The 96,179-nt window shown below is 69.9% G+C and carries 96 protein-coding genes; 55 read left to right on the top strand and 41 right to left on the bottom strand.

What is annotated here, in order from left to right; genetic code table 11:
* Positions 1–363: 363 nt before the first annotated feature.
* A complete protein-coding gene (locus H7I41_RS07335) occupies positions 364–1,626 on the top strand; it encodes a cytochrome P450 (RefSeq protein ID WP_308214591.1) in 1,263 nt (420 codons plus the stop codon).
* Here the strand turns inward: H7I41_RS07335 and H7I41_RS07330 are convergent.
* The gene (locus tag H7I41_RS07330; RefSeq protein ID WP_264011911.1) at positions 1,596–1,946 is read right to left on the bottom strand and encodes a hypothetical protein; all 351 of its coding nucleotides are present in this window, start codon (positions 1,944–1,946) and stop codon (positions 1,596–1,598) included. The two genes, H7I41_RS07335 and H7I41_RS07330, sit on opposite strands and share 31 nt — an antisense overlap.
* A gap of 111 nt (positions 1,947–2,057) precedes the next feature.
* On the opposite strand from H7I41_RS07330, the gene H7I41_RS07325 reads away from it, so the two are divergent.
* The 4 genes from H7I41_RS07325 to H7I41_RS07310 all read left to right on the top strand — a co-directional run bounded on the left by H7I41_RS07325 (position 2,058) and on the right by H7I41_RS07310 (position 4,763).
* Positions 2,058–2,834, top strand: coding sequence for a helix-turn-helix domain-containing protein (locus H7I41_RS07325; RefSeq protein WP_264011910.1), 777 nt, complete (start codon positions 2,058–2,060; stop codon positions 2,832–2,834).
* 72 nt (positions 2,835–2,906) lie between these two features.
* Complete coding sequence (locus H7I41_RS07320) at positions 2,907–3,323, top strand: lipoprotein LpqH (protein ID WP_264011909.1); 417 nt, start codon at positions 2,907–2,909, stop codon at positions 3,321–3,323.
* Between the two features lie 49 nt (positions 3,324–3,372).
* On the top strand, positions 3,373–4,095 hold the full coding sequence (locus tag H7I41_RS07315; RefSeq protein ID WP_264011908.1) for a FadR/GntR family transcriptional regulator: 723 nt from the start codon (positions 3,373–3,375) through the stop codon (positions 4,093–4,095).
* A complete protein-coding gene (locus H7I41_RS07310) occupies positions 4,092–4,763 on the top strand; it encodes a sterol desaturase family protein (protein WP_264011906.1) in 672 nt (223 codons plus the stop codon). The genes H7I41_RS07315 and H7I41_RS07310 overlap by 4 nt, the downstream gene beginning before the upstream one ends.
* Before the next feature lie 9 nt (positions 4,764–4,772).
* Here H7I41_RS07310 and H7I41_RS07305 read toward each other — a convergent pair whose 3' ends face one another.
* Positions 4,773–5,525: a L,D-transpeptidase gene (locus tag H7I41_RS07305; protein WP_276008427.1), complete on the bottom strand. Its 753-nt coding sequence runs from the start codon at positions 5,523–5,525 to the stop codon at positions 4,773–4,775.
* Positions 5,526–5,651: 126 nt separating this feature from the next.
* Positions 5,652–6,236, bottom strand: a complete 585-nt coding sequence (locus tag H7I41_RS07300) for a Pr6Pr family membrane protein (protein ID WP_264011920.1) — start codon at positions 6,234–6,236, stop codon at positions 5,652–5,654.
* A gap of 128 nt (positions 6,237–6,364) precedes the next feature.
* On the opposite strand from H7I41_RS07300, the gene H7I41_RS07295 reads away from it, so the two are divergent.
* Positions 6,365–7,831 (top strand): peptide MFS transporter, encoded by a 1,467-nt coding sequence (locus tag H7I41_RS07295; RefSeq protein WP_264011905.1) that lies wholly within the window; start codon positions 6,365–6,367, stop codon positions 7,829–7,831.
* Between the two features lie 3 nt (positions 7,832–7,834).
* Here the strand turns inward: H7I41_RS07295 and H7I41_RS07290 are convergent, their stop codons facing one another.
* Positions 7,835–8,785 carry a threonine ammonia-lyase gene (locus H7I41_RS07290; RefSeq protein ID WP_264011903.1) on the bottom strand — a complete coding sequence of 317 codons (951 nt, stop codon included), beginning with the start codon at positions 8,783–8,785 and terminating at the stop codon, positions 7,835–7,837.
* A gap of 81 nt (positions 8,786–8,866) precedes the next feature.
* Here H7I41_RS07290 and H7I41_RS07285 point away from each other — a divergent pair, with 81 nt between their 5' ends.
* The 5 genes from H7I41_RS07285 (at position 8,867) to H7I41_RS07265 (ending at position 12,654) form a co-directional block, all read left to right on the top strand.
* Positions 8,867–9,316: an acyl-CoA thioesterase gene (locus H7I41_RS07285; RefSeq protein ID WP_264011901.1), complete on the top strand. Its 450-nt coding sequence runs from the start codon at positions 8,867–8,869 to the stop codon at positions 9,314–9,316.
* A 66-nt stretch (positions 9,317–9,382) separates the two neighbouring features.
* On the top strand, positions 9,383–10,372 hold the full coding sequence (gene speB, locus H7I41_RS07280; RefSeq protein WP_264011919.1) for an agmatinase: 990 nt from the start codon (positions 9,383–9,385) through the stop codon (positions 10,370–10,372).
* 4 nt (positions 10,373–10,376) lie between these two features.
* Complete coding sequence (locus tag H7I41_RS07275; RefSeq protein ID WP_264011899.1) at positions 10,377–10,877, top strand: GNAT family N-acetyltransferase; 501 nt, start codon at positions 10,377–10,379, stop codon at positions 10,875–10,877.
* 56 nt (positions 10,878–10,933) lie between these two features.
* Positions 10,934–12,403 (top strand): MFS transporter, encoded by a 1,470-nt coding sequence (locus tag H7I41_RS07270; RefSeq protein ID WP_264011898.1) that lies wholly within the window; start codon positions 10,934–10,936, stop codon positions 12,401–12,403.
* A gap of 56 nt (positions 12,404–12,459) precedes the next feature.
* A complete protein-coding gene (locus H7I41_RS07265) occupies positions 12,460–12,654 on the top strand; it encodes a hypothetical protein (protein WP_264011897.1) in 195 nt (64 codons plus the stop codon).
* Here the strand turns inward: H7I41_RS07265 and H7I41_RS07260 are convergent.
* Entirely contained in the window at positions 12,651–13,535 is an 885-nt protein-coding gene (locus H7I41_RS07260) for a cyclopropane mycolic acid synthase family methyltransferase (RefSeq protein WP_264011896.1), read from the bottom strand. The genes H7I41_RS07265 and H7I41_RS07260 overlap by 4 nt on opposite strands.
* A gap of 183 nt (positions 13,536–13,718) precedes the next feature.
* Here H7I41_RS07260 and H7I41_RS07255 point away from each other — a divergent pair, with 183 nt between their 5' ends.
* Entirely contained in the window at positions 13,719–13,922 is a 204-nt protein-coding gene (locus H7I41_RS07255; protein ID WP_264011895.1) for an Rv3202a family protein, read from the top strand.
* A 38-nt stretch (positions 13,923–13,960) separates the two neighbouring features.
* Positions 13,961–14,512 (top strand): chorismate mutase, encoded by a 552-nt coding sequence (locus tag H7I41_RS07250; RefSeq protein WP_264011894.1) that lies wholly within the window; start codon positions 13,961–13,963, stop codon positions 14,510–14,512.
* A 25-nt stretch (positions 14,513–14,537) separates the two neighbouring features.
* Here the strand turns inward: H7I41_RS07250 and H7I41_RS07245 are convergent, their stop codons facing one another.
* Positions 14,538–14,825, bottom strand: a complete 288-nt coding sequence (locus H7I41_RS07245; RefSeq protein ID WP_264011893.1) for a putative quinol monooxygenase — start codon at positions 14,823–14,825, stop codon at positions 14,538–14,540.
* Between the two features lie 107 nt (positions 14,826–14,932).
* Here H7I41_RS07245 and H7I41_RS07240 point away from each other — a divergent pair, with 107 nt between their 5' ends.
* Complete coding sequence (locus tag H7I41_RS07240; RefSeq protein ID WP_264011892.1) at positions 14,933–15,769, top strand: SDR family oxidoreductase; 837 nt, start codon at positions 14,933–14,935, stop codon at positions 15,767–15,769.
* A gap of 7 nt (positions 15,770–15,776) precedes the next feature.
* Entirely contained in the window at positions 15,777–16,271 is a 495-nt protein-coding gene (locus H7I41_RS07235) for a DUF6653 family protein (protein ID WP_264011891.1), read from the top strand.
* A 6-nt stretch (positions 16,272–16,277) separates the two neighbouring features.
* On the opposite strand, the gene H7I41_RS07230 is transcribed toward H7I41_RS07235, so the two are convergent.
* A complete protein-coding gene (locus H7I41_RS07230) occupies positions 16,278–17,156 on the bottom strand; it encodes a TIGR03854 family LLM class F420-dependent oxidoreductase (protein WP_264011918.1) in 879 nt (292 codons plus the stop codon).
* An 87-nt stretch (positions 17,157–17,243) separates the two neighbouring features.
* Between H7I41_RS07230 and H7I41_RS07225 the strand changes: the two genes are divergently transcribed.
* From H7I41_RS07225 to H7I41_RS07215, 3 genes are read left to right on the top strand one after another with little or no spacing between them, the layout of a single operon-like run.
* A complete protein-coding gene (locus tag H7I41_RS07225) occupies positions 17,244–17,705 on the top strand; it encodes an SRPBCC family protein (protein WP_264011890.1) in 462 nt (153 codons plus the stop codon).
* 38 nt (positions 17,706–17,743) lie between these two features.
* The gene (locus H7I41_RS07220; protein WP_264011889.1) at positions 17,744–18,187 is read left to right on the top strand and encodes a hypothetical protein; all 444 of its coding nucleotides are present in this window, start codon (positions 17,744–17,746) and stop codon (positions 18,185–18,187) included.
* Between the two features lie 37 nt (positions 18,188–18,224).
* Positions 18,225–19,523 (top strand): cytochrome P450, encoded by a 1,299-nt coding sequence (locus H7I41_RS07215; RefSeq protein ID WP_372503699.1) that lies wholly within the window; start codon positions 18,225–18,227, stop codon positions 19,521–19,523.
* On the opposite strand, the gene H7I41_RS07210 is transcribed toward H7I41_RS07215, so the two are convergent.
* Complete coding sequence (locus H7I41_RS07210; protein ID WP_264011888.1) at positions 19,421–20,818, bottom strand: FAD-dependent oxidoreductase; 1,398 nt, start codon at positions 20,816–20,818, stop codon at positions 19,421–19,423. The two genes, H7I41_RS07215 and H7I41_RS07210, sit on opposite strands and share 103 nt — an antisense overlap.
* Positions 20,819–20,946: 128 nt before the next feature.
* On the opposite strand from H7I41_RS07210, the gene H7I41_RS07205 reads away from it, so the two are divergent.
* Complete coding sequence (locus tag H7I41_RS07205; protein ID WP_264011887.1) at positions 20,947–21,519, top strand: TetR family transcriptional regulator; 573 nt, start codon at positions 20,947–20,949, stop codon at positions 21,517–21,519.
* A 58-nt stretch (positions 21,520–21,577) separates the two neighbouring features.
* On the opposite strand, the gene H7I41_RS07200 is transcribed toward H7I41_RS07205, so the two are convergent.
* The 6 genes from H7I41_RS07200 to H7I41_RS07175 all read right to left on the bottom strand — a co-directional run bounded on the left by H7I41_RS07200 (position 21,578) and on the right by H7I41_RS07175 (position 26,174).
* The gene (locus H7I41_RS07200; RefSeq protein ID WP_264011886.1) at positions 21,578–22,270 is read right to left on the bottom strand and encodes an HAD family hydrolase; all 693 of its coding nucleotides are present in this window, start codon (positions 22,268–22,270) and stop codon (positions 21,578–21,580) included.
* Positions 22,267–22,785, bottom strand: coding sequence for a hypothetical protein (locus H7I41_RS07195; RefSeq protein ID WP_264011885.1), 519 nt, complete (start codon positions 22,783–22,785; stop codon positions 22,267–22,269). Before H7I41_RS07195 ends, H7I41_RS07200 begins: the two co-directional genes overlap by 4 nt.
* Positions 22,786–22,886: 101 nt before the next feature.
* Positions 22,887–23,282, bottom strand: a complete 396-nt coding sequence (locus H7I41_RS07190; protein ID WP_264011884.1) for a cupredoxin domain-containing protein — start codon at positions 23,280–23,282, stop codon at positions 22,887–22,889.
* A 66-nt stretch (positions 23,283–23,348) separates the two neighbouring features.
* Positions 23,349–24,032, bottom strand: a complete 684-nt coding sequence (locus H7I41_RS07185; protein WP_264011883.1) for a YoaK family protein — start codon at positions 24,030–24,032, stop codon at positions 23,349–23,351.
* Between the two features lie 29 nt (positions 24,033–24,061).
* Positions 24,062–25,168: a glycosyltransferase gene (locus H7I41_RS07180; RefSeq protein ID WP_264011882.1), complete on the bottom strand. Its 1,107-nt coding sequence runs from the start codon at positions 25,166–25,168 to the stop codon at positions 24,062–24,064.
* Between the two features lie 94 nt (positions 25,169–25,262).
* On the bottom strand, positions 25,263–26,174 hold the full coding sequence (locus H7I41_RS07175; protein WP_264011881.1) for a dienelactone hydrolase family protein: 912 nt from the start codon (positions 26,172–26,174) through the stop codon (positions 25,263–25,265).
* Between the two features lie 65 nt (positions 26,175–26,239).
* On the opposite strand from H7I41_RS07175, the gene H7I41_RS07170 reads away from it, so the two are divergent.
* From H7I41_RS07170 to H7I41_RS07160, 3 genes are all read left to right on the top strand, one after another.
* The gene (locus H7I41_RS07170) at positions 26,240–27,184 is read left to right on the top strand and encodes an SDR family oxidoreductase (RefSeq protein ID WP_264011880.1); all 945 of its coding nucleotides are present in this window, start codon (positions 26,240–26,242) and stop codon (positions 27,182–27,184) included.
* A 100-nt stretch (positions 27,185–27,284) separates the two neighbouring features.
* Positions 27,285–29,072, top strand: a complete 1,788-nt coding sequence (locus tag H7I41_RS07165; RefSeq protein ID WP_264011879.1) for an N-acyl-D-amino-acid deacylase family protein — start codon at positions 27,285–27,287, stop codon at positions 29,070–29,072.
* Positions 29,062–29,505, top strand: a complete 444-nt coding sequence (locus H7I41_RS07160) for a nuclear transport factor 2 family protein (protein ID WP_264011878.1) — start codon at positions 29,062–29,064, stop codon at positions 29,503–29,505. The genes H7I41_RS07165 and H7I41_RS07160 overlap by 11 nt, the downstream gene beginning before the upstream one ends.
* A 4-nt stretch (positions 29,506–29,509) precedes the next feature.
* Here H7I41_RS07160 and H7I41_RS07155 read toward each other — a convergent pair whose 3' ends face one another.
* The 4 genes from H7I41_RS07155 to bfr form a co-directional block, all read right to left on the bottom strand.
* A complete protein-coding gene (locus H7I41_RS07155; protein ID WP_264011877.1) occupies positions 29,510–30,871 on the bottom strand; it encodes a type I glutamate--ammonia ligase in 1,362 nt (453 codons plus the stop codon).
* Between the two features lie 65 nt (positions 30,872–30,936).
* Positions 30,937–31,419, bottom strand: coding sequence for a carboxymuconolactone decarboxylase family protein (locus tag H7I41_RS07150; RefSeq protein WP_264011876.1), 483 nt, complete (start codon positions 31,417–31,419; stop codon positions 30,937–30,939).
* A 41-nt stretch (positions 31,420–31,460) separates the two neighbouring features.
* Complete coding sequence (locus tag H7I41_RS07145) at positions 31,461–33,533, bottom strand: MDR family MFS transporter (protein ID WP_372503696.1); 2,073 nt, start codon at positions 33,531–33,533, stop codon at positions 31,461–31,463.
* Between the two features lie 144 nt (positions 33,534–33,677).
* Entirely contained in the window at positions 33,678–34,169 is a 492-nt protein-coding gene (gene bfr, locus H7I41_RS07140) for a bacterioferritin (protein ID WP_264011875.1), read from the bottom strand.
* Between the two features lie 241 nt (positions 34,170–34,410).
* On the opposite strand from bfr, the gene H7I41_RS07135 reads away from it, so the two are divergent.
* Together H7I41_RS07135 and H7I41_RS07130 are read left to right on the top strand one after the other, a co-directional pair.
* Positions 34,411–35,049: a fatty-acid--CoA ligase gene (locus H7I41_RS07135; RefSeq protein WP_264011874.1), complete on the top strand. Its 639-nt coding sequence runs from the start codon at positions 34,411–34,413 to the stop codon at positions 35,047–35,049.
* Positions 35,050–35,053: 4 nt separating this feature from the next.
* The gene (locus H7I41_RS07130; RefSeq protein ID WP_264011873.1) at positions 35,054–35,245 is read left to right on the top strand and encodes a (2Fe-2S)-binding protein; all 192 of its coding nucleotides are present in this window, start codon (positions 35,054–35,056) and stop codon (positions 35,243–35,245) included.
* On the opposite strand, the gene H7I41_RS07125 is transcribed toward H7I41_RS07130, so the two are convergent.
* Together H7I41_RS07125 and H7I41_RS07120 are read right to left on the bottom strand one after the other, a co-directional pair.
* Entirely contained in the window at positions 35,246–36,010 is a 765-nt protein-coding gene (locus tag H7I41_RS07125; RefSeq protein ID WP_264011872.1) for an enoyl-CoA hydratase/isomerase family protein, read from the bottom strand. It lies immediately after the preceding gene.
* Positions 36,011–36,049: 39 nt separating this feature from the next.
* Positions 36,050–36,757: a hypothetical protein gene (locus H7I41_RS07120; protein ID WP_264011871.1), complete on the bottom strand. Its 708-nt coding sequence runs from the start codon at positions 36,755–36,757 to the stop codon at positions 36,050–36,052.
* A 79-nt stretch (positions 36,758–36,836) separates the two neighbouring features.
* On the opposite strand from H7I41_RS07120, the gene H7I41_RS07115 reads away from it, so the two are divergent.
* Positions 36,837–38,837: an FUSC family protein gene (locus tag H7I41_RS07115; RefSeq protein ID WP_264011870.1), complete on the top strand. Its 2,001-nt coding sequence runs from the start codon at positions 36,837–36,839 to the stop codon at positions 38,835–38,837.
* A gap of 3 nt (positions 38,838–38,840) precedes the next feature.
* On the opposite strand, the gene H7I41_RS07110 is transcribed toward H7I41_RS07115, so the two are convergent.
* Positions 38,841–39,470 carry a PaaI family thioesterase gene (locus H7I41_RS07110; protein ID WP_264011869.1) on the bottom strand — a complete coding sequence of 210 codons (630 nt, stop codon included), beginning with the start codon at positions 39,468–39,470 and terminating at the stop codon, positions 38,841–38,843.
* Positions 39,471–39,639: 169 nt separating this feature from the next.
* On the opposite strand from H7I41_RS07110, the gene H7I41_RS07105 reads away from it, so the two are divergent.
* Positions 39,640–41,154: an FAD-dependent monooxygenase gene (locus tag H7I41_RS07105; protein WP_264011868.1), complete on the top strand. Its 1,515-nt coding sequence runs from the start codon at positions 39,640–39,642 to the stop codon at positions 41,152–41,154.
* Between the two features lie 7 nt (positions 41,155–41,161).
* Here H7I41_RS07105 and H7I41_RS07100 read toward each other — a convergent pair whose 3' ends face one another.
* Positions 41,162–41,803, bottom strand: a complete 642-nt coding sequence (locus H7I41_RS07100) for a DUF5701 family protein (RefSeq protein ID WP_264011867.1) — start codon at positions 41,801–41,803, stop codon at positions 41,162–41,164.
* Between the two features lie 49 nt (positions 41,804–41,852).
* Here H7I41_RS07100 and H7I41_RS07095 point away from each other — a divergent pair, with 49 nt between their 5' ends.
* Genes H7I41_RS07095 through H7I41_RS07080 form a run of 4 tightly spaced genes read left to right on the top strand, consistent with a single transcriptional unit; the run spans position 41,853 to position 46,278 of the window.
* Positions 41,853–42,521, top strand: a complete 669-nt coding sequence (locus H7I41_RS07095) for a GntR family transcriptional regulator (protein ID WP_264011866.1) — start codon at positions 41,853–41,855, stop codon at positions 42,519–42,521.
* Positions 42,522–42,578: 57 nt separating this feature from the next.
* Positions 42,579–43,985 carry an allophanate hydrolase gene (locus tag H7I41_RS07090; protein ID WP_264011865.1) on the top strand — a complete coding sequence of 469 codons (1,407 nt, stop codon included), beginning with the start codon at positions 42,579–42,581 and terminating at the stop codon, positions 43,983–43,985.
* On the top strand, positions 43,982–44,689 hold the full coding sequence (locus H7I41_RS07085; protein WP_264011864.1) for a cysteine hydrolase family protein: 708 nt from the start codon (positions 43,982–43,984) through the stop codon (positions 44,687–44,689). The genes H7I41_RS07090 and H7I41_RS07085 overlap by 4 nt, the downstream gene beginning before the upstream one ends.
* On the top strand, positions 44,686–46,278 hold the full coding sequence (locus H7I41_RS07080; RefSeq protein WP_264011863.1) for a SulP family inorganic anion transporter: 1,593 nt from the start codon (positions 44,686–44,688) through the stop codon (positions 46,276–46,278). The genes H7I41_RS07085 and H7I41_RS07080 overlap by 4 nt, the downstream gene beginning before the upstream one ends.
* 10 nt (positions 46,279–46,288) lie before the next feature.
* On the opposite strand, the gene H7I41_RS07075 is transcribed toward H7I41_RS07080, so the two are convergent.
* Positions 46,289–46,672: a cupin domain-containing protein gene (locus tag H7I41_RS07075; RefSeq protein WP_264011862.1), complete on the bottom strand. Its 384-nt coding sequence runs from the start codon at positions 46,670–46,672 to the stop codon at positions 46,289–46,291.
* Positions 46,673–46,757: 85 nt separating this feature from the next.
* Between H7I41_RS07075 and H7I41_RS07070 the strand changes: the two genes are divergently transcribed.
* Both H7I41_RS07070 and H7I41_RS07065 read left to right on the top strand, forming a co-directional pair.
* Positions 46,758–47,252: a nucleoside deaminase gene (locus H7I41_RS07070; protein ID WP_264011861.1), complete on the top strand. Its 495-nt coding sequence runs from the start codon at positions 46,758–46,760 to the stop codon at positions 47,250–47,252.
* On the top strand, positions 47,249–48,562 hold the full coding sequence (locus H7I41_RS07065) for an alpha-amylase family glycosyl hydrolase (protein WP_264011860.1): 1,314 nt from the start codon (positions 47,249–47,251) through the stop codon (positions 48,560–48,562). Before H7I41_RS07070 ends, H7I41_RS07065 begins: the two co-directional genes overlap by 4 nt.
* Positions 48,563–48,581: 19 nt before the next feature.
* Here H7I41_RS07065 and H7I41_RS07060 read toward each other — a convergent pair whose 3' ends face one another.
* Complete coding sequence (locus tag H7I41_RS07060) at positions 48,582–49,007, bottom strand: DUF1810 domain-containing protein (protein WP_264011859.1); 426 nt, start codon at positions 49,005–49,007, stop codon at positions 48,582–48,584.
* 95 nt (positions 49,008–49,102) lie between these two features.
* Between H7I41_RS07060 and H7I41_RS07055 the strand changes: the two genes are divergently transcribed.
* From H7I41_RS07055 to H7I41_RS07000, 12 genes are all read left to right on the top strand, one after another.
* Positions 49,103–51,277, top strand: coding sequence for an adenylate/guanylate cyclase domain-containing protein (locus H7I41_RS07055; protein ID WP_372503695.1), 2,175 nt, complete (start codon positions 49,103–49,105; stop codon positions 51,275–51,277).
* Positions 51,274–52,674, top strand: coding sequence for a mechanosensitive ion channel domain-containing protein (locus tag H7I41_RS07050; protein WP_264011858.1), 1,401 nt, complete (start codon positions 51,274–51,276; stop codon positions 52,672–52,674). The genes H7I41_RS07055 and H7I41_RS07050 overlap by 4 nt, the downstream gene beginning before the upstream one ends.
* A gap of 7 nt (positions 52,675–52,681) precedes the next feature.
* Entirely contained in the window at positions 52,682–53,941 is a 1,260-nt protein-coding gene (locus H7I41_RS07045) for an alpha-hydroxy acid oxidase (RefSeq protein WP_264011857.1), read from the top strand.
* 132 nt (positions 53,942–54,073) lie between these two features.
* The gene (locus H7I41_RS07040) at positions 54,074–55,075 is read left to right on the top strand and encodes an esterase family protein (protein ID WP_264011856.1); all 1,002 of its coding nucleotides are present in this window, start codon (positions 54,074–54,076) and stop codon (positions 55,073–55,075) included.
* 211 nt (positions 55,076–55,286) lie between these two features.
* Positions 55,287–57,617: an endopeptidase La gene (lon, locus tag H7I41_RS07035; RefSeq protein ID WP_264011855.1), complete on the top strand. Its 2,331-nt coding sequence runs from the start codon at positions 55,287–55,289 to the stop codon at positions 57,615–57,617.
* Between the two features lie 76 nt (positions 57,618–57,693).
* Positions 57,694–58,734, top strand: coding sequence for an LLM class flavin-dependent oxidoreductase (locus H7I41_RS07030; protein ID WP_264011854.1), 1,041 nt, complete (start codon positions 57,694–57,696; stop codon positions 58,732–58,734).
* 22 nt (positions 58,735–58,756) lie between these two features.
* On the top strand, positions 58,757–59,089 hold the full coding sequence (locus H7I41_RS07025; RefSeq protein ID WP_264011853.1) for a TfoX/Sxy family protein: 333 nt from the start codon (positions 58,757–58,759) through the stop codon (positions 59,087–59,089).
* 39 nt (positions 59,090–59,128) lie between these two features.
* Entirely contained in the window at positions 59,129–59,770 is a 642-nt protein-coding gene (locus H7I41_RS07020) for an HhH-GDP family DNA glycosylase (RefSeq protein ID WP_264011851.1), read from the top strand.
* Complete coding sequence (locus H7I41_RS07015; protein ID WP_264011850.1) at positions 59,767–60,540, top strand: DUF72 domain-containing protein; 774 nt, start codon at positions 59,767–59,769, stop codon at positions 60,538–60,540. Before H7I41_RS07020 ends, H7I41_RS07015 begins: the two co-directional genes overlap by 4 nt.
* A gap of 1 nt (position 60,541) precedes the next feature.
* Complete coding sequence (locus H7I41_RS07010; protein ID WP_264011849.1) at positions 60,542–61,132, top strand: hypothetical protein; 591 nt, start codon at positions 60,542–60,544, stop codon at positions 61,130–61,132.
* A gap of 134 nt (positions 61,133–61,266) precedes the next feature.
* Complete coding sequence (locus tag H7I41_RS07005) at positions 61,267–61,881, top strand: hypothetical protein (protein WP_264011848.1); 615 nt, start codon at positions 61,267–61,269, stop codon at positions 61,879–61,881.
* Positions 61,881–65,033 (top strand): ATP-binding protein, encoded by a 3,153-nt coding sequence (locus tag H7I41_RS07000; RefSeq protein WP_264011847.1) that lies wholly within the window; start codon positions 61,881–61,883, stop codon positions 65,031–65,033. Before H7I41_RS07005 ends, H7I41_RS07000 begins: the two co-directional genes overlap by 1 nt.
* Here H7I41_RS07000 and dctA read toward each other — a convergent pair.
* From dctA to H7I41_RS06980, 4 genes are all read right to left on the bottom strand, one after another.
* Complete coding sequence (dctA, locus tag H7I41_RS06995; protein ID WP_264011846.1) at positions 65,020–66,378, bottom strand: C4-dicarboxylate transporter DctA; 1,359 nt, start codon at positions 66,376–66,378, stop codon at positions 65,020–65,022. The two genes, H7I41_RS07000 and dctA, sit on opposite strands and share 14 nt — an antisense overlap.
* Positions 66,379–66,493: 115 nt before the next feature.
* Positions 66,494–67,543, bottom strand: a complete 1,050-nt coding sequence (locus tag H7I41_RS06990; protein ID WP_264011845.1) for a substrate-binding domain-containing protein — start codon at positions 67,541–67,543, stop codon at positions 66,494–66,496.
* 61 nt (positions 67,544–67,604) lie between these two features.
* Complete coding sequence (locus tag H7I41_RS06985) at positions 67,605–68,642, bottom strand: ABC transporter permease (RefSeq protein ID WP_264011844.1); 1,038 nt, start codon at positions 68,640–68,642, stop codon at positions 67,605–67,607.
* Positions 68,639–70,183, bottom strand: a complete 1,545-nt coding sequence (locus H7I41_RS06980) for a sugar ABC transporter ATP-binding protein (RefSeq protein ID WP_264011843.1) — start codon at positions 70,181–70,183, stop codon at positions 68,639–68,641. Before H7I41_RS06980 ends, H7I41_RS06985 begins: the two co-directional genes overlap by 4 nt.
* Positions 70,184–70,418: 235 nt before the next feature.
* Here H7I41_RS06980 and H7I41_RS06975 point away from each other — a divergent pair, with 235 nt between their 5' ends.
* Together H7I41_RS06975 and H7I41_RS06970 are read left to right on the top strand one after the other, a co-directional pair.
* Positions 70,419–71,336 carry a sugar-binding transcriptional regulator gene (locus tag H7I41_RS06975; RefSeq protein ID WP_264011842.1) on the top strand — a complete coding sequence of 306 codons (918 nt, stop codon included), beginning with the start codon at positions 70,419–70,421 and terminating at the stop codon, positions 71,334–71,336.
* Positions 71,337–71,367: 31 nt separating this feature from the next.
* Entirely contained in the window at positions 71,368–72,132 is a 765-nt protein-coding gene (locus H7I41_RS06970; RefSeq protein ID WP_264011841.1) for a GolD/DthD family dehydrogenase, read from the top strand.
* Between the two features lie 4 nt (positions 72,133–72,136).
* Here H7I41_RS06970 and H7I41_RS06965 read toward each other — a convergent pair whose 3' ends face one another.
* Positions 72,137–73,609, bottom strand: a complete 1,473-nt coding sequence (locus H7I41_RS06965; protein WP_264011840.1) for an acetyl-CoA acetyltransferase — start codon at positions 73,607–73,609, stop codon at positions 72,137–72,139.
* A gap of 36 nt (positions 73,610–73,645) precedes the next feature.
* Positions 73,646–75,970, bottom strand: coding sequence for a CaiB/BaiF CoA-transferase family protein (locus H7I41_RS06960; protein WP_264011839.1), 2,325 nt, complete (start codon positions 75,968–75,970; stop codon positions 73,646–73,648).
* Between the two features lie 110 nt (positions 75,971–76,080).
* Here H7I41_RS06960 and H7I41_RS06955 point away from each other — a divergent pair, with 110 nt between their 5' ends.
* Together H7I41_RS06955 and H7I41_RS06950 are read left to right on the top strand one after the other, a co-directional pair.
* Entirely contained in the window at positions 76,081–78,465 is a 2,385-nt protein-coding gene (locus H7I41_RS06955; RefSeq protein ID WP_264011914.1) for a phosphoketolase family protein, read from the top strand.
* Between the two features lie 33 nt (positions 78,466–78,498).
* Positions 78,499–79,248, top strand: a complete 750-nt coding sequence (locus H7I41_RS06950; RefSeq protein WP_264011838.1) for a CPBP family intramembrane glutamic endopeptidase — start codon at positions 78,499–78,501, stop codon at positions 79,246–79,248.
* A 169-nt stretch (positions 79,249–79,417) separates the two neighbouring features.
* On the opposite strand, the gene H7I41_RS06945 is transcribed toward H7I41_RS06950, so the two are convergent.
* Positions 79,418–80,455: an alanine and proline-rich secreted protein Apa gene (locus H7I41_RS06945; RefSeq protein WP_264011837.1), complete on the bottom strand. Its 1,038-nt coding sequence runs from the start codon at positions 80,453–80,455 to the stop codon at positions 79,418–79,420.
* A 340-nt stretch (positions 80,456–80,795) separates the two neighbouring features.
* Between H7I41_RS06945 and H7I41_RS06940 the strand changes: the two genes are divergently transcribed.
* The 3 genes from H7I41_RS06940 (at position 80,796) to H7I41_RS06930 (ending at position 83,900) form a co-directional block, all read left to right on the top strand.
* The gene (locus H7I41_RS06940; RefSeq protein WP_264011836.1) at positions 80,796–81,467 is read left to right on the top strand and encodes an SDR family oxidoreductase; all 672 of its coding nucleotides are present in this window, start codon (positions 80,796–80,798) and stop codon (positions 81,465–81,467) included.
* Positions 81,468–81,485: 18 nt separating this feature from the next.
* Positions 81,486–82,415: an LLM class F420-dependent oxidoreductase gene (locus H7I41_RS06935; RefSeq protein WP_264011835.1), complete on the top strand. Its 930-nt coding sequence runs from the start codon at positions 81,486–81,488 to the stop codon at positions 82,413–82,415.
* Between the two features lie 99 nt (positions 82,416–82,514).
* Positions 82,515–83,900, top strand: coding sequence for a type II NADH:quinone oxidoreductase Ndh (locus tag H7I41_RS06930; protein WP_264011834.1), 1,386 nt, complete (start codon positions 82,515–82,517; stop codon positions 83,898–83,900).
* Here H7I41_RS06930 and H7I41_RS06925 read toward each other — a convergent pair.
* The 8 genes from H7I41_RS06925 to H7I41_RS06890 form a co-directional block, all read right to left on the bottom strand.
* Positions 83,893–84,525: an urease accessory protein UreD gene (locus H7I41_RS06925; protein ID WP_264011833.1), complete on the bottom strand. Its 633-nt coding sequence runs from the start codon at positions 84,523–84,525 to the stop codon at positions 83,893–83,895. The genes H7I41_RS06930 and H7I41_RS06925 overlap by 8 nt on opposite strands.
* Positions 84,522–85,223, bottom strand: a complete 702-nt coding sequence (gene ureG / locus H7I41_RS06920; RefSeq protein WP_264011832.1) for an urease accessory protein UreG — start codon at positions 85,221–85,223, stop codon at positions 84,522–84,524. The genes H7I41_RS06925 and ureG overlap by 4 nt, the downstream gene beginning before the upstream one ends.
* A gap of 22 nt (positions 85,224–85,245) precedes the next feature.
* Positions 85,246–85,881, bottom strand: coding sequence for an urease accessory protein UreF (locus tag H7I41_RS06915; RefSeq protein ID WP_264011831.1), 636 nt, complete (start codon positions 85,879–85,881; stop codon positions 85,246–85,248).
* A 3-nt stretch (positions 85,882–85,884) separates the two neighbouring features.
* Positions 85,885–87,606, bottom strand: a complete 1,722-nt coding sequence (locus H7I41_RS06910) for an urease subunit alpha (protein WP_264011830.1) — start codon at positions 87,604–87,606, stop codon at positions 85,885–85,887.
* A gap of 28 nt (positions 87,607–87,634) precedes the next feature.
* Positions 87,635–87,949 (bottom strand): urease subunit beta, encoded by a 315-nt coding sequence (locus tag H7I41_RS06905; protein ID WP_264011913.1) that lies wholly within the window; start codon positions 87,947–87,949, stop codon positions 87,635–87,637.
* Between the two features lie 2 nt (positions 87,950–87,951).
* Complete coding sequence (locus tag H7I41_RS06900; RefSeq protein WP_264011829.1) at positions 87,952–88,254, bottom strand: urease subunit gamma; 303 nt, start codon at positions 88,252–88,254, stop codon at positions 87,952–87,954.
* Positions 88,255–88,309: 55 nt separating this feature from the next.
* The gene (locus H7I41_RS06895) at positions 88,310–88,714 is read right to left on the bottom strand and encodes a PaaI family thioesterase (RefSeq protein WP_264011828.1); all 405 of its coding nucleotides are present in this window, start codon (positions 88,712–88,714) and stop codon (positions 88,310–88,312) included.
* A 154-nt stretch (positions 88,715–88,868) separates the two neighbouring features.
* Positions 88,869–89,645 (bottom strand): iron reductase, encoded by a 777-nt coding sequence (locus H7I41_RS06890; protein WP_264011827.1) that lies wholly within the window; start codon positions 89,643–89,645, stop codon positions 88,869–88,871.
* Positions 89,646–89,870: 225 nt separating this feature from the next.
* On the opposite strand from H7I41_RS06890, the gene H7I41_RS06885 reads away from it, so the two are divergent.
* The 4 genes from H7I41_RS06885 to H7I41_RS06870 all read left to right on the top strand — a co-directional run bounded on the left by H7I41_RS06885 (position 89,871) and on the right by H7I41_RS06870 (position 94,296).
* Positions 89,871–90,287, top strand: a complete 417-nt coding sequence (locus tag H7I41_RS06885; RefSeq protein WP_264011826.1) for a BlaI/MecI/CopY family transcriptional regulator — start codon at positions 89,871–89,873, stop codon at positions 90,285–90,287.
* Between the two features lie 14 nt (positions 90,288–90,301).
* On the top strand, positions 90,302–91,249 hold the full coding sequence (locus H7I41_RS06880) for a M56 family metallopeptidase (RefSeq protein WP_264011825.1): 948 nt from the start codon (positions 90,302–90,304) through the stop codon (positions 91,247–91,249).
* A 70-nt stretch (positions 91,250–91,319) separates the two neighbouring features.
* Positions 91,320–92,774, top strand: a complete 1,455-nt coding sequence (gene gnd, locus H7I41_RS06875; protein ID WP_264011824.1) for an NADP-dependent phosphogluconate dehydrogenase — start codon at positions 91,320–91,322, stop codon at positions 92,772–92,774.
* An 85-nt stretch (positions 92,775–92,859) separates the two neighbouring features.
* Positions 92,860–94,296, top strand: a complete 1,437-nt coding sequence (locus tag H7I41_RS06870) for a GuaB1 family IMP dehydrogenase-related protein (protein WP_264011823.1) — start codon at positions 92,860–92,862, stop codon at positions 94,294–94,296.
* On the opposite strand, the gene H7I41_RS06865 is transcribed toward H7I41_RS06870, so the two are convergent.
* Both H7I41_RS06865 and H7I41_RS06860 read right to left on the bottom strand, forming a co-directional pair.
* Positions 94,249–95,322, bottom strand: a complete 1,074-nt coding sequence (locus tag H7I41_RS06865; protein ID WP_264011912.1) for an ABC transporter ATP-binding protein — start codon at positions 95,320–95,322, stop codon at positions 94,249–94,251. The genes H7I41_RS06870 and H7I41_RS06865 overlap by 48 nt on opposite strands.
* Positions 95,323–95,339: 17 nt before the next feature.
* On the bottom strand, positions 95,340–96,179 hold an 840-nt coding region (locus H7I41_RS06860), incomplete at its 5' end, for an ABC transporter permease (RefSeq protein ID WP_308214590.1).

The following is a 96,179-nucleotide window of genomic DNA, read 5'->3' as shown; positions in this document are numbered from 1 at the left end:
GGCTGCCACCGCCTGTGCCTCGACACCCGGCGGCGGTGGCCCGGGCGGCGCCGGCGGACCCGGTTCGGCCGTCGCCGGCGCCGACATCAGGATGGCGAACGCCGCACCGGCCGCGGCGAGCACTGCCCCACGCTCGAAGAGACCCATACCGACCGCCCTTTCCTTGCGTCCCGGTGTTATCCCATTGTCTTCCTTCCCCGTGATTTTGTTACCAAAGTGGCCGATGTTCTCCGACGGACGGCGGGAGCTCCCGTCCGCGGTGCGGTGCCCGCCGGATTCCCGGAACCAGGGGCGACCGCCGCATGCGTGGTGTAGCAATGGATTACCGGCCTGCAGACGATGTCGTTTCCGAGGGAGCCGCCCGTGACCATCAGCGTTCCCGTCCCCGGCCTGCCCCCCGGGTTCGACTTCACCGATCCCGACCTCAACCGCGATCGACTCCCAGAGCAGGAGCTGGCGGCGTTGCGGCGCACCGCGCCGATCTGGTGGAACGCGCAGCCCGACGGGATCGGCGGATTCGACGACGGCGGTTACTGGGTGGTGACCAGACACCGGGATGTCAAGGAGATATCCAAACGCAGCGACGTGTTCTCCAGTCTCGAGAACACGGCGCTGCCCCGGTATCCGGCGGGGTCGACCGGCGAGCAGCGCGAGACCGGCAAATTCGTGCTGTTGAACATGGACGCACCGCACCACACCCATCTGCGCAAGATCATCTCGCGCGGCTTCACCCCGCGCGCCGTCGAACGACTCCGCGAGGACCTCGCCCAGCGGGCTCAGAACATCGCCAAGAACGCCACCGCCCAAGGCACGGGCGACTTCGTCGAGCAGGTGTCCTGCGAGCTCCCGCTGCAGGCCATCGCGGGTCTTCTCGGCGTACCGCTGGACGACCGCAAGAAGCTGTTCGACTGGTCCAACCAGATGGTCAGCGACGACGATCCCGAGTTCGCCCACCACGACAACCGCAACGCCGCGGTCGAACTCATCATGTACGCCATGCAACTGGCCGCCATGCGCGCCGAACAACCCGGCGAGGACATTGTCACCAAGCTCATCGAGGCCGATGTCGACGGGCACAAGCTCACCGATGATGAGTTCGGGTTCTTCGTGGTGCTGCTGGCGGTCGCGGGCAACGAGACCACCCGCAACTCGATCACCCACGGCATGATCGCGTTCACCGAGTTCCCCGAACAGTGGGAGCGCTACAAGAAGGAGCGCCCCGCCACCGCCGTGGACGAGATCGTCCGGTGGGCGACGCCCGTGACGTCGTTCCAGCGCACCGCCCTGGTGGACTACGAGCTGTCCGGCGTCCGGATCCAGAAGGGCCAGCGGGTCGTGATGTCCTACCGGTCGGCGAATTTCGATGAAGAGGTGTTCGGCGACCCCTTCTCCTTCGACATCTTCCGCGACCCCAATCCGCACGTCGGGTTCGGTGGCACGGGCGCGCACTACTGCATCGGCGCCAACCTGGCCAGGATGACCATCGACCTGATGTTCAACGCGATCGCCGACCACCTGCCCGACCTCCGGCCGGTCTCACCGCCGGAACGGCTGCGGTCCGGATGGCTCAACGGCATCAAGCACTGGCAGGTGGACTACACCGGGGGCAACGCCGGCGTCGGCTGACGAGTGGGCGCGGTCGCCGGGTAGTCGATGATCGACCGCCAGTACTCCTCGGGGATCTCGGTGTTCGACCGCAGCACCATCGCCAGGCCGGTGGCCATTGCCATGCCGAGCAGTCCGAGCCACAGCCCCGCGAGGCCGATGACCACCCACAGCGCCGTCGTGACCGCAGGCCACGGCGACACCATTGTGAGTGCGGGCGCGAAGAAGAAGCCGGCGCCGATGTACCACGCGGAACCCGCGCGGTCGGAGGCCAGGACGAAGCGCAGCCACCGCGGGATGGGTCGGCGGGCGCCGGTGGTGTTGGGCGTCAGGTCTGGCATCGGTGCTCCTCGGCTCGACGGGGACACTGTCAACGGTGCCGCGGCGGGGTAAGCGGGGCAATTACCTCCGAGGTAGTCGCGGCCGGCGGGTTCTGCGGCGACACTGTGGTGATGACGAGCGCGCATACCTCGACACCGCCGTTCGGGACGCTGCTGCGGAGCTGGCGGGAACGCCGTCGGCTGAGCCAGCTGGATCTGGCCATTCAGGCCGACGTGTCGGCACGGCACGTCAGCTTCGTCGAGACGGGCCGTTCGGCGCCAAGCCGGGCGATGGTGCTGAGACTGGCCGACGCCCTCGACGTCCCGCGCCGCGAGCAGAACCTGCTGCTGACCGCGGCCGGCCTGGCGCCGGTGTACACCGAGCGCGCGCTCGACGACCCCGACATGTCGGCGGTCCGCGCAGGCATCACCAGGGTGCTTGACGCCTATGACCCCTTCCCGTGCGTGGTGGTCGACCGCGGGTGGAACATCCTCCAGGCCAACGCGGGCGCCGGTGTGCTGCTCGACGGGGTGGCGCCGCACCTGCTCGCCGAACCGAACGCACTGCGGATCGCCCTGCATCCCGACGGGCTGGCGCCCAGGATCCGCAACTTGGCTCAGTGGCGGCATCACCTGGTGTCCCGGCTGCGCCGGGAGGTGGCCGCAGGCGGCTCCGCCGGCCTGGCCGCGCTCCTCACCGAAATCGGGTCCTATGGCGCGGATTCGGCGCGCGCAACCGATCTCGGCGGCGTCGCGGTGCCGTTCGAGCTGACCACGCTGAAGGGCGTGCCGCTGACTTTTCTGAGCCTGGTCACCACCTTTGGCACGGCCCTGGACCTCACCGCCGCCGAACTGAGCATCGAGGCGTTCCTGCCCGCCGACGAGCAGACGGCCGCCGCTTTGCGCTGACCGAGGGGTTTGTACGGCGGCTGTGCCGGGAAAGCGCCCGTGCGAACGGGACGACGTGGATAAGGTGACGACGTGAACAGCCGGATCATCGCAGTTGCTGGAGCAGTACTCGTCGCCGGAGTCGGCGCGTGCTCGACGCCGCCTGCGGCGGTGGGCACACACACCGCGCGGGTGAGCATCAACGGCAAGAACATCAATCCCCCGCCGGCCATCCGGTGTATTCAGCAGGGCTGGAACTGGCTGGTCGAGACGCCCGACAAGGAATCCGGCTTCCGTGCCGCTTTCTCGACCGGTGACAAGATCACCGCGCAGTCGGTGGAGATCCGCGGACTCGACGGTTTCACCGGCGCGTTCTGGGAAGGCACGAACGGCGACGGCAAGGCGACCGTCGACAACGGCCGCGTCAAGATCACGGGCACCGCCCAGGGCGAATTCGAGGGCAACTCGGACGAGGCGACCGCCACGTTCGACATCGAGACGAAGTGCTAACTGGTCTGACCACTTGACCTCTGGCCAATAGTCGTGCCAGGCTGGCAGCATGCCGCTGCAGCCAGTCCACCGCCGATCCGTCCCCGAAGACGTGTTCGACCAGATCATGTCGGGTGTGCTCACCGGCGAGATGGCGCCAGGAGACGCCCTGCCGAGCGAACGGCGGCTCGCCGAGGTACTCGGTGTGTCGCGTCCCGCCATCCGTGAAGCGCTCAAACGCCTCGCCGCGACCGGCCTCGTCGAAGTGCGGCAGGGCGACACCACCACCGTGCGCGACTACCGCAGACACGCCGGCCTGGACCTGCTCCCCCGGCTCCTGCTGCACGGCGGCGATCTCGACGTCGCCGTGGTGCGCAGCATCATCGAGACCCGGCTGCACAACGGGCCGAAGGTGGCCGAACTGGCCGCCCGGCGCCGGCCCGATGACCTTCCGGACCGGCTCGACGAGGCGGTCCGGATGTTGGACGCCGAGCAGGACCCCGTCGACCGGCAGCGCCACGCGCTGAGCTTCTGGGACCTGGTGGTCGACGGCGCGGACTCGATCGTCTTCCGGCTGATGTACAACACGCTGCGCGCCACGTACGAACCGGCACTGCCCGCGCTCGCCACCCTGATGGCCGAGGAAGTCGGGCGTCCCGACGCCTATCGCGCCGTCGCCCACGCCGTCCGCCTGCGCGACCCGGCCGCCGCCGAGGAGGCGGCGCAACGGCTCCTCGAACCGGCTTCCACCGCCCTGCTGACCGCCCTCGACGCCCTGGAGGAGACACGATGAGCAACGCCACCGACCGCCGCCCGCGCAAGGGCTTCACCCTGTCCGACGCCGCGCGGGAGTTCATCCGACATCCCTCGCCTTGGATGATCTCGGCGCTGCTGCTGAGCGCCGCCGTCGCCCGCGTCATGGCCGGCGACTGGCAGGTCACCGACGCGGTCGTGCCGGTGGTGATGGTCGCGCTCTTCCCGTTCCTGGAGTGGGTGATCCACGTCTGCGTGCTGCACTGGCGGCCGAGGCGCGTCGGCCGGCTCGTCGTCGATCCGCTGCTGGCGCGCAAACACCGTGAGCACCACGTCGATCCACGCGACATCCCGGCGATCTTCATCCCCTGGCCTGCGCTGCTGTGGGTGCTGCCGGTCGCCGTCGCCGTGGCCCTACTGGCCTTCCCGCGGCTCGCGATGGGCCTGACGTTCCTGGTCTGCCTGGCGGTGCTGGGCATCTGCTACGAGTGGTGCCACTACCTGATCCACAGCGATTACAAGCCGAGAACGGCCGTCTACCGGGCGATCTGGCGCAACCACCGCCAGCACCACTTCAAGAACGAGCACTACTGGTTCACGGTCACCAGCACGGGCACCGCAGACCGCCTGCTCGGGACCTATCCCGATCCCGCCGGCGTGCAGACCTCACCGACAGCCAGGAACCTGCACGCCGAGCTTCCGTCGTGAGCGAAACCGTCAGGACTGCACGATGATCGGATCACCGACGCGGACCATGTCGAAGTACCACGCCGCGTTGTCCGGGCTGAGGTTGATGCAGCCGTGGCTCACATTGCTGTAGCCCTGCGATCCGACCGACCAGGGCGCGGAGTGCACGTACACCCCGCCCCAGGTCACCCGGACGCCGTACTCACCCTTGATCAGGTAGCCCTCGGGATCGTCGAGTGGGATGCCGATCGTGCGTGAGTCGAAGGTGACGTTGCGCTGCTTCTCCAGTGCCGTGAACGAACCGACGGGCGTTGCGAATCCGTACTTGCCCATCGACGCAGGCATCTCCCGCAGCACCTCGTCGTCCATGCTCACGGTGAACGTGTGCGCGTTGATGTCGGCCACTGCGACCACCTCGGCCGCCGTCTCGAAGCTCGTCGGCGCACCACCGACGGAGAGCGAGATGGTGGAGTGTGCCGGCCAGAAGCCCTCCGGCTCCCAGGACACCACGCTGTTGCTCCGCCAGACGAACTCACCCGCGGGTGTGCCGGGTGAGTCGAATCTGATGGCGCGCTCTGCGGCGCGGCGGTCGGTGACCGGGGCGCTGAAGGACACGACCACCGGATGCGCCACGCCGACGACGGCGCCGGCAGCGGGTTCCACCTTCGCCACCCGCAGCGAGGTGTCGACCGCCGCCGAACCGACGGACACCGATCCCGCCAGGGCGGTGACCGCGATGCCGGCAATCACTGCGAACCGTCGGACCGCTCTGCGCACCGTCATGCCCCCAGTGTAGTTCGTCACGGTCGCACCGGCCGAGAAGCGCTGGCCCGCACGTGGGTACACGCCCACGCCACCGATGTCAGATTCATCCACGTCCTCTTCATCGGACGGCGACGGCGAATCGTTTCACCCGGACCGCAACCGTGGCGGCGCCGACGTGCGTCCGAGCGCCATCACGCCGTACCCGAAAGCCAGGAAAACGGCGGCGAGCAGCGCGATGTTGGCGGCCACGGTGGGCAGCCCCACGCTCTGCGGATCCAGGAAGTAGTAGGGCGCGCGCCTGCCGGCGTGGTTGAGCACCGCGAGGGCGACCACCACGTAGACCGCGGGATAGCCCAGCCACAGCAGCGGCTGCCACCACCGGATGCCGGACCGGCGTGCCAGCAGCCATTCGGCGACGACCAGTACCGGCACCGCCACGTGCAACAGGAAGTTCGCCGGCGTGTAGCCCATGCTGTGGTCGGTCAGCACGAGGTTCCAGACCAGCCCGGCGACCACCACGTACACCACGACGGCGCCGCGCAACCCGGCGCGCGCGTCGGCACGCGGGGACACCAGGGTGCACAGGTAGAACACCGCGGCCAGCAGATTGGCCTGGTAGGTGAACGTGATCAACCGCCACAGCACACCCGAGCGCGACGACAGTTCCACGATGACCACCGCGGCCACCACCGCCGCCACGATGACCACCCGCAGGGCCAGCCGCAGCATCTGCGCGCCCCGTGTTTCGGTGTCCCTCACCCCAGCCAGGTTAGCGGCAGCCCGGCGTGCCCCCTCGGTGCCCGGACAACGGCCTCGATTACCGCGCCCGCCGGCAGAGGCCGTGGCAGGGTGTCGGCATGACAGCGGTGGACGAGGCACAGGAGCGACCCGCCGGACGGACGCTCTTCGGGCATCCCGTCGGACTGGCCAACCTGTTCGGGGTGGAACTGTGGGAGCGGTTCTCCTACTACGGGATGGTCACCATCCTGGGCTACTACCTGTACTACGAGGTGACCAAGGGCGGGCTGGGGCTGCCGCAGGCCACCGCGACAGGCATCGTCGGGGCCTACGGCGGGCTGGTGTATCTGTCCACCGTGCTCGGCGGCTGGGTCGCCGACCGGCTGCTGGGCATGGAGCGCACCGTGTTCTACGGCGGCGTGGTGGTGATGCTGGGGCACATCGCGCTGGCGCTGCTGCCCGGTCTCGCCGGGGTCGGGACCGGTCTGGTCCTGGTCGCACTCGGGTCGGGTGCGCTCAAGGCCAACGCCTCGTCGCTGCTCGGCACGCTGTACGCGAAGGGCGATCCGCGCGCCGACGGCGGGTTCACCCTCTTTTATCTGGGCATCAACCTCGGCGCGTTCATCGGCCCGCTCATCACCGGCCTCCTGCAGAACAGCCTCGGTTTCCACTACGGCTTCGGGGCCGCGGCGATCGGGATGGCCCTCGGGTTGATCCAGTACGTCGTCTTCCGCCGCAACCTGGGCACGCACGGACGTGACGTTCCGAACCCATTGCCACGCAGTAAGATCGGCGTTTTCGTCGGATTGTTCGTCGCGGCGGCGGCCGTAGTCGCGGTCGCCCTCGGCACTGGACTGGTGACACTGGCGAATCTGTCCCAGGTCACCACGGTGGTGATCGTGGCGGCATCCATCCTGTACTTCGTGGTGATGCTGACCAGTAAGAAGGTCGAGCCCATCGAGAAGACCCGGGTCCGGGCCTTCATTCCGCTGTTCATCGCCAATGCGGTGTTCTGGTCGCTGTTCCAGCAGATCTTCACCGTGCTCGCGGTGTACTCCGACGAACGCATGAACTGGTCGATCTTCGGGTGGACCGCACCGTCGAGTTGGATCGGCTCCATCGAACCGGTGTGGATCATCCTGCTCTCACCGGTGTTCGCGGTGATGTGGACCCGGTTGGGTACCCGTGCGCCGACCACCCCGCGCAAGTTCGCCTACGGCGTGATGGGGATGGGCCTGGCGTTCCTGTGTTTCCTGCCGATGGCAGGCACCACGGGCCGGACGGTCCCGGCGCTGTTCGTGGCCGGAGTCCTCGCCGTGTTCGCGGTGTCGGAGTTGCTGCTCTCGCCGATCGGCCTGTCGGTCACCACAAAGCTTGCGCCTGAGGCGTTCAGGGCGCAGATGATGGCGCTGTACTTCTTCTCCGTCGGGCTCGGCACATCGATGTCCGGCGTGCTCGCGGGATACTACGATCCGGCACGCGAATTCGCGTACTTCGGGATCCTGGGCGTCGTGGCGATCGCGGTCGGGGCCGTCGTGTTCGCGGTGTCAGGACCGATCAGCCGGCTGATGGAAGGTGTGCACTAGAGGTCAGTCGGCCAGGATCCGTTGCAGTGCAGACGGTTCGATGTTGCCGCCCGACACGACCACGACCGTCCGGCCTGGCGGTGTCACGCGGCGGCGATACGCGGCCAGACCCACCGCTCCGCTCGGCTCGGCCACCAGGTGCGCCCGGAACGTCAGTTCCCGCACGGCGTCGGTGATCTCGTCCTCGGTGACGGTGAACACGTCGTCGAGCACCTGCTGCAGGTGGGCGAAGGTGAGTTCGGAGGGCTGAGAGCGCAACCCGTCGGCGATCGTGCGGTTGCGTCGCTCGATGGGCCAGTCGACACGGTGGCCGAGTCGCAGCGCCTCGGCCGTGTCGGCGGCCAGTTCCGGTTCCACGCCGAACACCTTGGCGTGCGGGCAGAGTGCCTTGATCGCCGTGCCGATGCCCGACGCCAGTCCGCCGCCGCTGACCGGGACGAGCACGTTGTCGACGTCGGGCAGGTCCTCGGCGATCTCCAGCCCGACGGTGCCCTGGCCGGCGATGATGTCCGGGTGGTCGAACGGCGGCACCAGCACGCCGCCGGTGCGCTCGACCAGTTCGGCGGCGACCGCCTCGCGCCGTCCCGGCCCGCACAGCACCACCTCGGCACCGTGGCCGCGGGTCGCCTCAACCTTCACCGCCGGTGTCTCCTCCGGCATGACGATGTGCGCCGGGCATCCGAATCGGGCCGCGGCGAACGCGACCGCCTGCGCGTGGTTGCCGCTCGAGTAGGCCACCACACCGCGGGCCCGCACGTCGGGGTCGAGGCGGCCGATGGCGTGGAAGGCGCCGCGAACCTTGAACGCCCCTACGGCCTGCAGGCTCTCGGGTTTGAGCCACAGTGGGCGGTCCGGGTCGCCGGCCCAGCCGGCCGGCACCAGCGGGGTACGCAGGACGGCGTCACGGATCCGGTCGGCCGCGGCGCGGATGTCGTCGATGGTGACCAGTTGCACCCGCCCAGTGTGCCCTGTGACCCGGGTCAGGCGCTGCGGCGGGAGGTGAAGCCTGTCGGACCACGCGGTTAGGGTGAGCACGTGTCGACCGATCCTTCGCCACCGGGCTTCTCGTTGCCGATCGTCCCGCGCTACGCGGAGGTGGACCAGCAGGGCGTGGTGTTCAACGGTCACTACCTCACCTGGTTCGACGAAGCCTGTACCGGCTTCCTCGACCACCTCGACGCGACGGACACCGCGTTGTTCGGGACAGGTCACGACCTGCAGGTCGTGCACAGCGAGATCGACTACCTCGCGCCGGTCCGGTGGCGCGACCACGTCCGGGTCGCGGTGCGCTGCGATCGCATCGGGACGACGAGTTTCACGCTCGCTTTCACGGTGTTGCACAGCCGCCCGGGTCTTGCCGAGCAGCCCGCCGTGCAGGGCCGCACGGTCTATGTCGTGGTGGCGAAGGAGGATTGGGCCAAGCGGCCGGTCCCCGACGAACTGCGCGTCGCGCTGACGGGATCGGGCGCAGCCGCGCCGTCGTAGCGGTACCGTCGTCGAATGGGTGATGCCGGTTCGGATGACGGGCCACGGCGCGAGTTGCCGCCGGGGATGGTCGAACAACTCGAACTCGCCTACTCGGGCATGGTGTCCTTCGGTCAGCGGCCGGTGCTCACCGAGACCGGTCAACTCGAGGCGTGGCGACCTGACGTGGCCATCGTCGGGGCGCCCTTCGACATCGGCACCACCAACCGGCCCGGCGCCCGGTTCGGCCCACGCGCCATCCGCGCCACCGCCTACGAACCCGGCACCTACCATCTGGATCTCGGGCTGGAGATCTTCGACTGGCTCGAGGTGGTGGACTTCGGGGACGCTTACTGCCCGCACGGCCAGACCGAGGTGTCGCACAACAACATTCGGGAACGGGTGCACGCCGTCGCGTCGCGCGGGATCGTACCGGTGGTGCTCGGTGGCGACCATTCGATCACCTGGCCGGCGGCCACCGCGGTGGCCGACGTGCACGGCTACGGCAACGTCGGCATCGTGCACTTCGACGCCCACGCCGACACCGCCGACGACATCGAGGGCAACCTCGCGAGTCACGGCACGCCGATGCGCCGCCTGATCGAGTCCGGCGCAGTGCCGGGCACGCACTTCGTCCAGGTGGGCCTGCGCGGCTACTGGCCGCCGCAGGACACCTTCGAGTGGATGCTCGAGCAGGGCATGACGTGGCACACCATGCAGGAGATCTGGGACCGGGGATTCAAGGACGTCATGCGCACGGCGGTCGGCGAGGCACTGGCCAAGGCCGACAAGCTGTACGTGTCGGTCGACATCGACGTCCTGGACCCGGCACACGCGCCCGGCACCGGGACTCCTGAACCGGGCGGCATCACCAGTGCCGACCTGCTGCGGATGGTGCGGCAGCTCTGCCGCGAGCACGATGTGGTGGGTGTCGACGTGGTCGAGGTCGCGCCCGCCTACGACCATGCCGAACTCACCGTCAACGCGGCCCACCGGGTGGTCTTCGAGGCACTCGCCGGAATGGCGGCCCGCCGCCGCGACGCCGCCGGCGCGACGCCGGGCCCGCCGTCGAGGTGAACCGATGGTGACCGTGCGTCCGGCGGTCGAATCCGACCTCGCCGTCGTCGCCGGGATCTACGCCCACCACGTCCGCACCGGCGTCGCGACGTTCGAGCTGGAACCACCCGACAGTGCGGAATGGCGCCGTCGCCTGGAGGCGGGGCGCTCCGCCGGCCTGCCCTTCCTGGTGGCCACGGTGTCCGGTGAGGTCATCGGCTACGCCTACTGCGCTCCGTGGAAACCGCGTCCGGCCTACCGGCACACCGTCGAGGACTCGGTCTATCTCGCGCCGGAGGCGACCGGCCGCGGCGCCGGGGGCCTACTGCTCGACCACCTCCTGGCCGGGTGTGCCGACGCGGGTGTCCGCCAGGTGATCGCCGTCATCGTCGACGCCGATGCGGCGGCTTCGGTTGCACTGCACCGGAAGCGGGGCTTCGTCGAAGCCGGCAGGTTGACGGCGGTGGGCTACAAGCACGGCCGATGGCTCGACACCCTGCTGCTGCAGCGCAGTCTCGGCGGGTGAGACGGCCGAACCCTGGGTACACCCGCTCCGTCTCACCAACGACGGCAGGAGGCAAGATGGGTTCGGGCACGATCACCACCGCGGTACCGGGACGGCTGGATCGCCTGCCCTGGTCCCGATTCCACTGGCGCGTCGTCCTCGGTCTCGGCGGGGTGTGGATCCTCGACGGGCTCGAAGTGACCATGGTCGGCAACGTCGCCTCGCGGCTGACCGAGGAAGGCAGCGGCATCCAACTCAGCGCCGGTGAGATCGGGATCGCCGCTGCGCTCTACATCGCGGGCGCCTGCCTCGGCGCGTTGTTCTTCGGTCAGCTCACCGACCGGTTCGGCCGCAAGAAGCTGTTCATCCTGACTCTCGTGGTCTACCTCGCCGCCACCGTGGCGACGGCGTTCTCGTTCGCGCCGTGGTACTTCTTCATCTGCAGGTTTCTGACCGGCGCCGGAATCGGCGGTGAGTACGCGGCGATCAACTCGGCGATCGACGAGCTGATCCCGGCCCGGGTGCGGGGCCGGGTGGACCTCGTCATCAACGGGTCCTACTGGCTGGGCGCCGCGGGTGGGGCTGTAGGGGCGCTGTTGCTGCTCAACACCGACATCTTCCCTGCCGACATCGGTTGGCGGATCGCGTTCGGGATCGGCGCGGTGTTCGGTCTGGTGGTGCTCGTTGTCAGGCGCCACGTGCCGGAGAGCCCCCGCTGGTTGTTCATCCATGGCCGCGAGGACGAGGCCGAGCGCATTGTCGGCGACATCGAGGCCGAGGTGGAGCGCGAGACCGGCGAGAAACTCGCCGAACCCGAGGGCTCGCTGCGCATCCGGCAGCGCAAGACCATCTCGTTCGCCGAGATTGCACGGGTGGCGTTCACGCGCTACCCCAGGCGCGCTGTTCTCTGCCTTGCCCTCTTCGTCGGTCAGGCGTTCCTCTACAACGCCTTCACGTTCAATCTCGGCACGCTGCTCAACGGGTTCTACGGGGTGGCCTCCGGTTCCGTTCCGGTGTTCTATGCCCTGTGGGCGGTGAGCAACTTCGCCGGACCCGTGCTGCTGGGCCACTTCTTCGACTCGGTCGGGCGAAAGCCGATGATCGCCGTCTCCTATCTCGGATCGGCCGCGGTCGCCGTGCTCCTCGCGGGGCTCTTCGTCATGGAGGTGGGCGGCGTCTGGGTCTTCCTCGCGGTGCTGATGGTGTGCTTTTTCCTGGCCTCCGCGGGTGCGAGTTCGGCCTATCTGACGGTGAGTGAGATCTTCCCCATGGAGACGCGGGCCATGGCGATCGCCTTCTTCTTCGCCGTGGGTACGGCCGTCGGTGGCATCACCGGACCGCTGCTGTTCGGCCAGCTCATCGAGTCATCCGACCGCGGTCTCGCGGCCATCGGCTTCCTCGTGGGCGCTGCGGTGATGGCACTCGGCGGCATCGCCGAACTGGTGCTGGGTGTCAAGGCCGAAGGCCGGCGACTCGAGGACATCGCCGCACCGCTCACCACCGCCGACGACTCGCCCGAGGGGGCGGCGGAGGGCGCCCGCCGATGACCGTCGCATGCCGCGTTTTCGGTCACAACCCGAGCTTTCTCGCCGAAGGACCGGTGATGCGCTGGTCCTGTGCGCGCTGCGGCGGCGATGCCGGCGAGAAGGAGTACCCGACCGCCGCGCACGCGGCGCGGTACGCCGCGGCGTTCAACCGGCGCGACGCCGACGACCTCGGTAGGCGCGCGCCGCTGCTGGGCATGCTGCCGCTGCGGCTGTGGCGCAGGTTGCGCCGGCGCGACGGAACCGGTGACTAGCCCTTGGTCAGCGTGAACTGGCAGACGTCGGTGTAGCCCTCGCGGAACAGGTCGGCGCACCCGGTGAGGTACTTCATGTACCGCTCGTAGACCTCTTCGGACTGGATGGCGATCGCCTCGTCCTTGCGAGACTCGAGTGCGGCCGACCAGATGTCCAGAGTGCGGGCGTAGTGCAGCCGCAGCGGCTGCACCAGCTTGACCTCGAAGCCGGCCTTGCGGGCCCGCTCCTCGACGGCGCTGACCTGCGGCAGGTCCCCACCCGGGAAGATCTCGTCCATGATGAACTTGAAGAACCGCAGCTTGTTCATCGTGATCGGCAACCCGCGCTCGGCGAATTCCTCGTTGCTCGGCTTGACGATGGTGTGCAGCATCATCACACCGTCGGCGGGCAGCGCCTCATAGGCCATCTTGAAGAACTCGTCGTAGCGGTCGCGGCCGAAGTGCTCGAACGCGCCGATGGAGACGATCCGGTCCACCGGCTCGTGGAACTGCTCCCAGCCCTGCAGCAACACGCGCCGGTTCCTGGGAGTGTCGAGGCCGTCGAGCACCTTCTGCACGTGTGCCTGCTGGTTCTTGCTCAGCGTCAGCCCGATGACGTTCACGTCGTAGCGCTCGATGGCGCGCTTGATGGTGGTGCCCCAGCCGCACCCGACGTCGAGCAGCGTCATGCCGGGCTCCAGCCCGAGCTTGCCCAGCGAGAGGTCGATCTTCGCGAGCTGCGCCTCTTCCAGCGTCATGTCGTCGCGCTCGAAGTAGGCGCAGCTGTAGGTCTGGGTCGGGTCGAGGAACAGCCGGTAGAACTCGTCGGACAGGTCGTAATGGTGCTGGACGTCCTCGAAGTGCGGCTTCAGGTCCTGAGTCTCACTCGGTGTTTCTGGCAAGGTCCAACCTCTGAACGTTGTGGTCTTCGTGATGTTGTCCGGCGCTCCACTTGTCTCGAGAGCCGCCCCCGTTGACAGCGCAGTCTACGCACAGCACCCGCGCCGACCTGCATCGGTGAGTCGTCACACTATCGTGGAGTCACGTCAGAGCAGACCGTTCGCAAGGTGAAGGGGGAACTGATCATGACCGATCCCGCATTCGACCGCGACGCCGCCGAAGCCGACGTCGCTGAGCAGCTCATCCCGGTCGAGGTGAGCGAGGACGATCCGGACCTGTCAGCCGCGCGGACCGCGATCTCGCGGGATCACGACGGCAGCGAGGCCGATCTGCTGGATCAGGCCATCGCGGTCCCCCTCACCGACGACGAACCGGACTTCGACCGCTGACCGGCATCCCGGGCGCAGGTCGCGCCGTCCGGTCGGCCGTGTGCGCGGTCACCGCCCTGACGACGGTCTGCGGGCTGTGGCCCGTCGCCGGGGCATCGGCGGATCCCACGTCGCCGCTGACCGCCCTGGTGGACACCGCGGCGCAGCGGCTGGCGGTCGCCGAGCCGGTGGCCGCGAACAAGTGGCACACCGGTGGGCCGATCACCGACCCCGCCCGCGCGCAGCAGGTGCTCGACCAGGTCGCCGCCGACGCCGCCGCCCGGGGCATCGACGCCGAGCGGGTCCGCCGCATCTTCACCGACCAGATCGACGCCACCGAGGCGATCGAATACAGCCGCTTCGCCCAGTGGAAGCTCGATCCGGTCGCGGCGCCCGCGCACAGTCCCGATCTGGCGGCGTCGCGCGCCACGATCGACGGATTCAACCGCACGATGGTCGCCGAACTGGCCACGCACTGGACGCTGCTGCGCTCCCCGGACTGCGCCGCCCGGCTCGGCGAGGCCAGGACAGGAGTCGGCGACGCCCGCGGGCTCGACGCGATGTACCGGCAGGCCCTCGACGCCGCCACCCGGTCCTACTGCGACCGCTGAGCGCGCGGACCGCCTAGAGGGCCGCTCAGCTCAACGAGCGGCTGCCCGCGACGTCGTACTCGGCCACCGACGCGGACAGGATCTCAGCGCCCTGCTCGTCGCTCGGGCCGCTGCCGCGGAACGCCTCGACCGCGCCCTGCGACTCCCAGCGTTCATAGACGTTCACCCGGCCCTCGTCGACCAGGTCCGCCGAGATGACGAAATCCAGGCAGCCAGGCGCGCCGCGCGCCTGGCGGACCACCTCGACGCAACCGGCCAGGTAGGCGTCGCGCTGCGCGGGCTGCACCGCCAGGTGTCCTGCCACGATGACCATGGGTCCTCCTGTGTTGTCGTTGCATGTGCTGACCACGCCGCCGCGGCCGACTCATCGGTGCCAGGATGATCTCCGACAACGAGGTCGACACGGCGAGGAGCGGGCGGATGCCGGCAGCTGAGAAGTCGATATTCATCACCGGCGCCGGCAGCGGTATGGGCCGGGAAGGCGCGAAGCTCTTCCACGGGAGAGGGTGGCGGGTCGCCGCGGTGGACCGCAACGAGGCCGGCCTGGCCTCGCTGCGCGACGACCTGGGCGATGACCGGCTCTGGACCGCCCGAGTGGACGTCACCGACCGGTCATCCCTGGACGCGGCGCTCGCCGAGTTCTGCGGCGGCAACACCGACGGTGGGCTCGACATGATGTGGAACAACGCCGGGATCGGCGAGTCGGGGTGGTTCGAGGACGTGCCCTACGACGCCGCCATGCGGGTGGTCGACGTCAACTTCAAGGCCGTCCTCACCGGTGCCTACGGCGCACTGCCGTATCTGCGGAGACGACCGGGCAGCCTGATGTTCTCGACGTCCTCGTCGTCGGCCACCTACGGCATGCCGCAGATCGCCGTCTACTCGGCGACCAAGCACGCGGTCAAGGGCCTGACCGAAGCCCTCAGCGTCGAGTGGCAGCGCCACGGTGTCCGGGTCGCCGACGTGCTGCCCGGGCTCATCGACACAGCGATCCTCACCGAGACCCCCAACCACTCCGCACACGGCCGGACTTCGACTTCGACGGACATCACGGCTGCGGCGCCGAAGAAGGGCCTGTTCCGGCTCATGCCGGCGTCCAGCGTTGCCGACGCGGCATGGGCGGCCTACCGGCATCCGCGGCGGTTGCACTGGTACGTGCCCGACAGCATCCGCTGGATCGACCGCCTGAAGGGCCTCAGCCCGGAGTGGGTGCGCGGCCGGATCGTCAAGGAACTCCCCACGATCACCGAACGCTGAGTGTCGGGTGACCCTGCAGGCGCGGCTGTCCGCGGTCTTCGGGTTGCGCGGGCCGGACTCGTGGCGCAGACACGCCAACCCGTGGAGCGTCTACACCAGGATCCCGATCACCGTGGCGCTCGCGCTCGCGGTGTGGAGCCGGGTGTGGCTCGGCTGGTGGGCGCTCGTCCCCGTCGCCGCCGTGGTGGTGTGGACGGCGGTCAACCCGCGGGTGTTCCCGGCGCCACGGACGTTGGACAGCTGGGCGTCGCGGGCGGTACTCGGCGAAACATACTGGGGCGAGCGGAAAGTCAGGCCGGTGCCACGCAGGCACCGGACGGCCCCGCTGGTGCTCGGTGCGCTCAGCGCCGCCGGGGTGCCGTTCCTGGTGTGGGGGCTGGTGGTGTACGACCCTTGGCTGACGGCCTTCGGTGTCGCCGTCCAGACCGCCGGAAAGCTGTGGTTCATGGACCGGATGGCGCTGCTGTGCGATGACATGGCGGACACCGACGCCGGCCGATGACGTCGCTCAGTTCTGCCGGGGCAGCAGCTCGGCGGCGAACCGGTCGACGAACGACGTGAGGTCACCGCCGCCCGTGGGCCGGATCACGAACTTGCTCAGCCCGGCCGCCACATAGTCGTCGAGCTGGCGGTGCAGCTGCGGCCAGTCCGCGGCGATGAGCTCGGCGGGATCGACGTCGGGCCTGCGCCTGCGGACCACCGCCGCCACGTCGTCGGGGATCGCGCCGTCGCACACAGCCAGGCTGATGCCGAAGTGGTCGGATTCGACCTCACGGCCGGCCTCGGCAGCGGCCCGCTCGATCTGTTCGCGGGCCCCGCGCGCCTCAGATGCGGTGACGAAGCTGCCCAGCCAGCCGTCGGCGAGCCGGCCGATGCGCCGGAAGGCCGCCGGGGCCGAGCCGCCCAGCCAGATGTCGAGCGACGGGTCCGGTCGGGGCGCCACCGCGAGTGCGCGCACCTCGTAGTGTTCGCCGTGGAAGGCGCCGTCTCCTTCGAGCGCGGCGCGAAGTAGCCGCAGCGCCTCGTCGAACACCTCGGCCCGCTTGCCATCGGGCACGACGAACAGGTCGCGCTCGGCGGGGATGGCCGACGTGAGGCCGAACACCGGCAGCACCCGCTTCGGCGCCACGGCCGCCAGCGACGCCAACTGCTTGGCGACGAGCACCGGGTGGCGGCCGGGAAGGATGGCCACCGACGTGCCGACCTTGAGCCGTTTGGTGCGCCCCAACGCGTAGGCCATCCCGACGAACGGGTCGACGGCCGGGGTGTAGACGAGTTCGGAGAACCACAGGGAGTCGATCCCGACGGCCTCGAGGTGGTCGACGACGCCGGCGAGCCGGTCGGGGCCCGTGTCGGCACCAAGCCCGACGCCGAAGCGGATCTTCACAGCCACCTCGACGATGCTACGGAGACGGCACTGGGTCGTCTGGCACGCTGACCTCAGAACCGATGACGAAGCGACTGGAGGGAAGTCATGCACGCTGCCGTGACCGTGACGATGTCCGCACCTGCCGACCGGATCTGGGAACTGGTGGCCGATGTCCGCAACACCGGCCGGTTCTCCCCCGAGGTGATGGAGGCCGAGTGGCTGGACGGGGCCACCGGCCCGGCCCTGGGGGCGCGCTTCCGCGGGCACGTCAAGCGCAACGAGATCGGCCCGGTGTACTGGACCGTCTGCCGCGTCACCGCGTGTGAACCGGGCCGCGAGTTCGGTTTCGAGGTGCTCATCGGCGACCGGCCGGTCAACAACTGGCACTACCGGTTCGACCCGGTCGACGGCGGCACCGACGTCACCGAGTCGTTCCGGATGACCGAGGGACTGCTGGCGACGGTGTTCGGCATCTTCGGCGGACAGCTCCGCACGCGGCGCAACAAGCGGGACATGCGTAAGACGCTGGACCGGATCAAGGCCGTCGTCGAAGAGCCCGTGGGCTGACGCGATTAGCCGATGTGCTCACGGGTACCTGAGACCCTGTGAGCGAGCAGGACGACACCCCCGCAGACATCGACCGCAGGCCCTCCGGGGTCAGCGACGAAACCATCGACGCGGTCGGGTCGGTTTCGGAGGCGCTGGAATGGGTCGAACGGGCCCGCGGCCATCTCTACGAGTTCCACCAGTTGATGGGGCGCGCGGACCTGCTGCTGGGCGAGGCGTGCGACAAGCTGCGCGACGCCGGCCACGACGAGGTGGCCGACCGGCTGGGCACCGAGATGGTGGGCCGCAACGTGCTCTACGGCAGGTGGACGTTCCAGATCGTCGAGGACTTCGACGACAACTACTGGTCGGTGTTGCGTGAGCACGAGCGCCGGGTCCGCGACGAACTGCAGCAGGGCATGCGGCACGTCTTCGAGGCAAGGATGAAGGAGGACCGGCGCACCCGCGGCAGATCCGGTCACGAGGGCCGCCCGCAGGACTAGGCTCGGTGCGGGACTCCATCATCGAGCGGCGGGCGACGTGAAACTGGGTGAAGCGCAGGTACCGGAACGGGTCAATGGGGCGGCGCCACCGGACATCCCGCTCGCCGACGTCGATCTGGGGTCGTGGGATTTCTGGGCCTACGACGACGACATCCGCGACGGCGCGTTCGCGACGCTGCGTCGCGAAGCACCGATCTCGTTCCATCCCTCCTTCATCCTGCAGAACGCCGACCCGATCGCCGGCCACTGGGCGTTCACCCGCCACGACGACGTGTTCCACGCGAGCCGCCACCCCGAGATCTTCAGTTCTGCCGGCGGCATCACCGTCGGCGACCAGTCGCCGGAACTTGCCGAGTACTTCGGTTCGATGATCGCGATGGACGACCCGCGGCACACCCGGCTGCGCAACATCGTGCGCAGCGCGTTCACCCCGCGGGTGCTCACCCTGATCGAGGACGCGGTGCGCGACCGTGCGCGCCGGCTGGTCGAAGAGATGGTCTCGGCTCATCCCGACGGCGAGGCCGATCTGGTCACCGAGTTCGCCGGTCCCCTCCCGCTGCAGATCATCTGCGACATGATGGGCATCCCGGAGACCGATCACCAGCGGGTCTTCCAGTGGACCAACGTGATTCTCGGGTTCGGTGACCCTGACATCACCAACGACTTCGACGAGTTCGTGCGCGTGGCGATGGACATCGGCGCCTACGCCACCGCACTGGCCGACGACCGGCGCGGCCACCCTGGAGACGACCTGACCACCAGCCTGGTGCAGGCTGAGGTCGACGGCGAGCGGCTGACGTCGAGCGAGATCGCGTCGTTCTTCATCCTGTTGGTCGTCGCGGGCAACGAGACCACCCGCAACGCCATCAGTCACGGCGTCCTGGCGCTGAGCCGGTATCCCGAACAGCGCCGGATCTGGTGGGACGACTACGAATCGGTGGCGCCGACGGCGGTCGAGGAGGTGGTGCGGTGGGCGTCGCCGGTGGCCTACATGCGGCGGACACTCACCCAGGACGTGGAGATGCGCGGTGTGCGCATGGCCGCCGGGGACAAGGTCACGCTCTGGTACGGCTCGGCCAACCGCGACGAGTCGAAGTTCGCCGACCCATTCCTGTTCGACGTGCGCCGCCATCCCAATCCGCACGTCGGCTTCGGCGGTGGCGGCGCCCACTTCTGTCTTGGCGCCAATCTCGCGCGGCGTGAGATCACCGTCGCGTTCGAGGAGCTGCACCGTCAGGTCCCCGACCTCACCGCCATCGCCGAACCGGACCGCTTGCACTCGGCGTTCATCCACGGCATCAAGCGGTTACCGGTGTCCTGGACGCCCACGCGCTGACAGAGTTCGGCGAGTTCGGTGCGCGTCGGCCCGTCCGGCACGTCGGGGCGCCAGCCTGTGGCGAAGATCTCCCTGGCGCGCGGCTCCACCGGCATCAGCGTCGCGGGCAGCGCGCGCATCGACTGATACGGCGCGACCACGTCGCGCAGCCGCCTGTCGGCGTCGGCGGCGGCGACGACCAGATCCGACGGCAGCGGGCTACCCAGATCGACGTCGCCGCTCCTCCAGCGGCGCACCCGGGCGGCGTCGCAGTGCCGGTGGTCCTCGAACCACGGCCTGATGTGCTTCGTGCACCAGTCATCGAAGTCAACTGTGGCGGAATCGAAGTCATCACCGTGCCGGTCGATCACGGCGACCAGGCGCCGAATCTGCAGCATCGCCAGGGCGACGCCGCGCCCGGCCAGCGGCGTGGTGGTGCACACCGCGTCACCCACCGAGACGAGGCCGGGCAGTACCGGACGGCCGGCGTCGTCGAGCTGGCCGCGATAGGCGTTGTACAGCCGACCGCCCGCCAGGGCCGGTGAAATGGGTTGTGCGCGTTCGTCCTCGATCCACTCCGCGAGTCGAGGTATCGCGCGCACCGCGCGTTCGAGCACGGCGTCGTGGCGGAGCAGCCGCAGCCGCCGGTCGCCACCGTCGTGGGTGACGGTCACCGAGAACGTGCGGTCGTCGTGGACGAAGGCGATGGCGAAATGGGTCGGGAAGCTCAGCGACAGCCCGATCGGCGAGTTCGTCGGCCCGGGCGGGGCCCCGTCGCGCAGCCGGTACTGCCGGGTGACGTAGACGGCGCCGCAGTCCTCCCCCTCGGCGGGAGGGCGGATGCCTTCGGTGACGCGACTCGTCCGACCGGACGCGTCGATCACGACGTCGGCGGGCACGGGGCGACCATCCACGACGGCGCCGGCGGCGCGGCCCGCGGGACGCCACACGGTGTCGACATGCCCGGTGCGCATCGTCACCGCCGGCTCGGCGACGGCGTGGCGGCGCAGTGCCCGCTCGAAGGTCGAGCGTCGGCATCGCAGTGCGGCCGGACGGTCGTCGGCGTCCACGGGCACCGAGGCGCCGGCCGCCAGGAGGGTGGTGAGCACGTCCGGTGATTCGGCCGAGAGCGCCTCGACGACCTGGGGCCGGAAGGTGTGTGCGTGGTCGAATTGCATCACTCCGCGGCGGCGCCACGGTCCCGAGGCCGGCGGCCCGGGGTCACGGTCGACGACTGTGACTTCATGGCCCCTCCGGGCCAGCGCCAGGGCGGTGAACAGACCGGTGGGCCCGGCCCCGATCACGAGGGCGTGCATGACGCCTCCTATTGAGGTAGCGTTCGGTGTAATGAATACACAGAGAGTCACCTGAAATGGGTGGTGCTGTCAAGCGTGGCTATCGCTCGGAGGTCCGCGCTGCCCAGGCTCGCGATACCCGCCGCGCCGTGATCGCCGCCGCCGATCGCCTCTTCGTCGAGCGTGGCTACGGGGCCACCACCGTCGACGCCGTCGCCGCGGCGGCCGGGGTCAGCCGCAAGACCGTGTTCACCGCGGTCGGAGGCAAGCTCGACCTGCTCAGGACGGCGATCGAGTGGGCGGTCGCCGGGGACGACCTGCCGGTGGCCGTCGCCGACCGCGCCGGTCTGCGCGACGTGTTGAACCAGGCCGATCCGGTTGCGCTGCTGCGCGGCTGCGCACGGGCGAGCGCACAGATCAACGGCCGGGTGGCCGCCCTGAGCCTGGTGCTCGACGGCGCGGCAGGAGTCGACCAGGAGGCGCGGACACTCGTCGACGAGGGCAACGCACATCGCCTGCAGGAGGCACGGACCATCGTCGGACGGCTACGGACGCTCGGCGCGCTGACGGGACGCCTGGAACCCGACGAAGCGGTCGACGTCGTGTGGCTGGCGATCGACCCCGCCCTGTTCGACCGGCTGGTACGGCTTCGCGGCTGGGCGCCCGACCGGTTCGAGAGTTGGCTGGCCGACAGTCTGGTGGCTGCACTGCTCGATGGGTGACGGTTTGCCGCACCGACGAACGGATCACACCGGACGACGGGATCGCCGCGATACTGCGCTACCCGCTGCCCTGATCCGTCAGGGCAGCGATCGGGCTCCGGCCGATCTGGGCGAGCAGGTCGGCCGGATTCTCGAAAACGGCACTGGCACCAGAGTTCTCGAGTTCCTCCCTGGAAACCCCACCACTGAGCAATCCGATCGCGGTCACCCCTGCACGTTCGCACGCCACGATGTCCCACACCGAGTCGCCGACGAACACCGCACGGTCGGCGTCGACGCCTGCCCGCTCGAGCGCCACCGCCACGATGTCGGGCTTGGGCTTCGCGGTCTCTACGTCCTCCGAGGACGTCACCGCGGACACCACATCCTCGCTGTCGAGGACGTCGCGCAGGATCTCCAGTTCGTCCTCCGGCGCTGACGTCGCCAGCACGACCTGCAGGCCGAGGGCTTCCACCCGGTCGAGCAGGTCGCGGGTGCCGGGCAGCATCCGCAGTAGCCCGGTGGCCTCCTTGTAGTACTTGGAATGCAATTCCTTCGCGCGCTTGCGGGTGTCGTCGTCCTCATCACCGGCCAGGGACTCGAGCAGCGTCGATCCGTCCATGCCGATGCACCGGTGGATCCGCCACGCCTCCACCTCCACCCCGGCTTCGGTGAAGGCCCGAATCCACGCGTGCACGTGCAGGTAGTTGGAATCGATCAGCGTGCCGTCGATGTCGAAGAGCACCGCCGGCGCGTTGTCTCCCGCCGTCACCGGGGACGGTGTTCCGCGGGAGCGCGGCCCTGGTCGGGCTGCGCGAACCGGTCCCCGTTCGTGGGCCCGTCATGGTGCAGGCCAGCGGTCGTCGGATCCGCCTGGTTCCAGGTGTCCGGCTGCTTCTCGCCGGCCGGGGCGTCGGGCTGCATGTCCTCGGCCTTGGGTGTATGCGGGTCGAGCGCGTCGGCGTGTTCGCGGCGGGCGTCGAGCTCCTCGCGTGACGTCGTCACAGCATTCCGGTGCGACGAGGCGACGTCGCGCAGACGGGCGGCTTCCGCGGCCTTGGCCTCGGCTTCGGCGGCGGCCGCACGGGCCTTCGCCTCGGCCTCGTCGGCGACGATGGCGCGCTTCTCCACGCGCTGGCTCTTCTCGGCGACTTCCTCGCGGATCTGTTCGGCCTGCAGGTGCCGGCGCTTGTGACTTTGCTTGCGGGCCAGGACCGCGAGCAGCGCGATGACCGCCACGGCGACCACGACGGCGACGACGATCCAGATGACGGTGTTGGTGGCCACCACGGGCTCCTTCGTTCGGTGCGGGCGTGGTCACCACTTTTGACGATCCCGCTATTTCGCCGGAATGCCCTCCGCGGGGGCTGACTAAACCGGCGCAGACGTCAGGAGACGATCAGCGAGCCCGTCATGTTCGGGTGGTAGGTGCAGTAGAACTCGTAGGTTCCCGGCTCGGTCGGCGCGGTGAAGGTCGCCTTCTGGTTGCCGTCGACGTGCACGTCGAACCGGCCCGCCGTACGGGAGGTCACCGAGTGCTCGGCCCGGTCGGTGTTCGCCACGGAGATCAGCGCACCGGGCGGGACGGTGATCGGTTCGCCGAACTCCATGCTGCTGATGGTGATCGTCGGCGCGGTGCCTGCGCTGGCCTCGCTGGTCGCCGTCGCACTCGCCGTCCCCGGGTCGCGTTCCGCGGTGGAGGTGTCGCTGGGGCTCTCGGACTGCCCGCACGCGGCCGCCAGTGCGATCAAGCACCCGATCAGCAGGATCTTGATGGTCTTCATGGTTCGCCCCTCGCTCGTGGGCGTGATTGTCCTCGTCGTGGACGGAGCCCGGGCGGAATCGGCCGATCAGCGCAGCGCGCGCCTGTCGACGATGAACAGCGCGAGTGTCACCGCCAGGAAGGCAGCAGGCAGCCAGACGGCATGCACACCCCAGGCCCGGCTGCCGACCGCACCGGCGACGGCGCCCGTCGCGAAGGCGGCGATGAGCGCTCCGTAGACGCCGAACGCCCGCCGTGATGCGGCCTGGCGCTCGACGAACCCGTCGTAACCGGCCTCGACGAAGCGATACAGGTTCCCGGTGGTCGCCACCGGCAGGTAGGCCAGATCGCCGATGTTGCGGAACAGGCCGATCTGCACGGCCGCCAGGAAGGAGATCGGCACCGTCACATAGCTGTGCGGCACCGAAGCCGGGACGAAGCCGATGACGGCCAGCGCCGCCGCCTGCACGGCCATGGTCCACCGCAGCGGGTGCGGCACCACGCGTTCCACCCGCCCGGACTTGATGTGGGCGGCGAGCACGATGCCGGCGATGAAGGCCAGCAACGGCCACACGTGGGCCATCGCCGCCGCCCAGTGGTCGTGGGCAACGTCGATGGCGAAGAAGATCACGTTGCCCGTCTGCACGTTCGCGAACACCCCGCCGCGGGACACGTAGGTGTACGCGTCGAGGAACCCGTTGGCCGTGGTCAGGAGCAACGCGAACCACAGCGTCCTGGTGCGCTCGGTGTCTGCTGGTCCCGGTTCGACCATCCGGTCACGTTAGCGTGCGGGGCGGCCCGTCATCGGGCGCCGAGCGCGTCGAGCATCCCCGCCGCGGCCCGCGGCCAGGTGAACTGCTCGGCGCGGCGCCGGGCATTGTTGCGGCGCAACGGTTCCGGTGTGTCGATCACCGAGGAGACCGCCGCGGCGATGGCATCCGGGTCGTTGTCGGCGGTGGCGCCGCTGTCAGAGGTGAGGATCTCGGCGAGTGCGGAGGTGCGCGACACCACGGCGGGGGTGCCGCACGCCAGCGCCTCGAGTGCGGCGAGCCCGAACGTCTCGTGCGGACCGGGAGCCAGAGCGACGTCGGCGGAGGCCAGGATCGTGGCGACGGTGTCGCGGCAGCCGATGTAGCCGGTGAAGGCGACGGGGAGCCGCGCGGCCTGGCGTTCGAGCCGCGCCCGCATCGGTCCCTCCCCCACGACGACCAGCCTGGCGTCCACGCCGGCACTCCGCAGCGATGCGACGGTGTCGATGCTGCGGTGGGCGTGCTTCTCCACCGACAGGCGCCCGCAGTGCACCAGCAGAGTCTGCTGCGGATCCGCCCACTGCCGGCGGACCTGCAGCGATCTCCGGCTCGGGTGGAACTGGTCGAGATCGACGCCGAGCGGGACCGTGACGACGTTGCGGGCGTCGATGCGGTCGAACTCCTTGCGTGCGAACGCCGTCGTGCACACCACCGCGTCGTAGCTCGCCGCCGTCCGGCGGTTGGCGATGTTCGCGACGGCGCGCGCCATCGGGCCGGGCAACAGCTGGCCGACGAGCCGGTCGAGCCGTTCATGGGAGATCATCACGCTGGCGACGTTGTTGCGCCTGCCCCACCCGCCGAGCGAGCGCAGTGTGAGCCGGTCGGACACCTCGATCGCGTCGGGCTCCAGTTCGCGAAGCAGGGTGGTGACAGGGCCGGGGAGCACCGCCCGATAGCCGCCGGTGAACGGGATCAGCCGCGCGGGCAGTGATATCCGGGTGACGCCCGACGGCAGCGTGTGCTGTTCGGGACGGCGTCCGGGCACGACGAGATACACCTCGTGGCCCGCGGCGCTGTACTCCGCGCCGAGCCTGTCGATTGCGGTGCGCAGCCCGCCCGACCGCGGACCGTAGAAGTTCGCCACCTGCACAACCCGCATGGCACCGATGGAAACCGCAGCGCATGTGCGGTCAACAACGGCGGTGCAACCGGTGTCTTAACGACCCGTGAACCTCGGCACCAGGAGCGGAGGCTCAATCCACGTGGCGGGTGAACCAGTGCTGCACCCTGCGCCAGGCGTCCGCTGCGGCCGCGGGGTCGTAGCGGTCACCGGTGTCGTTGAAGAACGCATGGTTGGCATCGGGTTCGGTGACGAGCTCGAACACCAGTCCGGCCTTCTCGAGTGCGGCACGGGCGACAGGTTCCGTCGCATTGACCCGCTGATCCTGCGCTGCGTAAAGACCAAGCACCGCAACGTCTTTGGAGCCGGCGAAATCGGGATTGTCTGGCGTCGGCCCGTAGAACGGCACCGCGGCGGCGAGTCGGGGTTCGCCCGCGGCCAGCAGCCGCCACACCATGCCACCGCCCATGCAGAAGCCGACGGCGGCCAGCTTCTTGCCAGGCACCCGGCGGGCGAGTTCGTCGAGTCCGGACCTGAGGTCGGCGACGGCCTCGGCCGGCGGCAGCTTGCTCAACGCGGCCGTCGCCTCGGCGGGATCGGCGAACTTCCCGGTGCCGCCCTGCCCGGACAGCAGGTCGATCGCCAGCGCGGAGTAGCCGATGCCGGCGAAGCGTCCCGCCACCGAGCGGATGTAGTCGTTGAGACCCTTGTTCTCGTGGATCACCAGCACGGCGCCGCGTGCAGCGGGCGCCTCGGCCCACGCCGCCTGCAACTCGCCGCGCGGCCCCGCCCAGGTCACCGGCGTGGTGGGTACTGCGGTGTCGGCTCCCGGAGGTGGCGCACTGGCGGTCACCGCTCCGCTCGAGGTGACCGGGGCCTCGGCCGTCGGCTCCTTGTTGCCGCTGCACGCGGCGATCAGCGAGGTCGCCGCGGCGGTGCTCAGGCCGAGCAATCCGAGCCTGCGCACGGCTTCACGCCTGGACAGCAGGCCGTCGACGTGGTCGGTGGCGATTTCCTCGGCGATGTAGCGCTGCAGTGGAGTCACCTTGGCGAGTATGCGCCTGCGATGCCGGCGGCGGCGGCGAGACCCGCCGCGCGCATACTCGGCTCATGAGCGCCTGGACGCCCGATCCGGATGCGCTGCGCGGACGCGTCGCCGTGGTCGCCGGTGCGACCCGCGGTGCAGGGCGGGGCATCGCCGCAGCACTGGGCGAGGCCGGCGCCACGGTGATCTGCACCGGTCGCAGCAGCAGGTCGGGATCTGCCGGCCCCGGCGGCATCCGGTCGGACTACGACCGCCCCGAGACCATCGAGCAGACCGCGGAATTGGTCACCCGACTCGGCGGCACCGGTGTCGCCGTCCAGGTCGACCACCTCGACATCGCGCAGGTGCGCACCCTCGCCGACCGCATCGCCGACGACTACGGAACCATCCACATCCTGGTCAACGACATCTGGGGCGCGGAACTGCTCAAGGGCCCGCCGCCGAGCTGGAACCGGCCCGTGTGGGAGCACGACCTCGACGCGGGACTCCGCATCCTGCGCCTCGGTCTCGACACCCATCTCATCACCTCGCACTGCCTGCTACCGCTGCTGGTCCGGGCACCGGGCGGGCTCCTCGTGGAGATCACCGACGGCACAAGCGAACACAACGCCGACCGATACCGTCTCTCGGTCTTCTACGACCTGGTCAAGACGGCGGTCAACCGGCTGGCCTTCTCCCATGGCCACGAGTTGTCCCCCTACGGCGCCACCGCCGTCGCCGTCACGCCCGGCTGGCTGCGGTCGGAGATGATGCTCGACAACTACGGCGTGACCGAGGACGACTGGCGGATGGCGCTGGAACCCGACCGCCCCGCCGGTCGGCCGACCGCACCACCGGGCTTCGCGGACTCCGAGTCGCCTCGCTTCGTCGGGCGCGCGGTGGCCGCCGTCGCCGCAGACGAGGACCGGGCGCGGTGGAATCAGAGCTCCGTCAGTGCGGCCGAACTGGCGCGCGTCTACGGGTTCACCGACCTCGACGGTCGCAGGCCCGACCCGTGGGACAGCGCATAACCGCAGGTCCAGACGGCTGCAGCCAGATCAGTAGACAAATTGCAGAATCTGTTCACTGATTTCGTTGACACTGCGATGCCGGGGGCGGTTCTATGACGAGGTGACCTACGACACGATCATCCGCAACGGCCGCTGGTTCGACGGCACCGGCGCCGCCTCCGCGGTGAGGAACATCGGCATCCGGGACGGCCACGTCGTCGCGATCTCGCCGGACCCGCTCGACGAGGCGGACTGCCCGCAGGTCATCGACGCCACCGACCGCTGGGTGCTGCCGGGCATGCTGGACATCCACACCCACTACGACGTGGAGGTGCTCGACGGCCCGGCGCTGTCGGAGTCACTGCGGCACGGCGTGACCACCGTGATGCTGGGGTCCTGCTCGCTGTCGACCGTCCACGTCGACGGCGAGGCGGCGGGCGACCTGTTCGGCAGGGTGGAGGCGATCCCCCGCGATCACGTGATCGCGGCGGTCAACCGGCACAAGACCTGGTCGTCGTGCGAGGAATACGTATCGGCCCTGGAGTCGCGGCCGCTGGGCCCCAATGTCGCCGCGTTCCTCGGCCACTCCGACATGCGCACCGCGGTGATGGGTCTCGACCGCGCCACCCGCAGCGACGAACGTCCCACCCGGGCCGAGCAGGCCGAGATGGAGCGGATGCTCAAGGCGGCGCTCGACGCCGGGTTCGTCGGAATGTCCTCGATGCAACTGCTCTTCGACAAGATCGACGGTGACACCTGCCGCTCGCGCACCCTGCCGTCCACCTATGCCAAGCCGCGCGAACTGCGCAGGCTCAAGTCGTTGCTGCGCCGAACCGGGCGGATCCTGCAGTCCGGCCCCGACATCCAGAATCCGCTCAACCTGGTGTCGCAGCTGGCCCAGTCGCTGGGCGTCTTCCGCAATCCACTCAAGACCAGCCTGCTGTCCGCCGCCGACGTGAAGTCCAACCCGTATGCCATCGTGGCGCTCGGGCCGATGGCGCGCGCCGTCAACGCCCTCGGCGGCGACTTCCGCTGGCAGCACCTGCCCGTGCCGTTCGAGGTGTACGCCGACGGCATCGACCTGGTGGTCTTCGAGGAGTTCGGATCGGGTGCGGCCGCACTCCATCTGCGCGACGAGGTGGAGCGCAACGAGCTGATGCGCGACGAGTCCTACCGCAGGCAGTTCCGTAAGGACTACGAGAACAAGATGGGCATGAGGGTGTGGCAGCGCGACTTCTTCGACGCCGAGATCGTCGGCTGCCCGGAGGCCCCGCTCGTCGGCAAGTCCTTCGGTGACGTGGGGCTCGAACGGGGTCTGCACCCGGTCGACGCGTTCCTCGACCTGGTCCTCGCCCACGGCACTGCCCTGCGCTGGCGCACCACCATCTCCAACCACCGGCCCGACGTGCTCAAGAAGCTCGCGCGCGATCCCGGCATCCAGATGGGCTTCTCCGACGCCGGCGCACACCTGCGGAACATGGCCTTCTACAACATGGGCCTGCGGTTCCTGCGCCACGTCCGCGCGGCAGAACAGGCCGGGCGGCCCTTCATGACGGTCGAGGTCGCGGTGCACCGGCTGACCGGCGAGCTCGCCGACTGGTACCGGCTCGACGCCGGGCACCTGCGCATCGGTGACCGGGCCGACGTCGTCGTCCTCGACCCGGCGCGGCTGGACGACACCCTCGACGCCTACGCCGAGCATCCGGTCGACCACTACGGCGGCCTGTCGCGCATGGTGAACCGCAACGACGCCACCGTCATCGCCGTCCTGGTGGGCGGCAACACGGTGTTCCGCGACGGAGCACCGACCGACCTCGTCGGCACCCGACGGACGGGTCGCTTCCTGCGCGCCGCCCACCGGGCCCCGGCACCCACTGCAACCGAGAAGGAGTTGTCCAGTGCCCGTTGACGAAACGGTGCTCGGTATGTGGAAGGCGCTGTCGGCGCGCGACTGGGAGCTGCTCAAGACCCACCTGGCCGACGACTGCATCTATGCGGACATGCCGGTCGGCCCGGCACTGGCCGCACGGGGCCCCGACGACATCGTCAAGCGACTGAAAGTCGGCCTCGAGCCGCTGGCGAGCTATGAGAACCACGATGGCACGCTGGTCAGCAACGGCGCCGACGTGATGTACGAGCATTCCGAGACCTGGGGATGGCACAGCGGGGAGACCGCGGTGCTGCGCTTCGTGACGGTGCACCGCGTAGAGAACGGAAAGATCACGGTCTGGAAGGACTACTGGGACATGTCCGGGCTGACCGCCACCGCGCCGCCGACCTGGATGGAAGAGCTGATGAGCGCCGACACGTCATGGGTGTTCGACGCCACCGGGCTCATCTAGAAACCTAGACGCTCCAGGCCATTCGGAACTTTTCGCACAGTTCGTCGGGTGACAGGTCCCCGAAGTTCTCCTGTTCGTAGCGCCGGACCGCCAGCACGGCGTCGACCACCTCGTCGCCGAGGACGCCGCGCAGCAGGGCGGACCGATCCAGCCTGTCCAGTGCGGTGCTCTGCTCGGCGGTCAGCAGCACGGTGCCGTCGCTGTCGCGCTGTTCCGCGCTGAGCGTCGCGGGGTCGACGGTGGTCTCCGGCGGCAGCGCCAGTTCCCGCTCGATGCCGTCGAGTGCCAGGCCGAGGACGGCCGCCGACGCCAGGTAGGGGTTGGCCGACGGGTCGATCACTTTGACCTCGACGTTGCCGCCGTGCGGGTTGCCCGGTCCTCCGGTGAGGAAACGCACTGCGGCTTCGCGGTTCTCGGCGCCCCAGCAGACATAGGCGCCGGACCAGTGGCCGGGTTGCACACGCAGGCCGGACACCACCGAGCCGCACAGCGTCGCCTGCGCCTCGGGCAGGCCCGCGACGAGCCCCGCGACGGCGGACTCCCCTGCCGGCGTCATTCCGTGTGCGCCTGCCCCGCCGGAGAACACCGGCGTCCGGTCCTTCAGCAACGAGAAATGTTGATGGGCACCGGATCCGACGCTGTCGGCGAACGGCACCGGCGACAGGCTGACCCGCAGCCCGTACCGGCGGGCGACCCGGCCGACGATGATCCGCATCAGCACGAGGTGGTCGGCCGCGGCGACGGGCGACTGTGGTGCAAGCGAGATCTCGAACTGATTCGGTCCGTACTCGGCGTGGAACTGTTCGATGTTCACCCCGGAACCGGTCGCGGCCTCGGTGACGTCGCGGACAAACCCCTCGTACTCGAGCACGCCCGCCAACCCGTACTGCGCCCAGGAGTGCGTCGGCAGCCGGGAGCCGTCGGGTCCGACCAGCAGGAACTCGAGCTCGTGTCCGACCGCCGCGGTGAGCCCGGCGTCCGCCAATCGCTGCTCGACGCGGCTCAGCGCACCCCTGCAGCAGTAGGGGTCCGGTGCGCCGTGCTGATCGAAGAACGCCCCTGGCGCCCAGGCGAATCCGTCGCCGAGGATGCGCAGTGCGCCGAGATCGATTCGGATCCGCTGGTCGCCCACCGGGCCGATGGCGTCGCTGACCGCGATGCCGACCTGATCGATGGTGAAGGCGTGCCAGACGGGGCTGGCGCCGAGCCCCGGGTCGGCGAATGCCCCCATCCGGCGCAACGGCACCGTCTTGGCGTGTGTCAGGCCGGCGGGATTGACGACGGTTCCGATCAGGGTGGCGACCCCGTCGGACTCGAGCTGGGCGATGGCCGCTGCGGCCAGCGGTTTGGCTGCCATGCCCGTCATTGTGCATGGCGCGGGCGCACAGCCGCGGCGGGAACCGCGCCGCGGTCAGAACTGGCGAGCGTCCTCTACAGGGTGATCTTGCAGGACTGGCCGATGTCGAGGGTGCGCAGCACCCGGCCCATACCCAGCCACATGGCGCACGAGATCGCGAGATCGGTGATCAGGTCGCCGTCGAAGTGCTCGCCGGCGCGCTGCCAGAAGTCCTCGTCGTCCCGCAGGCCGGTGTGGTCGGTGACGAACCGGTGGGCGAACTCGGCGGCGATCCGTTCGGCGGGGCTGTAGCCGGGCCACGTCCGCCATTCCGACGCGTGGGTGTAGAGGTCCTCGTCCACGCCTGCGGCGGCGCCGTCGGAGTCGCGGGTGTTCAGGCAGACGACGCACTCGTTCGAGTCGGCGATCACGATCCGCGCGAGTTCCCGCACGCGCAGCGGCAACCGGCCTTTCGCGTAGACCGCCTGGGTGAAGTTCGCCATCGCCGAGCCGAGGTCGGGTGACCGGACGGCGAAGGCGGTGACGTCATCGTCGGCGAAGTCTCCGATTCGGCTCATGGACGGATCTTACGGCGGATCGGCCGGAATTGGAACACGTTCTAGTTTGTCGGCGCCGCGGGTGCGGCGGCGGTGAGTTCGCCGCGCTCGTCACCCCAGTCGCGCTGCACCAGCATGCGATGGGCGATGCGCTCCAGCGCGGCCTCGACCTGCAGCCGGTCGGGCCGGCCCTCGAATGTCGGGGACTGCGCCAGCTTGTCGACGATGAGGCTGACCAGGGCGGCGGAGGCCGCGTCGACCTGTCGCGCGCCGCGCTGCGTCAGCCACAGCCGATTGCCCGTCCGCAGGGCATATCCCGTCTCCACGAGCCGGCCGAAGATCGGTTCGATCACCTCGCACGGGATGCGCAGCCGGTCGGCGATCGTGGTCAGATCGGCGGTGCCGAAGGCCTGGTTGTGCCGGTAGATCTGCAGCAGCGCCCACAGCCGGGCGACGTCCAGTTCACAGCCCGGGCAACCGGCGACGTTGCGCAGCCGGATGTCCGGTGAGTTGCGCATGAGCCTGCCGATGGTGGTCTCCAGCAGCTTCTCGGGCGTCTCGGTGCTCGGCATGCCGAAGCCCTCGCCGAGATCGACCGCGACGCCGGTCTCCATCTCGCGCAGTGGCACCTCCTTGAGCAGCAGAGCGACGAAGAACCCGACAAGTGCGACCGGTGCGGCGCACAGGAAGACCAGCCCGAGTGAGTCGGCGTAGGCCGTGACGATCGGGGCCGCCTGCTGCGCCGTCAGCTCGTGCAGCGCCTGCGGCGACTCCGCGGCAGCCGGCGGTGCTCCGCTGGCGATGACGGCCGCGCCGATGCGGTCGTCGAGGAAGTTGGCGAACAGCGAGCCGAAGATCGCCGCGCCGAACGAGCTGCCGATGGTCCGGAAGAAGGTGACCCCCGAGGTGGAGACGCCGAGATCGGTGAAGGCCGACGTGTTCTGCACGGTCAGCACGAGCACCTGCATGCACAGCCCGATGCCGGTGCCGAGCACGAGCAGGTAGAGCGACTGCAGCAGCAGCGGGGTGGTGGCGTCCATCCGGGACAGCAGCACGAAGGCCACCGCCATCACGGCGGTGCCGACGACGGGGAAGATCTTGTACCGGCCGGTGCGGCTCACGAGGATGCCGCTACCGGTCGACGTGATGAGCAGACCGGCCACCATCGGCAACGTCCGCAGGCCCGACTCGGTGGCCGACACCCCGTCCACGAACTGCATGAAGGTCGGCAGGAATGTCAGCGCGCCGAGCATCGCGAATCCCACGATGAACGACAGCACACAGCACACCGTGAAGACCGGGCTGGCGAACAGCCGCATCGGCAGGATCGGCTCGGCGGCCCGCCTCTCGGCCCACACGAAGGCGGCCAACGCCACCGCCGAGCCGACGAATAATCCGATGATCACCGGCGAGCCCCAGGCGTACTCCCCGCCGCCCCAGCTGGTGGCCAGCGTCAGGCCGGAGGCGCCGAGGCCGACGAGGACGATTCCGGCGTAGTCGATCGCCGGCCGTGCGCCGCGCGCCAGGGCCGGGATGGCGGTGGCGGCGACGATCAGCACGACGATGGCGACCGGCACGTTGATCCAGAAGGCCCACCGCCAGGTCAGGTGGTCGGTGAAGAAGCCGCCGAGCAGCGGTCCCACCACCGTCGTCACGCCGAACACGGCGCCGAGGGCGCCCTGGTAGCGGCCGCGGTCACGCAGCGGGATGACCTCGCCGATCAGCGCGGTCGCGGTGACCATGATCGCGCCGCCGCCGATACCCTGCAGCGCACGGGAGGCGACGAGCATCGTCATCGACTCGGAAAGCCCGCACAGCACCGAGCCGGCCAGGAAGAACAGGATCGCGACCTGGAACACCAGCTTGCGGCCGAACAGATCGCCGAGCTTGCCGACGATCGCGGTGGCGATCGTCGACGCGAGCAGATAGCTCGTCACCACCCAGGACTGGTGTCCGGCGCCGCCGAGGTCCGCCACGACGGTGGGCAGGGCGGTGGCGACGATGGTCTGGTCCAGGGCTGCCAGCAGCATCCCGAGCAGCACGGCGACGAACACCAGGTTTCGGCGCCGGGCGCCGAGCATCGCGCTGCGGTCCTCGGGATCGCTGGCCGTCGCCTCCGGGGTCGTGGTCGTCATGCCTGCCTTTCTCGCCGCCTGACCGTACATCGTTAGCTAGGCTAGAAAAGTTACCGCCGACGCAGAACGGCCGCAGGACGGGGGCTTCCCGTTCCTGCGGCCGGCTACCCGGACAACCCGGTGCGAATGTGCGCGGGCGGCGCGCTATTCCGCCGTGCTGCCCGGCGGGCGGGACACGCACTGCGCCGCGTAGAGCTGCTCCCCGAGCTTGTCCATCAGCTGCAGCTGGGTCTCGAGGTAGTCGATGTGCTTCTCCTCGTCGGCCAGGATGTACTCGAAGAGGTTGGCGGTGGTGTGGTCTTCCTTCTCCCGGCACAGCGTGATGCCCGGCTTGAGCCGTGCCATCACCTCGTACTCGATCGCGAGATCGGCCTCGAATTGTTCGCGCAGCGTCTGCCCGACGCGCAGGGAGAAAAGCCGCTGGTAATTCGGCAACCCGTCGAGAATGAGAATTCGATCGGTGATGGACTCGGCGTGCCGCATTTCTTCGAACGATTCCGCCCGAGTGTGTGAGGCCAATTCCGTGAAGCCCCAATTGTCCTGCATCTTGGAATGCAGAAAATACTGATTGATCGCTGTCAATTCGCTCGTCAACTGCTCGTTGAGCAATTTGAGGACTTCGGCATCGCCTTGCATGTTCGCTCCTAAACACCTCGGGGGCTGACCAACGTGTCGCCATCTGCGCCGCCTCTCCAATCTAGTGCAGAAGAGGCCGGATGGGCATCTCATTACGCCTGTCAGAGGCATGTTTTCGGACCGAGGAGCGATTTTGGTAAGACAGCCTCACCTTCCAAGTGGGGGCACTCTGGACTGCCTGTCCTAACTAAGGTTAGACTGCGCTAACGCGTCGACGGGGAGCTCGGACAGGTGGAAAACAATGGGTGAGTACGACCTCCACTCGCTCATTCTCGCGTGCGATTTCCGGGTCGACGACGTCGATCGAATGTGGCGTTGGCTGCAGAAACACGAATCCGGTCTCGACGCGATCGGCGCGCATCACGTCGTTCTCTACCGGTCGATCTGGGAGCCGGGGCGTGTGCTGGTGACGATCGGCTTGCGCAATCCGATGTCGATACGTGAGATATTGCGGTCACCGACCATTTTCGAATGGTTCGACATCTCCGGTGTCGAGGACATCCCGCCCATCTTCGGCGGCGAGGTGGTCGAGAAGATCGACCTCTGCGGGCCGACCTCGGAGGAACACGTCGGCCGCACCGTCGTCGGCGTCATGTCGTCCGTCGACGACGTGCCGGCCCTGATGGCCAAGATCCACGACGGCATCGAACGGTTCAAGCGTGGCGGTGTCCGCAAGATCTGGGTGTACCGGGCGCTCGACGACGGGCAGGAAGTGATGATTCTGCAGGAAATCCAGGACGAGGCCAGCGCACGGAACTGGATAGAGCATCCCGACGCCGCGGCGGAGTGGATGTCGCACGCCGGCCTCGGCGCCTACCCCACCCAGTTCGTCGGGCGCTTCGCGCACCTGATGAGCATCGACGGCGGAACGAACGGGTGAGCTGATGTTCGTCTGCCTGTGCCACGGCGTCACCAGTCATGTGGTGGACGAGGTGGTGGCCGCGGGCGCGAGTACGACGAAGCAGATCGCCGAAGCCTGCGGCGCGGGCAGCGAGTGCGGCCGGTGCCGGCGCACCCTACGCGCCATCATCGCCGCTCACCAGGTCAACGACTCTGCGACCCCGGCAGGGCGCTGACTACTCCCCCTGGTCGCGTCGATCGGCGAAGGCCGCCAGCGCCTCGGAGTTGGCGGCGGAGCCCAGCAGTTCGGCGAACTGGGCGTACTCCCTAGCGATCGCGTCGCGGATCGCTTTCCGCGTGGGCTCCACCATCGTGTGCTTGACCGCCATCAGGCTCGGCAGCGGGCGCGATGCGAGCAACCCGGCGTGCCTGTGCGCCTCGGCGAGCAGGTCCTCGGGCTCGCAGACCCGCCACGCCACGCCCATCCGCTGCGCCTCGGTGGCGTCGATCCACTCCGACGACAACAGGATCCACGCCGCGTTCTGCCGGCCGATCAACTGCGGCAGCAGGTAGGACGAGGCCGCCTCCGGCGCCACACCCAGGCTGGTGAACGGACACTTCAACCGCGCGGCGCTCGACATGAACACCAGATCGGCGTAGCCGAGGATGGTGGTGCCGATGCCGACGGCCAGCCCGTTGACCGCGCACACCAGCGGCTTGCGCAGGTCGAGCAGCGCCTCCATCAGACCGGGGAAGCCGTACTCGCCCGGCTGGTAGTCCGGATCGGTGACCCGGGCGGCCATGTCGTTGAGGTCGTTGCCTGCGCTGAACGCCCGGCCCGCCCCGGTCAGCACCACCACCGACACCTGCGGATCCGCGTCCGCCTCGCGCAATGCGATCGTGGTCGCGTCGTACAGGGCCTCGTTGAACGCGTTGAGCGATGCCGGACGGTCGAGGGTGATCGTGCGGACCGCGCCCTCGTCACTGATCTGCAGTGTCACGGCCAGCAGCGTACGCAACCGCGCGGCGCGTGGGTGCGCTCAGGTGGTCGGTGCGAACGGCGTGCGGAACACGTAGCGGCTGCTGGGCACGGTGTCGACGTCGCGATCGGCGCCGAACCGCCCGGTGCTGGCGAGCATGCGCCGCATCCGGTCGCCGAGATCGGCGTCGTCCGCGGCGCCGAAGAACGCGTGCAGGTCGGACACCGCCTCGAGCGGGAACGTCTCCTCGACCAGCGCGGAAAGCTCCGGCGCCGCCGGCGTGAGGGCCCGCACGACGGTGTTCTGCACGTAGCCCGACGTGGCCTGGGTGGCCAGTGCCACCGGGGTGTGGTCGACGTGCCAGCGCTCCAGCCAGCTCGCCTCGTCGAGTTCGGCCGGGCGGCGCAGCAGCGCCACGTTAACCAGTCCTGCCGCCCGCTCCCCCGGAGCGGGTGTCGGCGGCGCCAACGGCACCGACTCGGTGACCAGGTACGCCGCTGCCTCGGCGCACTCCCGCGCCAGTCGCTCGACGACCGCGGCGACCTGGCCGCCGTAGTACTGCTGGGTCCACACGCTGACGACCGCCATCACCGGAGGGTCCAGCGTGGTCAACGTCATGAGCGAGTCCCGCACCACCGCGTCGCGGACATTCACCGCGAGACCGGGCACGCCCGTCGCCAGGAGCTCCGCCGAGACCTCGCCGCGCAACCGCTCGCACCAGGCGTCGTCGACCTCGTCGGACCGCAGCGTGATCATGACCTTCTCCACGGGGTGAACCTACATATCGTTTCCGAACCGGTGTGGCGGCCTGCCGCGCGATGCGTCGCCTCCGGGTGAGAATGGGCGGGTGCAACTTCGGCCCCTGACGCTCGAGCGGGCGGCGCCCAGGTGGCCGCTCGACCTCGGGGCGGTGCTGCGCAGTCTGGCCGGTGTGCTGTTCGTGGCTGCGGTCGCGCTGCGATTCGGCGCGGTCGGCGCGGCGACCGCGGCGGCCGGCGCGGCCGCAATAGCCGGCGGCACCGCGCTCCAGGACGAACCGCGCGGCCCCGGTCCGCGGGTCGTGCTCGTCTCCCTCGCGATGGGTGTCGCGGTCGGCCTTGGCGGCCTGACGTCCGGGATGCCCGTGGTGTTCGTCGCGCTCGTCGCCGTGTGGTGCTGGCTCGCCGGGCTGATGTGGACGTTCAGCGCGAACACCGGGCTGCTCGCCACGGCGACAGCGGTGCTGCTGGTCGTAGCGCCGCCGACCCCGCCGGTGGACGCGGCGGTGGCGGCCGGGCTGGCCGTCGGGGGCGGGCTCGTGCAGGCCGTGCTGATCGCCGTCCGGCCGCGACGGCGGTGGCGGACGCAGCGGGCGGCGTCGCAGCGGGCGTACCGCTCGCTCGGTGAGAACTCTCGCGCGCTCGCCGACGATGCAGGTGCCTGCGTCGACCCGGCGCCGCTGCGCCATCTGCGCGACGCCTTCACGCTGTCGGACTACCAGGCGCGACGCCGCCCGCTGGCCTACCGGCAGTGGTACGGGCTGCCCGAGCGCATCGCCGCGGCGGTCACCGCGGCGGCGAAGGTCACCGACCCCGGCGTCCGCAGTCGCCTGCTCGCCGCGGCCGCGGACACCCTCGAGGCGATCGCCGTGCGCGACCGGGACGACGCCGTGCACGCCCTGGCCGCGGTTCTCGCCGCCGCCGACACGGCCGTCGGGCCCGACAGAGCCGCGGCGCAGCGCCTCGTGTCGTCACTGCGCGAGGCCGTCGCCGCGCAGTTCAGTGAGATCGCCTCCACGACATCGGATCTGCGGCGGCTGACCCGTGCCGACGTCGCGGGGGCGGCGCGCACCCGGATCAGGGCGGTGCAGGGTCAACTCGACCGGACCTCGTCGATCCTGCGGCACGCGATCCGGCTGGCGGCCGCCGCAGCCGCCGGGACGGCGTTCGCGCGCTGGGCGGAGCTCCCGCACGGGCACTGGGTCGCGCTCGCGGTGCTGCTGGTTCTCCGGCCGGAGACGGCGCACACCTACACGCGGTGCGCGGGCCGCATCGCCGGAGTCCTCGCCGGTATCGGCGTCGCGTCGGTGGTCACGGTGATGTGGCACCCGACGGGTCTGGTGGCCGCAGCGCTGGCCGTGCTCTGTCTCGGACTCACCTATGCGATGTCGGCGTACGGGTACATCGCGGTGAGCGCCGGGCTGGCCGCGGCGCTCGTGTTCCTGGTCGACGTCTCGGCCGTTGCCGGCGCGGGCGCGCTGACCGACCGGTTGACCGCCGCCGTGATCGGTGGTGCGCTCGCCGTGCTCGGCCACGTGCTGCTGCCCGACGACGGACTGGTCCGGCTGCGGCAGCGGGCCGGTGAGCTGCTGCGGGCCGAGGTCGACTACGCCGCCGCGGTGATCCGGGCCTTCGTACACGACGTCGACCGGCCCGCGGACGCGGTGTCGGCCGCCTGGCAGCGGGCCTTCCGGTCGCGCGCGGCGTTCGAGGCGGCGTGTGGCACCACCCGTGTCGCGGCACGCGAACTGCGGCTGTGGCTGCGGACCTACCGCTCGGCGCTCAATGCCGTCACCGCCTCGTGCACCGCCCTGGAGAACAACCTGCCCGGCCAGTTGCCCGCGACGATGACCATCGAATTCGTCACGGTCGTCGACGATTACGTCGACGTGCTGCGCGGCGGGTTCCCGGACCCCACCGCGGCGTGGACGGTCGACGGCGAGGCGCTCGCCGCCGCGAACGCCAGGGTCCGCGAGGTGGCATCGACGTTGCCGTCCGATCTCGCGGCGGCCCGCGTGCTGGTCGCCGAGATCGGCGTGATCACCGCGCAGCTCGCCCGGTTGTCCGGCGGTGCCAATGCGCTGCCCTGACGGTCAGCCGCGCGCCCACCTCGGCAGGATGAACACGCCTTCGGCCTCCGCGGTGACACCGTCGGCGTCGGCGATGTGACCGGTGGCGTAGGCCTTGATGCCGTCGATCCGCGACACGCTGCCCTCGGCACGCAGCGGTCCGAGCGGTGTGGCGCGCCGGTACCGGACGCTGATGGTGCCGGTGAACCGCGGGCTCTCCGGGTCGTTGGCGGCAACCTCGCCGAGGACGTGGTCGAGCACCATCGCCACGACGCCGCCGTGCACATGTCCCGGCGGCCCTTCGTAGGCGGCACCCAGGTGGAAATCGGTGCGGACCGCGCCGGAGTCGTCCCGCTCGATCACCAGTGGCGGTGCGATGGGATTGCGGACGCCGATCACCGGGTTGCCCCACGGCATCCGGTCGCCGTGTGAGGTGATCTGGACGCCGAACGCGCCGTCGACCTGGCGCGACCGCAGCAGCGCGGTGGCGGCGTCGATCTGGGCGCGTGCCGTGGCCACCGCTTCCGCGTCGACCTCGGTGCGGATGGTGGCGTCGACGAGGTCGCGGACCGAGTCGGCGAGCCCGCCGTAAGTGGCTCGCAGCTGCGCCACGTCGTCGGGCGTCAGGTGCTCGACACGGGTGAAGCGCGGCATCCCAGAACTAGAACACGTTCTCATCGCCGGTGTCGAGAGCTGGGCCGACGGGCTGCGTTGCGTTGCCCTGTGGCGCCACCGCACCAGCTTAAGTCATCGACTGTTGACTTGATTGCCGGACGCGGCCTACGGTCTAAGTCATCGACTGGTGACACGAGGAGTGGTGGACATGAACGACCCAGCAGTGCTGATCGCCGGCGCGGGCCCGACCGGATTGACCGCCGCCATGGAACTGTCGCGACTCGGCGTCGACGTCCGCATCGTCGACAGGGCGGGTGCGCCGTCGACCACCTCACGGGCGCTCGGCATCCAGGCCAGGACCGTCGAACTGCTGCGGCCCCGCGGCGTGGGTGACGAACTGCTCCGGCTCGGCAACCGGGCGAACGCCACCGCGCTGTACGCGGCGGGCGGCAAGCTCGCCGAAATTGAATTACACCGGATGGCAAGCGATTTCAACTATGTGCTGCTGCTAGACCAGTCCGAGACGGAACGCGTGCTGACCGAACAGCTCGGCCGCCAGGGCGTCAAGGTCGAGCGGGGTGTCGAGGTGACGGCGGTCCGCCGGCACGACGACTCCGTCGCGGTGCACCTTCGCGCGGACGACGGGCAATCCGAGATCGTCCGGCCCCGCTACGTCATCGCCGCCGACGGCGCGCACAGCGTCATCCGCAAGGCGACCGGGGTGAGTTTCGAGGGCAGGCAGCTGTCGCACTCCTACGTGCTCGGCGACCTGTCGCTCACCGGGGACGTGCCCGGGGATCAGCTGTCGATCTTCCTCGGCCGCCGCGGTTTCCTCGCGGTGTTCCCGATGGGCGCCGGGCGGTTCCGGTTCATGGCCACCGACCCCGACGGCCTCACCGGCTCCGCCGGTGACCCGACACTGGCCGGTATCCAGCAGCTCTACGACCGGACGGCCGCAATCCCGGCGCGGGTCGCCGGGTTGCGGTGGAGTTCCCGCTTCCGGATAAACAGCAGACACGCCGCCCATCTGCGCGCGGGGCGGGTGTTCCTCGGCGGCGACGCCGCCCACGTGCACAGCCCGGCGGGCGGGCAGGGGATGAACGCCGGCATCCAGGACATGGTCAACCTCTCCTGGAAGCTGGCACTCGTACTGGCCGGCCGGGCCCGGCCCGAACTGCTCGACACCTACGAGTCCGACCGGCTACCCGTCATCCGCGACCTCGTCACGATGACCGAGCGCGCCACCGCCGCGTTCAACTCGACCAGTCCGCTGGCGCACGCGGCGCTCACCCGCCTGGCGCCCCTGGTGCTCGCGCGGGTCCGGGTGCAGCGCAAGGCCGCCGACCGGCTCGGGCAGCTGAGCGCCGGCTACCGCGGGGCGCCGCTCAGTGCCGACGGCGGCCGGATCGGGACGCTGCGCGCGGGCGACCGGATCCCCGACGCCGCGGTGGTCACCGTCGACGGTGACCACCGGTGCCTGCACGACCTGCTCGACCTGTCCGGCCCGACGTTGTTCGTCTTCGGCGACGACGAACCCCTGCACACCGGCCTGTCGACCGCCGTGACGGTGCGTCGGCTGGTCTCGGCGCCCACGCTCACCGCCGATCCCGCCGCCTGGTTGCTGGCCCGCCCGGACGGCTACCTCGCCGCGGCAGGCACCGCGGCCGATGCCGACCGGCTGCACCGGTGGGTGAAGCGCTGGTTGACCCCCGACACACCCTGACCGCCGATCAAAGCGCCACGCGCGCTGCGGCAGAGGCGAATCCCAGCCAGGTGTGCCGGTTGCCCGCCCAGCACCAGCCGACCTTGGGGGCATCGCGGTGAGCGGGGCCGTCACGTCCGGTGCCGTTGCTGATCCACAGCGCCGGAGTGCGCGCGTCGAGCCGTCCGTCCGGCTTGCGACGGCGGGAGCCGACGGTCATGAAGCAGCGGCCCCGCTGCAGCGCCTCGGGCTGCTGGATCAGCCAGTGCAGTCCCTCGGCCAGGGTCAGCGGTGTGCGACCGGCCGCCTCGATCGCCGGAAGCGCCTCGTCGGGACTCCAGTTCGCCATCTCGTCGCCGCGGTCGACACCGCTGATCGCATACACCGGTCCGCCCGGCGGTGCCACGGCGGGCAGCGGCGCGAACTCGTCGACATCGGCCATGTCGGAGACCACGAAACCCGCCTTGTCGTGCCTGCGGAGCAGCGGAGCCAGCCCCGAGGGCGGCAGCCGCAGCGGGTCGACCGCCAGCAGGACGGCGTCGCCGCCTGCGCGGTCGGCCGCCTCGCGCAGGACGTCCGCGGACAGGCCGGCCAGCTCGTGCGCCCCGACGGCGATCAGCCGTTCGGCCTGCACACGGGGTTGCGGAAGGGTGTCGATGAGTGTCGGCATGGGCGCACAACGAAGCAAACCCGGCGGCGAGTTCCTACCATTGACGGCCATGGCCGCACCCCGGGTCGACGCGTCGCGCCACGCGCTGCCGCCGACGCTCGTCGACGTCGCGGGCGACCGGCTGCGCGACGCCATCCTCAGCGGCGCGCTGCGGCCGGGCGAGAAGCTCGTCGAGGAGCGGCTGTGCTCCGAGTTCGGGATCAGCCGGGCGCCGCTGCGCGAGGCCCTGCGCCTGCTCGCCCAGCAGGGTCTCGTCGAGCAGATGCCGCGGCGCGGATCCCGGGTCGCCGACTGCTCCCCCTCGGACGTCAGGGCTCTCTTCGCGCTGCGTCATGTGCTGGAGTGCCACGCGATCGACACCGCACTGCCACGACCCGACCTCGAGTCGGCACTGGCCCCGGTCCGCGCGGCACTCGACGACATGGGTTCCGCCGGTGACGAATTGGCCCGCGACGACGCCCACCGCCGGTTCCACGCCACGGTGACGGGGCTCGCCGGGAACCGCCAGCTGGACCTGACGTTGGCGCCGATCCTGCTCAAGCTCCAGCTGCCGATGGCCCGCAATCTGCGCACCGAGGCGAGGCACACCGCCACCGACGGCATCGCCCGCCACCGCGCCATCCTGACCGCGCTGCAGACCAACGATCCCGCGGTCGTCATCGCGGCCCTCGCCGACCACGGTCACCTGCGCTACGTCGAGCTCCCGCCCGAGCGCTAACACGATCGACACACCACCGACCCGAATCCGCCATCATTCTGTCGACAATCGACGGTTATGCCAGTTGATTCGCAGGGTCCGTCGATCGGTCCGTCAGTGGCCGAGATCCTGGCCTCTCACGCCGGCGGGACCGGCTCCCCCACCAGGACCGCCGCTCGGGTGGCCGACGCGATCGCGGGGGCGGGCGACGACGGCACCTGGTTGTCGACGGTGCCGCGCGACGAACTGCTCGCAGCCGCCGCCGAGATCGAGGGCCGGACGGGTGCAAGGACATTGCCGCTCTACGGCGTGCCGTTCGGGGTCAAGGACAGCATCGACGTCGCGGGAGTGCCGACCACGCTGTCGTGCCCGGACTACGCCTACGTCGCGGACCGGACCGCGCCCGCGGTGCAGCGGCTGCTCGACGCCGGCGCCCTCTACGTCGGCAAGACCAGCCTGGACCAGTTCGCCACCGGGCTGAACGGCACCCGCACGCCGTACACGGTGCCGCGCAGCGTCTACGGCGACGAGATGATCTGCGGCGGATCGAGTTCGGGGTCCGCGCGAGCGGTGGCGCTGGGGCAGGTCCCGTTCGCGGTCGCCACCGACACCGCGGGCTCCGGCCGGGTGCCCGCGGCGCTCAACGGCGTCGTCGGCTTCAAGCCGTCGCGCGGACTGATCAGCACCGTGGGTCTGGTGCCGGCCTGCAGGTCACTCGACTGCCTGAGCGTCATGGCCGGCTGCGTCGACGACGTCGACCGGGTCGTTGCGGTGATCGCAGCACGCGACGACGCCGACCCGTGGTCGCGCGACCGCGGCCCGCGGTACGCAGGCGCCGAGATCCGCGTCGGCCTGCCCGGGGACGACGAACTCGAGTTCTTCGGCGACACCGCCATGGCCGACGCGCACACGGCGTTCCGGGCTCAGCTCTCGCGCCGCCACCACGTCGTCGACGTCCCGCTCGCGCCGTTCCTGGCCGCGGGCGCCCTGCTCTACCAGGGGCCGTGGGTCGCCGAGCGACTGGTCGAATTCGGCGAATTCCTGGCCGCCACACCGGGGTCGATCCACCCGGTGGTGCGCGAGATCCTGCAAGGCGGACAGGCCTACACCGCCGTCGACGCGTTCTCGGCGCTGCAGCGGCTGCAGGAACTCAAGGCGGTGGTCAGCCGGGTGTGGGAGCAGGTCGACGTGCTGGTGGTGCCCACCATCGGAACGACGTTCACCGTGGCGGAGGTGCTCGACCGCCCCATCGACACCAACACCGTGCTCGGTCACTACACGCACTTCGGGAATCTGCTCGACCTTCTCGGGGTGGCGGTCCCCCTCGGCGTCACCGCCGACGGCAGGCCGCACAGCGCGATGCTGCTCGGTGGTGCCCTCACCGACGACACCGTCCTGCAGTTCGCCGCGCAGATCCTCGACGAGCCGCGCGCCACCGTCACCTCCCACCCCACCGCCGTCGTGACCACCGAGGAGCACGTGTGAGTCAGTCAGCCGAGATCGCCGCCGCGCCCGGCCCGTTCACCGCGATGGCCGGGAAGATTGCGCTGATCGTCATCGACATGCAGCGGGACTTCCTGCTGCCCGGCGGATTCGGCGAGAGCCTCGGAAACGACGTCGGCCGGCTGCAGCGGGTGGTCGCCCCACTGGCCGCGCTCATCGCCGCGGCCCGCTCGGCGGGTGTCATGGTCATCCACACCCGCGAAGGACACCGGCCCGACCTGTCCGACTGCCCACCGGCCAAGCTCCACCGCGGCGCGCCGTCGAAGCGGATCGGCGACCCGGGCCGCTACGGCCGCATCCTCATCCGCGGCGAATACGGCCACGACATCGTCGACGAACTGGCGCCACTGCCCGGCGAGACCGTGATCGACAAGCCGGGCAAGGGCGCGTTCTACGCCACCGGACTCCAGGACGTGCTCACGTCGGCCGGTGTCACCCAGCTGCTGATCACCGGCGTCACCACCGAGGTGTGCGTGCACACCACCACCAGGGAGGCCAACGACCGCGGATACGAGTGCCTGGTCGTATCCGATTGCGTCGGTTCGTATTTCCCGGAGTTCCATCGGGTCGCACTGGAGATGGTCGCCGCCCAGGGCGGCATCTTCGGCTGGGTCGCCGACACTGCCGCAGTGATCCCCGCTCTCGACGCCCTGTCCACCCCCGCAGCCCAGGAGATCCGCACGTGAGCACCGACATAGAGCACACCCCTGCCGATCCGCCCACCGAGGCGGCGCCGGCCAACCCGTGGTGGACGCGCGGCGACCTGAACGCCTTCTTCGGGCTGGGCTTCAACATCCTCGTCAACGTGCTCACGCTGACCGGCCTGATGATCGGCGTCATCGCCGTACCCGCCGCCGACGTGCTCGGCACCGTGCTGCCCGCGCTCGGCGTCGCGCTGATCCTCGGCAACCTGTACTACACGTTCCTGGCGCGGCGACTCGCCCGCCGGGAGAACCGTTCCGACGTCACCGCGCTGCCGTACGGACCGAGCGTGCCGCACATGTTCATCGTCGTCTTCGTCGTGATGCTGCCCGTCTACCTCAACACCGACGACCCGGTGCAGGCCTGGCAGGCGGGGCTGGCGTGGGCGTTCCTGATCGGCGTCATCGTGATGATCGGTGCCTTCGTCGGTCCCTACGTCCGCAGGCTGACCCCGCGCGCCGCGATGCTCGGCACCCTGGCCGGCATCTCGATCACGTTCATCTCCATGCGGCCCGCCGCCCAGATGTGGGAGGCCGCATGGATCGGCCTGCCCGTGCTGGCGATCATCCTGATCGGCTTCTTCACCGACGTCCGGCTGCCCGGCAACATCCCGGTCGGGCTGGTCGCGCTGCTGGTCGGCACCGCCATCGGGTGGGCGGGCGGCTACATGTCGGCCCCCGACGTCGGACAGGCCGTCTCCGACATCGCGATCGGCGTTCCCGACCTGCGGCTCGACCTGCTGATCAACGGCCTGACCGACCTGGCGCCGCTACTCGGCACGGCGATCCCGCTCGGTGTCTACAACTTCACCGAAGCGATGAGCAACGTGGAGAGCGCCGCCGCGGCGGGCGACGACTACAACCTGCGCAGCGTGCTGCTCGCCGACGGCGCGGGCGCGGTCGTCGGCTCGGCCTTCGGATCGCCCTTCCCGCCCGCGGTCTACATCGGGCACCCCGGATGGAAGGACGCCGGAGGCCGTGCGGGCTACTCGCTGGCCAGCGGAGTGGTGATCGGCGTGCTCTGCTTCATCGGCCTGTTCGGTGTGCTCGACGCGCTGCTGCCGGTGCCGGCGATCGTGCCGATCCTGCTCTACATCGGCCTGCTCATCGGGGCGCAGGCGTTCCAGGCGGTGCCCCGGCTGCATGCCGTTGCCGTAGTCGCAGCACTGCTCCCCAACCTCGCGCAGTGGGCCCACGGCCTGATCGACAACGCCCTCAACGCCGCAGGCACCAGCGCGAGCACGGTCGGCATGGAGGCGCTGAACGGCGCAGGCGTGGTCTACGAGGGACTCAAGACCCTCGGCGAGGGTGCGGTGCTCGTCGGCCTGATCCTCGGCACCATGGTGACGTTCATCCTGGAGAAGAAGTTCCTCTACGCGGCGGCCGCCTCGGCGGTCGGCGCCGTGCTGTCGTTCGTCGGCCTCATCCACGCTCCCCAGGTGGCATGGGCGGCCAATCCCCAGGTTGCGCTCGGCTATCTGCTCTTCGGCGCGGTCTGCGCCGCGTGCACCGTCCTGCCCGGCGCGAAAGACCCGGTGACCGTTGACGAGTCGGACGTCGTCGCGGGTCACTGATGCCGGCCGGTCAGTCGGCGACGAACGCGACCTCGGTGCTGTCGGCGAGCACGACGTACAGCCGGCGCCACGGCTCGGAGCCCTCGAGCCGCCACTTGTGGCCGGATCCGGCGGTGTCCTCGGCCAGCAGCACATCGCCCGCGCCCAACGTGAACTCCTCGCCGTCGCGGGTGGAGAACACCAGGCTGCCCGCCAGCGTCACCACCAGTTGACGCACGGGCGCAGTGTGCCAGGCCAGCGCGGCGCCGGCCGCGGTCTCCTCGACCGTCACGTGGGTGGACGGCATCACCGCCGACACCAGGTCGTCGTTGCGGCCCGGGCGCATCTCCAGCCGCCCGATCTGGAACTGCGACGCGTTGTCGTCGCCCGTCCACAACCGCACACACCGGATCATCTGGTCACCGTAATGGTGTTCGTGCAGCTCCGCGCGTCCAACCGGCCAACCGTCATCGGGGACTCGCACGCTGCGTAAACTGCGCGTGGTGATCAGTGACGACGACCTGCGCAGGTTGCACCGCTGCGTCGAACTCGCCCGGACCGCGCTCGACGCCGGTGACGAACCCTTCGGCTCACTGCTCGTCGACGAGGCAGGCGAGGTCCGCTTCGAGGACCACAACCGCGTGAAGGACGGCGACGCCACCGCCCACCCCGAACTCGCCATCGCCCGCTGGGCCGTCGACCACCTGAGCCCCGCCGAGCGGGCGCGCTCGACGGTGTACACCTCGGGCGAACACTGCCCGATGTGCGCGGCCGGCCACGCCTGGGTCGGACTGGGCCGCATCGTCTACGCGACGTCGTCGGCACAGCTGACGGGCTGGCTCGCCGAGTGGGGCGCCCCGCCGCCCCCGGTGGCCACACTGCCGATCACCGCCGTTGCGCCCGCCGTGGTCGTCGACGGGCCGGCGCCCGAACTCGCGGACACCATGCGGGCGCTCTACGAGGCGAAGTTCCGCCCGGCCGGAAGTCCCGCATGAGCGGGCCGGATTGGGTGCGGCACGCCATCTGGTGGCAGGTCTACCCACTGGGATTCGTCGGCGCCCACCCGGCCGACCCTGCGCCGGGACCCGACGAGCACCGGCTGCGGCGCATCGTCGACTGGCTCGACCACGCGATCGCCCTCGGCGCCTCCGGCCTGGCGCTCGGCCCGGTGTTCGCCTCGCGCACCCATGGCTACGACACCACCGACCACTACCGCATCGACCCACGTCTCGGCGACGACGCCGACTTCGACCACCTCGTCGCCGAGGCACATCGGCACGGGCTGCGGGTGCTGCTCGACGGCGTGTTCAACCACGTCGGCACCGACTTCGACCGCTACCGGCGGGCCGCCGACGGCGATGCCGACGCCCGGGCCTTCTTCCGAACGCGCGGCGGCGAATTCGGCACCTTCGAGGGCCACGGCGAACTCATCGCGCTGGACCACCGCAACCCTGAGGTGGTCGGCTACACCGTCGAAGTGATGCGGCACTGGCTGGCACGCGGCGCCGACGGCTGGCGGCTCGACGCCGCCTACGCGATGCCCGACGATTTCTGGGCGCAGGTGCTGCCCGCGGTCCGGGAGTCGTTCCCCGAGGCCTGGTTCGTCGGTGAGGTGATCCACGGCGACTACGCCGCCCACGTGTCCGGCGCCGGGTTCGACTCGGTGACGCAGTACGAGCTCTGGAAGGCCGTCTGGAGCAGTCTCAACGACGGGAACTTCCACGAGCTGGACTGGGCGATGCAGCGCCACAACGACTTCCTGTCGTCGTTCGTCCCGCTCACATTCGTCGGCAACCACGACGTCACGCGCATCGCCAGCAAGCTGGACGACCCGCGCCACGTCGAGCACGCGCTGGTGTTGCTGTTCACCACCGGCGGCACCCCCAGTGTCTACGCCGGCGACGAGCTGGCCTATCGGGGAGTCAAGGAGGAACGGTTCGGGGGCGACGACGCGATCCGACCCGAATTCGGTGCTCCGCCGGCGCTGTCCGACGACGCCGCGGGCGACTCGTACCGGCTGCACCAGCATCTCATCGGCCTGCGCCGGCGCCACCCGTGGCTGCACGAGGCGACGACCTCCGCGCTGGCGCTGACCAACACCCACTACGTCTACCAGAGCGCCCGCGACGGGGAGCGGTTGCTCGTGGCGCTCAACGTCGACCCGGCCCAGCCGCTTCGGGTGTCGTTGCCCGAGCTCGGATTCGGACGCGGCCGGGTGGTCGCCGGTTCCGGCGCCCCGCCGCAGGACGACATCGAGCACACCGAGGTCGGCCCGCACGGATGGGTGGTCATCGCACCGGCCTGATCTGTGGGCCGGGACGCGCTCAGGCCAACAGTTCGACGGTCGCCGGGTCCTCGCCGTCGTAGAACGTCTCCAGCACGGCGGCGAAGTCGGCGTCGTCGGCGGCGGCGCGGGCGAACAGCGTCATCGACGACCGCACCTTGAGCACGTCGGGGAAGCCGAAGACGTCCTCGGCCGACCGTCCCTCGAGGCGCTGCACCAGGCGCGTGCACTCCCGCAGCCGCGGGCCGAGCACCGGGTGCTCGAGGTAGGCTCTCGCCTCGGCGAGCGATGCGATACCGAACCGGTCGGCGGTGGCACTGCGGCCCAGTCCGCGCAGCTGCGGGAACACGAACCAGATCCAGTGCGTGCGCTTGCGGCCCGCCCGCAGTTCGGCCAGCACCGTGTCGTAGACGGGTTCCTGCGCGGTCACGAAGCGCTGCAGATCGAAGGGGTCGTCGGTGGTCATGTCAGCCACGGTGACACATGTCCGCCGCCGGACCGGCGATAATTTGCCCACAGCCCCCGCATCGGACGCCCGGGCCAGCTAGCCTTCTAGTCCCGATGACCTCTACCGCGGAGCCGGACTCCTCTCATCCCACCGTGCCGGCTCCCGCCCGGCGAAGCCTGCGGCGCCGCGTGCTGTCGCGCATCAGCATCCAGTCGAAACTGCTGGTGATGCTGCTGTTGACCAGTGTCCTGTCGGTGGCGGTGATCGGGTTCATCGGCTACCAGTCGGGACGCTCGTCGCTGCGGGAGTCGGTGTTCGACCGGCTCACCGAGATCCGCGGCTCCCAGTCGCGTCAACTCGAGTCGAAGTACACCGACCTGAAGAACTCGCTGGTGATCTACACCCGCGGCGCCACCGCGACCCAGGCGGTCGAGGCGTTCACTGCCGGATTCGACCAACTCAGGGACGCGACGATCAGTCCGCAGCAGTCGCAGTCGGTGGTCGACTACTACAACAACCGCTTCGCCGTCGCGAAGCGCGAGCAGACCGGCGACGAACTCGACGCGCGAGCGATCCTGCCGACGTCGGCCGCCCAGCGATATCTACAGGCCTACTACACCGCCCCGTTCGACGACTTCGACAAGGCGATCCAGTTCGAGGACGCCGGCGACGGCAGCGCGTGGTCGGCCGCCAACGCGCGGTACAACGACTTCTTCCGGGAGATCGTCACCCGTTTCGGGTTCGAGGACGCGCTGCTGCTCGACACCCGCGGCAACGTGGTCTACACCGCGTACAAGGGCGTCGATCTCGGCACCAACATCCTGACCGGGCCCTACCGGGAGGGGCAACTGCGCGACGCTTACCAGAAGGCGATGGCGTCCAACGCCGTCGACTACGTCGGCGTCACCGACTTCAGCAACTACCTCCCCGCCGACGAGCCCACGGCATGGATGCTCTCCCCGGTCAGCGCCGGCGGCCAGGTGGGGGGCGTGATGGCCCTGCAGTTCCCGATCTCGAAGATCAACCGGCTGATGACCGCCGACCGGGAGTGGGAGGCCGCAGGCATGGGCACCACAGGCGAGACGTTCCTGGTCGGGCCCGACGACCTGATGCGGTCGGACTCCCGCACGTTCATCGAGAATCCGGAGCAGTTCCGCGCCGACGTCATCGACGCAGGCACGCCGCCCGAGATCGCCGAGGATTCGCTGCGCCAGCACGGCACCACGCTGGTGCAACCCGTCGCCAGCGACGCGACCCGGGAGGCCCAGCGCGGTCAGACCGGCACGGTCATCGAGGACGACTACCTCGGTCACAAGTCGCTACAGGCCTACGCGCCGGTGAATCTGGAGGGGTTGAACTGGTCCATCATCGCCAAGATCGACACCTCCGAGGCGTTCGCGCCGGTGTCGGCGTTCACCCGCACCCTCGTGCTGAGCACCGCCGTCATCATCTTCGTGGTGTGCCTGGCCGCGATGCTGCTGGCCCGGTTGTTCGTGCGGCCCATCCGCCGCCTGGAAGCCGGTGCGCAGCAGATCAGTTCGGGTGACTACCACGTGACGCTGCCGGTGCACACCCGTGATGAGTTCGGCGACCTGACGGTCGCCTTCAACGACATGAGCCGCAATCTGGCGATCAAGGAGGAACTGCTCGCCGAGCAGCGAAGGGAGAACGACCGGCTGCTGCTGTCGCTGATGCCCGAACCCGTCGTCCAGCGCTACCGCGAGGGTGAGGAGACCATCGCCCAGGACCACCAGGACGTGACGGTGATCTTCGCCGACATCGTGGGCCTGGAGGAACTGTCGTCGGATCTGAACTCCGACGAGCTGCTGGTGATCGTGAACAAGCTGACCCGCCAATTCGACGCCGCGGCGGAGAATCTCGGTGTCGAGCAGGTGCGCACGCTGCACAACGGCTACCTCGCCAGCTGCGGTCTGTCGGTGCCCCGGCTCGACAACGTGCGGCGCACCGTCGACTTCGCCGTCGAGATGCAACGCACCGTCGACCGGTTCAACACCGAGACCGGCCACGACCTCGAGCTGCGCGCCGGCATCGACACCGGCACCGTCAGCAGCGGACTGGTCGGGCGGGCCACCCTCGCCTACGACATGTGGGGGTCGGCGGTCGATCTGGCCTACCGGGTACAGAGCGGGTCACCCAAGGCGGGCATCTACGTCACCTCCGCGGTCTACGACGCGATGCGCGACAGCCGGACCTTCAGCTCGGCGGGCGTGATCGCCGTCGACGGCGAGGAACAGCCGGTCTGGCGGCTGACGGAGCGGCAGCCGTGACCAGCATCCTGGCCGAGCCGTGGTTCTACTGGGCGCTGGGCATCGCGATCGGTTTCCCGGTCGCCCTGGTGCTGCTCACCGAGATCCACAACGCGCTGCGCCGCCGCAACAGCTTCCTGGCCGGACCCGTGCACGTGCTGCGCAACTACATCCTGCCGCTCGGTGCCCTGCTGATCCTGTTGGTGGGCGCCATGCAGATCTCCGGCGAGACCACCCCGGTGCGCATCGTCGCGACGGTGTTCGGCGTCGTGGTGCTGGTGCTCCTGCTGTCCGGGTTGAGCGCCACCCTGTTCCAGGGCGCGCCGGAAGGCACCTGGCGCAAACGGATTCCGTCGATCTTCCTCGACGTGGCGCGCTTCGCGCTGATCGCGATCGGCGCCGGCCTCATCCTGGCCTACATCTGGGGCGCCAACGTGGGTGGGCTGTTCACCGCGCTGGGTGTCTCGTCCATCGTGCTCGGGCTGGCGCTGCAGAACTCGGTCGGCCAGATCATCTCGGGGCTGCTGGTGCTGTTCGAGCAGCCGTTCCAGCTCGGCGACTGGATCCAGACGCCATCGGCCAAGGGCCGCGTGATCGAGGTGAATTGGCGCGCGACGCACATCGACACCGGCGGCGGCACCCAGATCATCCCGAACTCGGTGCTCGCCGCGGCGTCGTTCACGAACTTCAGCAGACCGCCGGGGGCCCACTCGCTGTCGGTCACCACCGTCTTCTCCGTCGACGACCCACCCGACGACGTCTGCGGCATGCTCAACCGGGTTGCGGTGGCGCTGCCGCAACTGCGACCGGGCGCCACCCCGAAGAGCGTGCGGTCGGGCAGCCTGCAGTACACCACCGACATCCCGCTGCGTTCTCCCGCCGACGACTTCGCCGCCAGATCGCGTTTCCTGAGCTGGGTCTGGTACGCGGCGCGGCGCGAGGGCCTGCACCTCGACGAGGCCGAGGACGAGTTCGGCACACCGGACCGGATGCAGCGCTCGGTGCGGATCATCGCGCCGACCCTGCGGCTGAATCAGTCCGATCAGGAGGACCTGCTCGCCCATGCCCGGCTGATCCGTTTCGGCACCGACGAGTACCTCCAGGTCGCGGGCCAGGTGCCCAAGCGGATGACGTTCATCGTCAACGGCAGGGTCAAGCTGGTGGCCACCGACGACGACGGCGGCGCGATCCCCATCCGTACCCTGGAGGCAGGCGAGTTCCTCGGGCAGACCACGCTCACCCGCGAGCCCGTGACCGCCGCCGCGTACGCACTCGAGGAGGTGACCGTGCTTCAGGTCGACCGCGAGCACATCGAAGAACTCGTGGCGCGAAAGCCGATGCTGCTGCAGGAGATCGGCCGCGCGATCGAGGAGCGGCGGGCAAGCCTGCGGCGCGCGCTGGCCGCCGCGGAGAAGTAGGCATGCGATGAAGCGGCACATCCCCAGGCCGGCCGAACTCGCCCCGCTGATCGGATTTCGCAAGCCGCAGCTCGACGCGACGAAGCGACGCCTCGACCGCGCGCTGACGATCGACGACCTGCGGTGGATCGCGAAGCGCCGCACGCCCCGGGCCGCTTTCGACTACACCGACGGCGCGGCGGAGGAGGAGCTGTCACTGGGCCGCGCGCGGCAGGCGTTCCGCGACGTCGAGTTCCACCCGACGATCCTGCGCAACGTCGAGACCATCGACACCTCCGCCGACATCATGGGTGCGTCGTCGGCGCTGCCGTTCGGCATCGCGCCGACCGGCTTCACCCGGCTGATGCACACCGAGGGCGAGGTGGCCGGGGCCCACGTCGCCGCCCGCGCAGGCATCCCGTTCTCCCTCTCGACGCTGGGCACCAGCTCGATCGAGGACGTGAAGGCCGCGAACCCGAACGGCCGCAACTGGTTCCAGCTATACATGTGGAAGGACCGGGAACGGTCGATGGCCCTCGTGGAGCGGGCCGCCGCGGCCGGCTTCGACACCCTGCTGGTGACGGTGGACGTGCCGGTGGCCGGCGCGCGGCTGCGTGACACCCGCAACGGCATGTCCATTCCGCCGACGCTCACGCTGCGCACCGTGCTCGACGCGATACCGCGGCCGCGCTGGTGGTTCGACCTGCTGACCACCGAGCCGCTGTCGTTCGCGTCGCTGGATCGCTGGCCCGGGACGGTGGCGGAGTACCTCGACTCGATGTTCGACCCGACCGTCACGTTCGACGACCTCGCATGGATCAAGCAGCAGTGGCCGAACAAGTTGGTGGTCAAGGGAATTCAGACGCTCGAGGACGCCAGGGCGGTCGTCGAGCTCGGTGTCGACGGCGTGTTGCTGTCGAATCACGGCGGGCGTCAGCTCGATCGGGCGCCGGTGCCGTTCCATCTGCTGCCGGTGGTGGCGCGTGAACTCGGGGCGGATGCGGAGATCCTGGTCGACACGGGCATCATGTCCGGCGCCGACATCGTCGCGGCGTTCGCGCTCGGCGCCCGGTTCACCCTCGTCGGCCGGGCGTATCTGTACGGCCTGATGGCCGGCGGTGAGGCGGGAGTGCAGCGTGCCGTCGACATCCTCGCCGACCAGGTGAGCCGCACGATGCGGCTGCTCGGCGTGACGTCGATGGCGGAGCTGACGCCCCGGCACGTCACCCAGCTGCGCCGCATGCGGCCCGTTCCGATCGGCGGCGAAGGTCTCGAGCCCGACGCGTAATCGTTAGCCAACCGCGACAACGCATGCGAGTGTTGGTACCAGTGTGACTGGTGAGGCCCGTGTTTCACTTTTCGAGCACAGCAACGGCAATTGCTTGTGGCATGCAAAACGAAAGGTGGGTTGGTTGCCGTTATGAAGTTCGTCAGAAGGTTTCGCGGTACAGCAATGTGGATGCGCAGGCTGGCGGTGGTTGCCGCGTCAGCGGCCATGCTGCCGGGCCTGATCGGCTTCGCAGGTGGCTCGGCGACCGCAGGCGCGTTCTCCCGGCCGGGTCTCCCGGTCGAGTACCTGGACGTGTTCTCCCCGTCGATGAACCGCAACATCAAGGTCCAGTTCCAAGGCGGTGGTCCGCACGCGGTTTACCTGCTCGACGGCCTGCGCGCGCAGGACGATTTCAACGGCTGGGACATCAACACCCCGGCGTTCGAGTGGTACCACCAGTCCGGCCTGTCGGTGGTGATGCCCGTGGGCGGCCAGTCCAGCTTCTACACCGACTGGTACCAGCCGTCGCGGGGCAACGGGCAGGACTACACCTACAAGTGGGAGACGTTCCTGACTCAGGAATTGCCGGCCTACCTGCAGGCCAACAAGGGCGTCGATCCCAACGGCAACGCCGTGGTGGGTCTGTCGATGGCGGGCAGCACCGCGCTGACCTACTCCATCTACCACCCGCAGAAGTTCATCTACGCCGGCGCGCTGTCGGGTTTCCTCAACCCGTCCGAGGGCTGGTGGCCGATGCTGATCGGTCTGGCGATGAACGACGCCGGCGGCTACAACGCCGAGAGCATGTGGGGACCGTCCAGCGATCCGGCGTGGCGGCGCAACGACCCGATGATCAACATCAATCAACTGGTCGCCAACAACACCCGCATCTGGATCTACTGCGGCACCGGCACCCCGTCGGACCTGGACACCGGGGCCAACGGCGGGAACCTGATGGCCGCGCAGTTCCTCGAGGGGTTCACGCTGCGCACCAACGTCACGTTCCGTGACAACTACATCGCGGCGGGTGGGCAGAACGGCGTGTTCAACTTCCCGTCGAACGGTACGCACAGCTGGGGCTACTGGGGTCAGCAGCTCCAGCAGATGAAGCCCGACATCCAGCGGGTGCTCGGCGCCCAGGGCAGTGTCTGACACCAGCGGATAGATCCACCCGTACACCAGGGAGCCTGCCGTCACCCCCGCGGCAGGCTCCCTGTCTGTGTGCGTCCCGGCGTCGACTCTGCGCTGAGGGCGGCTGCCACTCGCAGTTTGGCGCCGTACGCGCAGAGTGAACGGGATCGGTGCGGGGAACAAAGCGACCGCCGACAGGGTTGAGCGCATCAGGTTCAACTTTGGAGGATGGATGTCTGAAGCAATCGCAGTGCCCGTGTTGTTCGTCAGCGAACCGGTCGTCCTGCCCGGAATGGTGGTGCCCGTCGAGCTCGACGACGCGGCGCGCGCGGCCGTCGACGCGGCACAGGCCAGCGAGAGCGGCAAGCTGCTGATCGCACCGCGCCTGGAGGACCGCTACCCCACCTACGGGGTGATCGCCTCGATCGTGCAGGTCGGCCGCGTCCCCGGGGGCGGCGCCGCGGCGGTGGTGCGCGGTGAGCGGCGCGCCCACATCGGTTCCGGCACCACCGGGCCGGGTGCGGCGCTGTGGGTGACGGTGCAGGAGGCGCCGGAGCCCCAGAGCTCCGAGGAGACCAGGACGCTGGCCGCGGAGTACAAGAAGCTGTTGCTGGCGATGCTGCAGCGCCGGGAGGCGTGGCAGATCGTCGACGTGGTCAACAAGATCACCGACCCGTCGGCGCTCGCCGACACCGCCGGGTATGCGTCGTACCTGTCCGACGTCCAGCGCCGTGAGCTGCTGGAGACCGAGGATGCCGCGCGTCGACTCCGGCTGCTGATCGACTGGACCGGGGAGCACCTGGCCGAGGTCGAGGTCAACGACAAGATCGCCGAGGACGTCCGGTCCGGGATGGACAAGCAGCAGAAGGAGTTCCTGCTGCGTCAGCAGCTGAACGCGATCCGCAAGGAACTCGGCGAGGGCGAACCCGAGGGGTCCGATGACTACCGGGCCCGCGTCGAGGCCGCCGACCTGCCCGAGAAGGTGCGCGAGGCGGCGCTGCGCGAGGTCGGCAAGCTGGAACGGTCCAGCGACCAGAGCCCCGAGGGCGGCTGGATCCGGACCTGGCTGGACACCGTGCTGGACCTGCCGTGGAACGTCAGCACCGAGGACTCCACCGACCTGAAGTCGGCCCGGGAGATCCTGGACGCCGACCACCACGGGCTGGACGACGTCAAGGACCGCATCGTCGAGTACCTCGCGGTGCGGGCGCGCCGGGCACAGCGCAACATGTCGGTCGTCGGCGGCCGCGGCTCCGGCGCGGTGATGGTGCTGGCCGGCCCTCCAGGGGTCGGTAAGACCTCGCTGGGTGAATCCGTGGCAAGGGCGTTGGGCCGCAAGTTCGTGCGCGTCGCCCTGGGCGGCGTGCGCGACGAGGCCGAGATCCGCGGCCACCGGCGCACCTACGTCGGCGCGCTGCCCGGCCGTATCGTGCGGGCGATCGGCGAGGCGGGTTCGATGAACCCCGTCGTGCTGCTCGACGAGATCGACAAGGTCGGCTCCGACTACCGCGGCGATCCCTCGTCGGCGCTCCTCGAGGTGCTGGACCCGGCGCAGAACCACACGTTCCGCGACCACTACCTGGACCTGGATCTGGACTTGTCCGACGTCGTGTTCCTGGCGACGGCCAACGTCATCGAGAACATCCCGTCGGCGCTGCTGGACCGGATGGAACTCGTGCAGATCGACGGCTACACCGAGGACGACAAGGTCGCGATCGCCCGTGACTACCTGCTGCCCCGGCAGGCCGAACGGGCCGCGCTGACGGCCGAGGAGGTCAGCGTCACCGACGCCGCGCTGCGCAAGATCGCCGCCGACTACACCCGCGAGCCCGGGGTTCGGCAGTTCGAGCGGCTGCTGGCCAAGGCGCTGCGGAAGGTGACCACCAAGCTCGACTCCTCCCCGGCGCCGATCGTTGTCGACGAACCGGATCTGGTGGAGTACCTGGGCCGTCCGCGGTTCACGCCGGAGTCGGCAGAACGCACGGCGGTGCCGGGCGTGGCGACCGGGCTGGCCGTCACGGGTCTCGGCGGCGACGTGCTCTTCATCGAGGCCGGCGCCACAGAGAACGGCGCCGGTGAGTCCAGCTTGGTCCTCACCGGTCAGCTCGGCGACGTGATGAAGGAGTCCGCGCAGATCGCGCTGTCCTACGTGCGGGCACACGCCGAGCAGTTGGGCGTCGACCCGAAGGCGCTGGACCGCAAGATCCACGTGCACGTCCCGGCGGGTGCCGTCCCCAAGGACGGACCGTCGGCGGGTGTGACGATGGTGACCGCGCTGGTGTCGATGGCCACCGGCCGTCAGGTTCGCGCCGACGTCGGCATGACCGGTGAGGTCACACTCAACGGCCGGGTGCTGCCGATCGGCGGCGTCAAGCAGAAGCTGCTGGCCGCCCAGCGCGCCGGGCTGTCGACGGTGTTCATCCCGCAGCGCAACGAGCCCGACCTGGACGATGTTCCGGCTGAAGTCCTGGCGGTGCTCGAGGTGAAGCCGATGACCGACGTGGCCGACATCGTGGCCCAGGCGCTGGAGCCCGCGGCCGAGACGGTGACCGTCGCGGCATAATTCGCGAGATCTGCACCAGGGCTGTGATCGATCGCCGATCGCAGCCCTGGTGCAGAAATCGAGGTGAAGGAGCCACATGCCACGACGTGGAGAGCCGTTGCGCAAGCTCGGCTTCCTGACCATCGGCCGTTTCGACGCCGCCGACCCGCGACCCGGCATCGAGGAGACCCTCGAGGTGATCGAGCGGGCCGAGGCGCTCGGCTTCGACAGCGTGTGGCTGCGCTGCAGGCACCTTCAGCCCGGGATCTCCTCACCCGTGGCGATCATGGCGGCCGCCACCCAGCGCACCCGCCGCATCGAGCTCGGCACGGCGGTGATCCCGCTCGGGCTGGAGAACCCGTTCCGGCTCGCCGAGGACCTCGCCACCGTCGACCTGCTGTCGGGTGGCCGCATCAACCCGGGCGTCTCGGTCGGCACCCCGATGCAGTACGACCACTACAAGACCGCGCTGTACCCGGAATCGCATGACTTGCAGGACTTCTCGAAGGAGCGCGTGCTGCGGCTGCTTCGGGCGCTGCGCGGTGAACCGGTCAGCGACTTCGCAGGCACCGTCGGCATCGAACAGTTCACCGACCACATCCAGCCGCACTCCCCCGGCCTGGCCGACCGCGTCTGGTACGGCGGCGGGCTGTCCTCGGCGATCTGGGCGGCCGAACAGGGCATCAACTACCTCACCAGCTCGGTGGTGAGCACGCAGGACATCTCCGGGGGCACCGAGTCGCGCGACTTCGCCACCATCCAGGGCCAGCAGATCGACGCGTACCGGGCACATCACCCAATTCCCGAACGGGCAAGGGTGTCACAGGGTCTGGTGGTAGTCCCCACCGACTCCGCCACCGACGATCAGGTGCGGCGCTACCGGGAGTACGCCGCGGGCCGCCTCGAACGGACCAGGGCTCCGCAGGGGCCGCGCGGCATGCTGTTCTCCCCCGACCTCGTCGGCACCTCCGACGAACTCGCGGACCGCCTGTTCGCGCACGCCGGGTTCCAGCGCGCCGACGAGGTGGCGTTCGCGCTGCCCTTCACCTTCCGGCCCGACGACTACGCCCAGATCATCGGCGACCTCGCCGAGCACCTGGGGCCCCGGCTCGGGTGGTCGCCTGCCGACTCACGATGACGAATCGCGTTACCGTCATGGCGTGGCCTACGACACCGAACTGGCCGACCGCATCCGGGAACTGCTCGCCGCCGAGCCGGGCGTCGACGAGAAGCGGATGTTCGGCGGCCTGGCATTCCTGATCAACGGCAACATGGCCGTGGCGGCCAGTGGGAGAGGCGGCCTGATGGTGCGCGTCCCGCCGGAGGAGACCGACCGGCTGCTGCAGCGTGACCACGTCGCACCGATGGTGATGGCAGGCCGCGAGACCCGCGGCTGGCTTCGGGTCGGCGACGACGGCATCAAGACCATGCGCCAGCTCCAGTCGTGGGTGCGCCGCGGCGCGGGCTACGCCGCGAGCCTGCCACCCAAGTGAGGACGTTTCCCGACACGGCCGACGGGTAAGCCGGTCCTGATGGGAGCGAAGCCAGATCAGCTGGTCCACCGACTGCTGGACCGCGCGGGCACCACGTACGCCGAAGAGGCCGGTGTCCACCTCAAGGACACGCCGATGCCGCTGTTCCAGCTGCTGACACTGTGCATGCTGGCCAGCAAGCCGATCGACGCCACCATCGCGATGCGGGCGGGACACGAACTGTTCGCCGCGGGCATCCGGACGCCCGACACGGTGCTGGAGGCCAAGCGACAGAAGATGATCGACGCATTCGCCCACGCGGGATACGCCCGCTACGACGAGAGCTCGGCCACCCGGCTCACCGACATGGCGACCGCGGTGCGCGACGGCTACTCCGGTGACCTGCGCAACCTCGCCGAATCGGCCGGCCACGACGTGGCAGCGGCGAAGAAGCTGCTGATGGAGTTCAAGGGCATCGGCGACACCGGCGCCGACATCTTCCTGCGCGAGGTGCAGGACACCTGGACCTGGGTGCGGCCCCACTTCGACGAGCGGGCCCGCGGCGCCGCAAAGGAACTCGGGCTGCCCACCGACGCCGCGCGGCTCGGCGAGCTCGCATCCGGCCGCAACGCCGCGCTGGCGGCCGCACTGGTGCGGGTGTCCCTCGACGACGCGCTGCGCGACGAGATCGCCGGTAGATGATCCGGATCGGCACCTCGGGCTGGTCCTACGATCACTGGGCCGGCGTGCTGTACCCGCCGAAGCTGCCGGTGGCCAAGCGGCTCGCGCACTACGTCGCCGAATTCGACACCGTCGAACTGAACGCCAGCTTCTACCGGTGGCCGCGCGACGCCACGTTCGAGGGCTGGCGGCAACGGCTGCCCGACGGATTCACGATGACCGTCAAGGCTCACCGCGGGCTCACCCACTACCGCAGGCTCGCCTCCCCGGAGCCGTGGGTCGAGCGGTTCGAGCGCTGCTGGACCGCGCTGGGTGACAAGAGCGAGGCGCTGCTGGTCCAGCTGCACCCCGGCCTCGCGCGTGACGACGACCGGCTCGGCCACTTCCTGACGCTGATGCCCGACCGCATCCCGGTCGCGATGGAGCTTCGCCACCCGTCCTGGAACGACGACGCGGTGTTCGCGCTGCTGGAACGCCACCGCGCCGCCTACGTCGTGATGAGCGGGCCCGGCATGCCGTGTGTGCCGAAGGCGACGAGTGACCGGGTGTACGTGCGGCTGCACGGCCCCGACGACGGCCCGCTCTATGCGGCGTCCTACTCGGACGACGCGCTGCGGCAGTGGGCGGACCGAATCGCCGGATGGGCGGGCGAGGGCAGGCGGGTGGTCGTCTACTTCAACAACGACCTGGGCGGCCACGCCGTCCGCAACGGCCGCAGGCTGCGGGAGCTGCTGCGTGAACGGCACCCCGACGTGCCGCCGGAATCGGCTTCCGGCACGCTGGGGCACTGACATGCGTGCCACAACTCTGATCGCGACGGTCCTCGCGGCGCTCGCCATGGCGGGCTGCACGGCCGACACCGTCGTCACCACCGAAGAAACCGCTGCGAGCTCGACAGCGGCGCCACCACCGCCGGCCGGGCCGCCGCCCAGCAACGCACACCTGGTCAACGCCTTCTACTTCGGGGCGCCGGTGGACGGCCGCACCCGGTACTTCTTCACCACCCCGTCGGGGCGCTGGCAGTGCGCCATCGTGGCGCGGGAGAGGGCCGGCTGCCAGGCCGCTTCGGGGTCGCTGAGCATCACCGGCGCACCCGAGACGGTGCCCGACGCCACCGGCGAGCCGGCCGCGCCCACGGCCGTCGTGGTCGAACGCGACGGCGACGCCCGATTCGTCGCGCAGGAACAGCCCGAGTTCGGGCTGGACCCGGGCCCGGCGAACGTGCTGCCCTTCAACCGGATCCTCGCCGTCGGCGGTTTCCGGTGCAACGTGCAGGAGGCCGTCGGGATCTCGTGCCTCTCCGAGCGCAGCGGGCGCGGATTCAGCTTCTCCGACGAGGGTTTCGCGCCGCAGTACACCGACGTGCCCGCGGGTGCGCCGTAGCCTCCACTTCGCCATCGCGCCGCGGGTGTGACAAGAATGAAGACGACACCGTGGAGGGGTATCCGGGTGGGGCGTGAATCGTTCGGCGCTGTCGCCGGTACCCGCACGAGACGACGGCAGAAAGGCGAGCGGACGTGACCGTGGCCCCCGACGAGCTGACCGGAACCGAGCAGGCGGTGCTCCTGGTGCTGATGTCCGAATGCCGGCCGGTGCCCAACCCGGAGCTCAAGAACCTGGGCCCGGCGCTCGACCAGTCGAGCAGGAACCGGCTGCAGCGGCGTGGCCTGATCGAGGTGACCCCCGGCCGGCCGATGGTGCTCGAGCTCACCGACGACGGTTGGGCCACATGCCGATCGCTGTTCGGAGCCGCCGTGCCCGCCCGGCCCTCCGGCCAGGGCAGGGCGCTGTACACGCTGATGAGGGCGCTCGACCGGCATTTTGAGCGGACCGGTCTCTCGCTGGCCGAGGCGTTCGGGCCGGCGCAGGCCGATGACGTCGACACCCGGGTCCGCCGCAGCTACCGGCAGCTGTCGCGCCGGCCCGGCGGCTGGGTGGGACTCGCGGCGCTGCGCAGGCACCTGACCGAGGTGCCGCGTGACGAGCTCGACGCAGCACTGCTGCGGCTCGAACGGCAGCCCGGGGTGAGCCTGATCCCCGAGGAGAACCGCAAGGCGCTGACCGACGACGACCGGGCCGCGGCGCTGCGCATCGGCAACGAGGACAACCATCTGATCGCGATCGAGTCCTGATGCAGACACAGCACCGGGAGGCGCTCGGCGCGCTGCGGCTCAACTCCGTGATGAGTCTCGACGACATCTGGCATTCCCAGAGCACCCACATCGGCGGTCTGCACGAGGACGCGCTGGCGGACGTGATGTCCGCCTTCGACGAGGTCGCTCGCTATGCCGACGCCACGCCGCTCGGCGTCGTCATCCGCGGACGGGCCGGATCGGGCAAGACCCATCTGCTGGGCCAGGTCCGCGAGCGGGTGCAGGCCGGCGGCGGCTTCTTCTTCATGGTGGAGCTGCTCGACGCCACCACCTTCTGGCAGTCCGCGCGGGGCGGCATCCTGGAGAGCCTCGGCAGGCCGGGCCGCGTCGAGGAGACCCAGCTCAAGGACCTGCTGTGGCAGCTGTCCACACCTGCGAGGATCGGTCGCGCCATGCGGCGCGACGTCGTCCGCGGTGACGACCTCGATCCGGAGATGCTCGACGAGTTCGTGGTCGCCTGCACGAAGGCACACGGCGACACCGTGCGGCAGTGCCGTCATGCGCTGCGTGCCCTGATCCTGCTCGGCGCCACCGATCCGTCGCTGCAGGACATGGGTGAGGCGTATCTGACGTCGACCGACGACTCCGGCGGAGACGACCGGGCGCCCTGGGGTCTGCGCCGGCCGGGCAAGACACCGCAGGAGACGGTGCGTGACATCGCCCGTCTGGTCGCACTCGCGGGGCCGGCCGTGATCGGCATCGACCAGATCGACACGCTGCTCGCCCAGTCGGCGGGAAGCACCGATGCACCGGGCAGCGTCTCCGACAACCGGAATCTCGAACACGTCGCGCACGGCTTGATGTCCATCAAGGAGGCGATGCGGCGCACGGTCCCGGTGGTGGCGTGCCTGCCCAGCGTGTGGGAGCTCATCCGCGAACGCGCCACCGCCTCGGTGCCCGACCGGTTCCGGGAAACCCATGTGCTGGAACGGGTGCCGAGCGCGGCGATCGGGCGGTCGATCCTCGAGCGCCGCTTCGCGGCCGGATACGCGGTGTCACGTTTCGACCCGCCCTACGCGAGCTGGCCGATCCTGCCGTCCGCGTTCGACGACGCTCCGCAGTACACGCCGCGCCGGCTGTTGCAGCGGGCCGACGCCCACGTCCGCGCCTGCCTGCAGAGCGGCTCGCTGACCGAACTCGCCCACCTCAACGACGACACCCCCGAGGCCGCGCCTGCGACCGCGGGAGATGAACGGCAGGCCGCGGACACCCATGAGCTGGATCGCCGGTTCGCCGAATACCGCGGCGGGGCGGTGGTGGAGGCGGCACTGGACCCCGACGGCGAGGACACCACCATGCCGGGCCTGCTCGCGGCCGGCCTGGAGGCGTGGATCACCGAGCGAGGCGACGCGGGCCAGGCCTTCCGGCTCGACCCGCCGCCCGGACGGCACGTCGTACTGCACGGGCGGCTACGGCAGAGCCTCGACGACGCGACGGACGACGAGCGGCACTGGGCCTTCCGCGCGATCGCGCACGGGAACGCCATCGCCGTTCAGAACCGGGTCCGCAAAGCCTGGGAGGCAACGGGAATCAGCTCGGACCCCGACCGCCGCAAACTCCTGCTGCTGCGCAGTTCGCGGTGGCCCGGCGGAGCCAAGACGGCGGCGCTGATCGCCGAGGTCGAGGCGGCCGGCGCCCGCACGATCCCGATCGGCCGGGAGGATCTGCGCACCCTGGCCGCCCTGCGCGACCTTTTCGACGACAACCATCCCGACCTGCCCGAGTGGCTGCGCCGTCGCCGGCCCGCGCACGGGATCACGATCTTCCGCGAGGCGTTCGGCGACCTCACCGGCGATCCGCCGCCACCGGTTCCCGAACCCGTTGCGGCACAGCCCACCACGGCCACCACCGGGCCGGGCACGCCGACCTATGCCGCGGTCGAGGAATCGGCGGGCGACGTGCCGCTGGGGATCGACGCCGCCGGAGCGGCGCTGACGGTGAATCTGCTGGCGCTGCGCAAGCACACCGCCATCTTCGCGGGCTCCGGTTCCGGCAAGACGGTGATGATCCGGCGGCTCATCGAGGAGTGCGCACTGCGCGGGGTGTCGTCGATCGTCCTGGACATCAACAACGACCTGTCCCGCCTCGGCGAGGCGTGGCCGACGCCGCCGCCCGGCTGGAACGCCGCGGACGACGAGCGCGCGGCGCAATACCTCGACGGCACCGAGGTGGTCATCTGGACGCCGCGCAAGAACTCCGGCAGACCGCTGTCGTTCCAGCCGCTCCCCGACTTCGCGGGCGTGCTCGACGACGACGAGGAGTTCGACGACGCGGTGGAATCCGCGGTGGCCGCGCTCGAGGTCCGGGCGCTGATCGCGGGCAGGACCGCCAAGGCCAACCTGTCCCGGGCGGTGCTCAAGGAAGCGTTGCGGCACTACGCCCGTCGCGAACCCGACGCGACGCTGCCGGGGTTCATCGCGATGCTCGGTGACCTGCCGCAGGGTGTCACCGAACTGGCGAAGGGCCCCAAACTGGCTGCCGAGCTGGCCGAGAACCTGCACGCCGCGATGGTCAACGACCCGCTGTTCGGCGGACGGGGAACGCCTGTCGATCCGGGCCTGCTGCTCACCCCGTCACCGGGCCGCCGGGCGCGGGTGTCGGTGATCAGCATGGTCGGTCTGACCAGCGAGCAGCAGCGCGAAGGCTTCGTGAACCAGCTGCAGATGGCGTTGTTCTCCTGGATCAAGCGTCATCCCGCCGCCGACCGGCCGCTGGGCGGACTGCTCGTGATGGACGAGGCTCAGAATTTCGCACCGTCCGACCGGCACACCGCCTGCACCCGCAGCACGCTGGCGCTGGTCTCGCAGGCCCGCAAGTACGGCCTGGGACTGGTTTTCGCCACGCAGGCGCCGAAGGGACTGCACCTCAACATCCCCGGCAACTCCGCGACGCAGTTCTACGGCCTGCTCAACGCGCCCGCGCAGATCGCGGTCGCCAGGGAGATGGCCCGCGCCAAGGGCGGTGAGGTGCCCGACATCAGCAAGCTGCGGGCGGGCAACTTCTATGTCGCGCTGGAGGGCAACGCGTTCCACAAGATCCGTGCGCCGTGGTGCCTGTCGCACCATCCGCAGAGTCCGCCCACCACCGAAGAGGTGCTCGACATCGCCCGCCGCGGGCTCACCGGGAGCTGATCACCGGCTCCGGCTGTGCCGCCACCTCGTCGACGTCGTCGCCGCGCAGCACGCTGAGCATCCGTTCGGCATCGAGCTGCCCCTCCCAGCGGGCCACCACCAGCGTGGCGACGCAGTTGCCGAGCAGGTTCACCGACACGCGCATGGAGTCCATGATCCGGTCGGCGCCGAGCAGCAGCGCCACGGCGGCCACCGGGATGGCGCCGTGACCGATCGCGGCCACGGTGGCCGACAGTGCCAGGAACGACGAACCCGGCACACCCGCCATGCCCTTGGAGGTCAGCATCAACACCAGCACCGCCATCACCTGCTCGCCGATGCTGAGGTCGACACCGAGCGCCTGCGCCAGGAACAGCACGCAGATGGACAGGTAGAGCGTTGCGCCGTCGAGATTGAACGAGTATCCGGTCGGGACGACGAGACCCGTTGTGGTGCGCGAACACCCGGCGTGGATCAGTTTGTCCATGATGCGGGGCAACACGACCTCGGTCGACGCGGTGCCCAGCGCCAGGAACAGCTCGTCCTTGATGTAGCCGACGAAGCGCCACAGGTTGACCCCGGCGAGGAACCACGAGATCGCCGCCAGGATGCCGATGAACAGCGCCGCGCCGAGATAGCAGGCGGCGATCAGTTTGGCGTAGCTGCCCAGCGACGAGATGCCGTACTGGCCGATGATGTAGGCCATCGCGCCGAATGCGGCGACCGGCGCGAGCCGCATGATCCAGCCGATGATGGTGAAGAAGATGGTCGACAGGTGCTCGATCAACTCGAACACCACAGGCGGGCCGTGCTCGCCGAATTTGGCCAGCGCCAGCCCGAACAGCACCGCGAAGAACAGCACCTGCAGCAGGTGGTTCTCCGCGAATGCCGACACGGCCGAGGCCGGGATGATGTCGAGCAGGAAATCCACCGTGTGCGGCAGTTCGCCGTCGTTGGTCTTGGCCGCGACCGCGTCGGCGCCGGTGGCCAGGGTGTCGGCGTCGATGTCGAAACCGGCACCGGGTTTCACGAGGTTGCCGATCACCAGACCGAACAGCAGCGCGAAGGTGGTGACGACCTCGAAGTAGATGAGCGCCTTGACCCCGATGCGTCCCACCGATTTGAGGTCGCCGACGTGGGCGATGCCGATCACCACGGTGCAGAAGATGATCGGGGCGATCAGCATCTTGATCAGCTTGATGAACGCGTCGGCCACCGGTTTGAGGTCGGCGCCGAACGCCGGCCACAGCCAGCCGACGAGGATTCCCGCGACGATCGCGATCATCAGCTGGATGAACAGCGAGGAGTACCAGGGCTTGCGCGGCGCGTCGGGGCCGGCGTGATTCTGCAGGGCGCTGTCCGTCATCGACCTTTCATAGCGACAGCGGGTTTCGGTGCGGTGAGTGTCGCGTAACGGCGGCGATAAGCGAGCGCGGGACCGGCCACCGCAGTGACCGGTCCCGCGAGTCCGTGGATGCCCGCTAGGGCTGCTTCTGGCCCGGAATGCCCTCGTAGGCGATGTCGCCGGTCTTGAGGTTCTCGTTGATCAGGTCCGGGAGACCTTCGAGGAACTTCTCCCGCTCGGTCACCACGTGCTGGATCGCGACGTCCACGTTGTCCTTGGTGATCGCCGGCATGACGTACACCGGATTGGTGTTGACCTGCTCGCCCTTGACCAGCTTGTCGGCGACCGCGAGGCCCGCCGCCAGCTCGACTGTGCCGTTCTGCAGCGACGTGCCGATGAACTCGCCACTCTTCACGGCGTTCAGGCCGTCCTCGATGCCGTCGATGCCGACGACGGGCACGTCGCTGCGCCCCACCTCCTTGAGGGCCTGCAGGGCGCCCAGACCCATGTCGTCGTTCTGCGCGACCACACCGGTGATCTGGTTGCCGAAGCCGGAGATCCAGTTCTTCATCTTGTTGACGGCCTCGTCGCGCTTCCAGTTGGCGGTGTCGCGGGCCAGCACCTTGATGTCGGGGTACTTCTTCAGCGTCTGTTCGATGCCCTCGCTGCGGTCGAGTTCGCCGGACTGCCCCAGCGGCCCCTGCAGGATGACGATGTTGCCGCGCCCGCCGAGGCGGTCGGCCATCATCTGCATCTCCTGCGCCCCGGCCGCCACGTCGTCGGGTTGGACGTTGCCCGCGATGTCCTTGCTCTCCAGCGCGGCGTTGACCGGTACCAGCGGGATGCCCTTGGCCTTGGCCGAAGCGACCTGCGGTCCCAGCGAGTCCGCCTGCACGGGCACCACGATGATGGCGTCGACGCCCTGGTTGATGTAGGAGTCGATCTGGCTGGCCTGGGTGGACACGTCGAGATTGGCCGAGTTCCAGACCAATTCGATGTTGTTGGCCTCGGCGTAGGTGTCCATGCCCTCCTTGCCCGCGGTGATGAAGGAGCTCATGTCGTACACCGACACGCCGATCCTCGTGGTGTCACTGTTGGCTTCGGTGTCGCCGGCCCCGCAGGCGGTCAGCCCGAGGGCCAGCACACCGGCCGCGCCGGCGGCGGTCCACTTCGTTCCCAGTCTCATGACGTCTCTCACTCTCGTTGTGATGGAAGGAAAATTGCCTGTGTGGTGCGTGCGGGCCCGGTCACGTCCGTCTTCGGGTGGACCAGACGTCGACGGCCACCGCCGCGACGATGAGCACACCCTTGATGACGTCCTGCCAGTACGCGGGCACCACGAGGATGTCGAGCCCGTTGTTGAGCGTCTGGATGATGAACAGGCCCAGCACCGTTCCCCACACCGTGCCGCGGCCGCCCATCAGGCTCGCGCCACCGATCACCACCGCGGCGATCGCGTCGAGTTCGTAGCCCTGCCCCAGATTCGGCGGCCCCGAGATGACCCGCGAGGCCAGCATCACCCCGGAGATGCCGGCCAGCAGACCCGACAATGCGTAGACGCTGAAGAGGACGTTCTTGGCGTTGATGCCTGCGATCTCGGCTGCCGACCTGTTGCCGCCGACCGCATACACCCGCATGCCGTAGGTGGTGCGCTTCATCACCACCGCCAGCACCACGATGCCCACGATCATGACGAGCACCGGGATCTGCAGGCCGAGGATCTTGGTGTTGGCGATGGAGCCGAACTCCGCGGGCAGTCCGTTGATGGGCGCACCTCCGCCGATCACGTAGGCCAATCCGGAGCCTGCCGTCAGCGTGCCCAGAGTGGCGATGAACGGCGGGACGTTGAGGCGGGACACCAGGATCCCGTTCAACGAGCCGACCGCGAGACCGACGATCATGGCCACCAGCACCGTCATCCACACCTGGCCGGGGTTGGCCTTCGCCGTCGCCGCTCCCGCCATCGCCGACACCGCGATCACACTGCCCACCGAGAGGTCGATCCCTCCGGTGAGCACCACCAGCGTCTGTCCGAGCGCGATCAGGGCGAACGGCGCCGCCGCGACGAGAATGGTCACCAGGTTGTCGACGGTGCCGAATCGCGCACTGCGGTAGCTGAAGTAGGCGATCACCAGCAGCATGATGATGACCATCGAGTACCGCAGCGCCAGACCACTCAGCCACGCCCTGGAGAACAGTTTGACCGGCTCACCGGTGATCGGCGACGTCACCGTCGTCGGTCCGGCATGCCCCGCGTTCTCCTCGGTGCCGGTGGGGGTGCTCACGTGTCGTCCTCCGTTGATCGAGCGGGAATCCGGTGGCCGGGTCCGTCCAGCGCGGTCGCCATCCGGAACACCGACTCCTGCACGGAGGGGTGGTCCAGCGCCTCCCGGTCGAGCTCCCCGACCAGCGCGCCGCTGCGCATGACGAAGGCCCGGTGTGACAGCCCGATGATCTCGAGCATGTCCGACGACGCCATCACCACCGCCATCCCGGCGGCCGCGAATTCGGTGATGATGCGGTAGATCTCGCTGCGCGCGCCGACGTCGACGCCGCGGGTGGGCTCGTCGAGCAGCAGGACGTTGACGTCGCCGGTCAGCCAGCGGGCCAGCACCACCTTCTGCTGGTTGCCGCCTGAGAGCGTCCCGACCTGTTGGTTCAGCCCGCGACTGCGCAGGCGTACCGAGGACATCACGTCGGAGACCGCCTTGGTGCGCGCCTTACCGCGCAACCATCCCGCGACGCTGAACGACGACAACCGCGGCAGTGATCCGTTGTCCAGCACGCTCATGGAGAGCACCACGCCGGAGAGTTTGCGGTCCTCGGGGACCATCGCCATGCCCGCGGCGATCGCGGCGGCGGGGGCGTTGCGCTTCACCGGCCTGCCGCGCACCACGATGGCGCCTGCGGCGGTGTGCCGGGCGCCGAAGATGGCCTCGAGGAGTTCGGTGCGCCCTGCGCCCACCAGACCCGCGAGTCCGACGATCTCGCCCGCCGACACGGAGAACGACACCGGTTCGGCCGCACCGTCGACCTGGAGATCGCGGACCTCGAGCACCGTCTCGCTGCCGGGCTCGGTGCGGTCGGGGAAGAGCGCGTCGAGTTCGCGACCGATCATCGCGGTGACGATGTCGTCGTCGGACACCTCGGCGATCGGGGCGTCGAGGATGAGGCCGCCGTCGCGCAGCACCACGGCGCGGTCGGCGATGGCGCGGATCTCGGCCATCTTGTGCGTGGTGTAGACCATCGCCACGCCGTGTTCGCGCAGCCTGCGCACGATGGAGTACAGGCCCTCCACCTCGCGTTCGGAGATCGCCGAGGTGGGCTCGTCGAGCATCACCACCTCGGCGCCGGTGCGGGCGGCCTTGACGATCTCCACGATCTGGCGCAGCCCGACCGGCAGGCTGCCCATCCGGGCCGTCGGGGAGATGCCGACGTCGAAGACGGCCAGCGTCTCGCGCGCCTCGGCGATCATCGCCCGCCGGTTCAGGAACGGGCCGCGGCGGATCTCCCGGCCGACGAACAGGTTCTCGTAGACGGTCATGTCCTCGATCGAGGCCAGTTCCTGCGGCACGATGGCCACGCCGTGTCGCACGGCGTCCCTCGGATTGCCTGCGGCGAGGTGCGTGCCGCGCACCGCCACCGTTCCGGCGTCGGCGTGGTACTGGCCGCTGATGATCTTCATCAGGGTCGACTTGCCCGCACCGTTCTCTCCGGCAAGCGCGGTGACGGTCCCGGGCTGCAGCGTCAGCGTGACCCCGCGCAACACGGGCACACCGCCGAAGCTCTTCGTTATCCCAGCACACTCCAGCACCGCGCTGCTCACGATGGCATCTCCGTCGATGTCGAACCGGACCACGGAGGCGGCGACCCGCAGACCGCCGTTGCCGTCATGCCCGCCAACCCTTTCCGAACGAACCGCACCGGGCTCCTCCGCTGTTGTGGGCGGGAACACCCGCCCGCTCTCTTGTGAGGTGGATCATGCTCTGGCCTATGCTCAGATGTCAACGGCTCTGCACATATGTGCACGAGGCGTCCGCGGCTGACGTGGGAGGGGCGGGATGGGGCCCGACGAACTGTTCGAGCGTGCACTGGTGGCGCGCCGCTATTACCTGGAAGGCCGCACCAGGATCCAGATCGCCGAGGAGCTCGGGGTGTCCCGCTTCAAGGTGACCCGCATGCTGGACGAGGCGCTGCAGTCGGGCATGGTCGAGATCAAGATCCACAACCCGGGATCCGTCGACGTCGACCTGTCCACCGCCGTGCAGCGCCGCTTCGGCCTCCAGCACGTGTACGCGGTGGCGAGCGACGCCCGCAACACCGCCGACCGGGTACAGGCGGTCGCCAAGGCGATGGCGGAACTGCTGCAGTCGATCCTGCGCGACGGCGACGTGGTGGGGGTCGACTGCGGCCGCACCCTCGCCCACATCGCGCCGCACCTGACGACCCTGCCGCGGTGCGACGTCGTTCAACTCAGCGGCATGGCCGGCGCCATCACCGGCAACGGCCTCGATCTGGTGCGGCGGATCAGCGAGGTCAGCGGTGGGCAGTCCTGGCCGCTCTACGCCCCACTCGTCGTCCAGGACGGCCGCACGGCGGCGGCGCTGCGGAGTAACCAGCAGATCCGGGACACCGTGAGCCGGTACCCGGACGTGACATGCGCCCTGGTGTCGGTAGGGGCGTGGAAGCCCGGGGCGTCGCAGACCCACCTGTCGCTGACGGACCGGGAAGTCGCGCGATTCAACGAGGCGCGGGTGTGCGCCGAGACCTGCGCGCTGCTGCTCGACGAGGACGGCCACCGCGTGCCTGGCCTGGACGACCGCCGGATGGGCATCGGGGAATCGGCGCTGCGGGCGATACCGACCCGCATCGCGATCGTCACCGGTGCCGAGAAGATCGCCGCCACCAGGGCGGTGCTGTGCTCCGGGCTGGTCACGGCGATCGTCACCGACAGCGACATCGCCGCCGCACTTCTGTGAAGACCGCTCGAATGAAAGGATGCGAAAACAGATGACCTCTCCTGCAGTGGATCTCGACTTCCGGCTCGACGAAAGGGTCGCGCTGGTCACCGGCGGGGCGTCGGGCATCGGTGCGGCGACCGCCGCCGCCCTCGCCGCGAAGGGCGCACGGATCGCGCTGGCGGACCTCGACGCAGCCGGCGCGCAGGCAGCGGCGCAGGCACTCGGCGCGGACAGCAGGGGCTTCGGCTGCGACGTCGCCGACGCCGGTTCGGTCGGTGCGGTCGTCGAGGAGGTGATGACGAACTTCGGGCGAATCGACGTGCTGGTCAACAGTGCCGGCATCGTGATGCTCGGTCCCGCAGAGGAACTCGCGCTGGAGGCGTGGGACAAGACGATCGACGTCAACCTCAAGGGCACCTTCCTGATGTGCCAGGCGGTCGGCAACCGGATGCTGGCGGCCGGTCGTGGCGTCATCGTCAACATGGCGTCGCAGGCGGCCAGCGTGGCCCTCGACCAGCACGTCGCCTACTGCGCGTCGAAGTTCGGGGTGGTCGGTGTCTCGAAGGTACTGGCGTCGGAATGGGCGGGCCGCGGCGTCCGGGTGAACACGATCTCACCGACGGTCGTGCTCACCGAACTGGGGCGTAAGGCCTGGGACGGCCCGCGGGGCGAGGCGATGAAAGAGCTCATCCCCACCGGACGGTTCGCCTACCCGGACGAGATCGCCGCGGCGGCGGTGTTTCTCGCCTCCGACGCGGCGGCGATGATCAACGGCGCCGACCTGGTGATCGACGGCGGCTACACGATCCGCTAGTCCGCTACAGCAGCGCCGCTGTGCCGTCCTCGCGCACGGTGACCTTGACGCCGGCGATGTCGCCCTCGACGGTGGCGGCCGCGTCGCCGGCGTCGGTGATCACCGCGAGTGTGCGGGCGTCGTCGGGCGTCCGCACGGCGAGGTAGGCCTTCTCGGGTGCGCCGTCGCGGTCGAACGGGGTGGTCCATGCCTCGACGGTGCCGGTGCCGGACCACTCGACCAGGGAGGTACGGGTGGGCTCCCGGTCGACCTCGGGTTGCACGTCCTGCCAACGGAATTCGTGCGCGGGCGGCTCGGTGCCGTAGACGCCGAAGCTGTGTTTGGTGAGGTAGCCGCCGTTGGCGGTGATCAGGCCCCGCGTGCCGCGTCCGCTGGCGAGCTGCTCGGCCATGGTCGCGATGGAGTGCGTGACGTAGTTGTTCCACGGCCCACCGGCGAATGTCAGCCCGCCGGTGACCGTCAGCGGACGCGCGGGGTCCGCCACCGGCAATCCGAGTTCGGCGGCGGCCACCTGCACGGCGGACGGGAAGCACGAGTAGACGTCGACGAGGTCGATCCGGTCGAGATCGGTGTCCGCCAGCTCCAGCACCCGCCGGCCCGCGATCCGGATCGCCGGTGACCGGTGGAAGTCGGCGCGCTCGGAGATCGCATACGTGTCATGGGAGTCGGTGCCGGCGTACGGGAACACCCAGCGTTCCTCGGGCACCTGCAGCCGCCGCGCCTGCTCGACCGAGGTCAGTATCAGTGCCGCGCCCTGGTCGACCATGTTGTTCGAGTTCATTAGCTTGGTGTACGGCCAGCTGATCATCCGATTGGTCGGCCCTGGCCGCCAGATATCCTCTGCAGCAACGGGTTCGCGGCTCCACGCGTAGGGGTTGTCCCCGGCGACCGCGCTGAACTGCGCCCACAGTTCACCGATGCGGCGGCGGTGTGACTCCGGGTCCTCCCCCGCCGCGATCCGGACCGCCTGCTCGAACATCGGGTAGACGTGGGCGGGCCGTCCCAGCTCGATGCGCATCTCGGCGTCGCCGGCCATCGGCACGTCGTCGGCCCCGGGCGGCGTGGGCAGCGATTCGTCCTGCCGCGTCCAGTCCGCCTTCTCGCCGCGGCGCTTCAACCGTGAACGGGTACGCCAGGTCTCGGCGCCCGCGATCAGCACCACACCGGCGTTGCCGTCCTGGATGTCCAGGCAGGCCTGATTGACCAGTGTCTGCGGCACGTTGCCGCCGATGCCCGAGTAGCGGGTCGCGGCGCCGTCGGCGCCGATGCGTCCGGCGAGCAGCAGCCCGGGATCGATGTACCTCCAGGACAGCAGGTTCACCACGCGCACGGAGTCGACAGCCGCGAGCACCCGCGGGTCCGCGGCGGACCGGGCCGCGGCGGCCATCAGATCGACGGGTTCGACCGCGGGATTCTCGTCGCGCTGGTTGACCTGGCCGTATCCGATGAGCACCGGCGTGGTGGGGGCGACAGGCATGGGGACAGCATGCCGGATTGCCGCGTCGATCCGGCGTCAGGGTCGCCCGGCTGTGGTGAACAGCACGCCCTCGGCGATCAGCCGGTCCACCTCGGCGACGTCGAGCCCCAGCACCTTCTGGCAGATCTCGCGGGTGTGCTCGCCGGGCATGGGGGCGGGCCGCAGGTCGGCGGGCGGGATGTGCCGGAACCGGGCGGGGCCGGTCTCGGTCGGCATCGCCATCGCGAACAGCGGGTGGGTCATCTCGGAGAACAGCGCGCGGTGCCGCACCTGGGGGTCGGCCAGCACGTCGGCCGCCCGATGCATCGGTGCGGCAGGCACTCCCGCCGCCTGCATCGTCTCGGCTACCTCGTTCTTGTCGCGCCGGGAGGTCCACGCCGAGATCGTCGCCGGCTCTGTCGAGCCGACGACACCGGCCACCGCGTCACGGTCGGCAGCGGTGCGCATCGAGACGACACACCATTCGTCGTCACCGGCGCACGGATGGACGCCGTGCACGCCGTCGTCGTCGTCGACCGGCAGCCCGGCCGCCCGCGCGGCCTGTGCGACGTACGTGACGGCCAGTTGGTTCACCGCCGCCTCCGCCTGCGAGATGTGCACGTGTGCACCGGTTCCGGAGTGGTCGCGGTCGACGAGCGCCGCGAGCGCCGCGATGGCCGTGATCCTTGCCGCGACATGGTCGGGGAAGATGGTCGTCGCATCGAAAGGCGTCGCGTCGGCAGAGTCCGCGGTGCCGTCACTCCAGAGCCGGGTGATGCCGGTGCTCGCCCGCACCAGCGGCCCGTAGCCCATGCGCGCACTCCACGGGCCGGTCGCGCCGAACGCGCTGCTCTCGGCCAGCACGATGCGAGGATTCAGCGCGCGCAGCCGGTCGTAGGAGAACCCCAGCGCGTCGAGGGTCCCCGGCTTGAAATTCGCGAACACCGCGTCGGCCCCGGCCACCAGGCCGGCGAACACGTCGGCGCCCGCGGGATGGCGCAGATCCAGACCCAGGCTGTACTCGTTGCGGTGGGTCAGGGCCCACGACCGGCTCATCGGCTGCCCCGGTGCGGTCTGACGCAGCCCGTCGGGATACGCCGCGCTCTCCACCTTGATCACCTCGGCGCCCAGGTCCGCGAAGAGCCGGCCGAGCTCACCACCGGCCACGATCACCCCGAGGTCGAGGATGCGCATGCCGTCGAACGGCCGCAGCGGCCGGTCTCTTGCCGCTGCGGCTACCGAACGGCTTGCGCGCCAGCTGGATTCAGCGTCATCGTGAGTGGGTGCGGGGCGGCGGTAGCCGACATGCTCTCCGTCGACGACGAACGGCCCGGCGGGCACGTCGAGCTGCCGGCCGGCCACCGGCTCGATGACCGACAGCGCGCCCACCGCGCGGAAGTGCTCACACCGCAGCGCCTCGGCGGGGGTGAGCACCGCCGCGATCGGCACGCCGCGGGCCTGGCCCTGCTCGACCAGTTCGGCGACGGACCGGGACGCGAACAGTTCGGCGATCGCCGCGTTGAGTGCCTCCGACGCGGCGTAGCGGGCGGCGATGGTCTCGAACGACGGATCGGCGAAACGCTCGGGTTCGCCGAGCCACCGCCACATCCCGCGCCACTGCCGCGCCGAGAGCAGGCAGATCCGCACGTGACCGTCGGCGCATCCGAAGATCGGGTAGATCTGCTGGTTGCGGGGCCGGCCTCGCCACAATTCGGCGGAGTGCTTCCGGCCCACCGCGGCCTGACCTTCCGAACCGAAGGGTGGATCGAGGGCCTGCACCACCGCCTCGAACCTCGCGAAGTCGATGTGTTCGCCGTGCCCGCCGCGCAGCCGGTGGAAATAAGCGACCAGAGCCGCCCACGCCGCCTGCACCGCCGCCGTTCCCGACGCCAGGCCCACGGGCGGAAGCACCGGCTCACCGGTCGTCGGCCCGGACCGCGACAGCGCCGTGGACAGTGCATAGAGCACCGGATCGGTGGCCCGCCACGCCGCGCGCGGGCCCGTCGCGCCGAAGTCGCTGACCGACAGCACCACCAGATGCGGCCATCGCGCCGCGACCGTCGCCTGCGGCAGCCCGAACGCCTCCAGCCTGCTGCGGGGTCCGCTGTCCACCACGATGTCCGCCTCGGCGAGCAGATCCGCGAACCGGGTTCGATCGGCGGGCGACTGCGGGTCCAGCACGACACTGCGCTTGTTGGCGTTGTGCACGGCGAAGGCGATGCTCGACCCGGCTATCGCCGGCCGCGCCTCCCGATCGGCGGTGCCGCCGGGCGGTTCCACCTTCAGCACGTCGGCCCCGAGATCGGCGTACATCCGGCCGATCCCGGCGGAGTCCGCGTCGCCGGCGTCGAGCACCCGCAGCGAGGCCAGCAGTGTCCGCACCGCCACAGGCTAGTGCGTACGCCGATCCGCTTGAAGATCACGTGTTCGGGTAGACGGTCGGCACCCGAAGTTCACCCGCCGTGACCAGAATGAGCCAGATGACCAGCCAGATGACCGACGAGTCGCTGTCCCCCACTCTCACCGACGACGAACTGGACCTGATCAACGCCTACTGGCGGGCCGCCAACTACCTGTCCGTCGGCCAGATCTACCTGCTGGACAATCCGCTGCTGCGCGAGGACCTCGCCGCCGAACACATCAAGCCGCGGCTGCTCGGGCACTGGGGCACCACCCCGGGGCTCAACCTCGTCTATGCCCACCTGAACCGCATCATCCGGGAACGGGACGCCGACATCATCTACATCACCGGCCCCGGTCACGGTGGACCCGGACTGGTGGCCAACGCCTATCTCGAGGGCACCTACAGCGAGGTCTACTCCGGCATCGAGGAGGGCGTCGACGGGCTGCGAAAGTTGTTCCGCCAGTTCTCGTTTCCCGGCGGCATCCCCAGCCATGTGGCCGCCGAGACGCCGGGTTCGATCCACGAGGGCGGCGAGCTCGGCTACGCGCTCGTGCACGCCTACGGCGCCGCCTTCGACAACCCGGACCTGGTGGTGGCCTGTGTGATCGGCGACGGTGAGGCCGAGACCGGCCCGCTGGCCGCCAGCTGGCACTCCAACAAGTTCCTCGATCCGGTGACCGACGGCGCTGTGCTGCCCGTCCTGCACCTCAACGGATACAAGATCGCGAACCCGACGGTGCTGTCGCGCATTCCGCAGGAGGAACTCGAAGCGCTGTTCTACGGCTACGGCTACCGGCCGATCACCGTCGCGGGCGACGACCCCGCCAACGTGCACCAGCAGCTGGCCACCGCGCTGGACGAGGCCTTCGACCAGATCGCGGCGATCCAGCGGGCCGCCCGCCTCGACGGCGAGGCCGGCAGGCCGTTGTGGCCGATGATCGTGTTGCGCACACCGAAGGGCTGGACCGGGCCGGAGAAGGTGGACGGCAAGAAGGTGGAGGGCACCTGGCGGGCGCATCAGGTGCCGCTGTCGGAGACCCACTCCAATCCCGAGCACATGGCCCAGCTCGAGGAGTGGCTGCGCAGCTACCGGCCCGAGGAGTTGTTCGACGACGACGGCCACCTGCGGCCCGAGTTGCGGTCGCTCGCGCCGGCCGGAGACCGGCGGATGAGCGCGAATCCGCACGCCAACGGCGGGGTGCTGCGGCGTGACCTCGACCTGCCCGACTTCGCCGACTACGCGGTGGACGTGCCCGCCCCCGCGGCCGAGTCCGCTGAGGCCACCAAGGTGCTCGGCACCTTCCTGCGCGACGTCATCGTCCGCAACCCGGACCGGTTCCGGCTGATGGGACCCGACGAGACCGCGTCGAACCGGTTGTCGCCGGTGTTCGAGGCCACCGATAAGGCGTGGATGGCGGAGAACGATCCGGACGACGAGCACCTCGCGCCGGCGGGCCGGGTGATGGAGGTGCTCTCCGAGCACCTCTGCCAGGGCTGGCTGGAGGGGTACCTGCTGACCGGGCGGCACGGGCTGTTCAACTGCTACGAGGCGTTCGTGCACATCGTCGACTCGATGCTGAACCAGCACGCGAAATGGCTGTCGAGCAGCGCCGAGATCGAGTGGCGGCGGCCGATCTCGTCGCTGAACTACCTGCTCACGTCGCACGTATGGCGCCAGGACCACAACGGCGCCTCACACCAGGACCCCGGATTCATCGATCACGTCGCGAACAAGCGGCCCGAGGTGGTGCGGGTGTACCTGCCGCCGGACGCCAACACGCTGCTCTCGGTGGCCGACCACTGCCTGCGCAGCAAGCACTACATCAACGTGATCGTCGCGGGTAAGCAGCCGGCGCTGAACTACCTGACGATGGACGAGGCGATCGCGCACTGCACCCGCGGCGCCGGGATATGGGAGTGGGCGGGCAGTGGTACCGGTGAGCCCGACGTCGTGCTGGCGTGCGCGGGCGACATCCCGACGCTGGAGACCGTCGCCGCCGCGGACATCCTGCGTAAACGGTTGCCGGAGCTGAAGGTCCGAGTGGTCAACGTCGTCGACATCATGCGGCTGCAGCCCGAGTCGGAGCACCCGCACGGCCTATCGGACCGCGAGTTCAACTCGCTGTTCACCGAGGACAAGCCGATCATCTTCGCCTATCACGGCTACCCCTGGCTGATCCACCGGCTGACCTACCGGCACGCCAACCACGCCCAGTTGCACGTGCGCGGCTTCAAGGAGCGCGGCACCACCACGACGCCGTTCGACATGGTGATGCTCAACGACCTCGACCGCTTCCACCTGGTGATGGACGTGATCGACCGGGTCGAGGGGCTGGGTACCCGGGCGGCCGAACTGCGCCAGGAGATGGCCGACGCCCGGCTGGCTGCGCGGCGCTACACCCGCGAGCACGGCGAGGATGATCCGGCCATCTCCGGGTGGACCTGGGAACCGGACGACGGTTCGGCCGACTAGGGCACCCGCCCGGCGCCGGTAGAATCACCGCAAATGACCGACCTTGCCGCGGCGCCGGCCGACGCCGACCTCACCGCGCCGCGCGGCATCCACGTCTACGTGGACATCGCCGTGGTGGTGGCGGTCTTGGTGGTCACCAATCTCGTCGCGCACTTCACGACGCCGTGGGCCAGCATCGCGACGGTGCCCGCGGCCGCGGTCGGGCTGATGCTGCTGGTGCGCGCCCGTGGCCTCGGCTGGACCGAACTGGGCCTCGGCCGTGAGCACTGGCGTTCCGGCGCGGGTTACGCGGCCGCCGCGGTGGGCCTCGTGCTCACGGTGATCGCCATCGGCGCGCTGCTGCCGTGGACGCGGCCGATGTTCATGAACAACAACTACGCGACGATCTCCGGTGCGCTGATCGCCTCGATGGTGGTGATCCCACTGCAGACGGTCATTCCCGAGGAGCTGGCGTTCCGCGGCGTGCTGCACGGCGCGCTGACCCGGGCCTGGGGGTTCCGCGGCGTCGCCGCCGCGGGGTCGCTGCTGTTCGGGCTGTGGCACATCGCCACGTCGTTCGGCCTGACCAGCGAGAACGTCGGCTTCACCAGACTGTTCGGCGCCGGGATGTGGGGCACCGTTGCCGGGGTGGTGCTGGCCGTCGTGGCGACCGGGATAGCCGGATTCGTCTTCACCTGGCTGCGCCGTCGCAGCGGCAGCCTGCTCGCGCCGATCGCGCTGCACTGGTCGCTCAACGGGCTGGGCGCGCTCGCCGCGGCGCTGGTGTGGCACCTGTCCATGTAGTCGAGACGCCCCGGCGGGGCGCACCGTTGAAGCTGCGTCCTGAGCGGTCATCACTCGCACTATCGCGCCCTGCGCGCAGAGTCGCCGCAGTGACAGGCCCGAGCATGCCGAACGGGCGCCGCGGTCGATCGCTCGACGTGTGCGACGCCCGTTCCGGGTCAGCTCTTGATCAGGACGGCGGGCGCATCTCCGGTGCCGTGTTCGGATCGACCGGCACCGCGACTCCCACACCCGGCCGCGGCGGCGGGGCGTTCGGGTCCGGCGGAGGCGCATTGGGATCGGGCGGAGGCGGCGGGGCGTCGGCCGGCGGGGGCGGCGGCGGCGACCACGGCCGGATCGAGTTGGCCAGTGCCACCGCGGCGCCCTTGTCGACGGGATTGTTCGCCGAGCCGAGCCAGACCACGAACCAGCGTTCCGGGGTGCGCTGCCCGCGCGGGGTGCCCGCGGGAGTGGGCTGGCCGACGACGCCGGCCCAGATCTGTCCGGTGGGCTTGGCGGCGTCGGTGAACTTCACCTCGTAGTACGACGCAACACCGGGCATGCCCGCAGCGTCGAGGGGGACGGTCTCCTGACCGAGCCGGGTGCCCGGGAAGGGCATGAAGAACTCACCCATGTCGGACGCGAGACGCTGTGCGGCCTTGGTGTTGTCGGCCTCGGCGCCCGCGAAGAGCTTGAGGTCCAACCGGCCGAGCAGCACGCTGGTGTCGCTCGGCGGCTCGGCACCCTCGGGCGCGATCCGGTTGAGCAGCGCCTGGCCGTAGGACAGCTGCGTGGCGTCCGAGACCTTCCAGCCGGCCGGCACCACGTAGCTGAAACCACCCGCGGCGTTGTCGACCCGGCCGGCCTCGGGCGCGGGCGGGGCATTGGGATCCGCGGGCGGCGGCGCCGGAGCGTTGGGGTCGGCCGGCGGAGGCGGCGGCGCATTGGGGTCCGCGGGCGGCGGCGCAGGCGCGTTGGGGTCGGCCGGCGGAGGCGGCGGCGCGTTCGGATCGGCGGGAGGAGGCGGCGGCGCGTTGGGCGGGGGCGGCGGCTGTCCGATGAACGTGTTGCCCTGAGGCGGTGGGGGTGGCGGCGGCGTGGGCTCAGGCTGAGCGTTGGCGATCGGCAGGGTGAGCACCGCCACGGCGATACTCGTCGAGGCCGCGAGCGCCAGCGTCGTCGAGAGACCCTTACGTCGTCGTGCGGAAGTCGCGTCCGGCTGCACCATGGAGAAGAAACTACCGTGTTACCGCCGTGACGCAAGTGTGAGTTGATTAAAAAGTGCTCTGATGAGCGATTGCTGTGATCGAATCGATGCAGCTCAATGCATTCTTGATAGATTGCTGACATAGCAGCTCCCCGGGGCGCCACGCCGGTCCCGGTGGCCGCCCTGGCTCATCGCTCGAAGGGCGGTCTGCCCAGTGAATCGCATCGCTGACCACCACCGTTACCGACATGTGCCGCGTCGCTCGCGCGTCGGATTTCCCGGGCTAGCTACTGTCCAGTAACATCGGCGCTTGATCGGCGCGCCACCGCGCGCGGATCACCCGCGACGAGGAGGTCAACCGATGGACGTGCTGGTCACCGGAGGCGACACCGATCTGGGACGCGCGATCGCGGCCGGCTTCCGCACCGAGGGCCACACCGTGGTCATCGCCGGGGCACGCCGCGACGACCTCGAGGTCGCCGCCAAGGAGCTCGACGTCGACTCGATCCTGTTCGACAACACCGACCCGGCCAGCATCGAGGACGCGCGCGGACTGTTCCCGCACCACCTCGACGCCCTGATCAACGTCCCCGCACCGGGCTGGCAGCCCGGCGACCCCCGGACGTTCTCGCTCGCCGACACGGCGGCGGCGTGGCGCGCGGCGCTCGACACCACCGTGCTGTCGGCCGTGCTCACCACCCAGATCGTCGGTGACCACCTGCGCTCGGGCGGCTCGATCGTCAACGTCGTGCCGGAGAGTGCGCGACCCGGCAGTGCCGACGCCGCGGTCAAGGCCGCTCTGAGCGAGTGGACCGCCGGTCAGGCGGGCTACTTCGGCACCCGCGGCATCACCGTCAATGCCGTGGCCTCGGGCCGCAGCGCAGACGCCGGTTACGACGGCCTCAGCACCACCCCGCCGTCGGTCGCCGAGGAGTTCGCCCGGCTGGCGCTGTTCCTCAGTACGCCTGCGGCACGCCACATCACCGGGCAGACACTGCATGTCAGCCGGGGTGCACTGGCGAACTTCGGCTAGCGGGTTAGGGTCGACGGAGTGACGATTCGACTCGGACTCCAGATCCCCAACTTCTCCTACGGCACCGGCGTCGCCGAGATCTTCCCCACCGTCATCGCGCAGGCCCAGGAAGCCGAGGCCGCCGGCTTCGACTCGGTCTTCGTGATGGACCACTTCTATCAGCTGCCCGGCCTGGGCACCCCCGACCAGCCGATGCTCGAGGCGTACACCGCGCTCGGCGGCCTGGCCACGGCAACCGAGCGCGTCCAGCTCGGCACGCTGGTCACCGGAAACACCTACCGGAATCCGACGCTGCTGGCCAAGGCCATCACCACGCTCGACGTGATCAGTCAGGGCCGCGCAATCCTCGGCATCGGCACCGGGTGGTTCGAGCTCGAGCACGACCAGCTCGGCTACGAGTTCGGCACCTTCACCGACCGGTTCAACAAGCTCGGCGAAGCGCTGCAGATCATCCTGCCGATGCTCGCCGGCGAGCGGCCGACGTTCAACGGCAAGTACTACCGCACCCAGGACGCGATGGCCGAGCCGCGCCTGCGCGACCACATCCCGCTGATGATCGGCGGCAGTGGCGAGAAGAAGACCATTCCGTTGGCGGCCAGGCACTTCGACCACCTCAACATCATCGCGGGCTTCGACGAGCTGCCACGCAAGGTCCAGGTCGTCAAGGAAGCCTGCGAGAAGATCGACCGCGACCCGGCGACGCTCGAGACCAGCATGCTCGTGATGGCCCTGATCGACGACAACGTCACCGCCGACATGATTCCCGACGACTTCAAGGACCGGGTGGCCTTCGGTGGCGCCGAGCAGATCGCCGAACAGGTCAAGACCAAGGTGCTCGACGCGGGGGTCGACGGCGTCATCCTGAGCCCGGTCACCAACATCGACGGGTACCACCCCGGGCGCATAACGGATGTCGCCGCCGCGTTGAAGCCGATGCTGGCTGGGTAAACAGTCGGTGCGGTGCGCTATCTCACCGCGCCTGCGGGATGCCCGCCCACTAGCCTAGTGGTTGTACTGAACGAGTAGACGTTCGTCGAGGAGTTGCAGATGAGCCACCCCGGAGCCACCGTGTCCGACCGGCACAAGGTCGTCATCGTCGGGTCGGGGTTCGGCGGATTGACCGCCGCCAAGACCCTGAAGCGTGCCGACGTCGACATCAAGCTGATCGCGCGCACCACCCACCACCTGTTCCAGCCGCTGCTGTACCAGGTGGCGACCGGGATCATCTCCGAGGGCGAGATCGCGCCCGCAACCCGGGTGGTGCTGCGCAAGCAGCGGAACGCGCAGGTGCTGCTCGGCGACGTCACCCACGTCGACCTCGAGAACAAGCTCGTGCACTCGGAGCTGCTGGGCCACGACTACGCGACGCCGTACGACAGCCTGATCATCGCCGCGGGCGCGGGCCAGTCATATTTCGGCAACGACCACTTCGCCGAGTGGGCGCCCGGCATGAAGTCGATCGACGACGCGCTCGAGCTGCGCGGGCGGATCCTCGGCGCGTTCGAACAGGCCGAGCGGTCCAGCGACCCCGAACGCCGCGCGAAGCTGCTGACCTTCGTGGTGGTGGGCGCCGGGCCCACCGGCGTCGAGATGGCGGGTCAGATCGCCGAACTGGCCGACCACACCCTCAAGGGCACGTTCCGCCACATCGACTCCACCAGGGCGCGGGTGATCCTGCTCGACGCCGCGCCCGCGGTGCTGCCGCCGATGGGCGAGAAGCTGGGCAACAAGGCCAAGGCCCGCCTGGAGAAGATGGGCGTCGAGATCCAGCTCAACGCGATGGTCACCGACGTCGACCGCAACGGCATCACCGTCAAGGATCCCGACGGCAGCGTGCGGCGCATCGAATCGGCGTGCAAGGTGTGGTCCGCCGGTGTCTCGGCGAGCCCGCTCGGCAAGGACCTCGCTGCACAATCGGGCGTCGAACTCGACCGGGCAGGCCGGGTCAAGGTGCAGCCCGACCTGTCGCTGCCCGGCCACCCGAACGTGTTCGTGGTGGGCGACATGGCGGCCGTCGAAGGCGTGCCCGGCATGGCCCAGGGCGCGATCCAGGGCGGCAAGTACGCCGCGCGGCTGATCAAGAACGAGGTCAAGGGCGCCAACCCGGCGTTCCGCGAACCGTTCGAGTACTTCGACAAGGGCTCCATGGCCACTGTGTCGCGGTTCAACGCCGTGGCGAAGGTCGGCCCGCTGGAGTTCGGCGGCTTCATCGCATGGCTGGCGTGGCTGGTGCTGCACCTGGTCTACCTGGTCGGCTTCAAGACCAAGATCGTCACGCTGCTGTCGTGGACGGTGACGTTCCTCGGCCGCAACCGCGGACAGCTGACCATCACCGAACAGCAGGCCTACGCCCGTACGCGCATCGAGGAACTCGAGGAGATAGCGGCGGCGGTGACCGAGACCGAACGGGAGAGGGAGCAGGCGGCTAGCTAGTCAGCCGCTCCCCCTGCCAGGTGGTCAGCCAACCGCCGACGGCCAGGGCGAGCTCGGTGCCGTTGGCCGCCGGTGCTCGGTCCGGGTAGGACAGTTCGCTCACGCATGCGCGCGGCGCGCCGAGGACGTCGTCGGCGACGGTGTCGTCGCCAAGCTCGATGCGATGCCGCAACATCGGTGCGCCGTCCAGGTCGGCGTGCATGGACCCGGACCAGAAGCCTTGGCGCTCACCGGTTCTGCCGATCTGGATCCGTTCACGCAGCCGGATGCGCCCCGCTCCGGTCAACCGCAGCCGGGTGAGCGTGACATGCCTCGACGCACCGGCCACGACGGTCGGCTGCGGGTCGACGTCCAACTCGCCCGCTGACTCGATGTCCCAGTGGGCCGTCGATTCCGGCGTGCCGGGTCCGGGCAGCACCATGGTCGCCGCGGCGGTGCGCACCTGCAGCCGGGCGCCGGGTTCGACGACGATGCGCACGGAGATCAGGTCGCCGCCCAGCGGCGTGGCGGCCGCCGACACCAGGTGCACGGTGTCGGGACCGGTGCGCCGGGCGGCCAATCCCCCGCTGCACTCCAGTCGCGGCGGACGTCCCGGGCAGGCGATGATCGCGACGTCGGACCTCATGGCGCAGGCGCGGACACCGGCGCGCGCAGTTGTTCGGTGACCCAGGCCAGCACGGGGCCCGCGGTCGGGTCCTCGGTCAGCGAGATCAGCGCCGTGGGACGGTCGCCGCGGACCTTGGCCGCATCGCGGCGCATCACGTCGAGGTCCGCGCCGACCAGCGGCGCCAGGTCGGTCTTGTTGACCACCAGCAGATCGGAGAAGGTGACGCCGGGTCCGCCTTTGCGCGGCACCTTGTCCCCGCCGGCCACGTCGATGACGAAGATCTGCGCGTCGACCAGTCCGGAGGAGAAGGTGGCGGTCAGGTTGTCACCGCCGGACTCCACGAGGATGAGGTCGAGGCGGGCGTCCGGACGATGGTGCGCGGCGATCAAGTCGTCGATGGCGTCGAGGTTGGCGGTGATGTCGTCGCGGATCGCGGTGTGCGGACAGCCGCCGGTCTGCACCGCGGCGATCCGCTCGTCGGGGAGCACGGCGTTGCGGCGCAGGAAGTCGGCGTCCTCGGTGGTGTAGATGTCATTGGTGAGCACGGCCAGCGACAGCTCGTCGCGCAGCTGTCGGCACAGCGCGGCCACCAGTGCGGTCTTGCCGGAGCCGACGGGTCCGCCGACACCGATCCGCAGCGGCTCCCCCGGCGTTCGTTCGCGTCGCGGGCGGTCGCGGTGGTCGTGCGGTTGGCCGTCCAGGAAATGCGGTGGCATACAACGCCTATCGGTAGTGGAGTTACGAGGAGAACAACGGTCGTTCGCGCTGGGCGTGCCGCTCGGCGAGCACGTCGAGCATCGGATCGGACAGCTCGGCGAGTTCCTTGGCGGCCGCCGCCGCGGTCTGGTCGCACAGTGCCGACAGCGCGAAGGTCACGGCGGCGACGTCACCGGGATCCAGCGCCAGCAGTCGCTGCGCGGCGGTCGCCGATCCGGTCATGGTCGTGTACACCACCGACACCGCGGTGTGCTCGGCGCTCAGACCGCTCGCCGCGCCCACCGCGCCGGCTGCGACAGCGAGGTGCGGCCTGACTCCGAGCGGCTGCCAGTCGGTGTCCGGCCACACCCGGCGCGCCAGCCTCAGCAGCCCGCGGCCCTGGGCACGCGATGCCGCCCGCGCGGCGGGCGACGGTGTGCGGGCGTCGGTTTCGCGGTCGGCCTGGACCACCGAGCAGGTACCGGTGTGGACGGCGGCCGCCAGGGACGCGGTCACCAGGCCATGGGTCCTGATGCGCCGCACCAGGTATGCGCGCAGCGTCGCCAGGTCGAAGACCAGCCCGGCGGTGACGGCCTCCTCGACGCCGCCGGAGTGCACGTGCCCTCCGGTGGGCAGCCGTGAGTCCGCCAGCGTCAGCAGGGTGGTCAGGGCAGTCATGCGCTAGAAGAGGAAGTAGCGCTGGGCCATCGGCAGTTCGGCGGCAGGCTGTTCCTGCCAGACGTCGCCGTCGATACGCACCGTGAAGGTGTCCGGGTCGACCTCGATGCGGGGCATGGCGTCGTTGTGCGGCATGTCCGTCTTGCCGACACCGCGCACATCGCCCACCGCGACGAGGCGCCGGCTGACCGCCAGCCGGTCGGCCAGTCTGTCCTCGATCGCCTGAGGCGCCACGAAGTGCACCGAGGTGGCGGCAGCGGCACGTGCGTCGGCGCCGAACATCGGGCGCGGCAGCACGGGCTGCGGCGTGGGGATCGACGCGTTCGCGTCGCCCATCGCCGCCCACGCGATCATCCCGCCCTTGATCACCGCGTGCGGCCGGACACCGAAGAAGGCGGGTTCCCACAGCACCAGGTCGGCGAGCTTGCCGACCTCGACCGAGCCGATCTCGTGGTCCAGCCCGTGGGCCACGGCCGGGCAGATGGTGTACTTCGCCACGTAGCGGCGCACCCGGTTGTTGTCCGCCGAACCGTCCCCCGCCAGAGCGCCACGGCGGCGCTTCATCACATGCGCGGTCTGCCAGGTGCGCAGCACCACCTCACCGATGCGGCCCATCGCCTGGGCGTCGCTGCCGATCATCGAGATCGCACCCAGGTCGTGCAACAGGTCCTCGGCGGCGATCGTCGACGGCCGGATGCGGCTCTCGGCGAAGGCGAGATCCTCAGGGACGCTGGGGTTGAGGTGATGGCAGACCATCAGCATGTCCAGGTGCTCGTCGAGGGTGTTCACGGTGTGCGGCCGGGTCGGATTGGTCGAGCTCGGCAGCACGTACGGTTCGGCGGCCACCGTGATGATGTCCGGTGCGTGCCCGCCGCCGGCGCCCTCGGTGTGGTACGCGTGGATGGACCGGCCCGCGATCGCGCCGACGGTGTCCTCGACGAACCCGGCCTCGTTCAGGGTGTCGGAGTGCAGCGCCACCTGCACCCCGGACGCGTCGGCCACCCGCAGGCACGCGTCGATGGCCGCCGGGGTCGAGCCCCAGTCCTCGTGCAGCTTGAAACCCGATGCACCGCCCCGCAACTGCTCCCACATCGATTCCGCGCTGACGGTGTTGCCCTTGCCGAGCAGCGCGATGTTCATCGGCCAGGAGTCCAGCGCCTCGAGCATGCGGGCCAAGTGCCAGGCGCCGGGGGTGACCGTGGTGGCCTTGCTGCCCTCCGCCGGGCCGGTGCCGCCGCCGATCAGTGTGGTGATGCCGCCGGCCAGCGCCTCGCCCATGATCTGCGGGCAGATGAAGTGCACGTGGCAGTCGATCCCGCCCGCGGTGAGGATGCGGCCGTTGCCTGCGATGATCTCGGTCGACGGCCCGACCACCAGGTCGCGGTGCACGCCGTCCATGATGTCGGGGTTGCCGGCCTTGCCGATCGCGACGATGCGGCCGTCGCGGATACCGATGTCGGCCTTGATGATTCCCCAGTGATCGATGATCACCGCGCCGGTGATCACCGTGTCGGGGGCGCCGTCGGCGCGGGTCGCGCGGCCCTGGCCCATCGACTCCCGCAGCACCTTGCCGCCGCCGAACACCGCCTCGTCACCGGCCAGTCCCGGTCCGCCGCTGCGGTCCTCGGTGATCTCGACGAACAGGTCGGTGTCGGCCAACCGGATCCGGTCGCCCGTGGTCGGCCCGAACAGCGCGGCGTACCGGGACCGCGACAGGCCGCTCATCGGTTCTCCCCGCTCTTCGCGCAAGCGCTCATCGGTCGTCCATCCGACCGGGCGGGGTCAGGCTGAGCCCGTGCACTTCGCGGGTCCCCCGCAACGGCACCGCCGACACCGTCTGCGCCACACCCGGTTCGAACCGCACCGCGGTGCCCGCGGGGATGTCGAGCCGATGGCCGCGGGCGGCCTGCCGGTCGAAGTCGAGTGCGGCGTTGGCCTGCGGGAGGTGCACGTGACTGCCCACCTGCACGGGCCGGTCGCCGGTGTTCACGACGTCGAGGGACACCCGCTCGGCGCCCTCGTTGATCTCGATGTCGCCGTCGCCGTGCACGATCTCTCCCGGGATCATGGTCACGGGATCGGGTGGTGGACGGTGACCAGCTTCGTCCCGTCCGGGAAGGTGGCCTCCACCTGAACGTCCTCGAGCATTTCGGGCACTCCCTCCATCACGTCCTCCCGGGACAACACGTCGCGTCCGCTGACCATCAGTTCCGCGACGGTGCGTCCGTCACGCGCACCCTCGAGCAGGTGGTCGGTGAGGACGGCGACGGCCTCGGGGTGGTTCAGTCGCAGCCCCCGGGCCTGCCGGCGCCGCGCCAGTTCGGCGGCATAGGAGATGAGCAGCCGCTCCTGCTCATGCGGGGTCAATCGCATAGTGCGCGATCCTGCCACGGCGCGGCGCGCTCAGCAGCGCTCGACGGCGGCGGGGTCAGGCGTCGGGCAGGTTCTGCAGACGCACCTGACCGCGGGCGACCATCCGGTCGGTCTCATCGGTGATCGTGATCAGCCACAGCTGCTGGCGGCGGCCGCGGTGGATCGGAGTGGACACCGCGGTCACCGTGCCCGACCGCAAGGCGCGCAGGAAGTCGGTGTTGTTGTTGACGCCGACCACGGTTCCGCCGCCGTTCTCGGAGAGCCACACGTGGGCGGAGACGCTCGCCAGGCTCTCTATCACCGCGCAATAGACCCCGCCGTGCACGATTCCCCAGGGCTGCAGCAGTTTGTCGGTGATGGTCAGCTGCGCGCGGCCGCCGTCGGGCGTCATCTCCAGGTAGGTCACGCCCAACTCGGTATCGAAACCCTCGCCGAGACCGGCCGGCAATTCTGTGCTCACTCAACGATGTCTACACGTCGACCGCACAAGAAGATTCGGGCGGGTCCCGCACTGTTGCGCGGGACCCGCCCTCGAGGGGACCGGGGGTCTCTGCAGCCCTCAGGACTCCGGCGCGGTCCGTTTGCCTCGTGCCTAGAGAATAGGCAAGGCTGCCCTAATTAAGCAAGCCCTTCCCTCGACCAGTCCGGGCGGCGCCACGGACCGGGAGGCCGAATCCGACCAGCGCGTCCAGCACGGCCTGGCCGCGGCGCATGCTCGTCAACTCGCTCGAGCCGGCCAGCATGGGCACCTGGGTGGCGGCACTGACCACGGCGGCGCCGACCATGTGCCACATCGCCGCCTCCGTCATGGCCCCGCCACTGATCTGCACCAGCCGAGTGAACAGCGGCGCGAGGGTGCGGTGGCTGCGGTGGGCGATCCAGGTCGTCAACGCGGCCTCGTTCGGCAGGGCGACGATGCCGTCCCCCGCGCCACGGGCCATCCGGCCGCGGCAAGCGCCGAAATAAGGGTCGTCGGGCAGCGCCCGCAGCGTCGGGTCGACCACGCCCACCCAGTCGATCGCGCCCTCGGAGTCCACGTGCACCCAGAGGTTCTCCAGTCCGGTGTCCCACGCCCGGCCCTCGAGCACCACCAGCGGCACCACGCGGCCGATGACCACATGGGCCAGCGTCGCCGCCAACTGCTGGGCGACCACTGCCCGGTTCCCCGTCTCGGAGGCCGCGATGTCGAACATCACCTGCAGCCGCTCGGTGGTGAGCGCCTCGGCCAGGGGCCACCACCTGCGCCGGGAGAGATCGCCCATCACGGCCACGCCGTATACGCGGGGGCACTCGGGGTAGAGCTCGCGCAGCCGGCGGGATGACTCGTGCAACGGCATCGTCCGCCTGATGGCCATGCCTGCGATCAGCGGATCGTCGATCAGTACCGTCACTGCACCTCCCGGGCGTCGTCGTCTCGGGTTAGGTTAGCCTTACTATAGTGACCAGGCAACATCGGCCGTCGCCTGTGAGCCGTTTCACAGGGCGGCGGGGCGAGGCCGTTGACCTCGGCCGGAATGCGACGCACAGAAGATGGGGTTCATCTTCGGCGATGGATACGACGCACGGTAGTACGTCCGTAGTACCCTTGACCTACTGCTCAGGAGAGTGAACGGAACATGGCCAAGTTGACGCGTCTAGGGGAGCTCGAGCGTGAGGTGATGGATCACCTCTGGTCCGCTCCGGAGCCCCAAACCGTTCGGCAGGTGCACGAGGCACTGTCGGCGCGGCGTGATCTGGCGTACACCACGATCATGACCGTGCTCCAACGGCTCGCGAAGAAGAACCTCGTGGTGCAGCACCGCGACGACCGGGCGCACCGCTACGCCCCCACACACGGCCGCGACGAGCTGGTCGCGGGCCTGATGGTCGACGCGCTCGACCAGGTCACCGACTCCGGCAGCCGCGAGGCCGCACTGGTGCACTTCGTCGAGCGGGTGGGCGCCGGCGAGGCCGCCGCGTTGCGGCGTGCGCTCGCCGAATTGGAGACCAAGCATCGATTGACGTCGCCGGCTGGCGATCCCGGTACCGGCTGAGGGAGACTGACAGCGTGTCCGCGCTGGCCTTCACCATCGTCGCGCTGGTCCTGATCGGACCGGTGCCGGCAATGCTTGCGCGGGCGTCCTGGCCGATGCGGGCGCCGCGGGCCGCCATCGTGCTCTGGCAGTCGATCGTGCTCGCCGCGGTGCTGTCGGCGTTCAGCGCCGGGATCGCGATCGCGAGCCGGCTGTTCGTTCCCGGCCCCGACGGCCGACCCACCGCCACCATCACCAGTGAGATCGCTGTCCTGGGCTGGCCGATGTGGCTGCTGCTGGTCTTCGTCTTCGCGCTCACGCTGCTCATCGGCGCCCGGCTGATCGTCTCGGTGCTGGAGGTGGCGATCGCCACCCGCCGTCGGCGCGCCCACCACCGGATGATGGTCGACCTGCTGGACATGCCGCGCACCGCAATGCCCGACAACGTCTGCGGCACGGCCGACCTGCGGATCCTCGACGTCGCACAGCCGATGGCGTACTGCCTGCCCGGCATGCGCAGCCGGGTGGTGGTCAGCGACGGCACCCTGACCACGCTCGCCGGCGACGAGATCGCGGCGATCCTCACCCACGAACGCGCCCACCTGCGCGCCAGGCACGACCTGGTGCTCGAGATGTTCACCGCCGTGCACGCCGCCTTTCCTCGGTTCGTCCGCAGCGGCAGCGCCCTCGACGCCGTCCGGTTGCTGATCGAACTGCTCGCCGATGACGCCGCGGTCCGCGCGGCCGGACCCACTCCCCTGGCCCGCGCCCTTGTCGCTTGCGCATCCGGCCGTACCCCGTCGGGTGCGCTCGCGGCGGGTGGTCCGACGACGGTGATCCGGGTCCGGCGCCTCGCCGGTCGGCCCAACAGCCCGCTGCTGGCCGCGACTGCCTATCTCGCCGCGGTCGCCGTGCTGGTGGTGCCCACCGTGGCCGTGGCCGTGCCGTGGCTGACCGAACTCCACCGGCTGTTCACCACCTAGATTCAGCGCCGAGGGATGCATCGCGCTCGAAGAAGCGTTCTCTGTCCACAAATCGACGAAAGGCTGCCGCATGACCAACTCGGGCACCACCGGTACGGCTCAGATCGGCGTCACCGGGCTGGCGGTGATGGGATCCAACATCGCCCGCAATTTCGCCCGACACGGTTACACGGTCGCGCTGCACAATCGCTCGGTCGCCAAGACCGACGCCCTGCTCGCCGAGCACGGGTCGGACGGGAACTTCGTCCGTAGCGAGACGATCCGCGAATTCCTCGATGCGCTGGAGAAGCCGCGCCGGGTGCTGATCATGGTCAAGGCCGGCGACCCGACCGACGCCGTGATCAACGAGCTCGCCGACGCGATGGAGGAAGGCGACATCATCATCGACGGCGGCAACGCGCTCTACACCGACACGATCCGTCGGGAGAAGGCGATCCGCGAGCGCGGCCTGCACTTCGTAGGCGCCGGCATCTCCGGTGGTGAGGAAGGCGCCCTCAACGGACCGTCGATCATGCCGGGCGGCCCAAAGGAATCCTACGAATCACTGGGTCCGCTGCTCGAGGAGATCTCCGCGCACGTCGACGGCGTGCCGTGCTGCACCCACATCGGGCCCGACGGCGCAGGCCATTTCGTGAAGATGGTGCACAACGGCATCGAGTACTCCGACATGCAGCTGATCGGCGAGGCCTACCAGCTGCTGCGCGACGGCCTCGGCAAGAGCGCAGGCGAGATCGCCGACGTGTTCGACGAGTGGAACAAGGGTGACCTGGACAGCTTCCTGGTCGAGATCACCGCGAAGGTGCTGCGCCAGGACGACGCCAAGACGGGCAAGCCGCTGGTCGACGTCATCCTCGACGAAGCCGAGCAGAAGGGCACTGGCCGCTGGACGGTGAAGTCCGCCCTCGATCTCGGTGTCCCCGTCACCGGTATCGCCGAGGCGGTGTTCGCCCGCGCGCTGTCGGGTTCGGTGACCCAGCGCAAGGCCACCACCGGCCTGGCCTCCGGTGACCTCGGCGGAAAGCCCTCGGACGCAGAGCAGTTCACCGAGGACATCCGGCAGGCGCTGTACGCGTCGAAGATCATCGCCTACGCCCAGGGCTTCAACCAGATCCAGGCCGGCAGCGCCGAGTACGACTGGGGCATCACCCCCGGCGACATGGCGACCATCTGGCGCGGCGGGTGCATCATCAGGGCGAAGTTCCTCAACCGCATCAAGGACGCCTTCGACAACGACGCCGACCTGCCCACCCTGATCGTCGACCCGTACTTCCGCGACGCGATCGAAGCCGCGATCGACAGCTGGCGCCGCGTCGTGGTGACCGCGACCCAGCTGGGCATTCCGATTCCCGGCTTCAGCTCGGCGCTGTCCTACTACGACGCACTGCGCACCGAGCGGCTGCCCGCGGCGCTCACCCAGGGGCTGCGGGACTTCTTCGGCGCGCACACCTACGGGCGCATCGACGCCGACCGCGACAAGCGGTTCCACACGCTGTGGAGCGGTGACCACAGCGAGGTCGAGGCCTAGACAACCGCCGAGGCTGCTGCCAGATCGCGGCATCGGGCCGAAACGCGATCTCACCGCAGTCTCGACGGTCATTAGACTCGGGGGCGTGCGCTTCCTCCACGACCACCGGCCGCCGTACGACCTGACGTACAACGACGTGTTCGTCGTTCCGGGCCGCTCGGAAGTGGCGTCCCGATTCGACGTGGACCTGTCCACCGTCGACGGGTCGGGCACTACCATCCCGGTGGTGGTCGCCAACATGACCGCGGTGGCCGGACGCCGGATGGCCGAGACGGTGGCCCGCCGCGGCGGCATCGTCGTCCTGCCCCAGGACCTGCCGATCTCGGCGGTGCGGGAGACGGTCGACTTCGTCAAGAGCCGCGACCTGGTGGTCGACACCCCGGTGACCCTCGCGCCGGACGACTCGGTGTCCGATGCCGTCGCGCTGATCCACAAGCGGGCGCACGGCGCCGCGGTCGTGGTGAACGACGGCCGGCCGGTCGGGCTGGTCATCGAGGCCGACTGCGTCGGGGTGGACCGGTTCGCCAGGGTGAGCGACATCGCGGTCACCGACTTCGTCACCGCGCCCGTGGGCACCGAGCCCCGCAAGGTGTTCGACCTGCTCGAGAACGCCGCCGTCGGTGTGGCGGTGCTGACCGGGCCCGACGGCACGCTGGCCGGTGTGCTGACCCGCACCGGCGCCATCCGTGCGGGCATCTACTCCCCCGCGGTCGACGCCAAGGGCCGGCTGCGGATCGCCGCCGCGGTCGGCATCAACGGCGACGTCGGGGCCAAGGCGCGCGCGCTGGTCGAGGCCGGCGTCGACGTGCTGGTGATCGACACCGCCCACGGCCACCAGGTCAAGATGCTCGACGCGATCCGCGCGGTCGCGGCGCTGGACCTCGGCGTGCCGCTGGCGGCGGGCAACGTGGTGTCGGCCGAGGGCACCCGCGACCTGATCGACGCCGGTGCGTCGATCGTCAAGGTCGGCGTCGGCCCCGGCGCCATGTGCACCACCAGGATGATGACCGGCGTCGGCCGCCCGCAGTTTTCAGCGGTAGTCGAATGTGCCGCCGCCGCAAGGGACCTCGGCGCTCACGTGTGGGCCGACGGTGGGGTGCGGCACCCGCGGGACGTCGCGCTCGCACTGGCCGCAGGCGCCGCCAACGTGATGATCGGGTCCTGGTTCGCCGGCACCTACGAGTCGCCGGGCGACTTGATGCGCGACCGGGACGACCGGCCGTACAAGGAGAGCTACGGGATGGCCTCCAAGCGTGCGGTCGCGGCGCGCACCTCCGCCGACAGCGCGTTCGACCGCGCACGCAAGGGTCTCTTCGAAGAGGGCATCTCGACCTCGCGGATGGGTCTCGACCCGTCCCGCGGCGGGGTGGAGGACCTGCTCGACCACATCACCTCCGGGGTCCGCAGCACCTGCACCTACGTCGGTGCCACCACGCTTCCCGAACTGCACGACAAGGTGGTGCTCGGCGTGCAGTCAGCCGCCGGCTTCGCCGAGGGCCATCCGCTGCCCACCGGCTGGTGACGGGTACGCCAGTACGGTGCCCGCCACGCTCACGCTGACCGGCTGACCCGGCGCGACGTCGACGTCGCCGATGCGGCGCACCACCAGCGGCGTACCGTCCGCGAGCGTGACGTGCACCGAGCTGTCCGGGCCGTAGAACCGGTGCGCGGTCACCACCGCAGGCGCCCCGTCCTCGGTCAGCCGCAGCTGTTCGGGCCGCAGCACGACGACCACGTCGCCGTCGTCGACCGGCATCCGCGTCGGATGGGCTCCCAGCACGGTGCGCACCACACCGCCGCGGCACTCGCCACCGATCTCGACGGCCGCACCGACGAACCGGGCGGCCGCCAGGGTCCGCGGCCGGTCGTAGACCTCGGCCGGCGTGCCGGCCTGCACCATCTGCCCGTTCATCAGCAGCGCCACGGAATCGGCGAGCGAGAGTCCCTCGGCCTGATCGTGGGTGACGAGTACGGCCGTGGTGCCGGTGTCCCGCAGGATCGCGGCGATGTCCTCGCGCACCCGCGTGCGCAGCCCGGCGTCGAGCGCCGCGAAGGGCTCGTCGAGCAGCACCACCCTTGGCCGCGCGGCGAGCGCACGGGCCAGCGCCACCCGCTGCTGCTGCCCGCCCGACAGCTCGTGCGGCCGGGCGTCGCCGCTGCCGTCGAGTCCCACCACATCGAGCCAGTGCGCAACGGTGTCCGCCGCCTCGGCGCGCCGCCGCCTCGGCAGCCCGAACGCGATGTTCTCCGCGGCGCTGAGGTGCGGGAACAAGGCACCCTCCTGCGGCATGAGGCCGATCCGGCGCCGATGGGCGGGCACCGCCGCGCCGTCGCCGCACACGATCCCGTCTCCGACGCCGACCGTTCCGGCGTCGGGTTCCTCGAAGCCGGCGACGATGCGCAGCAGCGTCGTCTTGCCGCAGCCCGACGGGCCGAGCACCGCGCCGATGGTGCCCGCGGCCACGTCGAGGTCCAGACCGGACAGCACCCGCCGCCCGTCGAACGACTTGCCCAGCCCGCGGATGCGCACACCTGCGGCGCCCGGCATCGGTTGGTCTCCCGCACTCACGTGTCACGCACCTCCACCACCTGCGCACTCCACAGGCCGATCGCGGCCGTCGGGAGCGCGGCGAGTACCACCAGCGCGGCCGCGTACGGCGCCGCGGACGCGTAGTCACTGACCGAGCTGTAGGTCCACAGCCGGGTGGCCATCGTGTCGGTGCCGGTCGGCCGCAGCAGCAGCGTGATCGGCAACTCCTTCATGCAGGTGAGCAGCACCAGCGCCGCACCCGCGGCGATGCCCGGCGCGGCGCCGCGGGCGGTGATCGAGGCGAACGCGGCGAACGGCCCGCGACCCAGCGAGCGGGCCACCTCCTCGTGCCGCACCGGCGTCGCCTCGATCGCGGCCCGGACCGACCCGACGGCCACCGGCACCAACAGCACGGCGTAAGCCAGGATCAGCAGCGGCTCACGCTGGTAGAACGGGCGCAACGCCACGACGCCGACCGACACCATGGCGATCGCGATGACGATCCCCGGCAGCCCGTGCGCCACGTAACTCGCCCCCTCGAGCGTCCGGGTCACCGGACTGCGGTACCGCGCCACCAGCACGCCGAGCGGCAAAGCCGCCACCGTGCACACCACCGCCGCCACCGCCGACAGCCACAGCGTGGAGACCACCGCGGCCGACCACTCACCGGCATCCCAGCGCGGTCCCGCGGCAAGCAGCCAGTCGGCGAGTGCGACGACCGGAACCACCAGCGCCGCGGCGACGACGACCAGCGCACCCGCCGCCGCGACCGGCCGCCACGGCCCGAGCGTGGCCACCGGGCAGCGCCGCGGCGACGACGACCAGCGCACCCGCCGCCGCGACCGGCCGCCACGGCCCGAGCGTGGCCACCGGCG

The sequence above is a fragment of the [Mycobacterium] manitobense genome (assembly GCF_025821665.1).
Classification (GTDB): domain Bacteria; phylum Actinomycetota; class Actinomycetes; order Mycobacteriales; family Mycobacteriaceae; genus Mycobacterium; species Mycobacterium arseniciresistens.
Note: the sequence above shows the minus strand (reverse complement) of the source record. Positions and strands in the feature narration are given on the sequence as shown.

Excerpts from the sequence above, each read along its gene's own strand:
- H7I41_RS07190 (WP_264011884.1), bottom strand. The coding sequence starts at position 23,282 with ATGAAGACCATCAAGATCCTGCTGATCGGGTGCTTGATCGCACTGGCG.
- H7I41_RS07065 (WP_264011860.1), top strand. The coding sequence starts at position 47,249 with ATGAGCGGGCCGGATTGGGTGCGGCACGCCATCTGGTGGCAGGTCTAC.
- H7I41_RS07075 (WP_264011862.1), bottom strand. The coding sequence starts at position 46,672 with ATGATCCGGTGTGTGCGGTTGTGGACGGGCGACGACAACGCGTCGCAG.
- H7I41_RS06865 (WP_264011912.1), bottom strand. The coding sequence starts at position 95,322 with ATGCCGGGCGCCGCAGGTGTGCGCATCCGCGGGCTGGGCAAGTCGTTC.
- H7I41_RS07000 (WP_264011847.1), top strand. The coding sequence starts at position 61,881 with ATGCAGACACAGCACCGGGAGGCGCTCGGCGCGCTGCGGCTCAACTCC.
- H7I41_RS07315 (WP_264011908.1), top strand. The coding sequence starts at position 3,373 with ATGCCGCTGCAGCCAGTCCACCGCCGATCCGTCCCCGAAGACGTGTTC.
- H7I41_RS06945 (WP_264011837.1), bottom strand. The coding sequence starts at position 80,455 with ATGGTGCAGCCGGACGCGACTTCCGCACGACGACGTAAGGGTCTCTCG.
- H7I41_RS07210 (WP_264011888.1), bottom strand. The coding sequence starts at position 20,818 with ATGCACGCCCTCGTGATCGGGGCCGGGCCCACCGGTCTGTTCACCGCC.
- H7I41_RS06900 (WP_264011829.1), bottom strand. The coding sequence starts at position 88,254 with ATGCGATTGACCCCGCATGAGCAGGAGCGGCTGCTCATCTCCTATGCC.
- H7I41_RS07020 (WP_264011851.1), top strand. The coding sequence starts at position 59,129 with ATGGGAGCGAAGCCAGATCAGCTGGTCCACCGACTGCTGGACCGCGCG.
- H7I41_RS07060 (WP_264011859.1), bottom strand. The coding sequence starts at position 49,007 with ATGACCACCGACGACCCCTTCGATCTGCAGCGCTTCGTGACCGCGCAG.
- H7I41_RS07045 (WP_264011857.1), top strand. The coding sequence starts at position 52,682 with ATGAAGCGGCACATCCCCAGGCCGGCCGAACTCGCCCCGCTGATCGGA.
- H7I41_RS06975 (WP_264011842.1), top strand. The coding sequence starts at position 70,419 with ATGGGGCCCGACGAACTGTTCGAGCGTGCACTGGTGGCGCGCCGCTAT.
- H7I41_RS07275 (WP_264011899.1), top strand. The coding sequence starts at position 10,377 with ATGGTGACCGTGCGTCCGGCGGTCGAATCCGACCTCGCCGTCGTCGCC.
- H7I41_RS07180 (WP_264011882.1), bottom strand. The coding sequence starts at position 25,168 with ATGCGGGTTGTGCAGGTGGCGAACTTCTACGGTCCGCGGTCGGGCGGG.
- H7I41_RS07225 (WP_264011890.1), top strand. The coding sequence starts at position 17,244 with ATGCACGCTGCCGTGACCGTGACGATGTCCGCACCTGCCGACCGGATC.
- H7I41_RS07150 (WP_264011876.1), bottom strand. The coding sequence starts at position 31,419 with ATGAGCCGAATCGGAGACTTCGCCGACGATGACGTCACCGCCTTCGCC.
- H7I41_RS07105 (WP_264011868.1), top strand. The coding sequence starts at position 39,640 with ATGAACGACCCAGCAGTGCTGATCGCCGGCGCGGGCCCGACCGGATTG.
- bfr (WP_264011875.1), bottom strand. The coding sequence starts at position 34,169 with ATGCAAGGCGATGCCGAAGTCCTCAAATTGCTCAACGAGCAGTTGACG.
- H7I41_RS07110 (WP_264011869.1), bottom strand. The coding sequence starts at position 39,470 with ATGCCGCGCTTCACCCGTGTCGAGCACCTGACGCCCGACGACGTGGCG.
- H7I41_RS07185 (WP_264011883.1), bottom strand. The coding sequence starts at position 24,032 with ATGGTCGAACCGGGACCAGCAGACACCGAGCGCACCAGGACGCTGTGG.
- H7I41_RS06915 (WP_264011831.1), bottom strand. The coding sequence starts at position 85,881 with ATGACTGCCCTGACCACCCTGCTGACGCTGGCGGACTCACGGCTGCCC.
- H7I41_RS07245 (WP_264011893.1), bottom strand. The coding sequence starts at position 14,825 with ATGGTCATCGTGGCAGGACACCTGGCGGTGCAGCCCGCGCAGCGCGAC.
- H7I41_RS07330 (WP_264011911.1), bottom strand. The coding sequence starts at position 1,946 with ATGCCAGACCTGACGCCCAACACCACCGGCGCCCGCCGACCCATCCCG.
- H7I41_RS07300 (WP_264011920.1), bottom strand. The coding sequence starts at position 6,236 with ATGCTGCGGCTGGCCCTGCGGGTGGTCATCGTGGCGGCGGTGGTGGCC.
- speB (WP_264011919.1), top strand. The coding sequence starts at position 9,383 with ATGGTCGAACAACTCGAACTCGCCTACTCGGGCATGGTGTCCTTCGGT.
- H7I41_RS06940 (WP_264011836.1), top strand. The coding sequence starts at position 80,796 with ATGGACGTGCTGGTCACCGGAGGCGACACCGATCTGGGACGCGCGATC.
- H7I41_RS06970 (WP_264011841.1), top strand. The coding sequence starts at position 71,368 with ATGACCTCTCCTGCAGTGGATCTCGACTTCCGGCTCGACGAAAGGGTC.
- H7I41_RS07270 (WP_264011898.1), top strand. The coding sequence starts at position 10,934 with ATGGGTTCGGGCACGATCACCACCGCGGTACCGGGACGGCTGGATCGC.
- H7I41_RS07305 (WP_276008427.1), bottom strand. The coding sequence starts at position 5,525 with ATGACGGTGCGCAGAGCGGTCCGACGGTTCGCAGTGATTGCCGGCATC.
- H7I41_RS07095 (WP_264011866.1), top strand. The coding sequence starts at position 41,853 with ATGGCCGCACCCCGGGTCGACGCGTCGCGCCACGCGCTGCCGCCGACG.
- H7I41_RS06965 (WP_264011840.1), bottom strand. The coding sequence starts at position 73,609 with ATGCCTGTCGCCCCCACCACGCCGGTGCTCATCGGATACGGCCAGGTC.
- H7I41_RS07055 (WP_372503695.1), top strand. The coding sequence starts at position 49,103 with ATGACCTCTACCGCGGAGCCGGACTCCTCTCATCCCACCGTGCCGGCT.
- H7I41_RS07090 (WP_264011865.1), top strand. The coding sequence starts at position 42,579 with ATGCCAGTTGATTCGCAGGGTCCGTCGATCGGTCCGTCAGTGGCCGAG.
- H7I41_RS07015 (WP_264011850.1), top strand. The coding sequence starts at position 59,767 with ATGATCCGGATCGGCACCTCGGGCTGGTCCTACGATCACTGGGCCGGC.
- H7I41_RS06905 (WP_264011913.1), bottom strand. The coding sequence starts at position 87,949 with ATGATCCCGGGAGAGATCGTGCACGGCGACGGCGACATCGAGATCAAC.
- H7I41_RS06930 (WP_264011834.1), top strand. The coding sequence starts at position 82,515 with ATGAGCCACCCCGGAGCCACCGTGTCCGACCGGCACAAGGTCGTCATC.
- H7I41_RS07145 (WP_372503696.1), bottom strand. The coding sequence starts at position 33,533 with ATGACGACCACGACCCCGGAGGCGACGGCCAGCGATCCCGAGGACCGC.
- H7I41_RS07170 (WP_264011880.1), top strand. The coding sequence starts at position 26,240 with ATGAGCGCCTGGACGCCCGATCCGGATGCGCTGCGCGGACGCGTCGCC.
- lon (WP_264011855.1), top strand. The coding sequence starts at position 55,287 with ATGTCTGAAGCAATCGCAGTGCCCGTGTTGTTCGTCAGCGAACCGGTC.
- H7I41_RS07030 (WP_264011854.1), top strand. The coding sequence starts at position 57,694 with ATGCCACGACGTGGAGAGCCGTTGCGCAAGCTCGGCTTCCTGACCATC.
- H7I41_RS07155 (WP_264011877.1), bottom strand. The coding sequence starts at position 30,871 with ATGACGGGCATGGCAGCCAAACCGCTGGCCGCAGCGGCCATCGCCCAG.
- dctA (WP_264011846.1), bottom strand. The coding sequence starts at position 66,378 with ATGACGGACAGCGCCCTGCAGAATCACGCCGGCCCCGACGCGCCGCGC.
- gnd (WP_264011824.1), top strand. The coding sequence starts at position 91,320 with ATGACCAACTCGGGCACCACCGGTACGGCTCAGATCGGCGTCACCGGG.
- H7I41_RS07135 (WP_264011874.1), top strand. The coding sequence starts at position 34,411 with ATGGGTGAGTACGACCTCCACTCGCTCATTCTCGCGTGCGATTTCCGG.
- ureG (WP_264011832.1), bottom strand. The coding sequence starts at position 85,223 with ATGCCACCGCATTTCCTGGACGGCCAACCGCACGACCACCGCGACCGC.
- H7I41_RS07040 (WP_264011856.1), top strand. The coding sequence starts at position 54,074 with ATGAAGTTCGTCAGAAGGTTTCGCGGTACAGCAATGTGGATGCGCAGG.
- H7I41_RS07010 (WP_264011849.1), top strand. The coding sequence starts at position 60,542 with ATGCGTGCCACAACTCTGATCGCGACGGTCCTCGCGGCGCTCGCCATG.
- H7I41_RS06910 (WP_264011830.1), bottom strand. The coding sequence starts at position 87,606 with ATGAGCGGCCTGTCGCGGTCCCGGTACGCCGCGCTGTTCGGGCCGACC.
- H7I41_RS06950 (WP_264011838.1), top strand. The coding sequence starts at position 78,499 with ATGACCGACCTTGCCGCGGCGCCGGCCGACGCCGACCTCACCGCGCCG.
- H7I41_RS07255 (WP_264011895.1), top strand. The coding sequence starts at position 13,719 with ATGACCGATCCCGCATTCGACCGCGACGCCGCCGAAGCCGACGTCGCT.
- H7I41_RS07130 (WP_264011873.1), top strand. The coding sequence starts at position 35,054 with ATGTTCGTCTGCCTGTGCCACGGCGTCACCAGTCATGTGGTGGACGAG.
- H7I41_RS06925 (WP_264011833.1), bottom strand. The coding sequence starts at position 84,525 with ATGAGGTCCGACGTCGCGATCATCGCCTGCCCGGGACGTCCGCCGCGA.
- H7I41_RS07325 (WP_264011910.1), top strand. The coding sequence starts at position 2,058 with ATGACGAGCGCGCATACCTCGACACCGCCGTTCGGGACGCTGCTGCGG.
- H7I41_RS07240 (WP_264011892.1), top strand. The coding sequence starts at position 14,933 with ATGCCGGCAGCTGAGAAGTCGATATTCATCACCGGCGCCGGCAGCGGT.
- H7I41_RS06955 (WP_264011914.1), top strand. The coding sequence starts at position 76,081 with ATGACCGACGAGTCGCTGTCCCCCACTCTCACCGACGACGAACTGGAC.
- H7I41_RS06885 (WP_264011826.1), top strand. The coding sequence starts at position 89,871 with ATGGCCAAGTTGACGCGTCTAGGGGAGCTCGAGCGTGAGGTGATGGAT.
- H7I41_RS06990 (WP_264011845.1), bottom strand. The coding sequence starts at position 67,543 with ATGAGACTGGGAACGAAGTGGACCGCCGCCGGCGCGGCCGGTGTGCTG.
- H7I41_RS07310 (WP_264011906.1), top strand. The coding sequence starts at position 4,092 with ATGAGCAACGCCACCGACCGCCGCCCGCGCAAGGGCTTCACCCTGTCC.
- H7I41_RS07100 (WP_264011867.1), bottom strand. The coding sequence starts at position 41,803 with ATGCCGACACTCATCGACACCCTTCCGCAACCCCGTGTGCAGGCCGAA.
- H7I41_RS07265 (WP_264011897.1), top strand. The coding sequence starts at position 12,460 with ATGCGCTGGTCCTGTGCGCGCTGCGGCGGCGATGCCGGCGAGAAGGAG.
- H7I41_RS07295 (WP_264011905.1), top strand. The coding sequence starts at position 6,365 with ATGACAGCGGTGGACGAGGCACAGGAGCGACCCGCCGGACGGACGCTC.